This is a genomic window from Amycolatopsis sp. NPDC004368, from assembly GCF_053602515.1.
The window spans coordinates 1-115,343 of the sequence record NZ_JBSGDT010000019.1; the positions used below are offsets into that span (position 1 = coordinate 1).

Sequence of the window (115,343 nt, forward strand, 5' to 3'; positions counted from 1 at the left end):
AGCACAGTAATGTGTTGTTGAGTTGACTGGTACTAATAGGCCGAGGACTTGTCCACAAAGATGTTACGCATCCACTCTACGGTTCTGAAACACCACACTGGTGTCTGTGACAGACGCGGTGTGTGTTGTTTCGTAGTGTTTCGGTGGTTATAGCGCCAGGGAAACGCCCGGTCCCATTCCGAACCCGGAAGCTAAGCCTGGTAGCGCCGATGGTACTGCAACCGAAGGGTTGTGGGAGAGTAGGACGCCGCCGAACTTACTCAGAGTAGGCCCCGGTCGAGAATCTTCACGGTTCTCCCGGGGCCTACTTCTATGTGTCGTGCTGTGCGGTGCCCGTGACGGAGCGCCGATGCGCGCGCGGGGCGCTCCGAACGGCCCCGTAGGATGGTCAGTCGGCCCCCTTACCGGGTGGCCCGTGAGAACACAAGAATTTTCTATGGCAGGAGGCCAGGTGTCCGAGTTCGGTCGACGTGACTCAGAGGATGATGGGTCCGGCCGGTCGGCTCGCCGCGACCAGGGCTCCCGCGGCAACCGGTCGGACGCGCCCCGGGGAGACCGGCGTGGCGCGCGGCAGGACCGTGGCGGGCGCGACGGCAGCTACCAGGGACGCCCCCGGCGCGACGACCGCGGCGCGCGCGGCGCGCGCGGCGGCGGGTACCAGGGCCGGCCCTCGGGTGGCGACGGTGGCCGTGATCAGCGCGGCGGCGGGTTCGCCGGCAGCCGCGGCGGCTCGGACGACCGCGGATCGCGGGGTGGCTACGAGAACCGTTCGGGCCGGCCGCAGGGCAAGTCGACCTCCGGGCGCCGCTGGGAGGACCGCGACTCGAGCGGTTCGCGCGGCACCGGTGGCTCGAGCTTCCGCAACGACAACCGCTCCGGTGGCGGCTTCCGCGATTCGCGCGGTGCCGGCGGCTCGCGCGGCGGCTTCCGCGACGACCGGGGCTCCGGCGGGTTCCGCCCCCAGCGCGATTCGGACGACCGCGATTTCCGCGGCGACCGCGACAACCGTGGCGGCGGCTTCCGGAATGACCGTGACGACCGCGGCTCCGGCGGTTTCCGCAAGGACGGCGGCACGGGTGGCTACCGCGGCGGCAGCGGTTCGGGCCGCTCGCGTGACGATCGCGGTTCGGGTTACCGCGGTGGTTCGGCGGGTTCGCGGGACGACCGCGGATCCGGTTACCGCGGTGGTTCGGCTGGTTCGCGTGATGACCGTGGTTCGGGTTACCGCGGTGGTTCGGACGGTTCGCGGGGCGGCAGCGGCTCGAGCTATCGCGGCGGCAGCGGTTCGGGCGGCTCGCGTGATGATCGTGGCTCCGGTTACCGCGGTGGTTCCGGTGGTTCGCGGGATGACCGCGGCGGCTCCGGTTTCCGCAGCGGTGGCAACTCGGGCGGGTTCCGTGGCGACCGCAGTGGCGGCGGGCCCGGTGGGTACCGCAGCGAGCGTGGGGGCAGCGGTTCGGGCGGTTACCGCAACGACCGTGACCGCAACGACCGTGACCGCAACGACCGTGACGACCGCGGGGGTTATCGCGGTGACCGGGACAACCGGGGCGGCAGCTCCGGCGGCTCCGGCGGCTACCGGGGCGACCGCGACGACCGTGGTTCGCGCCCCGGTGGTTTCCGGGACGACCGGCGGCCGGGTGGCTTCCAGAAGGACCGTGAGGACCGCGGCTTCCGCAGCGGCGGCTCGCGCGACGACCGCGGCGGCAGCGGCTCGGGTGGGTTCCGCAAGGACCGCGACGACCGCGGCGGGTTCCGCAACGATCGCGGTACGGGCGGCGGTTACCGGGGTGATCGTCGCGATGACCGGGGCGGCGCTCGCGGGTCCTTCGACCGGGCCGACAACAGGGGCGGGTTCCGTGACCGTCGGGACTCCGGCGACTCCCGTGGCCGCCGCGACTTCGATCGCGCCGGCACGCGTGGTGCCGATGCTCGCGACGCGGCCTCCGACGACTTCGACATCACCGACGACGGCTTCGTCACCGGCGATTCCGCCGACCGCGATGAGTTCAGCCCGGCCGGGGACGACGGTCGCCGCTCGGACCTGATCGCCGCCGACTCGGCCGCGGCCGGCGATGACTCCGTTGGCGACAACGGGACCGGCGGTGCCGGCTCCGGCAGCGAGCGGTCCGCTCGTGACGACCGCGGTGCGGCCGCCGGCGACCAGGGCGACCGCGACAGGAACTCAGGTGGCGGCGACCACGACGACCGCGGCGAGGGGACCTCTCACAGCGAGGGTTCGGGTGCCGACAGCGAGCAGGGCGACGGCGGGACCGGCGGCCGGTCGATCGACAACGACCGCGTCGACGGTGGCGAGCGCGGCGACGACGACCGCGCGGAGAGCCAGACTCGTGGCGGGGCCGAGCGCGGCGACGGTGGCGCGCGGTCGGAGGGCGACCGCGACAACCGCAAGCGCGACAACGACGGCCCCGACCACAGCGACAGCGATGGCGCCATCCGTGGCGACCGTGACAACCGCGATCTCGTGAACAACGACCGCGATGATCGTGACCACGGTGATGGCCTTGACCACGGCGACAGCGATGGCGCCGGCCGTGGTGACGGCGACCACGGCGGTCGTGAGGAGCACGCCCGCGACGGCCGTGACCACCGCGACAGCCATGGCAACGGTGACCACGGCGATGGCCGTGGCCGTGACGCTCGCGATGACGACGGCCGTGACCGCGAGAGCCGTGACCGCGACAGCCGCGACGATCGGGACCGCCGTGATCGTGGCGATCGCGACCGTGGTGACCGCGGGAACGAGCGTGGTGGCGACCGTCCGCGCCGGGATTCCCGTGACAGCCCGGACAACGGCCGCGACAACCGGCGCGACGACCGACCCCGCCGCGACAGCCGCGACGACCGTGACTCCCGCGGCAGCCGTGACTCGCGGCCGAGGCGGGACGACCGGCCGGCCCGCGGACCGCGCGGCGGAGCGGCGGAGGAGCTGAGCGACGCCGCCCTCGCCCGGGAGCTGCTGGAAGCGCCGGAGCTGCCCGAGGGCATCGAGTTCTCCGATCTCGACGATGAGGTGCGCCGTGAGCTGCGGACGTTGCCGAAGGGGCTCGCGGAGACGGTCGGGAAGCACCTGGTGGCGGCCGGCGGGCTGATCGACGTCGATCCGGAAGCGGCGCTGGAGCACGCGAAGTACGCCAAGCTGAAGGCGTCACGCGTGCCGATCGTGCGCGAGGCGCTGGGGCTGGCGGCCTACCACACGGGCAACTGGCAGGAGGCGCTGTCGGAGCTGCGGGCCGTGCGGCGCATGACCCGCAGCGACGAGCACGTGGCCATCATCGCCGACGCCGAGCGGGCGCTGGGCCGGCCCGAGCGGGCGCTGGACCTCGCCAAGGAGACCGACACCGCCAAGCTCACGAAGGCGACGCAGGTCGAGCTGGCGATCGTCGCGGCCGGGGCGCGCCGCGACCTCGGGCAGGTGGACGCGTCGGTCGTGTCGCTGCAGGGGCCGGATCTGGTGCCGAGCAAGCGTGACCCCTGGAGTGCGCGCCTGTTCTACGCCTACGCCGACAACCTCGTGGCCGCCGGCCGCAAGGACGAGGCGCTGCGCTGGTTCCTCAACGCGGCGGAAGCCGACCGGGAAGACGAGACCGACGCGGGCGAGCGCGCCGCGGAGCTGTCGGATGAGTGACGCGCTCCTGGCGGCCTACGACGCGGTGCTGTTCGACCTCGACGGCACCGTGTACCACGGCTCGCAGGTGATCGAGGGCGCACCGGAAGCGGTCGCGGCCGTGCGGGAGCACGGGGCGGCCGTCCGGTACGTCACGAACAACGCGTCGAAGGCGCCGGTCGACGTCGTCACGCACCTGCGGGACCTCGGGCTCGACGCGGTGGTCGAAGAGGTGCACACGAGCGCCCAGGCGGCCGCCGCGGTGCTCGGCGAGCGGCTGCCCGCCGGGGCGCGCGTGGTGGTCGTGGGCACGGACTCGCTGGCCGCCGAGGTCGAGGCGGCCGGCCTGACGACCACGCGCAAGGTCGCCGACGACGTCGCGGCCGTCGTGCAGGGGCACTCGCCGGAGACGGGGTGGGCCGACCTCTCCGAGGCGGCGCTGGCGATCCGCGCGGGCGCGTTGTGGGTCGCGTGCAACGTCGACGCCACCCTGCCGTCGGAACGCGGCCTGCTGGTCGGCAACGGGTCGATGGTCGCGGCGCTGCGCACGGCCACCGACACCGAGCCGGTCGTCGCGGGCAAACCGCAGCCTCTCCTGTTCGAAACGGCCGCGCGGTCGGCCGAGTCGAACCGGCCCCTGGTCGTGGGCGACCGGCTCGACACCGACATCGCCGGTGCGGTCGCCGCGGGCATGGACGTGCTCGCGGTGCTCTCCGGCGTCGCGACGCCCGCGGGCCTCGTCAACGCGATCCCCGCCGAACGGCCGACGCACCTGGCCGCCGACCTGTCCGCCCTGACGCAGCGCGGCGAGGACCTCAGGATCGGTCCTCGGCCGGGCTGGACCGTCGAAACCGGCGAAACCGGCGAGACCCTGACGGTCCACACCGATGGCGACGGGCAGGGCACCGAACTCGACCTGCTCCGCGCGCTGTGCCACGCGGCGTGGGAGAGCGGTGTGACCGAAGTCCGCGCGGAGGACGACGCGGCCGCGGCGGCGCTGACCGGGCTGGGCCTGGCCTGACTGGTAGTTTGAGCTCGTGCATCCGAACGTCCCGCGGCCCGTTCCGGGCCCTCCGCCGGTCCCCGGACCCGGCCCGCAGCAGACCGATCCCCGCGCGGGGATCGACGAAGCCGTGGCGGGCCTCGACGACCTGAACTCGGTGCCGCTCGCCGAGCACGTCGACCGGTTCGAGGCCGTGCACACCGAGCTGACCGTGGCCCTGTCCAGCATCGACCGGGTCTGACCGGCGTGCCCAAACGGGCCCGCCTCGACGCGGAGCTGGTTCGCCGCGGCCTGGCCCGCTCCCGGGAACAGGCCTCGGCCCTCATCGCCGGCGGCAAGGTCTCCGTGCGGGGCATGGTCGCCACCAAACCGGCCACCGGAGTCGAGTCCGACGCGCCGATCGTGGTGAAGGACGAGGACGACCCCGGCTGGGCCTCGCGCGGCGCGCACAAACTGCTCGGCGCCCTCGAGAAGTTCGGCCCCGAAGGGCTGACCGTCGAGGGCCGCCGCTGCCTCGACGCCGGCGCGTCCACCGGCGGGTTCACCGACGTGCTGCTGCGGGGCGGCGCCGCCACCGTGATCGCCGCCGACGTGGGCCGCGGCCTGCTCGACTGGCGACTGCGCACCGACGAACGCGTGGTCGTGCTCGACCGCACCAACGTGCGCAACCTGACTCCCGAGGCGCTCGGCGGCCAGGTCGACCTCGTCGTCGGTGACCTGTCCTTCATCTCGCTCAAGCTCGTGCTGCCCGCGCTCGCCGAGTGCGCGCGCGCAGGCGCCGACCTCGTGCCCATGGTCAAACCGCAGTTCGAGGTCGGCAAGGACCGCCTCGGCAGCGGTGGTGTGGTGCGTGATCCCGAACTGCGTGCGGAGTCTGTGGTGAGCGTGATCGCCGAAGCCGCGAAGCTGGGGCTCGCGCTGCGCGGGGTCGTCGCCAGCCCACTGCCCGGGCCGTCGGGCAACGTCGAGTACTTCGTGTGGCTGCGCAAGGAAAACAGCGGCGACGCCGCCGCCGTCGATGGCACTGTGGACGGTGTCGAGCGGCTCGTGCGGGCCGCTGTCCAGGAAGGACCCCAGTGACCAGCGAACGCGAAGTGCTCCTCGTGGCGCACCCGGACCGGGACCGCACCCGGGAGGCCGCCCGCGAGGTGTCCGCGCGGTTCACGAAGGCCGGGATCCGGCTGCGCGTGACCGACGAAGACGTGCGGCAGCTCATCGATCCCGACGGCTGCATGGACATGCCGTGCACCGTCGTCGCGCCGCAGGACGACCCCGCGCGCGGGGCCGAGCTCGTGTTCGTGCTCGGCGGCGACGGCACGCTCCTGCGCGCGGCCGAGCTCGCGCGTCCCGCCGGAGTGCCCGTGCTGGGGGTGAACCTCGGCCGCGTCGGGTTCCTGGCCGAGGCCGACTCCGACGCACTCGCCGACGCCGTGCAGCGCGTGGTCGACCGTGAGTACCAGGTCGAGGACCGCATGACGATCGACGTCACCGTGACCCATGGCGGCACCGAGCTGTACCGCACGTGGGCGCTGAACGAGGCCAGCGTCGAGAAGTTCTCACGCGAACGCGTGCTCGACGCGCTGATCGAGGTCGACGGCCGCCCGGTGTCGTCCTTCGGCTGCGACGGCGTGCTGTGCGCGACGCCGACGGGCTCCACCGCGTACGCGTTCTCCGCCGGCGGCCCGATCATGTGGCCGGACGTGGAGGCGCTGCTGGTGGTGCCGAGCAACGCCCACGCGCTGTTCGCGCGTCCGCTGGTCGTCTCGCCCGACTCCGTGATCACCGTCGGCATCGACCCCTCGGGGCCGAGCGCGGTCCTGACCTGCGACGGGCTGCGCAGCTTCGACATGCCGCCGGGTTCGCTCGTGCGGGTGGTCTGCGGCCGCCGGCCGGTGCGGCTCGTGCGGCTGTGGGACGGCGTGTTCACCGACCGGCTCGTGCACAAGTTCGGCCTCCCGGTGCGCAGCTGGCGTGAGCGCCGCACCGGCGGTCGCTCCGTCTGAACGGGCATCGTGACCCGCGACACGCCCGGGCGTGGTGCGTTCGCACAAGCGTTCGACCAGCGAAAAGGACAGTTAGCACCGGTCGAGCGCACGGACGGTCGGTGGGGGCGGCTACCGTAGGCGGCGTGCTGGCAGAGATGCGCATCCAGGGCCTCGGAGTCATCGAGGACGCCCTGCTGGAACTGCACCCGGGTTTCACCGTCGTGACCGGTGAGACGGGCGCCGGGAAAACCATGGTCGTGACCGGGCTGCACCTGCTCTCCGGTGGGCGAGCCGAGGCGTCCAAGGTCCGGAACGGAATGCTCAAGGCCTTCGTGGAAGGGCGGTTCACCCTCGACAAGGCCGACACCGCGAGCCGCATCGTCACCGACGCGGGCGCGGACATCGACGAGGACGGCAGCGTGATCGCGTTGCGCACGGTGGCCGTCGACGGGCGTTCGAGAGCCCACCTGGGTGGCCGGTCCGTGCCGGTCGGCGTGCTGGCGGACCTGTCCGAGCAGGTGATCGCGGTGCACGGGCAGAACGACCAGCTGCGGCTGCTGCGCCCCAGCGAGCAGCGCGCGGTGATCGATCGGTTCGCGGGCTCCGAGGTCGGCGAGCCGCTCGCCGCCTACCGCGAGGTGCGCGAGGAGTGGCTGGCGGTCATCACCGAGCTCACCGAGCGCTCCACCCGCTCCCGCGAGATGGCGCAGCAGGCCGACCTGCTCAAGCACGGCCTCACCGAGATCGACGGCGTCGCGCCCGAGCCGGGCGAGGACGTGGAGCTCACCGAGCAGATCAAGCGGCTCATGGCCGTGGACGAGCTGCGGGCCTCGGCGACCGAGGCGCACGTCGCGGTGTCCGGTTCACCCGACGGCGACCCGGAGGCACCGGGCGCGCTCGGCCTGGTCGGCGAGGCGCTGCGCCGCCTGGCCTCGGCCGAGGACTCCGCGCTGCGCGATCTGGTGCCGCGCCTGGAAGAAGCGTCGATGCTGCTCACCGACGTGGGCGCGGAGCTGGGCGGGTACGTCGAGAACCTCGACGCCGACCCGGCGCTGCTCGAGCAGGCGCTGGCGCGCCAGGCCGACCTCAAGCGCCTCACCCGCAAGTACGCGGCCGACGTCGACGGCGTGCTGGCCTGGGCCGACGACGCCCGCCGCCGGCTCGAGTCCATGGACACCTCCGAAGAGGCGCTCGCCGAGCTGGCGCGCCGGCGCGACGAGCTCGCCGTGACGCTGGGGGACCACGCCACGGCGGTGTCGGCCGCGCGCGGCAAGGCCGCGGCCGAACTGGCGTCGGCGATCACCAAGGAGCTTTCCGGGCTCGCGATGGGCCAGGCGGAGCTGGAGATCACCGTCGAGCAGAAGCCCGCCGAGCACGGCGACCGCCAGGCCCTGGCCATCGACGGGCACGCCGTGCACGCCGGCGCCGACGGCATCGACGAGGTCGAGCTGTTGCTGCGCGCCCACAACGGCGCACCGCCCCTGCCGGTGCACAAGGCCGCGTCCGGCGGTGAGCTCTCGCGTGTGATGCTGGCCATCGAGGTGGTCCTGGCCCACGCCGACACCGTGCAGACGCTGGTGTTCGACGAGGTCGACGCCGGCGTCGGCGGGCGCGCGGCGGTCGAGATCGGCCGCCGGCTCTCCCGGCTCGCGCGCACGCACCAGGTGCTCGTGGTGACCCACCTCCCGCAGGTCGCGGCCTTCGCCGACCAGCACCTGGTGGTGGACAAGGGCACCAGCGGCGGCGTCACGCGAAGCGGCGTGAAGCTGCTGAAGCAGCCCGACCGGGTGAAGGAGCTGGCGCGCATGCTCGCCGGCATGGACGGCACGGAGACCGGCCGCGCCCACGCCGAGGAGCTGCTCGCCGTGGCGGAGAAGGACAAGGCGGCCGCGGAGCCCAAACGCAAGCGTGCCAAGAAGGGCTGAGCACTTCACATGATCTGGGCCGCGGTGGCCGACGTCGAGGCGGAGCTCGCCCGAGCGCGACGCGACGGCGATCTCGACCGGTTCCTCGGGCTGCTCGGCGGCGAAGAGCTGTTCGTGCCGATGCTGCGCCGGGACGCGGAGAAGCTCGCGGGTGAACGCGGCTGGTCGTCGGCGAAAGCGTGCTGCCGCGAGCGTTCGCTGCGGTTGTTCACGCGTGGCGCGCTGCCCGACCCGGGTGCCGACGTGGTGTTCCTCAGCGGCGATCTCGACTGGGCGCTGCACGGCGTCGACGCCGACGAGCAGGTGGTGTTCAACCCCGGCACGCTCGGCGAATGGCAGGTGCCCGGTTCGGTGGTGCTGCCGTGGCTCGCCGCGAACCCGCACCGCGTCACGGCCGTCGAGCAGCAGGTCGAGCGGCTCAACACCGCGCGCTACGGGCACTTCGACGGCCCGCTCGCCCACGCGCTGGCGTGCGGCGCGCACCAGGCCGTGCTCACCGCCGAACCCTGGAACGTGCTCGACGCGCGCTACCACGACTACGTCGCCGAGGTCCGCGGCCTGCGCGACTGGTGGGGAGTGTCCGACGCGGCCGGCTGGCGCGCGGCGGCGAGCGATCTCGTCGGGCCCGATTACCCGCTCACGCCCGGCAATCTCGTGCTCGTGCTGCGCGCCCGGTACGGCTCGGGCGGCGACCCGTGGTCCTGGGCCGAGCTCGTGGTGCGCTGGTGCGCGGACCACGGCGCGCAGGACCAGGCGCCCGCGCTCGTCGACGTGCTGCGCCGGGTGGTGCGGTACGAACAGCGCTTCCGCGCCGACGGGCTGCTGCCGCCCTCGGGTGTCGTCGGCACGACCATCGGCTGGGACATCGCCCGCGCGGTGGCGATGGCGCGCTGGGGTCTGGCGGTCGGCCACTGCGACGCGCTGACGGCCGAACTGATGGTGCTCGAGGCCGGCGCGGCGGCGCGTCGCTACCACCAGTCATGGGCCGAGCTGTCGGCGAGCTACGTGATGGGCCGCGTCCTCGCCCTGGACGAGGAGGGGTTCGGCGAGGAGTACACCTCGGCCCTGCGAGTCCATCACCTGCTGCTTCAAGATCCCGCGAGTCCTTGGCTGAACCTCCCGTTCGGTGCGGCGGAGCCCACCATCCAACCCTGAACGGACGCTCACGGCGACACGGCTCACCACAATGAGTCACGTCCGCTTCGGCGCGTCGGCGCTCGTCCCTCCCACAAATTTGTCACCATCAGCCACATGAAGCTCACCGGTCTGCTCGCGCGAAACCACGAAGCCCTCCCCGGCATCACCGGCGTCGCGCGGGTCGACCGCCGCACGCGGGAGCTGTTGCGCCGCGTCAGCGCGGGCGACGTGGCGGTGCTCGACCAGCTCGACCTCGACCGCGCGACGGCCGACGCGCTGGTGGAGGCCGAGGTCGCCGCCGTGGTCAACGCGTCGCCCTCGATCTCCGGCCGGTTCCCGAACCTGGGCCCGGAGATCCTGCTGGCCGCGGGCATCCCGCTCGTCGACTCGGTCGGCGGCGAGCTGCTGCGCACGGTCAAGGACGGCACGAAGCTGCGCGTGCACGAGGGCGGCGTCTACATCGGGGAACGGCAGATCGCCTCGGGCGACGAGCAGACGCCCGAAAGTGTCGCCGACCAGATGATCGAGGCCAAGGCCGGGATGTCGACGCAGCTGGAGGCGTTCTCGGCCAACACCATCGAGTTCCTCCGCCGCGAGCGCACGCTGATCCTCGACGGGGTCGGCGTACCCGAACTGCGGCTGCCGATGCGCGACCGCCACGTGCTGGTGGTCGCCGGCGGCAACGGCCACGCCGAGGACCTCAAGAAGCTCAAGAAGTACATCGGGGAGCACCGGCCGGTGCTCGTCGGCGTCGACGCGGGTGCCGACACGCTGCGCGCGCAGGGCCACACGCCCGACGTGATCGTGGGGGACCCGACCGGCATCGGCACCGCGACCCTGCGCAGCGGCGGCGAGGTCGTGGTGCCCGCGCAGCCCGACGGCCACGCGCCCGGCGTCCAGCGCATCCAGGACCTGGGCATCGGCGCGGTCACGTTCCCCGCGTCGGGCAACTCCGAGGACCTCGCGCTGCTGCTGGCCGACGCCCACGGCGCGAGCCTCGTCGTCACCGTCGGGTTCCAGGCCACGCTGCGGGAGTTCCTCGACCACGGCCGGTCGGGCTCGAACCCGTCCACGTTCCTCACCCGGCTCAAGCTGGGCACGAAACTGGTCGACGGCAAGGCCGTCGCGACGCTGCACCGCAGCCGGGTGTCCCTGGGCGCCGTCGCGCTGCTCGTCCTCGCCGCCGTCGTCGTGGTGGTCGCCGCGCTGCTGGTCTCCGACGTCGGCTCCGTCTACCTGGACTGGATCCAGCACACCTGGACCACGTTCACGACCTGGGTGAAGGGGCTCTTCACGTGATTTCCCTGCGGTACCACATCGTTTCCATCACCGCGTGTTTCCTCGCGCTGGCCGTCGGCGTGGTCCTGGGCTCCACCGCGCTCAACGGCTCGCTGCTTTCCGGGCTGTCGGACCAGAAGAAGGACCTCGGCACGCAGGTCTCCGACCTCGAGGCACAGCGCAACGAGCTCAATGCGCGCCTGGCCGATGCCGACGCGTTCGCCGGCTCGATGGGCCCGAAGGTCGTGGCCGGCTCGCTCGACAAGCGCACGGTGGTGCTCGTGACCACCGAGGACGCCCGCCCGGCCGATCGCGACGCGCTCAAGCAGCTCGTGCAGCAGTCCGGGGCCTCGGTGACCGGAGAGCTGCAGCTGACCGACGCGTTCACCGACCCGGAAAAGGCCGACCAGCTGCGCGACGTGGTCACGCGTCTGCAGCCGGCGGGCTCGCAGTTCCCCACTGCGGGTGACTCCGGCACGCTCGCCGGTGCACTGCTCGGTTCGGTTCTGCTGCTCGACAAGGCCACGGCGAAGCCGCAGTCCACTGGGGACGAACTGGCCGCGGCGCTCGGCGGCCTCACCGACGGCGGTTTCGTGAAGCCCAGCCAGGGCGTGCAGCCCGCGCAGCTGGCGATCGTGCTCACCGGCGCGCAGCAGACCGGCGAGGGCGCGGGCGACCGCGCGGCCACGATCGCGCGGTTCGCGACGCAGCTCGACCGCGCCGGCGCGGGCACGGTGCTCGCCGGCGACCCGGGTTCGGCCGACGGGTCCGGTCCGATCGGCGTGGTGCGCGCCGACACCTCCGCCACCTCGATCCTGTCCACTGTGGACAACGTCGACTCCGCCGCCGGCCGCGTGGCCACACTGCTGGCCCTGCGCGAGCAGCTCGACGGCGGCTCCGGCCGCTACGGCATCGGCGGCAACGCCCAGGCGCCTGCACCGGGTGTCGGGGCGTCCACCGGGAACTGAAGCACCCCGCACGCCGGCGGCGGCCGGGGAATCTCCTGGAGGGTGAGAGATTCCTGGCCGCCGCCGGTTCGTGCTCAGCAAGCGCCGTTGTCGGCCCAGACGTTCTGGCTGCCGCCCGGGGTGTCGCCCTGCGTCCACCACTTCGCGGTCCACTTGTGCCCGCCGTAGGACACGCTCGCACCGCCGCTGTAGGCCTGCGTGGCGTTCCACGCGGCCGGGCAGCTGCCCACCGGCGGTGCGCTCGTGCCGCCTGGTGAGCAGACCCCGTTGTCGGTCCACACGTTCTGGCTGCCACCCGGGGTGTCGCCCTGCGTCCACCACTTGGCCGTCCACTCGTGACCGTTGTACGAAACCTCGGACCCACCGGTGTACGCCTCGGTCGGGTTCCACGCCGCCGCCGAACAGGAACCGCCGCCCGGAGTGGTCGGGGTCGTGGTCGGCGACGTCGGGGTGGTCGGCGTCGTGGAGGTGGTCGGGGTCGTGGAGGTGGTCGGCGGCGTGGTGCCGCAGCCGGCCGTGGCCGCGGCCAGGCCGTTGACGACGTCGTGGAACAGCGTCGCGTTCGGGTCGAGGTCGTACAGCGAGAACATCATCGCGCCGGCCAGGTTGTTGCAGTGGATGTAGTCGGTGCGTGCCTTGATCGACTGGGCCGAGGAGCCGCCGTAGAAGTTCGTGCCGTCGTAGAACCACGCCGACTGCGTGACCGGGTCGTAGAAGGTGTCCGCCGGGTTGTCGACGATCCCGCCCAGTTCCTTGTACATCGCGATGCCGGGCACGTTGCCGCTCAAGGTTTTTCCGGCCGAAGGCCCGGTCGCCGACTGGTAGAGCCCGTGGTTCGCACCGGCGGGCACGCCCGTCCAGCCCCGGTAGTAGAACGGGATGCCGAGCGTGAGCTTGTTCGACGGGAAGCCGCCGGGGATGCCGTAGGCCGCCGAGCCCTGCGTATAGGCCTTCAGCACCGAGTCGATGGTGTACTTCTCGGTGCCAGGCGCGATCGTGCCCGACGGGTCGTTCGTCGAACCGTAGAGCGGGTCCTGGAAGTTCGTCGGCCCGGTCGCGTCCCACGCGCCGTGCATGTCGTACGTCATCGCGTCGGCGAAGTCCAGGTACTGGCCGATCTTGTCGGTCTGCAGCTTCGCGATCTTGTCCTGCCCGCCCGGCAGCGCGGCCGACAGCGAGTAGTGCTTGCCGCCCAGTGCGTCGAGCTCCGTGCGGAACTCCTTGAGCAGCGCGGTGAAGTTGGCCGTGTCGTCGGCGCTCACGTGGTTGCCGAGGTGACCGGTGGCCGACCCGGGGTACTCCCAGTCGATGTCGAAACCGTCGAAGATCCCGGCCGCCGTGCCGGGGCCGCCGTAGCCACCCTGCGAGGGCAGGTTGCCCTTGATGAACATGTCGATGCAGGAGCTCACGAGCTTCTTGCGCGACGCGTCGGTGGCGGCCGCGTCGGAGAAGTACTTCGAGTACGTCCAGCCGCCGAGCGAGAGCACCACCTTGAGGTTCGGGTGGCGCGCCTTGAGCTCCTGCAGCTGGTGGAAGTTGCCGACGATCGGCATGCCGAACGTGTCGGCCGTGCCGTCGACGCTGATGTCGGAGCCGAAGGACTTCTGGTAGTCGGCGAAGGCGTCGCCCGCTCCGTCGCCCGCGTTGGGGTTGTTCTCGCCCGCGGGGTCGGGGTCGCTCGCCTTCGTGGCCTCGAAGCAGGTCAAGTTCGTGGGGTCGATGTTCTCGAAGTCGTAGAGCAGGTAGTCGAGGTTGCCGGCGAGTGCATCGACGTTCTTGGGGTAGTAGGCGTTCTGGTAGATGCTCCACTGGTCGTAGTACGCGATGCGCAGACCGCCCGACGACGCGGCCTGCGAGGTCGCGGCCGGGGTCGCGCCCGCGCCTTCGGCGGGTGGGCCGGCCAGGGTCGTGAGCCCGCCGACGACCACGGCCGCGGCGGCGGCCGAGAGCCAGGCGGCTCTTCTGGATACCTTGTGCTGCATGGGTTCTCCCTCGCGCAGGCGAACGGTCCTCCGCGCCCGGGGAGCGCGGAGGACCGTCGCGACGTGTGGATCACTGCCTGAGCGGTACCGGCCCGTTGAAGAGAATGTGAACCAGCGCACAGGGAGAGTCAATACTTTGGACTAGACCAATTCTGGACGGTGGGCGCTATGGGGTGTTTCGTCCGGAAATGCCCGCCGAAGGTCGGCCGGTCAACCGCGGTTCAGAAGCCGATGGCTTCGCGCAGCAGCAGGACGGTGCAGCGGCCGGGGAAGGGTTCCGCGTTGAGGACGAGCAGCCGGTTGACCGCGCTGGGCCAGCCGTAGGCCGCCTGCGCCCGGGCGCTTTCGAGCGGGAGGCAGTGGTCTTCGACGCGGCGCAGCGCGGCGTCGAGATCGGGCACGATCTTCTGCGCGCCGACGACCCAGATCGCGTGGGCGGCGCCGCCCGCGTACCCGGGCAGCTGGCTGCCGCTGCCGGAAGCGATCACGAGCGAGCCGGTCTCGGTGACCGCGTGGACGCTGCCGAAGATGAAGTCGGGGCTCGCGCGCAGCCGCCGGATGTCGTCGGCGTCGGCGACCCGGTCCATCGCGAGGGTGAGCGGCCGGATCGCCTCGTAGCGGCCGCTGGTGTTGAGGTCGTCGTCGATGCCGGACGGGCGCAGCGTTTCACTGGCCGCGGTGAGCACGCCGGAGCCTTCGGGAATCAGCTCGCTGACGCGGGTGCGCGCCTGGGCCACGTCGTCGAGGATTTCGGTGGTGAACCCGTGGGCCGTCAGGGCGGCGCGGGTGCGGTCCAAAGTGGGCGCGGAAGCGGGAGCGGTGAAGGTCGGGGCGGTCATGGGGTCTCCCGGGGTCGTCGGTGGATTACGGCACCTTCGACAAAACAGGGCCGGGAAGTGTGCGGCGCTCACACTTCCCGCCGCTGGTTTGTCGGAGTGGGCAGGACAGCCGAGACGTCAGGAGCAGCCATGACCACGCCCCCCGAGCCCGCCCCGGACCTGAGGAAGCGGTCGAGTCACCCGGCGCGTGGCTCGCCACGGTCGCGAGCCGGATCTGCCTCAACCTGCTGGGCTCGGCGCGGGTCCGGCGGGAGACGTACGTGGGGGAGTGGATCCCCGAACCGTTGCCCGGCGAGCACACCGACCCCGCCGACCGCGTCACTCTCGACGAGTCGGTGGGCATGGCCTTCCTCGTGGTGCTCGAGTCGATGACCCCGGCCGAACGCGTCGCCTTCATCCTGCACGACGTGTTCCGCTACTCCTTCCCCGAAGTCGCCGGGATCGTCGGCCGCAGCCCGGCGGCCTGCCGGCAGCTGGCGTCGTCGGCGCGCCGCCGGATCCGCGCCGCTCCGGCGAGCCCGGCGGCCGGGCAGGCCGGGATCGTGCGGGCCTTCAAGCAGGCGTGGGAAGCCCAGGACCTCACCGCGCTGATCGGCCTGCTCCACCCCGGCGCCACGGCGATCGCCGACAGCGGCGGTCTCGCGCTCAGCTTCCTGAAACCCATTGCGGGCGGCGAGCGGATCGCGCGCGCCTGGGTCGGGCTCGCCCGCCGGGCGCTGGGTACCACCGAGCTGCTGGAGCGCACGGTCAACGGCCAGCCCGGTCTCGTGGCCCGGCGCGGCGGGGTGATCGAGACGGTGTACGCGTTCGAGGTGGCCGGCGATCTTCTCCGCCCGCTCGCGCCCACCGCGTCCCGTGGCGTTCTGGCGCCGGCGGGTGCCGTGGGTCCTGGTTGCCGTACGTGGCCTGGTCGGTGCTGTACTGGGGGTGGTCGCTGCTCACCGGGCAGCAGCCCGTCGGCTCGGCCGCCGCCGCGCTGCGGGCGCTCGGGATCGAGATCGCCGACGGCACGGCGTGGTACCACCTGTACTTCCTGCTCGTGACGCTGCAGGTGTACCTGCTGTTCCCGGTGCTGCTGAAGCTCGCGCGCACGATCGAGCGCCGGCCGTGGCTCGTGCTGGGAGTTTCCGGCGCGGTGCAGATCGCGGTCACGTGGTTCCTGAGCTACCCGCCCGAAGGCCTCGAGTACTCGACGGTGAGCCGGTTCTTCACCACGCTGCTGCCGTACCAGTTCTACTCGCTGCTGGGCGCCGTCGCGGCCGTGCACTTCGAGACGGTGCGGGCGTGGGTGGGGCGCCACGGCCGGCTCGTGGTGGCCGGCCTGGTGGTGTCGCTCGCCGTGGCCGAGACGGGGTACTTCGTGAGTGTCCACAACGGACTGTGGCCCGAGCTGGCCGGCGACGCGTTCCGGCCCTACCTCGTGCCCTGGTGCGTCGCGGCCATCGCCGGCCTGTTCCTGGCCGGCACGCGCTGGGCCGAGGCGGGCCGTCCCGGCCGCCGGGTGGTGTCGTGGGCGGTGGACCGGTCGTTCGCGATCTTCCTGACGCACCCGCTGGCCCTGGCGCTGCTGAGTCCCCTGATCGCGTTCGTCGGCGACGCCGCCGGGGCACCGTGGACGACGATCGTCGTGTACCCGGCGACCGTGGCGCTGACCCTGGTGCTGGTCGAGGTGCTGCGGCGGCTGCCGTGGAGCCGCGCGCTCACGGGGCGGCCGCCGATCGCCCGGGCGCTTGCCACTCCCGCTGCTCAGCCGGCGAGCCAGGTGTTTTAGAGCTAGGCGCCCGAGCCGAGCATGGCTGTCCAGGTGTCGACGAACCCGGGGAAGGTTTTGCCGACCGTGGCGGGATTTTCCACGAGGACGCCGGGCACGCGCAGGCCCAGGACGGCGGCGGCCATCACCAGCCGGTGGTCGTCGTAAGTGTGGAAGACGCCGCCGTGCAGGGGGGCCGGGGTGATGCGCAGGCCGTCTTCCGTTTCGGACACGGCGGCGCCCAGAGCGGACAGTTCCGTGGCCAGCGCGGTGATCCGGTCGGTCTCGTGGCCGCGCAGGTGCGCGACGCCGCTGATCACCGACGGGCCCTCGGCGAAGCACAGCAGCGCGGCGATCACCGGGGTCAGCTCGCCGACCTCGTGCAGGTCGAGCTCGACCCCCGGGAGGTGCGAGCCGCCGGTGACGGTGAGGCCCTCGTCGTCGAGGCGGACGGACGCGCCGAGGGCGGGCAGGAAGGTGCGCAGCCAGTCGCCGGGCTGGGTCGTGGTGGCCGGCCAACCCGCCACGCGCACGGTGCCGCCCGCGGCCACGGCGGCGGCCACGAACGGCGCGGCCGTGGACAGGTCCGGCTCGACCACGTACTCGGGGCAGGAAAGCTTCGCCGGCGCGACGTGGAACTCGGCGCCCTCGCGGTCCACGGTGGCGCCGAAGCGGTGGAGCATGTCGAGTGTCATCGCGATGTGCGGTTCGCTCGGCGGGGCGTCGCCGACGAGCCGGACGGTCACGCCGCGGTCGAAGGCGGGCCCGGCCAGCAGCAGCGCGGAGAGGAACTGGCTCGACGCGGACGAGTCGAGGTCCACCGCGCCGCCGCGCACGCCGCCGTCGCCGTGGACGGTGAAGGGCGGGGCGCCGCGACCAGGTCCGGCACCGTCGTCGATGCGCACGCCGAGGCGGCGCAGCGCGGCCAGCAACGGGCCGATCGGGCGGCGGCGGATGGCGTCGTCGCCGTCGAAGAGCACCGGGGAGTCACCGAGCGCGGCGAGCGCGGGCGTGAAGCGGGCGACCGTGCCGGCGTTGCCGAGCGCGATCTCCACGGGCGCGCCGTGGCCGCCCGTGGTGCCGAGCGGGTACACGAGGAAACCGTCGGCCGTCTCCTCCGACCGCGCGCCCAGCGAGGCCAGCGCGCCGAGCATGAGCCGCGTGTCGCGCGAGTCGAGCGGCACGCGCACCCGCGTGGGCGCGCCCGCGAGGGCGGCCAGCACGTAGGCGCGGTTCGTGATCGACTTCGAGCCGGGCACGCGCACCCGCGCGTCGAGTGCCGCCGCCGCGACCGGCGCGGCCCAGTGGTTCTCGTGCGGTTCCGTCACGCACCGAAGCCTAGCGTGGCGGTCCCCGTCATCCCCGCCGCGCCGGAGGAGGGCGTCAGCGAGCGGATCGGCGAACGTGCGATATGCTGGCGGCCCGTGGGACATCAGTCGCGGGCTACCAAGTTTGTCTTTGTCACCGGAGGCGTCGCCTCCTCTCTGGGTAAGGGATTGACGGCCTCGAGCCTCGGTCAGCTCCTTACCGCGCGCGGGCTTCGCGTCACGATGCAGAAGCTCGACCCGTATCTCAACGTCGACCCCGGGACGATGAACCCGTTCCAGCACGGTGAGGTGTTCGTCACCGACGACGGTGCGGAGACGGACCTCGACATCGGGCACTACGAGCGGTTCCTCGACCGGGACCTCGACGGCAAGGCCAACGTCACGACCGGCCAGGTCTACTCGGAGGTCATCGCCAAGGAGCGCCGCGGCGAGTACCTCGGCGACACGGTGCAGGTCATCCCGCACATCACGGACGAGATCAAGTCGCGCATCACCGCCGCGGCCGGTCCGGACGAGCACGGGAACACCCCGGACGTGGTGATCACCGAGGTCGGCGGCACGGTCGGTGACATCGAGTCGCTGCCGTTCCTCGAAGCGTGCCGCCAGGTGCGCCACGACGTCGGGCGCGACCACTGCTTCTTCCTGCACGTGTCGCTCGTGCCCTACCTCGCGCCGTCGGGTGAGCTCAAGACCAAGCCGACCCAGCACTCCGTGGCCGCGCTGCGCAACATCGGCATCCAGCCCGACGCGCTGGTCTGCCGGGCCGACCGGGAGATCCCCGAGGACCTCAAGCGCAAGATCGGCCTGATGTGCGACGTCGACTCCGAGGCGGTCATCGCCTGCCCCGACGCGCGCTCGATCTACGACATCCCGAAGGTGCTGCACGGCGAGGCGCTCGACGCCTACGTGGTGCGCCGCCTGGGCCTGCCGTTCCGCGACGTCGACTGGACGGTGTGGGGCGACCTGCTCAACCGGGTGCACAACCCGAGCGAGACGGTGCGGATCGCCGTGGTGGGCAAGTACATCGACCTGCCCGACGCGTACCTGTCGGTGACCGAGGCGCTGCGCGCGGGCGGGTTCGCCCACCGCGCCAAGGTCGAGATCGTGTGGGTGGCCTCCGACGACGCGCAGACCGCGTCCGGTGCCGCCTCCGTGCTGTCCGATGTGGACGGCGTGCTGATCCCCGGCGGGTTCGGCATCCGCGGCATCGAGGGCAAGGTGGGCGCGATCGAGTACGCCCGCACGCGCGGCGTGCCGCTGCTGGGCCTGTGCCTGGGCCTGCAGTGCATGGTCATCGAGGGCGCGCGCCACCTGGCGGGCATCGCCGACGCCAACTCGGCCGAGTTCGACGAGGGCACGAAGCACGCGGTGATCTCGACGATGGCCGACCAGCGCGACGTCGTCGCGGGCGAACGCGACATGGGCGGCACGATGCGCCTCGGCGCGTACCCGGCGAAGCTCAAGCCGGGCTCGCAGGTCGCGAAGGCGTACGGCACCACCGAGGTGTCCGAGCGCCACCGCCACCGCTACGAGGTCAACAACACCTACCGCAAGCAGCTCTCGGACGCGGGGCTCGTGTTCTCCGGCACCTCGCCCGACGACCGCCTGGTCGAGTTCGTGGAGCTGCCGGCCGACGTGCACCCGTTCTTCGTCGGCACGCAGGCGCACCCCGAGCTCAAGAGCCGCCCGACGCGGCCGCACCCGCTCTTCAGCGCGTTCGTGAAGGCCGTGGTGGACCGCAAGGTCGCCGAGCGGCTGCCGGTGGAGCTCGCCGAGGCCCCCGTGGCGGCCCGGTGACCGAGCCCGGCAAGCACGAGTTCACGGTCGCCGACTCCCGGGTCGTCCACATCGGACACGTCGTCGGCCTCCGCGTCGACGACGTGGTGATGCCCGGCGGCGACACCGCGAAGCGCGAGGTGGTGGAGCACCTCGGTGCCGTGGCGATCCTCACGCTCGACGCCGACGACACCGTGACGATGGTCCACCAGTACCGGCACCCGCTCGGGCGCCGGCTGTGGGAGCTGCCGGCCGGCCTGATCGACAAGCCGGGGGAGGACCCCGTCGACGCGGCGAAGCGCGAGCTCGTCGAGGAGGTCGGGCTGGCCGCGGGCGAGTGGTCCACGCTCGTGGACGTGGCCGCCTCGCCCGGTTTCACCGACGAGGTCGTGCGCGTGTTCCTCGCGCGCGAGGTGTCCGAAGTGGACCGAGAGGTGCTCGGCGAGGAGGAGGCCGACCTCGTCGTGAAGAAGTTCCCGCTCGCCGAGGCCGTCGCGATGGCGCTCTCGGGTGAGCTGGTCAACGGCGCCACCGTGTCCGGCGTGCTCGCCGCGCACGCGGTGGTCACCGGCGCCGCGATGGCCCGTCCGGCCGACGCGCCGTGGCAGGACCGGCCGACGCGGTTCGCCCAGCGGCGCGCCGAAGGCTGAGGCCGTCGTCCGCGCCCGCCGCGCGTCGGCGGGCACGGACGACGAACCGGCCTAGAGTGTGACCCCGTGACGGGCACGGGCAGGACGGCGGTGGGGGACGTGATCGCCGCGTACCTGGACCACCTCGTGGTCGAGCGCGGCACCGCCCGCAACACGCTCGACAGCTACGCCCGCGACCTGCGCCGCTACGCCGCGCACCTCGCCGCCGGCTGCGTCACGCGGTTCGCGGACGTCACCCCGGCCCACGTCACGTCGTTCGGCGCCGCTCTGCGCGAGGGCGACGAAGAGCACCGGCCGCTGGCCGCGTCGTCGGCCGCGCGGGCACTGGTGGCCGTGCGCGGGCTGCACAAGTTCGCCCACGCCGACGGCATCACCGAGCGCGACCCGGCGCGTGAGGTCCGGCCGCCCGCGCCGGCGAAACGGCTGCCCAAGGCCCTGCCCGTGGCCGACGTCCTCAAGCTGCTCGACACCCCACCGCCCGACGGCGAGCGCGCGCTGCGCGACCGGGCGCTGCTGGAGCTGCTGTACTCGACCGGCGCCCGCATCTCCGAAGCGGTGGGGCTCGACGTGGACGACGTCGACGACGCCGACCGCACCGTGCTGCTCGACGGCAAGGGCGGCAAGCAGCGGCTCGTGCCGATCGGCCGGCCCGCGGTGGAGGCGCTGCACGCCTACCTCGTGCGGGCCCGCCCGGTGCTCGCGGCCCACGGGCGCGGCACGTCCGCGATGTTCCTCAACGTCCGCGGCAGCCGGCTGTCCCGGCAGAGCGCGTGGCAGGTCCTCAAGGACACCGCCGAACGCGCGGGCATCACGGCCGACGTCTCGCCGCACACGTTGCGCCACTCGTTCGCCACGCACCTGCTCGAAGGCGGCGCCGACGTCCGCGTGGTGCAGGAGCTGCTGGGCCACGCCTCGGTGACGACGACCCAGGTCTACACACTCGTCACGGTCAACACCCTGCGCGAGGTCTACGCCACCGCGCACCCGCGCGCACTGGGCTGAAGGGCCGCAGGGCATCAGCCACCAGTGGTGACTTCGCGGGCGCGGCCCGGCGCGGCGCTTTGCCGGGGCTCTGATTTCCCGCATAGGCTGCCCGGGTCGCCGAAACAAGGAGCTTTCCCGCCATGTCGACACCGAACCAGCCGGAGCGCCCGGCCGCGTCCGCCGGGTCGGCCGCGGCGAGCCTCTCCCAGGCGCGAATCGCCACCCCCGCGAACCACGACGGCGACGAGCCGTCCGAAGGCGCGCGGCTGAGCCGCGCCGAGAGAGCCCGGCTGCGCGCGAAGGAGCGCGAGGAGAGCGGAATCGGTCCCACGGGCCGGCCGCTGCGCGAGATCCCCGAGCCCGCACCGCTCGACCACCACGGCCCGGCCAAGGTGCTCGCGATGTGCAACCAGAAGGGCGGCGTCGGCAAGACCACGTCGACCATCAACCTGGGCGCCGCGCTCGCCGAGTGCGGGCGCCGCGTGCTGCTCGTGGACTTCGACCCGCAGGGCGCCCTGTCGGTGGGTCTGGGCATCCAGCCGCACGAGCTGGACCAGACGGTCTACAACGTCATCATGGAGCGCTCGGTCGGCATCGAGGACGTGCTGCGCAAAACCCGGGTCGACGGCGTTGACCTGCTGCCGAGCAACATCGACCTGTCCGCGGCGGAGGTCCAGCTCGTCGCAGAGGTAGGGCGTGAGCACACGTTGTTACGGGTCCTTCGTCCGGTGATGAACGACTACGACTATGTTCTTGTCGACTGCCAGCCCTCGCTCGGCCTGTTGACGGTGAACGCATTGACCGCCGCGGACGGTGTGATCATCCCCCTGGAGTGCGAGTTCTTCAGTCTGCGAGGCGTCGCGCTCCTGATCGACACGATCGAGAAGGTGCAGGAACGCCTCAACCCCAAACTGGACATCACGGGGATTCTCGCCACGATGTACGACCCGAGAACCCTGCACTCGAAGGAGGTCATGGCTCGCGTGGTGGAGGCATTCGGTGACACCGTGTTCGACACGGTGATCAACCGCACCGTGCGGTTCCCCGAGACGACGGTCGCGGGTGAGCCGATCACGACCTGGGCTCCCAAGTCCGCCGGCGCCGCTGCCTATCGCGCGCTGGCCCGCGAGGTGATCGCTCGGTGAGCAGGCGCGCTTCCCTGCCCGGAGCGTCGGAACTCTTCCGCCTCACCTCCAGTCCCGCTCTCGACCGCCCGTCCGCACCCGCGCCGGCGGAGCCGCTCCCGAAGAAGCGCTCGGAGGTCGACCAGCTCAGCCGTGCCGCCGCGCCCAGTGGTTCCGGTCGCACGAAGCACGACGCGAAGATCACCGTGTACGTGTCGGGCGACGAGCTGCTCGCCATGGAGCAGACCCGGCTGAACCTGCGGGCCAAGCACAACCTCGTGGTCGACCGCGGCCGCCTGGTGCGCGAGGCCGTGGCGGTGCTGATCGCGGACTTCGACGCGAACGGCGACGAGTCGGTGCTCGTGCAGCGGCTGCGGGCGAGGGAAGAAGAAGGCGAAACCGAGGGCTGATGGACGAACCGGCATCGGCCGAGCAGCCGGAGCCGGACAGCGCGGCTCCGGACACCGTGACCCCGGACGACGGGGTTTCGGGCGGCGTTTCGGACGCCGCGGCTTCGGAGGGGGCGACCTCGGAAGCCGCGGCCCCGGAACCCCCCGCCGAGGAGCCCGGGACGCCGGTCCAGCACGAAACGGTGCACGGTGGCACGATCCCCGCGGGCTACGCCGAAGAGCTGAGCACCTCGAAGTTCAAGGTGCGGCTGAAGAACTTCGAAGGCCCGTTCGACCTGCTGCTGCAGCTGATCTCGCAGCACCAGCTCGACGTCACCGAGGTCGCGCTGCACACGGTCACCGACGACTTCATCGCCTACACCCGCGCGCTGGGGTCCGACTGGAACCTCGACGAGACCACGGAGTTCCTGGTCATCGCCGCGACCCTGCTCGACCTCAAGGCCGCGCGGCTGCTGCCCGCGGCCGAGGTCGAGAACGAGGACGACCTGGCGCTGCTGGAAGCCCGCGACCTGCTTTTCGCGCGCGTGCTGCAGTACCGCGCGTACAAGCAGGTGGCGGCGTTGTTCGGCGAGCTGGAGCAGAGCGCGCTGCGCCGCTACCCGCGCTCGGTGGCGCTCGAGGAACGGTACGTCGGGCTGCTGCCCGAAGTGATGCTCGGCGTGACGCCGCAGAAGTTCGCGGAGATCGCCGTGGCGGTCTTCAAGCCGAAGCCGCCGCCGACGGTGTCGCTCGCGCACCTGCACATGGGGCGTGTGTCCGTGCGCGAGCACGCGGCGCTGCTGCGGGTGAAGCTCGCGGAGGCGGGGCAGGCCACGTTCAAGGAGCTCGTGGACGACTGCGAGCACACCGTGGAGATCGTCGCGCGGTTCCTCGCGCTGCTGGAGCTGTACCGCGAGTCGTCGGTGCAGTTCGAGCAGCTCGAGGCACTGGCCGAGCTCCACGTGCGCTGGACCGGCGGCAGTGTCGCGGAGGCCTCGGTCGCCGCCGAACACGACCGCGCGGCCGCCGAGGATGAGGAGTACGGGTGAGCACCGAAGACGACCACACCGGCACCCCCGGGGTGGAGGCCATCGACCTCGACCGCGAGGTCAACGCGCCGGCGGCCGGCGACGTCGAGGGGCCGGCCGCCGGCGCGACCGACGAGGTACCGGGCGCCGAAGAACTGCCGGAGACCGGCGAGACGGTGGCCGTCGGAGACGCGGCGCCGGACGAACCGGCCGGTGACGACGAGCCGGAGGCCGAGACCGTCGAAGCGCCGCACGCCGAGACGCCAGAGATCGAGACGCCCGAAACCGAGACGCCCGAAACCGAGACGCCCGAAACCGAGAGGCCCGAAACCGAGACGCCCGAAACCGAGCCGGCCGAGGCTGCCGAACCCGAGGCGCCGGAAATCGCCGAGCCCGAAGGCGAACAGGCCGACAGCGACCGCGGCGAGGACGCCGACGCCGAGCGGCCCGACGCGGACGAAGGCGTCGAGCCGCTCAACGACCTGCCCGACGTGACGTCGGACGAGGCGCTCGAAGCCTCGCTCGAGGCGCTGCTGCTCGTGATCGACTCACCGGCGAGCGAGGAGACGCTGGCGGAGACCGTGGACCAGCCGGTGGCGCGCGTCACCGTCGCGCTGCGCACGATGGCGCAGCGGCTGACCGAGCGGGCCAGCGGGATCGACCTGCGGCGCGTCGGCGAGGGGTGGCGGTTCTACACTAGGGACACGTACGCCCCGTTCGTGGAGAAGCTCCTGCTCGACGGCCAGCGGTCGAAGCTGACCCGGGCCGCGCTGGAGAGCCTCGCCGTGATCGCGTACCGGCAGCCGGTGACCAGGGCCAGGGTCGCCGCGGTGCGCGGGGTCAACGTCGACGGCGTGATCCGCACCCTGCTGGCCCGCGGGCTCATCGAGGAGATGGGCACCGACCCGGAGACGACGGGCACGCTGTACGTGACGACCGAGCTGTTCCTGGAGCGACTGGGGCTGTCGTCGCTGAACGACCTGCCCCCGATCGCTCCGCTGCTACCCGAAGTGGACACCATCGATGACATCTGACCAGCACCCCGACGGCGTCCGGCTGCAGAAGGTCCTTTCCCAGGCCGGCATCGCGTCGCGCCGCGCGGCCGAGGACCTGATCGTGGAGGGCCGGGTGGAGGTGGACGGCCGGATCGTGACCGAGCTGGGCCGCCGCGTCGACCCGGTCGAGGCCGTGATCCACGTCGACGGCACGCGCGTGAACCTGCGCGACGACCTCGTGTACCTGGCTTTCAACAAGCCCAAGGGTGTGCACTCGACGATGTCGGACGACCGCGGCCGCCCGTGCGTCGGCGACTACCTGCGCGGGCGCTGGGAGGAGACCCCCGGTGTCGTGCACGTGGGCCGGCTCGACGAGAACACCGAGGGCCTGCTGCTGCTCACCAACGACGGCGACCTCGGCCACCGGCTGATGCACCCGTCGTACCGCGTGCTCAAGACCTACTTCGCCGAGGTCGAGGGGCTCGTGCCGCGGGGGCTCGGCAAGGAGCTGCGTGCCGGGTGGGAGCTGCCGGACGGCATCGTGAAGGTCGACCAGTTCCGCGTGAAGGACATGCACTCGGGCCGCAGCATGGTCGAGCTCGTGATCCACGAGGGCAAGAAGCACATCGTGCGCCGCCTGATGGCCTCGACCGGGCACCCCGTGCGCAAGCTCGTGCGCACGGCGGTCGGCGACGTGCAGCTCGGCAACCAGCGCTCGGGCACCATCCGGCGCCTCAACCGCGGTGAGGTCGGCTCGCTCTACCGCAACGTGGAGCTGTAGCCGGCGATCATCCGTTCGGGGGTTTCCCGCTCGGGTCCCCACTTTCCGCCCTGGTGCCGCGCGCCCCGCTCCTCCTAGCTTGATCGACACCCCGATTCGGCTGGAGGACTGGAATGCGTGTGCTCAGAGGGCTCTGCGCGGCCGCGGTTGTCGCCGCGGTGCTCGTGGTGCCAGTGCAGCAGGCCGCCGCGAGACCCGTGGCGGCGAGCGAGCCCGTGTACGACTTCGCCGGCGCGATCCGTGAAACGGTGTGGGTGGACGTAGGGCGCGACGGTGACGGCGACGGCAAGTCCGACCGCGTCGCCGCGGACATCGTGCGCCCGGCCGAGCCGACGGCGCAGGGCCGGAAGATCCCCGTGATCATGGACGCCAGCCCGTACTACTCCTCGCTCGGGCGCGGCAACGAGAGCGAGTTCAAGACCTACGACCAGCAGGGCCGCCCCGTCGGGTTCCCGCTGTTCTACGACAACTACTTCGTGCCGCGCGGCTACGCGGTAGTGCTCGTGGACCTGGCCGGCACCAACCGGTCCACCGGTTGCGTGGACGTCGGCGGGGCGTCCGACGTGCAGTCGGCCAAGAAGGTCGTGGACTGGCTGAACGGGCGCGCCACGGGTTACACCGCGAAATCGGGCGGCAGCGAGGTCTCGGCAGGCTGGAGCGACGGCGGCGTCGGCATGATCGGCAAGTCCTACGACGGCACGATCGCCAACGGCGTGGCCGCCACCGGGGTCGCCGGGCTGAAGACGATCGTGCCCATTTCGGCGATCAGCTCCTGGTACGACTACTACCGCTCCGACGGCGCGTCGTTCGGCTTCGACCCCGACGGGCTCGCCGAGACCGTCGAGACGCGCAACGGCGGCCAGGACTGCTCGGCGCAGAACGCGAAGCTCGCCAAGGGTGCCACAGCCAACGGCGACTACGGCCCGTTCTGGGCCGACCGCGACTACGCGGCGCTCGCGAAGAACGTGCACGCCAGTGTGTTCGTCTCGCACGGGGTGAACGACCTCAACGTGAAGACCATCAACTTCGGCCAGTGGTGGGATGGGCTCGCGAAAGCCGGTGTGCAGCGCAAGATCTGGCTCGCGCAGACCGGCCACGTCGATCCGTTCGACTACCGCCGCACCGAGTGGGTGGACACGCTGCACCAGTGGTTCGACCACTACCTGATGGGGATCGACAACGGCATCGAGAAGCAGCCGATGGCCACCGTCGAGCGCCAGCCGGACCAGTGGGTCGAGCAGTCCTCGTACCCGGCGGCGGGCACGGAGACGACCACCCTGCGTCCGCACGCCGGCTCGGTCGCCGGGGTCGGCACGCTGAGCCCGGCCGCGGCCCCGGGCACTGCTTCGTTCACCGACACCCTCGACGGCAGCGAGAACGGCTGGGCGGCGAACCCGTCGGCCACCGCGGCCGACCGCGTGCTCTACGGCACCGGCACGCTCTCGGCGCCGCTGCAGGTATCGGGCACCTCGACGGTCACGGTGACGGCCACGCCGAGCACGTCGTCGGCCCGGCTCTCGGCGATGCTCGTGGACTACGGTCCCGCCACGATCCGCAACTACTCCGCCGGCGGCGAGGGCATCAAGACCGGCACCACCGAAACGTGCTGGGGCGCCGGCGCTCCCGGTGACGACGCTTGTTACAAGGTGACCAGCGCCGACACCACGAACGTCGGGTTCACCGTGATCAGCCGCGGCTGGGCGGACCTGGCGAACCACCGGTCGCTGAGCAAGGAATCACCGCTGACGCCCGGCAAGGCCTACACGATGACCTTCCGCCTCGCGACGACCGACCACGTCGTCCCCGCGGGCCACACGTTGGCGCTGATCCTCGGTGGAACCGACGCCGACTTCATCACGGGACCGGCGAAGGCGCAGAAGCTGACGATCGATCTGGCGAAAACGTCGTTGCAGGTGCCGCTGGTGGGCGCGGTGCCGAGTGGTTCCGGGGCGGGGCTGCCGCGCACCGCGTTGGCGGGGGTGGTGAACCGGCCGCAGCTCGACCTGCGCTGACGCACCGACCGAAGGGCCCCGCCACCGACCGCGTCAGGTGGTGGCGGGTTCCGTCGCCTGTCGCGGTTTGCGTTGCAGTGCCTTGGCGACCGGTTCCACGATCCGCGCCGCCGTGGGACCGAGGACGGCCATCAGCAGCACGTACGCCGTCGCCAGCGCGGCCAGTTCGCCGTCGACCGCGCCCGCGGTGACGGCGAGGCCCGCGATGACGATCGAGAACTCCCCGCGGGCCACCAGGGCCGCACCGGCGCGGGCGCGGCCCAGTTTGCCGATGCCCTGGCGGCGCGCGGCCCACCAGCCGGTGCCCACCTTCGTCAGCGTGGTGACCACGGCGAGCACCACGGCCCAGCCCAGCACCGGCGGGATCGACGCCGGGTCGGTGTTGAGGCCGAAGACCACGAAGAACACGGCCGCGAACAGGTCGCGCAGGGGTTCGAGCAGGCGGGTCGCGTTGTGGGCGGTGGAGCCGGAGACCGCGATGCCGAGCAGGAACGCGCCGACGGCGGCCGAGACCTGCAGCGACGACGCGACGCCCGCCACGAGCAGGGCGGCGCCGAGGATCTTGAGCAGGAAGACCTCCCGGTCCTCGCTGTCGACGAGCGCGGAGACGTACCGGCCGAACTTCAGCGCGATCACCAGCACCACGGTGATCACCATCAGCGAGATGCCGACGGCCTCGAGGCCGCCGAGGAAGCTGACCCCGCCGAGGATCGCCGTGAGGATCGGCAGGTACAGCGCCATCACGAGGTCCTCGAACACCAGGATCGACAGCACCACCGGCGTTTCGCGGTTGCCGAGCCGCCCGAGGTCGCCGAGGACCTTCGCGACGATGCCGGACGAGGAGATGTAGGTGACGCCCGCCATCACGATCGCGCCGATCGGACCCCAGCCCAGCAGCAGCGCGACGGCCGCGCCGGGCAGGGCGTTGAGCACGATGTCGACCAGGCCCGCGGTCCACGAGCGGCGCAGGCCGGTGAACAGCTCGGCCGCCGAGTACTCGAGGCCCAGCAGCAGGAGCAGCAGCACCACGCCGATCTCGCTGGCGAGGTGGGTGAAGTCGCCGATGTCGGTGAGGGGAATGAGCCCGCCGGAGCCGAAGCACAGGCCCCCGAGCAGGTAGAGCGGGATGGGGGAGAGCCCGATCCGGCCGGCGAGCCTGCCCAGCACGCCCAGCACGAAGAAGACCCCGCCGAGTTCGATCAGGGACAGCGCGGTGTGGTCCATCAGCCGTGCTTGAGGATCTTGGCGGCGGCGTCCAGGCCTTCGGACGTCCCGACCGCGACGAGCAGGTCTCCGGCGGTGAAGGTGAAGTCCGGCGTCGGCGACGGGTGCACCTGGCCCGCCCGCGCCACCGCGACCACCGACACGCTCGTACGGGTGCGCATCGCCGTGTCGCCGAGGGTACGGCCGTCGAACGGGCCGTCCTCGGTGATCGGCAGCTGCCGGGTGTGGATGCCCGGCAGCTCGCGGTGTTCCTCGGTGAGCTGGGCGACGAGCTGCGGCGCGCCGAGCAGGTTTGCCAGCGCGCCGGCCTCGTCCGCGGTCAGCGGCAGCGAGGCGAGGCACGCGTCGAGGTCGTCGGCTTTGGAGACGATGAGCTCGATCTTGCCGTCCCGCTGGGTCACGACGCCGATGCGCCGTCCCGCACGCGTGGCGAAGTCCTTGCGGACACCGATTCCGGGCAGGGGAGTCACTTCGACGTTCACACCAGCCACGGTAACCCATTGTCCGATTCGCGAGGCTCGGGTGAAGCCGGACCCGGCGGAGTGGTCACGACCACGGCGTGGCCCGCCGACCGCGGTGGCCCCGTGAAATTCCCTCCCCGCAGCAGGTCTGGAGCACCGCGGTCGTGCTCGCCTAGGGTTCCCCGTGGTGGGAGGTGGCCACGATGGCCGAGTTCGCACGGGACCGGGTGACCGCGAACGGGATCACGTTCGAGTACCTCGAGGCCGGTGAGGGCCCGCTCGCGCTGTGCATGCACGGGTTCCCGGACACGCCGTTCACCTACCGGCACCTGCTGCCCGCACTCGCCGCGGCCGGGTTCCACGCGGTCGCCCCGTTCGCCCGCGGGTTCGCCCCGACGGACCTGCCGCCGCTGCGCCACTTCGTGCACTCGAGCGTGATGGTCGCCGACCAGATCGCGCTGACGCGGGCCCTCGGCGGTGGTCCGGACGCGCTGCTGGTGGCGCACGACTGGGGCGCGGTCGGGGCGTGGGGCGCGCTCGGCCGGGCTCCCGGGCTGTGGGGACGCGCGGTGATCCTCAACATCCCGCCGTTCGAGATCTTCGGCGAGAACCTCGGCACCTACGCGCAGATCAAGCGCAGCTTCTACTTCTGGTACTTCCAGCTGCAGCGGGTGATCGAGGACCGGATCCGCCAGGACGACTTCGCCTTCATCCGCGACATCTGGGGCGACTGGTCTCCCGGCTACGCAGCCGACGAGGACCTCGCCCACCTGCGTGCCGCCCTTGCCGACCCGGATCACCTGCACGCCGCACTGGGTTACTACTGGGGCCAGTTCGACCCGACGCGCTTCGGCACGCCCGAGTGGGGCGCCGAGCAGGCCGCGGCGTGGGGTGGGAGCGCGCCCCAGCCGCTGCTCTACCTGCACGGCACCGACGACGGCTGTCACGGCATGACCGCGGCCCAGGTCGAGCGGGTGAAGGAGTTCGGCGGGCCGGGCTCCGAATCGGAGCTCATCGAGGGCGTCGGACACTTCATGCTCGTCGAGCGGCCGAAGGAGCTCAACGATCGCATCGTCGGCTGGCTGAACCGCACCGGCTGACGGGTCAGGCCAGCTCGAGCAGCAGCGTCGCGACGATCATCACGGCCGCCGTCGCGCCGTGAACGCTGAAGGCGATCGCCCGGCTTCCCTTGTGGCGCAGCACGATCAGCATGTCGCAGACCGGGATGAAGGCTTCGGCGAGCAGGATCCAGCCGAGGACGCCGGCGCCGCCCGCGAGCATCGCCGCGCCCACCACCAGGCCGGACGCGATGTCCCGAACGCCCTTGATGTGGAAGAACGCCGTGGTGCCGGTGGGAATGGTGGGGAGGCCGAAGCCGGCGGCGGTCTTCTCGGGGGCGAGCAGGTAGCTCAGCCCCACGTAGACGATGCCGATCGCGACAAGTCCGGCGATGACGTAGGCGGTGACGATCACGGGGTCCTCCAGGAAATCTAGCGTCGCTAGGAATGCTGTCAACGCTAACTTAGCGCCGCTAGTTTGTCTAGCAGTGCTAGAGTCACCGCTCATGAACCAGCGACTGCGCAAGGAGCGCGACCGGACGGAGCGGGAACGGCGGATCGTCACCGCCGCTCGGGAACTCGCCGAGGCCGAGGGCTGGGAGGCGGTCACCACGCGCCGGCTCGCGGCGCTGATCGAGTACAGCCAGCCGGTGCTCTACAGCCACTTCGCGGGCAAGGACGCGATCATGGCGGCCGCCGCGCTCGAGGGTTTCGCGGAGTTCGCCGAGCACTTGGGCGGGGTGCGCGAGGGCGGGGTGCGCGCGGTGGCCGAGGCCTACCTCGCATTCGCCGACGAGAAGCCGGCCCTCTACGACGCGATGTTCACCCTCGCCTCCGACCTGCCGTTCGCCGCGGACGAGACCCCCGAGGTGATGCAGGCCGCCTTCGCGACGCTGCTGGCGGTGATCGAACCGGTGGCGGGGGACCAGGCGCCCGGCACGCTGACCGAGGTGTTCTGGGGCGCGCTGCACGGTCTCGTCACCCTCGACCGCGGCCACCGGCTGAGCGCGGGCCACCGCGCCGACCGGCTGGCGGTGCTCGTCGCGCGCTTCGGCGGCTGAGCACCCCGCCGGGCGCAGCGGAGCCGCCTCACCGGCCGTGACGGGCGGCGGGCAGAATGAACGCCGATCACGCACAGCAGACGAACGCGAGGAGAGTTTCGGTGACGGGAGCCCTACGTGGCGTGGTCGCGCTGGACGGCCCGTCGGGAACCGGCAAGACCACGGTCGCGCGCAAGCTCGCCGACCGGCTCGGCGCGGGCTACCTCGACACCGGCGCGATGTACCGCCTCGTGACGCTGGCCGTGCTGCGTGCGGGCACCGACCCGGCCGACACCGACGCGGTCGGACACCTCGCCCACGACGTGCGCTTCAGCATCGGCACCAGCCCCGAGCGGCCCGAGGTGCGCCTCGGCGACGAGGACGTGGCCGCCGACATCCGCGGGCCCGAGGTCACGCGGGCCGTGTCCGCGGTGTCCGCGGTGCCGCAGGTGCGGGAGCTGCTCGTGGCCCGGCAGCGCCGGATCATCGCCGACGTGCTCGCCGACACCGGCGGCATCGTCGTGGAGGGCCGCGACATCGGCACGGTCGTGGCGCCCGAGTCGCCGCTCAAGGTCTACCTCACCGCGTCGGCCGACGTCCGCGCCGCGCGCCGAAGCGGCCAGGACAGCGCCGCCGGACGCGAGACGAGTGTCGAGGCCGCCCGCGAGTCCGTCGAACGCCGGGACCACCTCGACTCCACGCGCACGGCTTCGCCCCTGCGCGCGGCGGAGGACGCGGTGCCGGTCGACACGTCGGAATTGTCCATCGACCAGGTGATCGTCGCGCTGGCCGAGCTCGCCTGCCGCCGCGGCCTGCTCGACGACTGCCCCGCCGGAGCCGAGGCCGAGGCACGCGCATGACCGGTGGCGCTCTCCCCGAGGGTGCGAACGGCCTCCTGCACGACGCCGGGCGGGTGTTCGCCCGGTACCATCTGCGATCGGCCTTCCGGATCCGCGTGCACGGGCGCGACCGGATGCCCGACGTCGGTCCGGTCGTGGTGATCGCCAACCACAGCTCCATGATCGAGCCGCAGCTGATCTTCGGAATGCTGCCGCGGCGTTCGGCGTTCCTCGTCAAGGCCGAGATGTTCAAGGGCGCGGCGGGGCGGTTCCTGCGGGCGATCGGCCAGATCCCGGTCAAACGGGGCGAGATCGACCGCACGCCCCTGGTGACCGCGGTCGGTGTGCTGAAGGCCGGCGGGGTCGTCGGCATCTTCCCCGAGGGCACCCGGGGCGCCGGTGACGTCGGCGCGGCGGAGAAGGGTGCGGCCTGGCTGGTGCGTGCATCCGGGGCGACCGTGCTGCCGGTCGCGACGCGGGGCACGTTGAAGCCCGCGGACGGGAAGCGGCGCTGGCGCCCGCGGGTGGACATCCTCGTGGGGGATCCGTTCACGCCGAAGGTGGGCCCGGGCCGGACCGGCCTGGAAGAGGGCACCGAGGAGCTGCGCCTGCAGCTCGCGGGGCTCGTGAAGACTTTGGACGATTGGCGTGCCGAGAACCGAATCGGCTCGCCGTAGGTGAAGTGGGAACACGATGACAGGGTTTGACGGCGGCACCGACACCGGGTTCGAGGGTGCCGGGGAAATCGACGGCACCTGGTCCGACGAGACCGAGTTCGCCGCGCTCGACGCGCAGATCGACGCGGAGAGCGCCGCCGAGGAGGCGAACCTCTCGCAGCCGGTGCTGGCCGTGGTGGGGCGGCCCAACGTGGGCAAGTCCACGCTGGTCAACCGCATCCTCGGCCGCCGCGAGGCCGTGGTGCAGGACGTGCCGGGCGTGACGCGCGACCGCGTGGCCTACGACGCCTTCTGGGGCGGCCGGCGGTTCACGCTCGTCGACACCGGCGGCTGGGAGCCCGACGCGACCGGCCTGCAGGCCTCCGTGGCCGCGCAGGCGGAGATCGCGATGCAGACGGCCGACGCCGTGCTGCTCGTGCTCGACGCGACCGTGGGCGCCACGACCACCGACGAGGCCGTGGCCCGCGTGCTGCGGCGCTCGAAGAAGCCGGTGCTGCTGGCCGCGAACAAGGTGGACGACGACCGGCTGCTGGCCGACACCGCGGCGCTGTGGCGCCTCGGCCTGGGTGAGCCGCACCCGGTCAGCGCCCTGCACGGCCGCAGCTCGGGTGACCTGCTCGACGCGATCATCGAGGCCCTGCCCACCGCGCCGCGCGAGCTCGGTTCCGTGAGCGCGGGCCCTCGGCGCGTCGCGCTCGTCGGCAAGCCCAACGTCGGCAAGTCGAGCCTGCTCAACAAGCTCTCGGGCGAGCAGCGTTCGGTCGTGGACTCGGTCGCGGGCACCACCGTGGACCCGGTCGACTCGCTGGTCGAGCTCGACGGCGACACCTGGCGGTTCGTGGACACGGCCGGCCTGCGCAAGCGCGTGAACTCCGCCAACGGCGCCGAGTACTACGCCTCGCTGCGCACCAAGACGGCGATCGACGCGGCCGAGGTCGCGATCGTGATGCTCGACGCCGCCGAACCGCTGTCCGAACAGGACCTGCGCGTGCTCACGATGGTGGTCGAGGCGGGCCGCTCGCTCGTGCTGGCCTTCAACAAGTGGGACCTCGTGGACGAGGACCGCCGCCACGCGATGGTGCGCGAGCTCGACCGTGGTCTGGTCCGCGTGCCGTGGGCGGAGAAGGTGAACATCTCCGCGCTCACCGGCCGCTCCGTGCGCAAACTCGCGCCGGCGCTGCGGACGGCGCTGAAGTCGTGGGACCAGCGGGTGCCCACCGGCCAGCTCAACGGGTGGCTCTCGGACCTCATCGCGGCCACGCCGCCGCCGGTGCGCAGCGGCAAGCAGCCGAAGGTCCTCTTCGCGACGCAGGCCGGAATCCGGCCGCCGACGCTCGTCCTTTTCACGACCGGGTTCCTCGAAGCCGGTTACCGGCGGTTCATCGAACGCAAGTTCCGCGAGCGGTTCGGTTTCGAGGGCAGCCCCGTCCGGGTGAACGTGCGGGTGCGTGAAAAGAAGGCGAAGCCCAAGGTCGGCGGCAAGGCCGCGAAGACCCGCTGACCAGGTCCTTTGTGGTCCGAACGCGCCGGGGGAGAATTCTTCCCCGGCGCGTTTTCGCGCTCTGGCGGGGTTTGTGCGCCCGGTGACGTCCGACACTCGCCCGTGACCCTTGCGCTACCTGCACTTCACCTTGGCGTAGGGTGGACGGCTGCACCGGGCGCCTCATTCGGAGAGCCAGCCCGAATGACGCTCGCGAAAGGTGAGTGATGGGCTTGCGCGCCCACGGTACGACCTCGCACGTCCTTTTTCTGAAACCCGCGGTCACGCGGGGTGACGGGGTGGCCCGGTGACTCTCACCGCCGACCACGCCCACACCACCGACGTCGCCCTCGCGCTACCGGCCGTCCCGGCCGTTCCCGAAGCTCCGGTCGACGACCCGGCCGCCGCGCTCGCCTGCGTCGCCGAGGTGACCCACGCGCCGTCCGCCACGCCGGTCGCCGACCGCGCCCTGTTCTGGTCCGGTCTCGGCGCCAGCGAGCGCACCCTCCTGCAGATCGTCACCGAGACCGCCGAGCGCCACCCCAACGCCGCCGCCCTCGACGACGGCACCACGACCCTGACCTACCGCCGGCTGCTGGAGGAGATCGAGACCTACGCCCGCCGCCTGCGCGGCCACGGCGTCGGCCTCGGCGACCGCGTCGGCATCCGGATCTCGTCCGGCACGGCCGAGCTCTACGTCGCCATCCTCGCCACCCTGTCCGTCGGCGCCGCCTACGTGCCGGTCGACGCGGACGACCCCGAGGAGCGCGCCGAGCTGGTGTTCGGCGAGGCCGGCGTCGCGGCGGTCGCGACCGACGACACCATCACCGTCACCGGGACGCCCGGCCACCGTGAAGGCGGCCCCGGCCCGGCCGACGACGCGTGGATCATCTTCACCTCCGGGTCCACCGGCAAACCCAAGGGCGTCGCCGTGACCCACGCCTCGGCCGCGGCCTTCGTGGACGCCGAGGCGCGGCTGTTCCTCACCGAGGAGCCGATCGGCCCCGGCGACCGCGTGCTCGCGGGCCTGAGCGTCGCGTTCGACGCCTCGTGCGAGGAGATGTGGCTCGCGTGGCGCCACGGCGCCTGCCTGGTGCCCGCGCCGCGCGCGCTGGTCCGCACCGGCGTCGACCTCGGCCCGTGGCTGGTCGCGCAGCGCATCACCGTCGTGTCCACCGTGCCGACGCTGGCCGCGCTGTGGCCCGCCGACGCGCTCGAGGACGTGCGCCTGCTCATCTTCGGCGGCGAGGCGTGTCCGCCGGAGCTGGCCGAGCGCGTGGCCGTGGAAGGCCGCGAGGTCTGGAACACCTACGGCCCCACCGAGGCCACCGTCGTCGCCTGCGCCGCGCAGATGACCGGTGAGGGTCCGGTGCGCATCGGCCTGCCGCTGGCGGGCTGGCAGCTGGCCGTGGTCGACGAGGCCGGCGAGCCGGTTGCCATGGGTGACACCGGGGAGCTCGTGATCGGCGGCGTCGGTCTCGCGCGCTACCTCGACGCCGAGAAGGACGCGCAGAAGTTCGCGCCGCTGCCGTCGCTGGGCTGGCAGCGCGCCTACCGCAGCGGGGACATGGTCCGCGCCGAGCACGAGGGCCTGCTGTTCCTCGGCCGGCTCGACGAGCAGGTGAAGCTCGGCGGGCGCCGCATCGAGCTGGGCGAGGTCGACGCCGCGCTGCAGTCGCTGCCCGGTGTGCAGGGCGCGGCCGCCGCGGTCCGCCGCACCAAGGCGGGCAACCAGGTTCTGGTCGGGTACGTGGTGCCGAGTGCCGGCGCCACCTTCGACTCCGATGACGCGGCGACCCGGCTGCGTGACCAGCTGCCGGCCGCGCTGGTGCCGCTGCTCGCGGTGATCGACGATCTGCCCACGCGCACCTCGGGCAAGGTCGACCGCGCCGCGCTGCCGTGGCCGCTGTCCACTGTGGACGCCAATGGCTCCGGTCTGTCCGCCACCGAGGCGTGGCTCGCCGAGGGCTGGTCGGAGATCCTCGGCGTGTCCGTCACGGACCCGAAGGCCGACTTCTTCACCCACGGCGGCGGCAGCCTCACGGCCGCGCAGCTCATCGCGCGCATCCGCACCCGCCACCCCGAGGTGTCGGTCAGCGACATCTACCAGCACCCGAAGCTCGGTTCGCTGGCCGCGATGCTCGACAAGCTCAGCGGCCAGGAGACCGAACGCCGCGACATCGCGCCGACGCCGCGCCGCGCGGGCGTGATCCAGACGCTGCTGATGCTGCCGCTCATGGGTCTCGTCGGCCTGCGCTGGGCGACGCTCGCCGCCGCGGCCTCGAACGTGCTGTCGCTGCTGGGGTTCGCCTGGGCGCCCACGCTGAACTGGGCGTGGCTGGTGGTCGCGTGGCTGGTGCTGTTCAGCCCGGCCGGCCGCATCGCGATCGCCGCGGGTGGTGCGCGCGTGCTGCTCTCGGGTGTGCTGCCCGGCAGCTATCCGCGCGGTGGCAGCGTGCACCTGCGCCTGTGGACCGCGGAGAAGCTCGCGGAGTTCAGCGGCGCGGACAGCGTCGCCGGTGCGTCCTGGATGACGACGTACGCGAAGGCGCTCGGCGCGCGCGTGGCCAACGACGTGGACCTGCACTCGCCGCCGCCGGTCACCGGGTTCCTGAAGCTGGGCCGCGGCGCCGCCGTGGAGCCCGAGGTGGACCTCACGGGCCACTGGGTCGACGGCGACCTCGTGCACATCGGCAAGATCCGGATCGGCCCGGAAGCCCGCATCGGTTCGCGCAGCACGCTCTTCCCGGGCGCGCGCATCGGCAAGGGCGCGGAGATCGCCGCGGGTTCCACCGTGCGCGGCGCCGTGCCGGCCGGGCAGCGCTGGGCGGGTTCACCCGCGGTGCGCTCGGGCAAGGACGCCAAGGACGCGCTGAAGTGGCCGGCCGCCCGCCCGCCGCGGTCGCGGTTCTGGGCGAGTGTGTACGGCCTGACCTCGGTCGTGCTCGGCTTCCTGCCGGGCATCGCGGCGCTGCCGGGCGTGGCCGTGCTCGGCTACGCGCTCCGGGACGCGCGGACCCTCGGCGCCGCCGTGCCGCAGGCACTGATCTTCACCCCGGTTGCCACCGTCGCCTACTTCCTCGCCTACGCGCTGCTCGTGCTCGCCGGGGTGCGGGCGCTGGGCGTCGGCATGGTCGAGGGGTACCACCCGGTCCACGGCCGCGTGTCCTGGCAGGTGTGGGCGACCGAGCGGCTCATGGGCATGGCCCGCGAAGGCCTGTTCCCCTTGTACGCCAGTCTGTTCACGCCCGTGTGGCTGCGGCTGCTGGGGGCGAAGGTGGGCCGCAACGTCGAGGCGTCGACCGTGCTCGCGCTGCCGAAGATGACCAAGGTCGACAGCGGCGCGTTCCTCGCCGACGACACCATGGTCGCGACCTACGAGCTCGGCCACGGCTGGCTGCACGTCGCGCCCGCGCGTATCGGCAAGCAGGCGTTCCTCGGCAACTCCGGCATGACCGCACCGGGCCGCTCGGTGCCGAAGCGGGGCCTCGTGGGCGTGCTGTCCTCGACGCCGCTGAAGGCGAAGAAGGGCTCGTCCTACCTGGGCATGCCGCCGCTGCCGGTCCGCCGGGCGGTCGGTGATGCCGACACGAGCCGCACCTACACCCCGGCGCTGCACCTCAAGGCGGCGCGGGCGTTCGTGGAGCTGCTGCGCATCGTGCCGGTGATGTGCGGGGTCGCCCTCACCGTGGGCGTCGCGTTCTCGCTGCTGGCGATCGCGTCCCTGTACGGCTTCGGCATCGCCGCGCTGCTGGCCGGGCCGGTGTTGCTCGCGGCGGGGGTCGTCGCCGCGCTCACCGCCACCGCGGCGAAGTGGCTGCTGGTCGGGAAGTTCCGCGCGATCGAGCACCCGTTGTGGAGCTCCTTCGTGTGGCGCAACGAGCTGGCCGACACCTTCGTCGAGGCGCTCGCGGTGCCGTGGCTCATCGGTTCGGTCGGCGGCACCCCGCTGCTCACCGCGTGGCTGCGCACCATGGGCGTGAAGATCGGGCGCGGCGTGTGGCTGGAGACGTACTGGCTGCCGGAGTCGGACCTCGTCCGCCTGGGCGACGGCGCGACCATCAACCGCGGCTGTGTCGTGCAGACGCACCTGTTCCACGACCGGATCATGAGCATGTCGAAGGTGGAGCTCGACGCGGGCGCCACGCTCGGCCCGCACGGCATCGTGCTGCCGGGCGCGAGCATCGGCGCGCGCACCACCGTGGGCCCGGGTTCGCTCGTCACGCGCGGCGACGCCGTGCCGGCGGACACGCGCTGGCTCGGCAACCCGATCTCGACCTGGCGTCGGTGAGACCGGAGGCGTTGCGGCGCGCCAGGATCCGCGCGATCCTGCTGGAAGAAGACCACTCCACGGAAAGCGGGGTTCTGCTCGCGTGACCTCGAAGGCTGCCACGCCGGCACCCGGCGCGGAAACCTCCGCAGATTCGTACCTCCCCGGTCACGGCAATGGCGGGTACCGCGTCCGCCACTACGACCTGGATCTCGACTACCGCGTCGGGCCCAACCGGCTCAGCGGCACCGCGGTGCTCACCTGCGTCGCCACGCAGGCGTTGTCCAGGCTCACGCTCGACCTCGGTGGGTTCCGCATCTCGCGGGTGCTCGTCGACGGCCGCCCGGTGAAGTTCCTGCGGCGCGGGCTCAAGCTGCAGGTGAAACCGGTCCGGTCGATGGCGGCCGGCACCGAGTTCCGCGTGGAGGTCCGTTACGTCGGCAACCCGCGGCCGGTGCCGAGCCGCTGGGGCGACATCGGGTGGGACGAGCTCACCGACGGCGCCCTCGTGGCGAGCCAGCCGATCGGCGCGCCGTCGTGGTTCCCGTGCAACGACCACCCGGCCGACAAGGCGAGCTACCGCGTCACGGTGACCACCTCGTCGACGTACCTGGTGGCGGTGACGGGGAACCTCGTGTCGCGTCGGCAGTCGGCGAGCACGGCGACGTGGGTGTTCGAGCGGCCGGAGCCGACGGCCACCTACCTGATGAGCGTGCAGATCGGGCGTTACGACGACGTCGAGCTCGTGGCCGGGCCCGACGCGGGCTGGTTCTCCCACCCCGAGGCGCGGGCGTTCCGGATGCGGCTGGGCTTCGGCCGCGGCTCGGGCGTCGAGTCCGTGGTGGCGACGGTGCCGCAGCGGGCCGCCGTGCCGCCGCGGCTGCGCAAGCCGTTCGCACGCGACTTCGGCCGCCAGGGCCGGATGATGGACGTGCTGCAGCGGCTGTTCGGGCCGTACCCGTTCGGCGAGTACGTGGTCGTGGTGGCCGACGACGAGCTGGACGACCCGATCGAGGCGCAGGGGATGTCGATCTTCGGCGCCAACCACGTCGACGGCCGGCGCACCCACGAGCGTCTCGTGGTGCACGAGCTCGCCCACCAGTGGTTCGGCAACAGCCTCACCGTGGCCGACTGGCGCCACATCTGGCTCAACGAGGGCTTCGCGACGTACGCGGAGTGGCTGTGGTCCGAGGAGTCCGGCGGTCAGTCCGCGGACTCGCTCGCGCGAATGTGGCACGCGCGCATGCGAGCCCGGCCGGCCGACCTGCGCATCAGTGACCCGGGCGTGGCACGGATGTTCGACGAGCGCGTGTACAAGCGCGGCGCGCTCACGCTGCACGCCCTGCGCGGCGAGATCGGCGACCCGGCGTTCTTCGCGCTCGTCAAGGCGTGGCCCGCCGAGCACCGCCACGCCACGGTGAGCACCGAGGAGTTCCTCGCGTCCGCCGAGGTCTACGCGGGACGTCCGCTGCGGGCGTTTTTCACCACCTGGCTCGAAACACCCGCGCTGCCTCCGCTGTGACGGCGGCCCGACGAAAGGGGGGCGGCCATGACCTGGCCGCGGCAACCCGGTCCGCCGCGCCGTCGCGGCGCCGGGGCCGGTGCGTGGGTGGTGTTCGGTGCCGTGGCGGTGGTCGTGGTGGTCTTCGGGGTGACGGCGTTCGTCGCGCCGGGGTTCCTGCGGCCCACGCGGACGGTCGCCGGCGTGGGGCGGGTCGTGTCGGTGCCGGCTACCTCGGTGCCGACCACGTCGGCGGGCCCGCCCGTCTCGATCCCGACCGCACGCACGCCGGAGCCGCACCGCCCGCAGCCGCTGGCCGACCCGTCGAGCTGCAGCTACCCAGCCGACCCGAACGGCCCCGCCGCCAAACCCGCGACCCCGCCCGCCGACGGCCCGGAACCCGCGAGCGGCACCGTCGGCGTCGACCTCGTCACCACAGCCGGGGACATCGGGCTGACGCTGGACCGGGCACTGGCTCCGTGCACGGTGGCGAGTTTCCTGGCGCTCGCCGAGGGAGGCTTCTACACCGGCACCAGCTGCCACCGCCTCGGCACCACCGACCTGCAGATGCTCCAGTGCGGCGACCCGGCGGGCGACGGCACGGGCGGCCCGGGGTACACCGTGCCGGACGAGTTCTTCCCGGAGCTCACCTACGGCCGCGGCCTGGTGGCCCTCGCCAACACCGGCCAGCCCACCTCCGGCGGCAGCCAGTTCTTCATGATGTTCGGCGACACCCCGATCCCACCCACCTTCACCGTTTTCGCCACCGTCTCGGACCCCGGCCTGACCACCCTGGACAAGATCGCCCGCGGCGGCGCGGACACCACCTCGGCCGGCAACTACGGCGACGGCACGGGGCGGCCGCGCATCCCGGTCACGTTCACCGCGGTGACGGTGCGGGGCTGAGCACCGCGGTTCAGCGGTCCTCGAAGGATTCCGGCCGGGAAGCGCGAATGCCGCGGTAGGTGAACGGTGCGACCAGGCCACGCACCAGAGCGCCGTAGACCCGCAAGGACAGGCGGACGTGACGACCGGCAGGGCTGAACACATCGATCCCGTCGTGCAGGGGACCGAGGACAGCCCTCGCGCGTGCGCCGGGATCCGCAAGGTGCGGCCGGGTTTTCCCCTCAGCGACGCCACGATGTTGTGCGCGACCAGTTCGGCTCCTTTGCTGCGAGCCGAGGCGCGCAGGGGATCGCTGGCGGCCACATCGCCTACCGCCCAGATCCGGGGGTCGTCCGGTGTTCGCAGATCCGGGCCGACCCGCACGAATCCGTCGGCGTCGAGCAGATCGGCGGGCATCCACTCGGTGTTCGGGCGGGCCTGGCCGACGGCCCAGAGCACAAGCTCCGCGTCGGCGGACGGCTGGCCGGTGGTGAACCTGACGGGGCCGGTGCCCGGTGCCGGATCGGCCGGTACCTCGGCCCGGTGGTGGGGGTGCAGTCTCACGCCGAGCTGCTCGAGCCGCGCCCGCACCGTCGCCCAGACGTCCGGGTGATGGCTGGTGAGGGCCCGGTCCCTGGGGAAGTACAGGTCCACGCGCTTGTGGGGAAACGCCTCGGCGAGCTGCGCGGCGCAGCCGGCCGCCGACGCGCCCCCGCCGACGACCGCGATGGAACCGGCGGCTGCGAACCGGGAGTGCATGGTGCGCAGTCCCTCGTCGATCTCGGTCCGGCTCTGCAGGTCGGGCGTACGCCAGAATCCGTTGCGTACCCCGTGGCGAGCACCAGCACGTCGTAGGGTTCGCGGATCGTGGCGCCCTCGGCCGAAAGGACCGTGACCGACCGGGCCGTCGGGTCGAGACCGGTCAGCGAGCCGTGCACCAGGCGCACCCGGTCGAGTGCGCGGTAGCGGCCGAACGGGATGTTGTTCTGCGCCGACCACTGGTCGGGCCGGGCCAGCCGCCAACCGAGGTCCTGGCCACTGAGCAGGCCCGGCTTGCTGGAGACAGCCACCACGTCGACGAGCCGGCGGTACCGGCTGAGGGTGACGGCGGTGAGCAGGCCGGTGTCTCCCATTCCCGCCACGACGACGCGGACTCGTTGCAGCGGCCGGGAAGCTGACATGGCCCGAGGATATCGACTGGGATGAGCCCGCTCGGGGAACCGCGGAAGGACGGTTCCCCGAGCGGAGCCGGAGGGTTTGCCGTACGGCTCAGTCGCGCGACAGCACGGTTTTCAGTGCTGCCAGCAGCTTCGCGGTGGCCTCGGCCTCCGGGGCGCCGGACGAGTGGCGCCAGGCCACGTAGCCGTCCGGGCGCACGAGCAGGGCGCCGGCCTCGTCGATCTCGCTCGTGCGGGTCCAGTCGCCGTAGGAGTCCCGGGCGGAGTCGGCGCCGATGGTCACCACGGGCAGGTCCAGGCCGAGCTCGGCGGCCGCCTTGTCGGCGGCCACGCGCCACGCCGAGCCGGACAGGCCGGTGACGACGGTCCAGCGGCCGTGGCCCACGAGGTCCAAAGTGGACACCCGGCGGCCGTGGGCGCCGACGAGCCACACGTGGGGGATCTTCGCGCCCGGAGTGGTGGTGGGCTGGTGGAACAGCTCCGGGTCGCGGCCCGGCACCGGGGCCGGGCCGTCGGCGATCACGGCGGTGGAGGCGTAGCGCTGGTCGAGCTCCACGCCGTGGGCGTTGAACTCGTAGTGCTTGAGCTCGATCGCCTTCTCGAGCTGTCGACGGCGGCGGGCGCCGTCCTCGGTGGGGGCCTCGCAGGCGGCCAGGCCGGCGGCGATGGCGTCGGAGTCGGTGTCGCCGGTGATGCCCAGGGTCTCGAAGATCGGGCCGAACTGGTCGCGCGAGAGGTTCGCGCGGTCCACGATCTGCTTGCCCACTGGCGCGCGTTCGGCCGAGTAGCTCTCCAGCAGTTGCTCACCCGCCTCGCCGCGCACGACCATCGCGAGCTTCCACGCGAGGTTGAACGAGTCCTGGATGGACGTGTTGGACCCGAGCCCGTTGGACGGCGGGTGCCGGTGCACGGCGTCACCCGCGCAGAACACGCGGCCGCTGGAGTACTGGGTGGCGTAGGAGTGGTTGACCGTCCACAGCGACGTCGAGGTGATCTCGACCTCCAGCTCGGGGTCGCCGATGAGGTCGCGCACGATCCGCGTGGCCTCCTCCGCGTCGACCTCCGGCGGCGCCTGCGCGATGTCGTAACCCCACACCAGCAGCCACTTGTTCCACGGCCGCACCATGCGGACCAGGCCCATGCCGATGCCGCCCAGGTGCGCGCCCGGCCGCATCACCCAGTACAGCACGCTCGGGCGGTGCGCCACGTACTTGCTCAGGTCGGCCGTGAACGTGATGTTCATCGACCCGGCCTTGCCCGTCTCGCCCGCGATCGGCAGGCCAGCCTGCTCCGCGACGCGGCTGCGCGCGCCGTCGGCGCCGACCAGATAACGGGCCCGCAAGGTGAACTCGTCGCCGCGCACCCGGTCGAGGAAGCGGGCGGTGACCCCGTCGGCGTCCTGGGTGAAGTCCAGGAACTCGGTGTCCAGCCGCAGCTTCGCGCCGCGCTCGGCGGCGTTGGTCGCGAGGATCGGCTCCAGGTAGGTCTGGGGCAGGTCGATCATGTGGCACGGGCTGGCGGCACCGTACTCGGTGGCCGAGCGGTCGCCCGTGCCCCAGCTCGCGATGCGGCCGATCTCGGCGCCCGCCAGCGAGGTGCACAGCACGGTGTCGCCCATCAGCTCCGGCGGCGTGCCCTGCGCCAGCGCCTGCTCCTCGATGCCGAGGTCGCGCAGGACCTCCATCGCGCGCTGGTTGGTGATGTGGGCGCGCGGGGTGTTCGCCGTCCAGCCGTACTTGGTGGCCAGCACCGTGCGTACGCCGTAGGTGGCCAGCAGCAGCGCGGCGGTGCCCCCGGCCGGCCCGCTGCCGACCACGATGACGTCGGTGTCGTACTCGTTCATGGTGGGAGTCCTCGTCAGTGGGCGGGGGAGATGCGGAACGTGAAGTCGAGGCGGCGCCAGCCCCCGGCGGGCTCACGGCCGTCGGGCGCGGCACCGGACTGCTCGGCGAAGTCGACGATCAGGCCGTCCTTGACGCCGAACACCGTGTCGGAGTCGAGGTAGTCGCCGCCGTTGACGAACAGCTGCGTCACCAGCGTGCGGAAGCCCGGTTTGGCGATCATGAAGTGCACGTGCGGCGCGCGGAACGGGTGTCGTCCCACCGAGTCGAGCATCTGCCCGACCGGGCCGTCGGCCGGGATCGGGTAGGCCGAGGGCACGATCGTCCAGAACTTCAGCTTGCCCTCGGCGTCGGTGCGGAAGCGGGCGCGCAGCACCGGACCGTCCACATCGGGCAGCTGCACGTCGTAGAAACCGTCCTCATTGGACTGCCAGACGTCCACGACCGCGTCGGCCACCGGGGCCCCGTCGATGTCGGTCACGCTGATGTCCGACCACAGTGGAGTGCCGGGTAGCCCCTCGCCGAGGTCGGCGCCCTGCGCGGTCTCCGGCGGGCCCTGCACGTAGAACGGGCCGAGCACGGCCGACGGGGTGGTGTCGGGCGTGCGGGAGTTGGTGAGCACGTCGACGACGCTGGACACGCCCAGGGTGTCCGAGAGCAGGATGAACTCCTGGCGCTTGTCGTCGGTGATCTGGCCGGTGCGGGTGAGGAAGCCGATCGCGTACTCCCACTCCTCCTGCGTGAGGTCGGTGCGCACGACGTAGCCGTGCAGCGTGCGGACCAATTCCTGCAGGAGCTCGCGCAGCCGCGGGTCGGTGGTGGTGGCGAAGCTGTCGACGACCTCGGCCGTCAGGCCCCGCAGGTCGGGTTTGGTGCCCTCGGCCGCGGCGGGGCGGGCGCCGGCCCAGGCGTCGCGCAGGAGGCCCTCGATCCCTTCGCGGGTGACTTCGCGCGGGTTGGGGTAGGGCTTGGCGGACGCGATCTCGGCGGCTTTCGGCACGTCGGCTTCGGTGAAGCCGAGTTCGGCCAGCGAGTGCGGTACGGGCAGGCTCGCGATGAGGTCGTACACGCCGGTGGCCGCGTCCGGTGCGCCGAGTGCGTCGGCGATGCGGCGCATGGCGTCGGGGGCGCCGGAGGTGTTGTAGGCCATGGCGTAGGGCAGGACGACGGTGTGGGTTTCGGAGTGCGGGAGGGCGAAGCTGCCGCCGAGGGTGTGGCAGAGCTTGTGGTGCAGGGCCATGCCGACGGAGCCGAGGCAGGTCCCGGCGAGCCAGGCGGCGCGCAGCGCTTCGGCGCGGGCGTCCACATCGGACGGATCGGTCGCGATGCGGGGCAGGGCTGAGGCGAGCAGCCGGATGGCTTCGAGCGCGAACTGGTCGACGATCGGGTTGGCGTCGGGGGAGTAGAGCGCTTCGACTGCGTGGGCCATCGCGTTGATGCCGCTGGTGAGGGAGACCTGCACCGGCAGGCCGACGGTGAGGTCCACGTCGTAGACGACGACCTCGGGCAGGATCTTGGGTGAGGTCTGAGTGGTTTTGCGGCCGTCGGCGGTCTCGCCGAGGACGGGGGTCAGCTCCGAGCCGGCGTAGGTCGTGGGAACGATGATCTGCGGCAGGTCTGTGCGCAGCGCGATGGCCTTCGCGAGCCCGGTCGTCGAGCCGCCCCCGATGGCGAGGACGCAGTCGACGTCGTTTTCGGTCGCGGTCTTGAGCGCGCGCTCGGTCACGTCCACGGGCGTGTGCATCGCGGCCTCGTCGAAGCGCGCGGCGAGCAGCGGGCCGAGGGCGCCGGCGACGCGGTCGACGGGCTCGGCCAGCGGCGGGCTGCCCAGCAGCAGGACGCGGGTGGCGCCGAGCCGGCGCACCTCGTCGGGCAGCGAGGCGAGGGTGCCACTGCCGAAGACGACCCGGGCCGGGTTGGCGGTGTAGCTGAACATCGTTGGTCCTTCCACGCGGGTGCCTCGAGTATCCGGACGGCGGCGCGGAGTTTCCTGCACGAACCTGCCGCGTCGACAGCACGAAACGCGCGCGGGGCGTCGCTAGCCCTCGCGGCGCAGGGCGGCCGGGGTGGTGCCCAGCTGGCTGCGCAGCACACGGGTCAGGTGCTCCTGGTGCGAGAACCCGCAGGTCGCGGCGATGTCGGCGATCGGGTCGCCGGAGGTGCGCAGCAGCAGCCCGGCCTGTTCCACGCGCAGCTTCAGCAGGTAGCGGTGCGGGGGCAGGCCGGTGCGCGCCTTGAAGCGGCGGGCGAAGCGGCTCACGCTCAGCCCGGTCACCGCCGCGAGGTCGGGCAGCCCGAGCGGTTCGCCGAGCCGTTCCGTCATCAGCTCACGCACCCGCTCGAACTGCCGATCCGACAGCGCGGCCGCCGGCGGCGCGGGCTCCGCGCCGGCCCGGTCGGCCCGATGACGGCGGGCGAGGTGCGTGGCCACGAGCGCGCACAGCTGGTCGGCGTACGTGCGGGCGCTCGGTTCCCAGTCGCGGACCACACCGTCGAGCGACAGCAGCAGCTGCTCCAGCAGCGGATCGACCGTGCCGAGCCCCTCCGCGAGCCGGATGGGTGTGTCGGTGCCCGCGGCCTCCTGCACGGCCGTATCGGCGACGTACACGTGCAGCGTGTCGAGCTCCCCGCCCAGCTCCACGGACAGGTCCGCGTGCGAGGGCTGCAGGAACAGCCCGCCGGCCGGTACTCGGCGGCTCTGCTCCGCCGCCGTGCCGAAGCGCCGCCGGACCGTCACGGGCCCGGCGAGGTGCAGGATGAGCTGGTGCGTCGGCGCGGCGGCGAACAGGCCGCGATGGGGGCGTTCGTGCTGGCGCGACAGGTAGAGGTGTTCCCAGCCGAGGCCCGCGCTGGTGCGCTCGGGCCGGATCCAGGGCAGCGCGAGGATGCCGTTGGTGTCGGCGGTCGACAGCTCACCCACCCGCGTCCTCCTCGTCGCGCCGTCTCGGTACACCCCGAGTGTAGGCGTGCGGACCGGGTTCCCGGTGCCCTTGCCGCCTCACCGGGAAGGTCGGCGAGGCGGCAAGGGCACCGGCGGGTGGCTCAGAGAGGGTTGAACTGTCCCAGCGGCGCCGTGCAGAACGGGCCGCCCACGAACTCCGCGGCCGCGCCCGTGGGGGCGGGCTGGTCGGCGAGCTGGTCGGCGTACGTCTCGGCGTTGTCGAGGGACTTGTAGCCCAGCGCTTCGGCCTCGGCGAGCGAGTACACGCGCCGCGTGTTGTCCGAGACGCCCCAGAGCAGGCGGTAGCCGGGGGAGGGGGCGGCGAGGCAGGCCTCGAAGAGGCGGGCGCCGTCGTCGGGGGAGAGCCAGGTGGTGAGGCCGCGGGGGCCCAGGGGCAGGGGGGTCTCGAAGCACGAGCCGATGCGGATCACGAGCACGTCCATGCCGAAGCGGGACGCGTACAGGCTGCCCAGCGACTCGATGGCCGCCTTGCTCACGCCGTAGTAGGTGTCGGGGCGCGGGCTCGAGTCCGCCGGCAGCCCGGCGGCCGGGGCGTCGGCGTTGCGGCGGAAGCCCACCGCGTGGTTGCTCGACGCGAGGATCACGCGCTTGATCCCGGCCTCCCGCGCGGCTTCGAGCACGGTGTGGGTGCCGCTGATGTTCACCTCGAGCGTGGCTTCCCACGAGTTCTCGCGGCTGTGGCCGCCGAGGTGGATCAGGGCGTCGGCGCCGGCGCAGGCGGCGGCCATCACCTCGGGGTCGGTGACCGAGCCGGTCACGAGCTCGACGGCCTCGCCGGCCTCGGCCGGTGGCTGCTCGGCCAGGTCGAGCAGCCGCAGCACCCGGCCGGGCCGGCGCAGCCGCGGGCGCATCAGGGTGCCGACGATGCCTGCCGATCCGGTGATCAGCACGCGCTGGTCTGCCATGGGGTTCCTCTCGAGACTTCGGGGCGGTGGCGGCGGTCAGCGGATGCCGGCGCGGCGCAACTGCTGCCCGAGCTCGGCGGTCGTCTCGGCCAGGAGCTCGCCGACGCGCTGCACGTCGGCGTCGGTCACCTGGCCGACCGGCATCGAGCAGCTCATCGCGTCGGTGCCGGGGATGCGGTAGGGGATCACGGCGGCGACGCAGCGGACCCCGAGCGTGCCTTCCTCGATCTCGGAGGCGTAGCCGACCTCGCGCGTGCGGGCGAGATCGGCGTGCAGCTGCTCGCGTGTGGTGATGGTGTGCGGGGTGAGCGGCGGGAGCTTCGCCGGCATCAGGGCCTCGATCTCGTCGTGCGTCAGCTCGGCGAGCAGCGCCTTGCCCAGCGCCGTGGCGTGGGTGGGCAGCGTGCGGCCGACGCGCGAGACGAGGTGCGTCGAATGCTGCGACTCGCGGGTCTCGAGGTACACGACCTCGGTGCCGTTGCGGCGCGCGAAGTGCGCGGTGAACCCGGTCTTCTCGCGGATGCGCTCCAGCGCCTCGGTGGCGAACGGCACGATCGCGTCGCGGTCGAGGTAGGCGGTGCCGCAGATCAGGGCGCGCACGCCGAGGCGGTAGCGCGCGGTGTTCGCGTCGGCTTCGAGCCAGCCGGCTTCGAGCAGCGTGCGCAGCAGGCCGTGGAGGCTCGAGCGCGGGAAGCCGGTGCGGGCGTGCAGGTCCGAGAGCGACAGCCACACGTCGTTGGCCGCGAACGTCTCGATGAGGTCGATGGCGCGCCGGGCGGACTTCACGCCCGCGCTCTCGACGGGCGTCGCGATGCGTTCTGCGGTGGCCGGCTTCTGCGCCATCTGTGTCCTCCGACCGGGCCGTTGACTTGTGACTCCGGCCATATTAGCGTCCCGAACAGCATTCTTATGGATGAACATAGTCAGCATAACAGACTCCATTCAAGAATGTGAACACCGGTACGTGCCGAGCGCCGAGGCAGCACCGGTGGGATCGTCGAACCCGTGACCGGGCACGCCACCCGGACGCCCCGACGAGGACGGAAAGAGCGAAAACTGATGGCACAGCCCAAGATCGAGCTGGACGGCCTGCTGGCGTTCCCGCTGACTCCGTTCACCGACGACCTCGAGGTGAACCTCGACGGCTTCGCGGAAAACGTGGAGAGCCACGTGGCCGCCGGGGCGGGGGCGTTGTTCGTCGCGTGCGGCACGGGTGAATTCTCGTCGCTCGCACCGGACGAGGTCGCGGCGCTGCTGGCGCGGGCGCGGGAGGTCGTGGCCGGGCGCGTGCCGGTGTGGATCGGGGCCGGTGGCGGTGCGGCCGCCGCGCGCGCGGGTGTGGCCGCGGCTCAGGCCGGGGGTGCCGACGGGGTACTGCTGCTGCCTCCGTACCTGGTCACGGGTCCGCAGCCCGGACTGGTCGACTTCGTGCGGTTCGCGGTGGGCGACACGTCGGTGCCGGTGATCGTGTACCACCGCGGCACCGGGGTGTTCACCGCGCCGTCGGCCGCGCAGCTGCTCGACATTCCGTCGGTGGTCGGGCTGAAGGACGGGTTCGGCGACGTCGAGACGATGACGCGGATCGTGACCACGATCCGGTCGCTGGACACCGAACGGTCGCGGGAGTTCTTGTTCTTCAACGGGTTGCCGACGGCGGAGATGTCGGCGAAGGCGTACGCGGCCATTGGCGTCGCGCGCTATTCATCGGCGGTGCACTGCTTCGCGCCGGAGATCGCGCACCGCTTCCACCGGGCGCTGGCGGAGAACGACGTCGAGGTGATGGACACGTTGCTGGCCGGGTTCTACCTGCCGCTGGTGGCGTTGCGCGACGAGACGCCCGGGTTCGCGGTGTCGCTGGTCAAGGCTGCCGCGCGGTTGCGCGGAGACAAGGTGGGCACCGTCCGTCCGCCGCTGGTCGAGCCCACGCCGGCGCAGATCGACCGGCTCGGCGGGATCGTGGAGCACGGCTTCGAGGTGCTCAAGGGGATCGAGGGCCGATGAAGATCCGGGACGTGGTGCTCACGCCTGTCGCGTTCGCGGATCCGCCGCTGCTGAACGTGATGGGGGTGCACGAGCCGTTCGCGTTGCGCAGCGTGGTGCAGGTGATCTGTGACGACGGTGTCGTGGGGCTCGGGGAATCGTATGGGGACGCGGCGTTCCTGGGTGAGGTGCGCAAGGTCCTGCCGGAGCTGGCCGGGCACGATGTGTTCGACCTGCCGGGCCTCAAGCGCCTCATCACCCGCTCGCTGGCCGGCACGGTGCTGACCGATGAGCACGGGTTGATCGGCGGGTTCTCCATCCGCAAGACCATCGCGTCGGTGTATTCGCTGTTCGAGGTGGCGTGTCTGGACGCGCAGGGGCAGTACCTGGGTCGTCCGGTGGTGGATCTGCTGGGTGGGAAGGCCCGCGACGCCGTGGACTTCTCGGCGTATCTGTTCTACAAGTACGGCGCCCACGTCGGCGCCGAGGCGGACAGCTGGGGCGACGTCACCACGCCCGAAGCGCTGGTCGGCGCCGCCAAGCGGATGGTCGAGCAGTACGGGTTCCAGTCGATCAAGCTCAAGGGCGGAGTGTTCACCCCCGCGGAGGAGATCGACGGTATCCGGGCGCTGGCCGAGGCGTTCCCCGGTCATCCGTTGCGGATCGACCCGAACGCGGCGTGGACGGTCGACACCAGTATCCGGGTCGCCCACGAGCTGGACGGGGTGCTGGAGTACCTGGAGGACCCGACGCCGGGGATCGAGGGCATGGCCCGGGTGGCGGCGGAGGCGAGCATGCCGTTGGCCACCAACATGTGCGTGGTGAACTTCGGGGACATCGAGCCGGCGTTCCGGGCCCGCGCGGTCGGGGTACTGCTGTCGGATCACCACTTCTGGGGTGGGATGCGCGACACGCAGGCGTTGTCGGTGCTGTGCGAGAGCTTCGGGGTCGGGTTGTCGATGCACTCCAACAGCCACCTCGGGATCTCGCTGGCGGCGATGGTGCACGTGGCGGCGGCGACCCCGCACCTGACCTATGCCTGTGACACGCACTGGCCGTGGAAGACCGCGGACGTGATCGTGCCCGGGACACTGGAGTTCGTCGACGGTGCCGTCGCGGTGCCGGACCAGCCCGGTTTGGGCATCGAGCTGGATCCCGACGCGCTGGCCCGTGCCCACGAGGACTACGTCCGATGTGGACTGACGAAACGCGACGACGTGACCTACATGCGCCACTACGTCGCGGACTTCCAACCCAACACGGCCCGGTGGTGACGCGGTGAAGGTGACCGGATACGCCTACCCGTGGGACGTCCTCGGCGATCCCGGCTTCGTGCCGCGCGCGCAGGACCTGCCCGTGGACGAGGTCGCGGTGGCGCTGACCTACCACAGCACCCGCGCCGCCACCCCGCACCTGCCCGAGCGCACGTCGGTGATCGCGCGCACCGCGGCGAGCTACCGGCCCGTGCGCGACGCGGTCTGGCAGGGCAGGGAACTGCGTCCGTCCACTCCGGACTGGGTCGCGCAGCCCGACAGCGGTGGCGACGCCGTACGCCTGCTCAACACGGCCGGCATCCCCGCCGCCGCGTGGCTCGTGCTCACGCACAACTCGCAGCTGGGCACCGAGTTCCCGCAGTACACCGTGCACAACTGCTTCGGCGAGTCCTACCCGTGGGCGCTGTGCCCGGCTCAGCCCGCCGTGCGCGAGTACGCGGCGACGCTGACCGCCGAGGCCGTCGCGGGGCTGGAGCTGTCGTCGGTGATCCTCGAGGCCTGCGGCCCGCTCGGCGCGGTGCACCAGCACCAGCACGAGAAGACCGACGGCGTGTGGGCTCCGGCGGTGGCGCGGCTGCTGTCGATCTGCTGCTGCGACGCGTGCGCCGAAGGCCGGCCGGGCCTGGACCCGGCGCAGGTGCGCGAGACGCTGCGCGCCGAGGTCCGCCGGCTGCTCGACACCGGCGACCTCACCGTGACCGCGGACCGGCTGCCGGCCGGGCTCAAAGCCGCGGTGCTCACCGGCCGGCAGCAGGCGACCGACGCGCTGCGTGCCGCCGTGCTCACCGAGCTCGAACCGGGCACGCGGATCGTGCTGCACGGCGCCCTGGACCCGTGGGTCACCGGCGCGCTGCCGGGCCTCACCCCGACCGCGGCCGACGACGCCGCCGTGGTCGTGCTGCAGAACTGGGCGCCGGGCCAGGGCAGCGTCGACGCCGTGGCGGCGGCTCGGGAGGCCCTGCCCGAAGACGTGGCGGTGGGCAGCTACATCACCGCCGTCGCCGCGAGTCCCGTGCCGGACATCGAGGCGTACGTGACCTCGCTCGGCAAGGCCGGTGCCACCGAGCTGCACCTCTACCATCTGGGTTTGGCGGGTCCCGGCCGGTGGCCGGACCTGCGCGCCGCCACGGCGGCGGCGCACTCCGTGCCGTGAGGCGCGGACCGTCGGTCCCTGAACCCGATCCACCCGAGGAGACACGTCCCACCATGAGCCGAGAAACCTCCGCCCCGGAGCTCGAGCGCACCCTCGCCGCCGCGGCCGCGGCCGCCCGTCCGTTCGCGGCGAGCACGCCCGCAGAACGCGCCGGCTGGCTCGAAGCCGTCGCCGACGCCCTCGACGCCGAAGCCGAGGAGCTCGTCACCCTCGCCCACACCGAGACCCATCTGCCCGCGGCGCCGCGGCTGAAGGGCGAGCTCGCCCGCACCACCTTCCAGCTGCGCCTCTTCGGCCAGGTCCTGCGCGACGGCGCGTTCCTGGGCGCCACCGTCGACCACGCCGACGCCGAGTGGCCGATGGGCCCGCGCCCCGACATCCGCCGCGTGCTCGTACCGATCGGCCCGACGCTGGTGTTCGCGGCCAGCAACTTCCCGTTCGCGTTCAGCGTCGCGGGTGGCGACACGGCGTCTGCGCTGGCGGCCGGCTGCCCGGTGATCCTCAAGGCGCACCCGGGCCACGAGGAGTTGTCCACGCGCACGGGCGAGATCGTCGTCGCCGCGCTGGCCGCCGCGGGTGCGCCGGCCGGGACGTTCGCGGTGGTCCACGGGTTCGAGCAGGGGGTGACCGCGCTCAAGGACCCGCGGATCCAGGCCGCTTCCTTCACCGGCTCGGTGCCGGGCGGGCGCGCGCTGTTCGACATCGCCGTCTCGCGCCCCACGCCGATCCCGTTCTACGGCGAGCTCGGCAGCGTGAACCCGGTGGTCGTCACGCCGGGTGCGGTCGCCAAGCGCGGCGAGGCCGTGGCGAAGGCGTACGCGGGGTCCTTCAGCCTCGGGGCCGGCCAGTTCTGCACGAAGCCGGGCCTGCTGTTCCTGCCGGAGGGCCACGGTCTCGATGCCGCGCTGAGCGAGGCCGTCGGCGCGGTGACCGCCCAGCCGATGCTCAACGAGCGCATCGCGCAGGGCTTCGCGCACAAGCTTTCCGAGCTGCGGCAGGCGCCCGGCGTGACCACGGTCGTCGACGGCACGCACCAGGGCGAGTCGTTCACCCCGAGCCTGATGTCCACCACGGCCAAGGAGTTCCTGGCCGGTGGTGAAGCGGTGCGCGAGGAGCACTTCGGGCCCGCGTCGCTGATCGTCACCTACAGCGACACCGACGAACTCGTCGGCGTGCTCGACACGCTGGAGCCCGGCCTGACCGCGACGGTGCAGGGCGAGGAGGACGAGGCCGACTACGTCCGCCCGCTGCTGCCTTCGCTCACGCGCCTCGCGGGGCGACTGCTGTGGAACGACTGGCCCACTGGCGTCACGGTGAGCTGGGCGCAGCAGCACGGCGGCCCCTACCCGGCCACCACCGCCCCGACCACCACCTCGGTCGGCACCGCCGCCATCGAGCGGTTCCTGCGTCCGGTCGCGTGGCAGGGTTTCCCCGACGCGCTGCTGCCCGAGCCGCTGCAGGAGGAGAACCCGTGGCAGCTGCCGCGGCGCACGGACGGAGCGCGCTGAACAATTCGCGCTGAGCAATTCCGTTTTCGCATTGAACAACAACTGAATTCTCCTTTTCTGGTCCCCGAAAATCCCGCAAGCCAAGGACGTCTTGATCCTGGGAGGCATTGTCATGCCCGTAAACCGGAGAACTGCCCTGCGCGGAGGCACCCTCGCGGCCGCCTCGGTGGCCCTGACCGCCGCCGCGCACCCCGCTCTTGCGTCGGACAGCGTCGCTGCGGGTTCGGTGTCCGCCGCGTCTGCTGTGGACGAAGCGGCCACCGACCCGTTGAAAGCGATCGTGGCGGGTTACCGGGAACTGCAGACCGGGATCAACCGGCCCTCGCCGGAACGCACGGCCGCGCTGAAGAACCTCGGTCGCGTGGCGAAGGCGTACCACGACACGATGACCGTGACCGGCGGTCCACTGTGGACCGACCTGCCGCTCGGGCCGGGCAGCGACTACACCACATCGATGTACGCGCGGCTGCGGGCCATCGCCGTGGACTGGGGAACGCCGGGCGGCACGCTCGCCGGCGACCCGCAGGTGCTCGACCGCATCAAGAAGGCGCTGGAGCTGATCTACGCCGGCCAGTACAACCCGCAGGTCGGCGAGATCGGCAACTGGTACACCTACGAAATCGGCGTGCCGTACTACCTGCTGCACACGCTCGTGACGGTCGCCGATGAGCTGACCCCCGACGAGCTCGCGCGTTACGTCAGCCCGATCAAGCGGTTCGTGGGCAACCCCAACGTGCGGGCCAACAGCCCGGGCACGGTCGAGACCGGTGCCAACCGCGCCGACAAGGCCTTGATCTCCATCGTCTCCGGCGCGCTCATCGGCGACACCGCGTGGATCAGGACCGGCATCGACGCGCTCACCGACGTCGCCGGGGGCGGCGCCGCGAGCCTGGTCGCTAAGGTGGACAAGGCCGGCAGCGACGGGTTCCACGTCGACGGTTCGTTCATCCAGCACGAGACCATCCCGTACCCCGGGCACTACGGCATCGTGCTGCTGACCGCGCTCTCCGGCGCGATCCACGTGACCGAGGGCACCGAGTACGCCCTGCCCGAGGACCTCAAGCAGAAGATCTACGCGCTCGTGCCCGACACGTTCGCCCCGTTCGTCTACGCGGGGGCGCTGATGGAGCCGGTGCGCGGGCGGATGCTTTCGCGCCAGGGAGAGACCGGCCACGACATCGGCCACCAGCTCACCGTCGCCACGCTCGTGCTGGCGCGCGCGGCCACCGGCGCGGCCAAGGCCGAGCTGTCGGGCCTCGCGGCGAAGTGGATCGCCGAGGGCACGTACGCGCCGTTCCTGGAGATCCCCGACCCCGAGCGGTTCGCGCCGGGACCGGACCTCGTGGCGACGCCGGGCATCGAGTTCGCGCAGGAACTGCTGGCGACCCGCGTGCGGCCCACGCCGATCACCGCCACGCACCGGATCTTCGGCCAGCAGGACCGGATGGTGCACGTGACCGAGGGCTGGTCGAGCTCGCTCGCGGTGGGGTCCACGCGGATCTCGCGCTACGAGTCGATCAACGGCATGAACCTGCACGGCTGGTACGTCGGCGACGGCGTGCTGTACCTGTTCCTGCCGAACGCGAAGGGGCACTACTCCGACGCGTACTGGCCGACCGTCGACCCGCTGCTGCTGCCGGGTGCGACCACCAAAGCCGGCCCGACGGGGGCGCTGCAGTCCACGCCGATGTCGACGAAGGACCACGTCGGCGGCGTCCGGTGGGACGCGCGCCACGGTGCGTACGCGATGGATTTCGTGTCGCTGGACGGCACGCTGACGGCGAAGAAGTCGTGGTTCTTCACGCCGGCGGGGATCGTCTGCCTCGGCGCGGGCATCACCGACACGTCGGGGCAGCAGGTGCGCACCACGGTCGAGAACCGCAACCTGGGCGAGAACGGCCGCGGTGCGCTGCTGGCGGACGCGCGGCTCGTCTCGTCGGCGCTCGGCCGCGCGACGGCGCTGCATGACCCGCGCTGGCTGCACCTCGACAGTGCTTCCGGGAACGTCGCGGGCTACGTGCTGCTCGACAAAGCCTCGGTGACGGCGTTGCGCGAGGACCGCACCGGCGCGTGGCGCGACATCGACACGGGCGCGAACACCAAGGGCACGACCGATCCGTACACGCGGCGTTATCAGAAGCTCGTGATCGAGCACGGAGTGAAGCCGACGGATGCGAAGTACGCGTACGCGGTGCTGCCCGCGGCCTCGGTGGTCGGCACGGTGGCCTCGGTGCTCGCGTGGCGCGTGCGGGCGAACACAGCCGCCGTTCAGGCGATTCGGCTGTGGGACAACACACTCCTCGCGAACTTCTACGAGGCCCATACTGTTGATGAGGTGACTGTCTCAGGTCCGGCGTCGGTGGCCCTGGGACGCAGCGGCTCCGGCTGGCAGCTCGCGGTCTCGGATCCCACACAGCTCCAGGACAGCGTGCGGGTGACGGTGCGGCGCCGGACGGTGGAGGTGCCGCTGAAGGGCACCTTCGGTGCAACGCAGGTCGTGAAGCTGCCGCGCTGAGGCGTCGACTTCCCTGCCGGGCCGGTGATTCCCCGCCCGGCCCGGCAGGGCCCCACGTTCGAGGCTCTGCCTGTCGGCGCCGCGACGGTACGATCGCGGGTGTCCGCTCGAACCGGGGAGAGTGATCACGATCGCCACGCACGTCGACGTTCTCGTGGTGGGTGCGGGGTTGTCCGGGATCGGGGCGGCGTGCCGGCTCCGCGAGAAGTCGCCCGGCAAGACGTTCGCGGTCCTGGAGGCCCGTGACTCGATCGGCGGTACCTGGGACCTGTTCCGCTACCCGGGCGTGCGGTCGGACTCGGACATGTTCACGCTGGGTTATCCGTTCCGGCCGTGGAAGAACCCCAAGGCGATCGCCGACGGCCCGTCGATCCTCGGCTACATCCGGGCCACGGCCGAGGCCTACGACATCGAGCGGCACATCCGGTTCGGGCACCGCGTGGTCTCGGCGGCGTGGTCGTCGGCCGAGGCCCGCTGGACGGTGGAGGCTTCACACGAGGGCGCGGTGGTCACCTACACGTGCTCGTTCCTGTACCTGTGCAGTGGTTACTACAACTACGAGAGCGGCCACGTCGTCGACTTCCCGGGCCGCGAGGCCTTCGCCGGCACGATCGTGCACCCGCAGCACTGGCCCGATTCGCTGGACTACGCGGGCAAGAACGTCGTCGTGATCGGCAGCGGCGCCACGGCCGTGACGCTGGTGCCGGCGATGGCCGCCGAAGCGGCTTCCGTGACCATGCTGCAGCGCTCGCCGACCTACGTCGTCGCCCGGCCCGGCGCCGACGCGCTGGCCGACCGCCTGCGGGCCGCCCTGCCGGAGAACCTGGCGCACCGGCTGGTCCGCGGCAAGAACGTGGTGATGGGCACGCTGTTCTTCCAGCTCATGCGCCACCTGCCCGAGCGCGCGGCGGCGGTGCTGCGCGCGGGCGTCGAGAAACAGCTGCCGCCTTCGATCCCGGTCGACCCGCACTTCGTGCCCGACTACAACCCGTGGGACCAGCGCCTGTGCCTGGTCCCCGACGCCGACCTGTTCCGCGCCCTGCGCAGCGGCAAGGCCGACGTCGTCACCGACCACATCACCCGCTTCACCCCGGGCGGCATCGTCCTGGCGTCCGGGCGCGAGCTGCCCGCCGACGTGATCGTCACGGCCACCGGCCTGCGCCTGGTCGCGTTCGGGCAGGTTGCGCTCACGGTCGACGGCCGTGCCATCACTCCGGGCGAGCAGCTCGTGTACAAGGGCATGATGTTCGGCGGCATCCCGAACCTCGCGTGGTGCGTCGGCTACACCAACAACTCGTGGACGCTGCGCGCCGACCTCGCGTCGCAGTACGTGTGCCGCCTGATCACGCACATGGACCGCCACGGCTACGTCGCCTGCACCCCCGACCCCGGCCGCGCGCCGACCACGGGCCTGCGCCCGGTCGTCGACCTGATGTCGGGTTACATCAAGCGCGCCGCGGCGACCCTGCCGAAGCAGGGTGGTCGGCGCCCGTGGGTGATGCGGCAGAACTACCTGCTCGATTTCGCGGACATGCGCTTGACCCGGCTTGAGGACGGCGTGATGAAGTTCGTGCGGGCCGAGGAGCGGATTCCGGTGCCGGCCTGAGGACTTGCGCTCGTGCGGGTGCGAAAAAGGGGCGCCACCCACCTGAGTGGATGGCGCCCCATTTTCGAGTGGTTCAGCCCTGGCGGGCCTTGTTCCGCGGGTTGTCACGGTTGATCACGAGGACCTTGCCGTGCCTGCGGATGACCTGGGCCCCCTGCTGGCGAGCCAGCGACCTGACCGACGCGCGAACCTTCATGGTTACCCGTCCTCTCTCCGAAGTCTCGTTCTGCTCTGTGTAACCAGATGACCGGTCGGTTTAATCCCCCGTGGTGGTGGCCGCGCCCACCCAGCGAGTGAGGTCTTCGCGACGCAGGGCGGCGGCCATGAGCTCCGGGAAGAGGTCCGGGGTGCAGGCGAAGGCCGGCACGCCGAGCTCGGCCAGCGCGGCGGCGTTCTCGTGGTCGTAGAAGGGGGCGCCGGAGTCGGAGAGGGCCAACAGGGTGACCACCTGCACGCCGGAGCCCACCAGCTCGCCGACGCGGCGCAGCAGCTCCTCGCGCACGCCGCCTTCGTAGAGGTCACTGATGAGGACCAGCAGTGTCTGCTCGGGGCGTTCGACGAGGCCCTGGCAGTACGTCAGCGCGCGGTTGATGTCGGTACCGCCGCCGAGCTGGGTGCCGAAGAGCAGCTCGACCGGATCGTCGAGGTGCTCACTGAGGTCGACCACCGCCGTGTCGAACGCGACGAACTTCGTGCTCAACGCCCGCATCGACGCCAGCACGGCGCCGAAGAGCCCCGAGTACACCACCGACTCCGCCATCGACCCCGACTGGTCCACGGCCAGGATCACTTCGCGCTGCACACTGAGCTGGCGCCGCCCGAAGCCGACGAGCTTCTCGGGCACGATGGTCTTCAGCTCGGGGGAGTAGTGGCGCAGGTTCGACCGCACGGTGCGCGCCCAGTCGATGTCCGCGGCCCGCGGGCGCTGGGTGCGGGCCGCCCGGTCGAGCGCGCCGCGGATCGCCGCGCGCGTGGGTTCGGCCAGCCGCGCCTCCAACTCGGCGACGACCTTGCGCACCACCGAGCGCGCCGTCTCCTTCGTTTCTTCGGGCAGCACACCGTTGAGCGACAGCAACGTGCCGACGAGATGCACGTCGGGCTCGACCGCACTCAGCAGCTCGGGTTCCATCAACATGCGCGTGAGCCCGAGCCGATCGACCGCGTCGCGCTGCATCACCTGCACCACCGAAGCCGGGAAATACCGCCGAATGTCCCCGAGCCACCGCGCGACCCGCGGCGCCGACGAGCCCAGCCCCGCGCCACGCCGATCCCCGGACCGGGCGGGCGCCTCGCTGCGGTCGTAGAGCGCCGCCAGCACGGCGTCGACGCCCGCATCCTCCGGCGAGAGGGAACGACCGGTGCCGTCCTCGCTCCCACCGAGCACGAGCCGCCAGCGACGGAGGCGGTCGGGGTCGGGGGTGGATGGGGTGGTCATGCAGCCGCTCCAGGGTGGGAGGTGGGCACGGTTTTCGGCGTGGGGTGGTGCGGGGCGGAGGCGTGGTCGAGGCGGCGACGTGACCGGTCGGGTTCGGGGTGGGTCGTGTGACCGTGCCGAGCCCGGCTGGGGAGGCCGGAATCGCCGTGGGCGAGAGGCGTCATGAGGCCGCTCCGAGCAGGGTGGCGAGGACGGGCAGCGCGGCGAGGGCTCGGGGCTCGTCGAGGTCGTCGGCGGGGGCGGTGGGTGCCGGGGTGGCGCCGGTGAGGGCGGCGGCGCGTTCGCCGATGGCGCGTTTTTCCGGGCCGGCGAAGGCGCCGAAGGTGCGGCGCAGCAGGGGGAGCACCTCGGTGAACAGCTCGGCCGGGATGGTGGCGAGCCAGCGGTCGACGATGCGCAGCATGCGTTCGTCGTGGACCAGGAGGAGGGCGCCGCCGGCGAGGAAGCCCTCCACGTAGGCGGCGCCGGCGGAGGGGGCGACGCCAGGGGTGAGGGCGCGGCCGAGGCGGAGTTCGACTTCGGTGCCGTCGAAGAGGTCGGCGTCGTGGAGGAGCCGGACGAGGCGGCCGGCCAGCAGGGGTGGCAGGGCTTCGCGGGCGGAGAGTTTGCGCAGTGCCGTGAGCCAGCGGTCGCGCGCGGCGTCGCCGAGGAGGGTGGTGGCTTCGTGGACGTTGTCGACCAGGTCGCAGAACTTCTTCGCCGCCTCGTCGTCGATGCCGTGGACGGCGGGCGGCAGGCCCGCGCACACGCGGGTGAGCAGGCGGTCGGCCACCTCGTCGAGCTGCGCGGTGTCGGTACCGCGCACGTCGCCGTACCGCGTGGCGCGGGCCAGGGGTGGTAGCGACGTCATCAGGTCGGCGACGTCGGTGTCGGCCGCGGCGCGTGCGTCGAGTGCGGTGAGCACTTCCGGCAGCGCGTCGCCGAGGCCGCTGAGCAGGCAGCCCTCGACGGCGGCGGTGATGTCGGCGAGCGGCGGCTTGCCGGACATGGTCTCGCGCACGCGGGCGGCCGCCGCGGAGGCGACCGTGGTGCCGTACACCGCGGCCGCGACGAGGTCGACCTCGAAGCCCGGCTCCCAGCACAGCGTCCACGTCTCGCGGAACGTGCCTTTGCTCCGCGTCGCCGAGATTTCCGGGGTGCCCCAGGGGATGTCGAGCAGCCGTAGCCGGTGCAGCAACCGCGAGCGGTCGAGCCCGCCGGGCGTGCGCAGGTCGAGGTCGAGCTCCCGCGCGGCCGGCTCGCGCTTGAGCCGCAGCCGGCGCGCGGTCGCGACGAGGTCGGCCGCCAGCGGGGCCTGCGGCACGGACTCGGGGACCTCGCCGAGGCGTTCCCCGACCACGAGCTTGCGCGTGACGAGGTCGGCCTGCACGTCGTCGCCCGAGCACAGCACCGCGCGCGTGGCGGCGTCGACCTCGGCGAGCCCGGCCGAGGACCGGCCACGCAGCGCGGCCAGCGTTTCGGCCAGGCGCACCGCTTCGATCACGTGCGCGGTGGAGACCGGCAGGTCCTTTTCGCGCAGCACGCCGGCGACGTCGGTGAGCCAGCGGGCGGTCACGTCGTCGGCCGTGGTGAACAGGTGGTGGTACCAGCCGGGGGAACGCACGCCCGCGCCGTACCCGCTCGCGGACGCGAGCCGGCTGTGGGTCCAGGGCACCCACGTGCACACGACTTTGCGCTTCGGAAGTCCTTTGAGGACAGTCTGGTCCCGGCTCGCCGGCGGCAGCGGGTCGGCCAGCGCCGGCACGTGCCACGCGCCGCAGACCACGGCGATGCGCTCGAAACCTTCCTTGCGGGTCTTGCGAAGCACGCTTCGCATGTACGCCTCGCGACGCTGCTCGTGGGCGTCGTCCGGGCGTTCGTCCTCGCGTAGCGCGGTCATCGCCTCCTCGATCACCTCGAACGGCGACTCCGCGCCGCGCCGCGACTCCACGACGTCGTCCCACCAGCGCTCGGGATCGTCGTAGCCGCCTGCGGCCGCCAGCTCGGCGAGCGGGTCGGCGCGCGGCACGCGATCGTCGTCGAGCGCGAACTGGTGCGCGGCCGGCAGGTCGCAGAACCGCGCGGGCACCCCGGCCGCCGCGGCGTAGCGCAGCGCCTGCCACTCGGGGCTGAACACCGCGAACGGCCAGAAAGCCGCGCGCGACACGTCCTCAGCCGCGTATGCGAGCAACGCCACGGGCGGGCGCATGTCCTCGTCGGCCGCCAGGTCCACGAGCTGGTCGGCCTCGGGCGGGCCCTCGATGAGCACCACGTCGGGCTCGAGCTCGGCGAGCCGCGTGGCCACCGCCCGCGCTGAACCCGGCCCGTGGTGCCGGATCCCGAGCAGGTGGGTCGTCATCCGCTGATCTCCTGCCCCGCGCGGTAGAAGTCGGCCCAGCCGTCGCGTTCGCGAACCACGGTCTCGAGGTACTCGATCCAGATCGCGCGGTCGGCGACCGGGTCCTTCACCACGGCGCCGTGGATGCCGGCCGCGACGTCCTGCGCGCGCAGCACCCCGTCGCCGAAGTGCGCGGCGAGCGCGAGGCCACCGGTGAGCACGCTGATCGCCTCGGCCGTCGAGAGCGTGCCCGACGGGGTTTTCACCGCCGTGCGCCCGTCTTCGGTGCGGCCGGCACGCAGCTCGCGGAACACCGTGACCACGCGGCGGATCTCGGTGAGCTCGGCCGCCTCAGCCGGCAACGCGAGCGAGGCCCCGAGCTGCGCCACGCGACGGCTGACGATCTCCACCTCCGCGTCGGCCGTGTCCGGCAACGGCAGCACCACGGTGTTGAACCGGCGGCGCAAGGCGCTGGAGAGCTCGTTGACGCCCTTGTCGCGGTTGTTCGCCGTGGCCACGAGCGTGAAGCCGGGACGCGCCTGCACCTCCGTGCCGAGCTCGGGCACCGGCAGGGTTTTCTCGGACAGGACGGTGATCAGCGAGTCCTGCACGTCGGCCGGGATGCGGGTGAGCTCTTCGAGCCGGGCGACCTTGCCGTCGCGCATCGCACGCAGGATCGGGCTCTCCACGAGCGCCTGCTCGCTCGGGCCCTCGGCGATGAGGCGCGCGTAGTTCCAGCCGTAGCGGATCTGTTCTTCGGCGGTGCCCGCCGTGCCCTGCACGAGCAGCGTCGAGTCGCCGCTGATGGCGGCGGCGAGGTGCTCGGACACCCACGTCTTCGCCGTGCCCGGCACGCCGAGCAGCAGCAGCGCGCGGTCGGTGGCGAGCGTGGCGACGGCGACCTCGATCAGCCGGCGCGGGCCGACGTACTTCGGCGAGATCTCCGTGCCGTCGGGCAGCGTGCCGCCGAGCAGGTAGGTGACCACGGCCCACGGCGACAGCAGCCACGACGGCGGCCTGGCGCGGTCGTCGGCCGCGGCGAGCGCGGCCAGTTCACCGGCGTACTCCTGTTCGGCGTGGGGCCGGAGGACTGCGGACGTCATGAGAGCTCCTCGTGCATGTCGCGGCGGAAAGTCAGGGTTTCGGCCACAGCGCGCCGCCACGGGGCGGCCTCGCCGGGCTGGGGGATCACGGACAGGCGGTGGCGCAGGCACGCCGGCGGCACCGCTTTGGCGATGAGGGCGGCGGCGTGGGCCACCAGCCGGTGGTCCTGTTGCGCGGCCACCCAGTCGAGCAGCACGCGGCCCAGCTCCTCGGGCCACGGCTGCGGCAGGTCGAGGATGAGGCGGGTCAGCGCTTCGACCTTCAGGCCGCGCGCGAGCTTCGCCACGGTGGCGGCTTGTTTCCCCGGGGCCAGCACCCCGACGAGCGCCGCGGTGGCCCGGCTGCCAGGTTCGGCTTCGACGAGCGCCTGCGCCCACGCCTCGTCGCGCTGGCGGATCGCCGCCGCGGCCCAGCTTTCCCGCACGGCGGCGAGCGGACAGCCCTCCACGAGCATGCCCACGAGATCACCCGGCGAACCGAACTCCGCCCAGAACGCCAGGGGAGTGGCGGCGATGATCGCCCGTAGCCGCGCCGTGTCCTGCCCGGGCCCGTGGGGCACGCGGACGGCGTCGCGCACCAGCGTGTCGTCCGGCCCGGGCAGGGTGACCTCGAGGACGTCCGCCCGCAACGCCCGGCTGCGCACGGCGACGCACTCCCGCAGTCGCGCCGCCATGCGCTTGCCGAGGCCGGTGTCGTGCAGCCCGCCGAGGAGTCGCACGGCCGTGTCGCGCACCGCCGCCGCCCGGTCGGACAGGGCCGCGTCGAGGAACGGTTCGTCGTCCCGCGTGAGGTGCCGGCCCAGCGTCGCGAGGAACGCCGCGCGCAGGTCGGCCGGTTCGGTGCGCCACGTGGCCGCGAGTGCCGTGCGCGCCGCCGCCGGATCCTTCGCGAGCGCCCGCTCGAACCACGCCTGCCGCCGCGCCGGCGTGCCGAACTGCCAGGCGTCGTCGGTGTCGTCCTCGACGTCGGCCACGAGGAACGCCCAGTCCGGGTTGCGCTCGCCGAGCCACGCCCCGATCGTGCCCGCCACCTCCGCCAGCGGCGCCCGCAACGACACCCGGGCCTTCGCCGCGTCCGCCAGCGCCGGCACCAGCTCCGGTCCCACCCGCAGCCCCCGCGCGGCGGCCGTCTGCAGCCACTCCTCCAGCAGCTCCGGCCGGTTCGCGTGCAGCAGGCGCGCGAGGCGTTCCCTGGCCGGCGGCGAGACGAACGGGCGCTCTTCCGCCCGCGCCGGCTCCTCCCGCCGCGCGCCCGCCACCGGCACCCGGCCGGCGCGGCGGTAGTTGGTGAGCAGCGCCGCGGTGGCGAGGACGGCGTCGGCCTGGTCTTCGGTCCTGCCCACGAGTTCGCGGACTTCCGCGGGCAGCCCACTCGGGTCGGGCTTCCGGCGCCGGGTGCCGAGCAACGCGGTGCCGACGAGGTCTTCCCAGGGCTTCATCCGCCGGTCACCTCCGCCGAGCTCCGGCCGTGAGACAGCAGCGCACACCGGGTGCGGGGTCGGGCGAAGCCGGATCGCGCGGTCGGGTGCGCCTCGGTGAGCGGCGTCGCGAACATCGCGCGGTCCGGCCGCGATCCGTTGATCTGCGCGCTCGGCCGAAGCCACCAGGGCGACGTTGCCGAGAGCACGCATTCGGCCCCGCGCCACCGACGAGTGAGGTGAATTTCCCGTCGTGCCAACGTTTCCTTCCGAGGGTTCACAGCCGCACCAGACCGTTCCGGTGCCAGCAGGTCAGGGGGCGCAGACCGGCGGGGGTGAGTTCGGCGGCCAGGGTCACCGGGTGTTCCGCGGCGAGGGCGAGCAGGGGCCACGGATCCACGGACGGGAGCAGGGGCAGCGCGGCACCGTCCACATCGGACAGGGCCCAGCCGTCCGGGAGCCGGGCCGGGGTCAGGTCGGACAGGAGCACGGGCCAGCGGTCGAGCCACGGGTCGGTGGCCAGGGCGGCGGCGTGGGCGGCCAGGGCGGCGGTGACCGTGTCGCCGCGGGGGATCGGGGTGGGCACGGCCTCGGTGCGGTCGGCGACGAGCGCGCGCAGCGGCAGGGCGCCCGGGTGAAAGGCGAGCTCGCCCGGGACGACGTAGCCCGGGGGCAGGGAGCTGTCCAAGGGGCGGCCCGGCGGGGCGAACGACAGGACCAGCGCCACGCGCCCCGAATGCCGGCCGCGCAGCCAGGTGCGGCGGGTGCGGAGGTTGTCCTGCTCGTCGTCGGCCGCGCCGGTGACGAGCCACTGGTCCGCGACGCGTTCGCCCGACTCCAGGACCTGCGCGGAGCCGGCGGAGAACCCCAGCCGGGTGCGCACGGTCTCGGCCAGCGCGCCCGGCAGCTCGTCGAGGCGCAGGGCCGCGCCCGCGAGGACGTACAACAGCGACAGCTCCGCCAGCAGCTCACCCGGCCAGTCGCGGCCGCGCCCGACGAGCCCGGCCGCGCGGCGCAGGCCGCCCGCGAGACCCGGCGCCTGGGCGTCGATCATCCGCGCGGCGACCGTGCGCAGTTCTTCCGCACCACTCCGTTCGAAACCCGCCAACCCCGCGCCGACGCGGTCGGTGAGCCAGCCGCGCAGCTCGGCCGCGCCGGCGGTGACGCGCGCGAGCCGTTCCTGAGCACGCTTCGCGGCGGCTTCGAGGTCCTTCGGGGCGTCGGGTTCCCGAGGTGCCCGGGCCGCACGCGCCTCCCGCTCCGCGAGCCACGTCGCGACGTCCGGCGCTTCCGCAGCCGTGGGCACCTGTCCCGCCGACCACAGCAGCAACAACCCCAACGCGTGCTTGCACGGAAACTTGCGCGACGGGCACGTGCACCGGAACGCGGGCCCGGCCTGCTCCACCACCGTGCGGTACGGCTTCGCGCCGCTGCCTTGGCACGAACCCCACACCGCGCGCGCCGAAGCCCCGGTGCCCGACCACTTGGCCGGCGCCGCGAGCCCGCGCCCCGCCTTGGCCGACGCCGGGTCCGGCGCGAGCGCGACGACCTGCTCGGGACTCCAGCGCCCTGCCGACCCTGCCGACCCTGCCGACCCCGCCGACCCTGCCGACCCTGCCGACCCTGCTGCCTCTTCGGCCACGTTTCCCTTGCCACTCCGTGTTTCCGACCCCGTGAGGGGCTGACCGGAGAAGCATCTCATCCGCCACCGACAGTTTTCGACGCCTGCCCGGCGGTGGCGGAAGCGAGCGAAAAAAACGCCGGGCCGCACCCAAGGGGCGGCCCGGCGTCTCACGCCACGAGCGGGGTCAGGACTTGATCGCCCCGCGCCAGCGCACCGTCGGGCGCAGGCGGTCGGAGTTCACGCGGTGCTTGTTCGAGCCGACGATGTCGAACATCGACTCGATCAGCGTGTCCGACAGCAGGTGCGGCTGCAGGCCGAGCTCGACGAGCCCGGTGTGGATCACGTTGTAGTAGTGCTCCGGCTGCTCGACCCGCGGGTTCTCCAGGTTCTCGATCTGCACCGGGCCCGGGAAGCAGTTCGCGACGATGTCGGCGATCTGCGCCACCGAGTAGCTCTCGGTCATCTGGTTGAACACGCGGAACTCACCGCGCTCGGCCGGGTTCTCCACGGCCAGGCGGATGCACTCCACGGTGTCGCGCACGTCGATCAGGCCGCGGGTCTGGCCGCCCTTGCCGTACACCGTCAGCGGCTGGCCCAGCACCGCCTGGATCACGAAGCGGTTCAGCACGGTGCCGAACACCGCGTCGTAGTCGAACCGGGTCGCCAGGCGCGGGTCGAGCGCGGTCTGCGCGGTCTGCTGGCCGTACACGACACCCTGGTTGAGGTCGGTCGCGCGCAGATCCCAGATGCGGCAGGCGAACTCGATGTTGTGGGAGTCGTGCACCTTCGACAGGTGGTAGAAGGAGCCCGGCTTCTTCGGGTAGAGCATGCGGTCCTTGCGACCGTTGTGCTCGACCTCGAGCCAGCCCTCCTCGATGTCGATGTTGGGCGTGCCGTACTCGCCCATCGTGCCGAGCTTCACCAGGTGGATGTCCGGGTTGATCTCGGCGATCGCGTAGAGCAGGTTCAGGTTGCCGACGACGTTGTTCTGCTGCGTGTAGACGGCGTGCTCGCGGTCGATCATCGAGTACGGCGCGGACCGCTGCTCGGCGAAGTGGACGATCGAGTCGGGCGCGAAGTCGCGCACGGCCGAGTAGGTGAACTCGGCGTCGCACAGGTCGCCTTCGAACAGGGCGATCTTCTTGCCCGAAACCTCCTCCCACGCCGCAATGCGGGTGGGCAGGTCTTCGATCGGGACGAGACTGTCGGCTTCGAGCTCCACGTCGTACTTGCGCCGGGCGTAGTTGTCCAGAACAGCCACTTCGTGACCTTTGTCCGACAAGTGCAATGCCGTGGGCCAGCCGAGATAGCCGTCGCCGCCGAGAACCAGCACTCGCATTGAGAAGCCTTTCCGTATCGTTTACGCGACAAGCACGCTGATTCCTCTTTGTACATGACGCCTTGAACACGTCCGAACCTATCGAGCAGGTGCTGATGATCACCTGGCAGACAGCTGTGAATCTTCTGTGCGTCGGGGGGCCGCACGGCACGCCGATCGGCCCGGGGGGAAACTGGGGGACATGACGACGGTAACCAACCCGGTGACACCTCGCACCACAGAGGAGCCACCCCGGCCCCGGCGTCGCCTCCTCGGCAGGTTCTTCCGCGCGGCCACCAGTTCGGTCGCCGCCACCTTGCTCAGCCAGGCGGCGTTGCTCACGGTGCTCGCACTCGGCGGCGCACCGTGGCTGGCCAGCGCGTTCGCGTTCGCCGCAGGGGCGGTGCTGAACTTCTTCCTCACCCGCCGCTGGGTCTGGGGCCGGCGCGGCCGGCCGGAGGTGGGGCGCGAGCTGCTGCCCTACGTCGTCGTCATCTCGCTGGGCGGGCTCGCCTCCGTCGGGCTCACCACGCTCACCGGTCACCTGCTCGCGCCGCTCAACCTGCCGCACGCCTGGTGGGTCGTTTTCATCGACGGTGCGTATGTACTCAGTTACGCTCTGGTTTTCGTGGTGAAGTTCACGATGCTCGACCGCTTCGTGTTCGCCCGCGGCGCAGCACGTACCCCCGCCACCACGTCCCCGTCATGACCCGCGCGTAGTTCGCGCCGTAGACGACGCTGCCGCCCTTCTTGCTCTTGCCCGCCTTGCGCAGCCGCATGCTCATCGGCCGTTCGAGCACCCGGGCGCCGCGCGCGGTGACTCCCAGCAGCAGCTCCGACGACTGGTACTGCGGCTCGTTGAGCGGGACGGCACAGGCGAGTTCCGCGCGCATGGAGCGGAACCCGAACGATGTGTCGGTGATCTTCCGCCACGTCAACACCGAAGCCAGCCACGCGAACACGCGCACGCCGAGCCAGCGCATGCGGCTGTCGGCCTCTTCGTGGCCCAGCCGCCGCGATCCCGTGACGAAGTCGGCGGTGCCGTCGAGCAGTGGTGCCACCAGCTCGGCCATCTCGCTGTTGTCGTACTGGCCGTCTCCGTCGGTCGTCACCACGTAGCGCGCGCCGCGTTCGGCCGCGAGGTGGTAACCCAGGCGCAAAGCCGCGCCCTGGCCCCGGTTCGTGGGCGCGACGCACACGTACGCGCCGTGTTCCTCGGCGATGGCGGCGGTGTCGTCGCTGCCGCCGTCGACGACCACGAGCACGTCGACCGGCAGGCCGAGGCACTCGTCGGGCATCTTCTCGAGCACCTGGCCGATCCCGCCGGCCTCGTTGTACGCGGCGATCACCACGGTCAGCTCCGAGAGCTTCGCACCCGGGTGCCGGTCGTCGAAGTCCTCGACGGCGCCGGTGTCCACGGCGTCCGGGTACGCGGCGAGGCGGCGCCGGCTCGCCGCTGTGAGCGTGGTGAAGCCCAGCGCGCCCGCGACGGGCAGCAGCAGGAGCGCGGGCAGCTGGTAGCGCCAGGAGAACTCGAACACCGCCGACGCGAACAGCAGGAAAAGGCCCGTCCCGGCTGCGAAAAGCGCGCCGCTGCGGGCCTTGTCCCGCGGTTTCCTGCGGCGCAGCAAGGTGAGCAGGCCCAGCAGCGCGAAGAACCCGAGCACCGCGCCGGGGACGAACCCGCCGCGCAGCTGGTAGTCGCGCAGGAACGTGGCGATCGGCTCGTTCACGCTCGGGTTCACGCCGTCGTACTGCTGCGTGTAGAACTCGGTGATCGGCGGATCGGACCAGTACGGGTAGGTCTGCTGGAACTGCCAGCGGTCCACCGGCACGTCGTTGATCGCCGTCGCTCGCGTGAACCGGAAGCTCTTGGAGAAGTCGCCGAGGATGGCTTTCGCGACGTCCCACCACTGCGCCTTGAGCACCTGGATCGAGAAGTCGTGCGCCAGCGCCATCTTGTCGGCGCCGGGTGGCAGCGGGCCGGGCCAGGCGGGGTCGAGGTCGGCGTGCGTGTAGTTGTCGACGAGCCGCGTCGAGACGTCCTCGGTCGGGCAGAACACCCGCAGCGTGGGGTCGAGGTTCAGCTTCGGGCAGTCCGCGACGGCGGCCGTGCGCCCGTAGAGCATGCTGCCCGACGGTCCGCTCAGGCCCCATTTCCCGGTCTGCGCCTTCACTTCCGCCGCGTACGGCACGAGCACCACGAGGATCGCGAGCAGTCCGACGCCGGCGTCGCGCCAGCCACGCCACGACCGCCAGGCGCTGCCCGCGCTCAGCACGTACAGCAGGAACGGTGCCGCGAGCACCACGCCGATCAACCGCACCACCACGGCGAACCCGATGACCAGCCCGGCCGCCGCGATCCGCCGCCAGTTCGGCTTCCCCTTCGCGAGCAGCAGCCACAGCAGGCCCAGCAGCAGCGCCTCGAAGACGACCTCGGACATGATGTTCTGCTCGATCTGCAGCTGGTAGGCGTCCAGCAGCAGCGGCGCCGTCGCCAGCGCGGCGAGCCAGCGGCGCGCGCCCAGGCGCAGCGCGAGCCGGTAGACCCCCACCGCGATCGCCAGGCCGCCCAGGTGCTGCAGCGCGGCGACGAACGACAGGCCGCCGATCGCGAGCAACGGCCGCAGCACCAGGTCGTAGCCGATCGGGTTGATCTGATCGGCCCGCAGCGCGTGCAGGTTGTCGAGGTAGCGGAAGGTGTCGATGTAGATGATCGCCGGCCGGTACGCGACCCAGGTCAGCACCCGCAGCGTCGTGCCGAGCAGGAGCAGGACGAGCAGGAAGGCGTGGCGGCGGAGGAACAGGCTCACGGGGTCGCTTTCAGATCCAGTTCCGAGAAGTACTTCCAGGCGGTCGCGAGGCCGTCGGCGAGCGAGATCGCCGGGGTGAAGCCGATCGTCTCCGCGCTGGCGGACACGTCGACGACAACGGCGGGCATCTCGCCCTTCGGCGCGGCGACGTGCTCCACGGGCAGCGGTGCGCCGGTCACGTCGCGCACGGTCTGCACCATTTCCAGCACCGACACCGAATGCCCGGCGCCGACGATCGCCCGGCCGCTGTAACCGCTTTCGAGCGCGAGCGCGATGGCCCGAACCACGTCGTCCACGTGCACGAGGTCGCGCCGCTGCTCGCCGGTGCCGTACACGCGCACGCCCTCGCCGGCCATCGCGGCGCGCATCATGCGCGGCACGAAGCTGTCCTTGTGCGACATGCCGGGGCCGTAGACGTTGGTGAACCGCAGGGCGACCGTCGTCATGCCGAACGCGCCGGAGTAGCCCGACAGCAGCATCTCGCACGCGGCTTTCGTGGCGCCGTAGGGCGTGAGCGGCCGCGTGGGCAGGTCCACGGTGATGGTCGACGTGCCGACGTCGCCGATCACGGCATTGGTCGAGGCCAGCACGAAGGTCTGCACCCCGCGCTGCCGGGCGAGCTCGAGCAGCCCGTGGGTGACCGCGACGTTCTCCTGGTAGGTGTCGTCGGGCAGCTCCACCGACTTCAGCACGGACGTGAGCGCCGCGAGGTGCACGATCGCACCCGTGCCGTCGGTGACGGCGGCCTCGCGCGTCTCGGCGTCGCGCAGGTCGCCGGTGACCACGCGCACGCCCTCGTCTTCGGTGACGTACGGGACGCGGTCCACAACGGTGACGGGGTAGCCGCGCCCCCGCAGCTCGCGCACGGCCGCGCGGCCGATGAAGCCGCTGCCTCCGGTGACGACGACGGGTGTCCTTTCAGGACCGTTCTCCAGCACCATGGCGCACAACCTACCTCCGCGACCTGTGAGCCAGATCAGCGGACGAGCGTGGCCGGGGCGATCGGTCCCGGATGTCCGGTAGGTCCGCCGCCCGCGGCGCCCGCGTGTGCCCACCCCCAGTGGCCACACACGGGCGCCCGTCTCGTTTTCGCGACAACCCTTGCGCGGGAGTGTAGCGTTGTCTGGACGGTTGGTGTCAAGTTTTCGTGACAGCTATGCTTCTCGTCGTCACGAGCGGAGGACAGTTGGGGGACGGATGAGCGGGACGCCCGACAGCGGGGACTCGGCGGGCTCCGCGCCCGGCCCGGACTCGGGCGAGGAGACGAGCTTCGCCGACCGGCTGGCGCACCTGATCTCGACGGTTCACCCCCCGGACCGCAAGCCGTACTCCTATCGCGAGATCGCCCAGGGGGTCGCGGAGCTCACCGGCGTGAGCATGTCGGCCACCCACGTGCAGCAACTCGCCGTCGGTGCTCGCCGCGACCCGAAGCGGTCCCACATCCAGGCGCTCGCGCGCTTCTTCGGCGTGCCCGTGACCTACTTCTTCGACGACGACGTGGCCGAGCGCGTCGACGGCCAGATCGCCGACGTCGTCGCCTGGCGCGACACCGGGGCCCGCGACCTCGCGCAGCGCGCGATGCTGCTCTCGGAGCGCGACCGCGACACCGTGTCGGCCCTGGTCGACCAGCTGAACAGCTACGACGCCGGGCGCGAGCGCTCCCGCCGCGGGCGCAAACCCGAGTAGCTATGCTGATCTTCGCCGGGGCGCCGCGGTGCACCCGGCTGGTCCAGCCGCCGAGCGCACCGGGAGGGGTCATCGACCCGAGCCTGAGAGCGCGCGCCCGCACGCGAGTGCGCGAGCTGCTGAGCGACGTGCCGCCGCCCCGCCCGTGGTCGATGAACGCGTGGGTCGACCGGCTCGAACGTCGGCGCGGCCGCGACATCGACCTGGTGGCCGTGGCGTACGAGCTGGGCCGGCCCTCGGGTGCCTGGCAGCGGCGCCCGGACTACGACCTGATCGCCTACGTCGAGGGCACTTCGCCGCTGCACCAGGACCACATCATCGCCCACGAGCTCGCGCACCTGCTGTGCGAGCACCGCGGCTCCTGCGTGATGTCCGACGCCGATGCGGCGGCGCTGGCCCCCGACCTGAGCGCCCACACGCTGTCGCACCTGCTCACTCGCGTGACGACCGACGTGGACGAGTACGAGGCCGAGCTCATCGCCGTGCTGCTGATGAGCGAGGCGACCGCGGAGGACGACCCGGTGCGGCCCGGCGCGTCCGGGCGCTCGGCCGATCGCGCGCGGCGGCTCGCGACGTTGCTGGGGTAGGAGCCGGATGATCGACGCGTTGTTCTTCGGGGTCGGGCTGATCGCCGTGGCCGTGGGGGTCTGGCGGGCCGTGCGGTCCCGGCGCACCGGTGCGGGGGCGGGCCTGGCGACGAGCTTGATCGCGCTCGGCCTAGCGCTGGTCCTGCTGGCCGACAGCGCGCAGACGGTGGAGAGCCGGATCTACCCGAGCCTCGGGCGGTTGCTCTCGAACCTCGCGACGATGGTGGCCGCCTACGGCATCGAGGCCACCGTCGCGGAGATCGGCGGCGTGGCGCACCGGCGCAAGCGCACCCGGCTCGCCGTGCTCGGGGTCGCGCTGGTCGTGCTCGTGGTGTCGTTCTTCTCGACCCGCGGCCTGCCGGTCGGCGTCGGGCTGTTCGACGAGCTGTACCGCACGAACCCGACGCTGGTCGCCTACATCGTGGTCTACACGCTCTACCTCGGGTCCGCGGTGGTGGACATCGCGATCGTGTCGGCGGGCGCGGTGCGTGCGGGCGCCGGTGCGTTGCGTGCGGGGCTCGGGCTGGTGCTCGTGGCGTGCTTGTTCGCGCTGGCCTATCTCGCGGGCAAGATCGTGGACCTCGTCGCCGACGTGACGGCCGAGCACCCGGTCGCGGTGGTCTGCCGGGGCGCGTTCTCCACCCTCGACTGCGCGCTGGCCGTGGGTTTCCCGGCGATCTCGGTGCTGCTCATCGTCGTCGGCCTGACCGTGCCGGCGATTCCGGCGGCCGGGCGCGCGCTGCGCGACGCTCGGACGCGCAGCGAACTGCGGCCGTTGCGCGAGCACCTCGCCGAGCGCTTCCCCGACGTCGTGCGGCTCGGCCGTGCGGGCGCGACCGGACGCGAGCGGCTGCTGACGGTGCTGAGCGAGATCAACGACGGCCTGCTGCTGGCCGGCATCCCACCGTCGGCGTCGCCCGACGCGGCGGCTTCGCAACTGCACGAAGGCGGGGGCTCCGCCGTGGTGGCCGCGGCCGACGTCGAGGGCGAGACGGCCTTCGCCGCCGACGTCGCGCGGCTGCGGGCTATCGCGCGGGCGTTGCGAGGGCGGCGGTCAGCCGGAGCTGCCAGCCCTGTTCGGTGAGCACCACCAGGTGCAGCGCCTCGGCGCGCGCGGTCAGCGGCAGGAGCCCCTCGACGCGCCGGGTCACCTCGGTGTTCTGCTCGTCCGTGCCGCCCATCGCGATCGTGAGGTGGGCCGGCGGGTGCGGGCCGAACCGGCCACCGTACGGCCGGACTTCCGGCCAGCGGTCACACGCGGCGTCGGCGAGGGGCTGCAGCGCCGGAGCCGCCGCGGCGACGAACCCGGACGCGACCACCAGGTCCGCCAGTGACACGTCGACCACTTCGTGGGCGGCGGCCAGCGCGCGCACGCCGATGTCGACCTCGTCGGTGAGCTCGGCGGCGGGCAGGAACGGGTAGAGCGCCGTGACGTGGGGCGCCACGCCGGCCCGCACGAGCGCGGGGCCGACCGCGGCGGCGGCTTCGAGCAGTCCGGCCGCGGCGGGCAGTTCGACGACGAGGGCACTGGTTCCGGGAGCGGGCACGAGGTGATCTTCCCGCACCCACGCGGTATCGGTGAATTGAGGCTCACCTCAGTTCACCATTGTCGTCCAACCCGCGCCGCCCGAATGGGAACCCTAATTCTTCCCCAAGTTTTCCGCCGTTTTGTGCGCCGGGTCCTACACTCGGTGGATGAAGATCGTCCTGTGGACCGCATTGTGCGGATTGTGTGCCCTCACCGGCCACGTGCTCCTGGGCGTCGTGGCGGGTTTCCTGATCCTGGCCTGTGTTCCCGCGCGTCGTGAAGCCGGTCGGGGAGCTTCGGAAAGAGAATTGATCACCGCTCGCGGCTGATCGTCGCCGGGTTTTCGAGCGATCGTCATTCACGGTAATAACCCTCGACGGGCAATCGGGCTTCGTCGAACAATGCGGGGCCCTGCAGTTCGAAAGCCGTGCCGGTCGCGTGGGGTTTGAGTGTGTTCAGCTGCTCCGTCGAGAGGGCGAAGACCACCCGGCCGAGCCCCGACCGTTCGATGGCGCCCGTGCACATCCCGCACGGCTGGCAGCTCGTGTACATCGTCGTGCGCGCGGCGGTCGCGGGGTCGAGCTCCGACGCGGCCCACCGCGCGAGCTTCAGCTCGGGGTGCGCGGTGATGTCCCGGTCGGTGATCGACGTGTTCCACTCCTCGACGAGCACCTTGCCCTCGGCGGTGGCCAGCAGGGAGCCGAACGGCGGGTTTCCGCTCGCCCGCGCCGTGGCGGCGAGCTCGATCGCGCGGCGGAGCAGGGCCTCGGTCATCGTGATCCCTTCCGGTGGAGTGCTGACAGTGGACGTGCTGGGTCCAGGCGTCCGCAACGGCCGCGAGCGCGCTCCACACGGTCGTCGTCCGCCGCGTCTGCTCAGGATCGCCCGAGAACGGGCGAGCACCACGTCTTCGGCGCACCACGCCGAGCGGATCGTCGCCAAGTGCTCGTCGGTCAGGGCGCCGCGCCGTTCGAACGGCACGCCGAGCGCCTCGAACTGGGCCGAATGGGGGATGTTCACGCCGAGCCGCACGTCGTCAACGCTAACGGCCCGCGCAAAACCCGGCTGAAAAACTTCCCGTCGGTGTGCCGAACGATTTGTCGAAGCCCGTCCCGGCCGTCCGACGCGTCAGCAAGGGGCGCACCACGCGTCCCCGGGACGAGGGAGACGACATGGGCACCGAGATCGACGTGCGGTGGGAAGGCGTGCTGGCGGGAACGCCGGAGCAGGTGTGGGACGCGTTCACGGCGCACACCGGGGGCTGGCTGTGGGAGATCGCGTACGAGCCGAGCGCCGGCGGGGCCGAGCGGGGCCTGACGCCGGGCGGCGGGACCGTGGTGGAGTGGCAGCCGCCGCGGCGGTTCGTGACGCGCGCGGAGCAGGCCGACGGGTGGTTCAACCAGCTCGACTACGACCTCGAGCCCCGCGGCGAGGGCACGCTGCTGCGCTACCGGCACCGCTCGGTGTTCGGCGAGGACCACGACGTGCAGCTCGACTCGTGCTTGCACCACACGCGGTTCTACTACCACTCGCTCACCGAGTACGTCCGCCACTTCGCGGGCCGCGACGCGCGGTACGTGTCGGCCGGTGCGCCGGACTCGTCGGCCGACGGCGGGTTCGCGGCCGTCTGCGATGCGCTCGGGGTGGGCAACGCGACGATCGGTGACTCCGTGGTGGCCGCCGGGCCGGTGCGGATCGACGGGGTGGTGGACTATCGCACGGACCGGTTCCTCGGCATCCGGACGGCCGGCGCCCTGTACCGCGTCTACGGCCGCGACGCGTGGGGCTGGCCGGTGGCCGTCGCGGCGCACGTGTTCGACGGCGGTGCCGGTGACACCGAGGCCGCGTGGACTTCGTGGCTCGCGGGTGTTTTCCCGGTCCGGACAACCGGATAGCCCGGGTCGCCGAGTGTTCACCCGCGCGTCGTTGATGGCGGTGTTCGGCCTCCCCTAGCGTCGGTCCGTCTTCGACCTATGCGGAGGAACGCATGTCCCCTGGGGATCTCAGCCGGCGTAACTTGTTGCGGGTGAGCGGTGTCGTGGCGGCCGGGGCGGCGATGGGCATGCTGCCCGGCGTCGCCTTCGCCGCGCCCGCGCCGGGCACGTCGCAGCAGACCAAGACGGTCACGGGCACGTTCAAGCCCGACGTGCCGGACTGGTACTACCTGCCCGTCGACGTGCCCCGCGGGGTCAAGCAGATCGACGTGGTCTACTCCTACGACCGCCCGGCCGTGCCCGCCGGTGTGCGCGGGAACGCCTGCGACATCGGCATGTTCGGCCCGGAGGGCCACGACCTCGGCAACGCGCGCGGCTTCCGCGGCTGGTCCGGCGGGTTCCGCGACCGCTTCTCGATCAGCGCGTCGGAAGCCACCCCCGGTTACGTCGCGGGCCCGATCAAGCAGGGCCGCTGGCACGTGATCCTCGGCCCGTACACCGTGGCGCCGCAGGGCATGAACTACCGCGTGGACATCACGCTGACGTTCGGGCCGGACGCCAAGCCGTTCAAGCCGAACCCGGCGCCGGAGACCGCGCCGGCCCGCCAGCGCGGCAAGGCGTGGTACCGCGGCGACTGCCACCTGCACACCGTGCACTCCGACGGCAGGCGCACGCCGGAGCAGCTCGTGGCCGACGCGCGCGCGGCCGGGCTCGACTTCATCGTCTCCACCGACCACAACACCAAGAGCTCGCAGCTCGTCTGGGGCGACTACGCCACCGACGACCTGCTGATCCTCAACGGCGAAGAGGTCACCACCCGCTCGGGCCACTGGCCCGCGATCGGCCTGCCCGCCGGCACCTGGATCGACTGGCGCTACCGCGCGTCCGATGCCTCGGACTTCCGGCACTTCACCGACCAGGTCCACCGCGCGGGCGGTTTGGTCACGGCGGCGCACCCGTTCGCGAACTGCTTCGGCTGCACGTACGAGTTCGCCTACGAGATCGCCGACCTCGTCGAGGTGTGGAACGGCCCGTGGACGGCCGACGACGAGGCCAGCGTCACCCACTGGGACGGTCTGCTGCGCGGCGGCCGCTTCATCCCCGCGATCGGCGACTCGGACGCGCACAACCCGGACCAGGTCGTGGCGCTGCCGCACACCGTCGTGCAGGCGAACAGCCTCAAGCGCGCCGACCTGCTGGCCGGCCTGAAGGCGGGCCGGTCCTGGCTCGCCGAGTCGAAGGAGGTCAACCTCGAGTTCGCCGTGTCCGGCGGCGGGCACAGCGCGGGCATCGGCGAGCGCCTCAGGGCCGGCACCGGCACGCCGGTAACCGTGACGGCGACGGTCAGCGGCGCGCCGGGCACCACGGTCACGTTCCTCGACCAGCTCGGTCCCGAGCACGTCGAGACCGTGCCCGCGAGCGGCACGGCCACGGTGACCTGGACCACCTACCCGCGCTACAGCCGGTGGGTGCGCGTGGAGGTGCGGCGTCCCTCGGGCGGCCCGAACACCACCACGCCGAACACGATGGTCGCGATGTCCAACCCGATCTTCCTGGGTTCGTGATCCCGGCCCGTCCTCCTTCACCCACACGCGGGCCCTACTCCTCGTCCGGGCAGAATCGTCCGAACAGGTCCCGGCGAGGGTGGGGGAGGACGGGTGCGCGGGTGCGGCGTGAAGGCGGCGATCGCCGCTGTCGTCGTGGTGCTCGTGGCTGTGGTCGTGGTGGTGGTCGTGCTCTCGCGCAGCGACGTCGTCGCCACCCCCGGCTGCACGGTCAGCACGCCGAAGACGGCCGGCCAGGACGAGGCCACGCAGTACACGCTGCAGCCGGAGCAGATGAGCAACGCGGCCACGATCGCCGCCGTCGCGTCCAAAGAGGGGATGCCGCCCCACGCCGTCACGGTGGCCCTCGCGACGGCGTTGCAGGAGTCCAAGCTGCGCAACCTCAGTGGCGGTGACCGCGACTCCGTCGGCCTGTTCCAGCAGCGGCCGAGCCAGGGCTGGGGCACCCCTTCGCAGCTGCAGGACCCCGTCTACGCCTCCACGGCGTTCTACGCGAAGCTCGCGAAGCTGCCGGGCTGGGAGTCCATGCCGATCACCGAAGCCGCGCAGGCCGTGCAACGCTCCGCCGCCCCCGACGCGTACGCCCAGTGGGAACCGGTGGCCCGCGCCGCGGCGAACGCGCTGACCGGCCAGCTGCCGGCCGCGCTGACCTGCCGCAACATCACCGTCGGCCCGGCCCGCTCGGATCTCGTGGCGACCGCCGACACCGAACTCGGCACCGCCCGTCTCAGCGGCGCCCACCCGCCCGCCCAGGGCTGGGCCATCAGCACCTGGCTGGTCGCCCGCGCCGCCACGGTGGGCGTCGACCGCGTCACTTTCGCCGGCCAGGTCTGGACGGCGGAGTCGGGGGTGTGGACGGCGGATCCGTCGGTGGGGCAGAACCTGACGTTGCACCAGGTGCCGAAGACCCCGCCGAGTTCAGAGTGATCGTCTACTGTGGACTACCGGTGGCGGTGACAACCTGGTCTGGCAGGCTTTGGTGCTGCTCCTCGCGTTTCCCGACCGCACCTCGGGGTGGCGTGAGGAGGCGGCCGGCGAGGGGCGGGAGGCCGCGGGGAGACGCTGTTCTCGCTGCTGGACGAATTCTTCGACCGGCGCGATGCTCACGCCGGGACCACAGCGATCTTCGATACCTACCTGACCTGGTCGAAGGCCCAATCCTGATATCGCGCATAAGCGTCTTGGGGCTCGGTCTAAACCACTCGGGTCAGGTTCGTGTGGCCAGCGACGGTTCCACCACGCTCTCGGGGACGTGGTCCCGGCGCCGGCGAGCTGCGATCGCGAAGCCGGCCAGCGCCGTGGCGAGGCTGGTGCCGACGATCAGCAGCCACCCGCGCCGGAAGGCCGCGAGGTCCAGGGCGCCGGCGTAGAGCGCGACGAGGATGGCGGTGCCGAGGACCGTGTCGATCTGGCGGCTGGTGTTGATCATCGACGACCCCGCGCCCCAGCGGGGAGCGGGCAGGACCGTGGCGACGATGCCGGACACGCTCGGCATGGTGAGCCCCACGCCGGCGCCGGTGAGCAGCTGGCCGGGCAGCATCGCGGTCAGGTAGGCCGGCTCGGATCCCATGCGCAGCAGCCACACCGTCACGCCGAGCGCCATGGCCAGGCCGCCGGCCGCGATGACCGGGCCGGGCCCGGCGCGGTGCGCGAGGCGGCCGGCGAGCTGGGACACCGGCACGACCACGAGCGGGCCGGGCGCCAGCGACAGGCCCGCCACGAGGGTCGACTCGTGCCACTGGCCTGTCAGGAACAGCACGTTGCCGAACAACATCGCGCCGAAGCCCGCCGAGAACACGGCGACCGCGAGGCACGCCAGCCAGAGCGTCGGCACGCGCAGCGCGGGCAGGTCGAGCACCGGCACGGCGTGGCGCGCCGAGCGCCACGGGACCCACGCCAGCGCCACCGCGGCGATGGCGAACGCGGTCAGCGCGGTCGGCGAACCCCAGCCGTGGTCGGGTGCCTCGACCAGCGCGTACGCGAGCGCCCCGACGCCGACGAGCAGGCCGAGCGTGCCGAGGAGGTCGGGGACGCCGATGGTGCCGTCGCGCGTCTCGCGCAGCACACGGGGGCCGAACACGAGCGTGAGCACGCCGATCGGCAGGTTCACCAGGAACACCCAGCGCCACGAAGCTTCCACCAGCAGCCCGCCGACGGGCGGGCCGAGTGCCGCGGCCACCGCGCCGATCGACGCCCACACCCCGACCGCCATCGACCGCCGGTGCGGCGGGAACGCGGTGAGCAGCAGCGCCAGCGAGGTCGGCATCACGAGTGCGGCGCCCACCGCCTGCAGGGCGCGGAACACCACGAGCAGTTCGATCGACGTCGCCGCCGCGCACGCTGCCGAGGCCAGGGTGAACACCGCGACGCCCAGCAGGAACAGCCGGCGGCGGCCGTAGCGGTCGGCCAGCCGGCCCGCCGGGGCCAGGAAGGCGGCGAAGAGGACGGTGTAGCCGTTGAGGACCCACGACGTCGTCGCGAGGTCGGCGCCGGCGAAGGCCGTGCGGATGGTGGGGAAGGCGACCGTGACGATGAACAGGTCGAGGCTCGCGAGGAACGACGCGGCCGAGACCACGAGCAGGACCGCACCGGGGCGGACCTGGGCTGGAGACATGACAAGGCTCCCGTCGGGCTCGGTTGGCAAACGCAACCTAGCTGGCGGGAGTCCGTCCTCACAAGAGACTGTGCTGGTCGTTACCCACTCGCCCCGGCGGTGACGGAGTCGTAGAGCTGCCGGATGTCGTCGCCGAAGTAGGCGCTGTAGGACTCGTCCGGGGTGTCGCCGCCCTGCTCGTAGCCGCCGATCACGCCGACCACCGTGCCGAGGCCGGTCGCCGGGTCGGCCGCCATGACCCACGGGCCGCCGCTGGTGCCGTCGGGGAAGCCGGGGCACGCCACGCGCTGCTGGCGGGTGCCGGACCGGGTCGTGGTGTTCGCGCAGACGACCGGCGCGTCGGCCGTGTCCGGGTAGCCGGTGAGCGTGATGGCGTTCGTGAAGCCCTGGTCGACGCCGAGCCGGTCCGCGCCGGTCAGGCTTTCCAGCGACGCGGCGGTGCCGGGCTGGGCGACGGTCAGGAACGCGAAGTCGAGGTCCTGCTCGGCCGAGGCCGTCCAGCCCGCCGGCACGGCCGCCGCGGTCACCGTCCAGCTGCCGTAGGGGGCGACGCCGTCGTGGTACCCGGGCTCGAACGTGAGGCCCTGGGTGCCGCCGCCGAGGCAGTGCGCGGCGGTGAGGACGAGGTCGCCGGCCGGGCTGTGGACCACGCTCGCGGAGCAGAAGTGCTTGCCGCCGGCGAACAACGCGCCGACGGCCGGCGCCGCCGCGCCCGAGCCGGAGTCCGGCCTGGCACTCGAAACCGCGCCCGAACCGGGGACCGCGGGCGACGAAGCGCCCGGGGCCACGGCGGCGGTGGCCACGGCCTCGCCGAGCACGCCGCCGGCGGCCGCGACCGAGGCCGCGCCGCTCGCCAGCCCGAGGACCGCGGCGGCGGACACCGCCAGCGCCGCCCGGGAAACGTTGATCACCACCCCTTCAGGTCAGCACGCTTCCCGGCGCGAAGCACGCTGGGCGCCCGGATGCACAGGAACCTCACAGTGGTCCCACGGTGTTCTGGCTTCCCGCCGCCGACTCTCCTCGCTCACACGCAAGCGAGCACCCCCGGGCCAACGCGACGGCCCCTCACCAAGGCAGGGACGGATCACCCAGGCCCCTCCCCGCACCCCGATCCGAAGCCTCACTGCCGTCGGCACACTCCAGCTTCGGGGTGCACGCCCAACGCAACCCGCCCCGCGAGGACAACACCACCCCAAACCCGCTCCGCGAGGACCCCACCGTCCCGTCAGGTCACCCGAGATCGTCGAGGAACTCCGTGAGCAGAGCCAGGTACGCCTCCGGGGTCTCGGCCTGCGGGGTGTGACCGGCGCCGGGCAGCACCTGGACCTCGCCGCGCCACAGGCGGGGTGAGGTGATCGTGCGCAGGTACTCGAGGTTGACCAATTGCTCCTGCGCACCGTGCAGGATCGCCACGGGCACGCGGGAACCGGCGACGATCGAGCGTTCGTCGGGGTTGTCGGCGGACTGCAAGCTGCGCCCCAGCCCTGCGCGTGCCTCCGGGTCAGTGGCGAGGATGTGGGCCACCGCCTCGTCGACGGGCCGCGGTGAACCGGGTGCGAGCTGGCTGCGCGCGTACGCGAGGGCGGCCTCCCTGCTCACCTCGCCGGTGAACCCGGTGGCCACGGCCGGGTTCGGCAGGAACGCCGTGCCCAGGTCGGCCGCCGACGAGACCGGCGGCGTGCCGTGCACGACGATCCCGCGCACGCCGGGCAGCCGCGCCGACGCGGAGAGTGCGATGTGCCCGCCGAGGCTCCAGCCGACGAGCACGGCGTCGCCCGCGTCCGCGGCTTCGGCGAAGTCCGCGACCACGTGGGCGTAGCCGGGAATCGAGTAGGCGGAAGGATCCGGTGCCGACTCGCCGTGGCCCGGCAGGTCGAGCGCGAGCACGCGGAACCGGCGGCCGAACGGGCTGTCGAGCACTCCGGCCCACGCCGCCGAAGACGAGGAGTTGCCGTGCACGAACACCACGGCGGGGCCGGAACCGGAGCTGGTGCGGTAGGCGATCCGCCGGCCACCGGCGTCGAGGGTCTGCATGCCCGCACGCTATGCCGGGCGGCGCCGGCGCGGTAGAGGCCGCACGGCGGATCCCCGGCGCTGTGATGGCGGGAATCGTCGCCGGAGCCCCGCAGGGATGCATTCGACCCCGATCCCGACCGCGACTTCCCGGTGCTCGCCGAGCAGGTGCGCTCGCGCGAGCTGAACCTGGAAACCCTGGTGACACAGCGGATTTCGCTCGACGAGGTGCCCGCGGCGGTCCCGAAGGACCACCGCGGGCGGGCGCGGCTCAGTCCGCGACGTCCAGCGCCGCGCGGATGATGCTGTCGGTGTCGATGCCGTGGTGGCGGTAGACGCTCTCGAGGTCACCCGACTGCCCGAAGCGCGTCACCCCCAGGTGCGCGGCCCGCACGCGGTGCACGCCGGCCAGGAAGGCGAGTGTGTGCGGGTGCCCGTCGAGCACCGTGACCAGCGGCGCCGAGCGTTCGGCCGGCAGCGCGGAGTCGAGGATCCACGTGTCGGCGGTGTCCTGGCCCGAGCGGGCCTGCAGCGCGCGGAACAGCAGGCCCGCGCTCGTCACGCACACCACGTCGGCGTGCTTGCCCAGTGCGTCGAGCCGGTCGGCGGCGGCCAGCGCCTCGGTGACCATGGCGCCCATCGCCACGATCGTCACGTCCGGGCGCGCGACCGCGGCCGTGCGGATCGGGTAGGCACCCGCCACGACCTGGCGGCGCCGGCGCTCACGCGCGGCCGGGTCGGCGGGCACCGCGGCCAGGTTCTGCTCCACGGGCCGCGTCGAGAGGCGCAGGTAGGCCGACGTGCCGTCGGGCCGGCCGAGCCGCGCGAGCGAGGCCAGCAGCGTCCACTCGACGTCGATCGCGAACGCGGGCTCGTAGGTGACGCAGCCGGGCTGCTCCAGGCCCACCGACGGCGTGGTCACCGACTGGTGCGCACCGCCCTCGGGCGCGAGCGTGACGCCCGAGGGCGTGCCGACCAGGATCGACTGCCCGCCGCCGTAGATACCGAAGGACCACGGTTCGAGCGCCCGCTCCACGAAGGGGTCGTAGAGCACGCCGATCGGCAGCAGCGGCCGGCCCCAGCGCGACCACGTGGTGCCGAGCTCGCCCAGCGCGCTCACGAGGTTCACCTCGGCGATGCCCAGCTCCAGGTGCTGGCCGGTGGGCCGTTCGCGCCAGTGCAGGATCGTCTCGGGGTCGTCGGCGAACCAGTCCACGCGTTCCTGGGGCGACCACACACCGACCTTGTTCACCCAGCCACCGAGGTTGGTGCTCGACGACACGTCGGGGCACAGCGTCACGATCAGCTTCGCGGCTTCGGGTGCGTCACGCGTGAGGTCGAGCAGCGCGCGCCCGAGCGCCGCCTGCGTGGTGGTGCGGCCCGACGGCGTGCGCCCGATGTCCGTCGGGATCGTCGGAACCTGTTGCGGCACAACGGGTTCGCGGCGCAGACGCATGGCCGTCTCGGCGCACAGGCGGGCCGCGGCCGAGTCGTCGGCGAACTTGCGCCACGGGTCGTCGAGCGAAGTGCCGACGCGCTCGGCCAGCTGCCCCAGCTGCTCGGCCGTCAGCAGCGACGAGTGGTTCTGCGGGTGGCCCTCGCTCGCGAGGCCGAAGCCCTTCACGGTGTAGGCGAAGATCACGGTGGGCCGGCGGTCGTCGATCGCGTCGAACGAGTCGAGCAGCGCGGGCAGGTCGTGTCCGCCGAGGTTGCGGATCGCGGCGTGCAGCGTGGCGTCGTCGAGCGTGTCCAGCAGCGGCGTCAGCTCGGGCGAGGCGAGGCGCTCGCGCAGCTGCGCGGGGGTGCAGCGCAGGAGGCGCTGGTACTCCGGGTTGGGCATGTCGTCGATGCGCCGGCGCAGCGCTTCGCCGCCCGGGCGCTCGAAGAGGTCTTGCAGCAGGCGGCCGTACTTCACGGTGAGCACCTGCCAGCCGGCGGCGTCGAACATGCCCTGCAGCCGGGTGGCGCCGATGTTGGGCACCACGCGGTCGAGCGACTGGCGGTTGAGGTCGACGATCCACACGACCTCGCCGAGCTCCTGCACGTTGGGGTCGAGGATCGATTCCCAGACCGCGCCCTCGTCGAGCTCCGCGTCGCCGACGAGCGAGTACTGGCGCCCGGTGCCCGCGCCGCCGGTGGTGGACTCGACGTAGCGGCGGGCCAGCGCGCCCCAGATCGGCGCAGTGGCGCCGATGCCGACCGAGCCCGTGGAGTAGTCGACCTGGTCCGGGTCCTTCGACCGCGAGGGGTAGCTCTGCAAGCCGCCGAACTCGCGCAGCGACGTCAGGTACTTCTCGTCGAGGCCGTCGAGCAGGTAGTTGATCGCGTGCAGCACGGGGGAGGCGTGCGGCTTCACGGACACGCGGTCCTCGGCGCGCAGCCGCGCGAACCACAGCGCGGTCATGATCGACACCATCGACGCGCTCGAGGCCTGGTGGCCGCCGACCTTGAGCCCGGTCGGGTTGGGGCGCACGCGGTTGGCGTGGTCGATGATCGCGGTCGAAAGCCAGAGCACGCGGTCCTGCACCTCGCGCAGGACTTCCGTGTCCGCGACAGTGGCTGGGGTGCGCTCGGCGGCGGGAGTGCTCACGACGGACCTCTTCTGCGGATGTTTCATTGGGCGTTACGTGGACTCCAGTCCAACAGAGCTGGGTATGCTGCACAACCGATGCTCTGTTCAATGAGCAGAACGCCCAGAATCGCGCCCTCGGGCGCCGAGAGGACTGCGCACCATGCCCAGTGGCCAGCGGCTCGACGGCACCGACGCCCGCATCCTGCTCGCGCTCAACCGCAACCCACGCGCCACGGCCGTGGCGCTGGCCGACGAGCTCGGGCTCTCGCGCAACACCGTGCAGAGCCGCCTCGCCCGCCTCGAGCAGGGCGAATCGCTGCGCTCGGTCGAGCACCGCATCGACCCGGCCGCGCTCGGCTACCCGCTCACGGCGTTCGTGACCGTGCAGGTCACCCAGCGGCTGCTCGACGAGGTCGGCCGCGCGCTGGCCGCCGTGCCGGAGGTGCTGCAGGTGCGCGGGCTGACCGGGCAGTCCGATCTGCTGGTGCACGTGGTGGCCCGGGAGGCCGACGACCTCTACCGCATCGCCGGGCAGATGCTCGAGATCCCGGGGGTGGAGCGCACGCACAACGCGCTGGTGATGCGGGAGATGGTGCCGTACCGGATCACGCCGTTGCTGGAGCGGGCCGTCGCCGGGAAGTGATCCACTCCGGCACACTGGGTCCATGGACGATCTTGTCGCGCGGGCACGGGAGCTGCGGCCGCTGCTGGCGGCCGAGGCCGGGCCGGGGGAGACCGAGCGGCGGATCACCGACAAAGCCGTGCGCGCGCTCGGCGACGCCGACCTGTTGCGGCTCGGCACGCCGCGGCGCTTCGGTGGTCACGGAGCAAGCCTGCGGACGCTGGTGGACGTCGGCGCGGAGGTCGGCGAGGCCGACGGCGCGACCTCGTGGGTCCTCACGCTCGTGAACGCGTGCGCCTGGGTGGTGGGCCTCTTCCCCGAGCAGGCGCAGGACGAGGTGTTCGGGGCGGACCCGCACGCGAGGATCGCGGGTGCGCTCGCGCCGACCGCCCGGGCCGAACGCGTGCCCGGCGGGTACCGCGTCGGTGGGCGCTGGCCCTACGCGTCGGGGATCGCGCACGCGGGCTGGGCGCTGCTCGGGATCCCCGTCGGCGAGGCCGGCGAGCCCGCGATGGCGCTGGTTCCGGAGAGTGACTACGCGATCGAGCGCACGTGGGCCGTGGCGGGCATGCGGGGCACGGGCAGCGACACGGTGGTGGCCGAGGGGCTCTTCGTGCCCGACCACCGGATCGTGCGGACGGCCGCGGTTCTGGAACGTGTTCCAGTCTTCGCGCCGTACCTGACGGTGGTGCTGGCCGCGCCGCAGCTCGGGCTCGGCCGGGCCGCGCTGCGCCTCGTGGGCGAGGCCGCGGCGGGCAAAGGGGTCACCGGAACCGGCTACGCGCGCCAGGCCGACTCGGCGGTGTTCCAGCTGCGGTTCGCCGAGGCGGCGTTGAAAATCGACACCGCGCACCTGCACACCGCGCGGGCCGCGGACGACGTGGACGCGGCGTGGGCGAGGGGTGAAAAGCCGGGTGAACGGGCCCGGGCACGCGTGCACGGCGACATCGGCCTGGCCGTGCAGAGTGTGGTCGACGCGATCGGGATCCTCGTCGCCGCGCACGGCACGGGCGGGTTCGCCGACGAGCACCCGCTGCAGCGCATCTGGCGCGACGCGAACTTCGCGCTGACGCACGCGATGGCACAGCCCGCGGTGAACTACGAGATCTACGGCAAGGCGCTGCTCGGGGTCCCGAACATCTCCGCGATGCTCTAGAACCGGTGCTGTTGTAAGGGTTACGCGGCCGCGTCGTCGCCCGTGCGGTCGCGCTTGCGCATCAGGATCGTCCGGTGGATCCAGACGAACAGCGGGACCATGACGAGGCCCCACAGGAACATGCCGGTGCTGCCGGCCAGCAGCCCGACGACGATCATCAGCACCACGGTGACGTCCGCGAGGATCAGCGTGGTGAGCCACGCACGCGAACGCACCGGCGGTGCGCCGGCGCTCAGGGCCGCGGCGAAATCCGGGTCGCTCGCGGCCAGCTCTTCTTCGATCTTCCGCAGCGCGCTGCGGTCACGATGGGGAAGCATGACCCCCTCCTCAGGACGGATCGGGCCGGGGTGATCGCCCTACCAGTTGAGTACCCAGGCCCACCCCACGTCAAGCGCAGCTTTTCCAGGAATAATCGCCAAACCGCGCCGGTGGTGGGGTGCTGTGTGGCCCGGAGGCCACGCCCTCACTCTAGTGCACTTCCGGCGGCCAGGCGGGATTCGTGACAAACTGAAACACGTTCTCATCCTCGCCAAGGTCATCGCCACATTCGATCATCGCTCCGGTGGAAGAGTGACGCCCGGCACCGGGTTCGCGTGGAACACCGACGAGCCGGATCGCCCGCTCCGCCGGCGGCCGGCTCACCACACCGTCCGAAGTGGACGTCGAGGAGAACGTGGCCGAGGGGCGCACCGCCGAACGCTCATCGGACGCTGACAAGTTCCTGACCGGTTCGTCCCGCGGTTCTGCCAGCCTGTCGCGGTGTCGAAAAGAGCGCTGACAAGAGTGTGGGCGACCGCGGTCGCCGCCGGTTCGGTCCTCGTCCTCGCCGCCGCAACGGCGGTCGCCACGCCGGGCCCCGGCTCCGCCGGGATCGGCGACCCGCTGTTCCCCCAGGACGGCAACGGCGGCTACCGCGTGAGCCACTACGACGTGGGACTGGACTACGACCCGGCGAAACCCGATTTCCTCACCGGGGACACGACGGCCGACGCCGCCGCCACCCAGGACCTGAGCCGCTTCGACCTCGATCTCGAGGGCTTCACCGTGCAGAGCGTCACCGTCGGCGGCGCGCCCGCGGAGTTCACCCGCACCGGCGAGCACGAGCTCGTGATCACACCCGCGAAACCCTTGCGGCGCGGGCAGTCCTTCCGCGTGCGGGTGCGGTACCAGGGCACGCCGGGCTTCTTCTGGATGACAGCCGACGCGGCCGGTGCGGTGCACGCGTTCGGCGAACCGCACTCGGCGTCGAGCTGGTACCCGGTGAACGACCACCCGTCGGACAAGGCGACGTTCCACCTGGCCGTGACGCTGCCCGATGTCGCGGGCTGGGAGGTGATCGGCAACGGCGTGCCGGCGTCGCCGGTGGTGCGCGACGGCCGCAAGAGGTTCTCGTGGACGGAGAACCGGCCCGTCGCGTCCTACCTCACCGGGGTGGTGATCGACCGGATGACCGTCCACACGGGCCGGCTCGCCGACGGCACCCCGGTGATCGACGCGTACACCGCCGGAGCCGAAGGCGCGAAACCGTTCGAGGACCGCTTGCCCGAGGTGCTCGGGTTCCTGTCCGCGCGGTTCGGGAAGTACCCGTTCTCCTCGGCCGGCGGCATCTTCTACCCCGGCGACAGCGGCGGTGGGTTCGAACTGCAGGACCGCCCGGTGTACCCGGGCGGCATCCCGGCAGAGCGGTTCACCGACCTCGTGCACGAGCAGGCGCACCAGTGGTTCGGCGACAGCGTGACGGTCGCGCGCTGGTCCGACATCTGCCTCAAGGAATGCTTCGCCACCTACGCGGAATGGCTGTGGCGCGAAGCGAAGGAAGGCCACGACCTCGACGCCGACTACCGCGCCGCGCTCGTCGACGCGGCGAAGGACCCCGGCTTCTGGCAGACCCCGCTCGCCGAGCCGGGTGACGCGTTCTACGGCGGCTGCTACACCGTCGGCCCGCTCATGCTGCACGCGCTGCGCCGCACCGTCGGCGACCTCGTGTTCTTCCGGACCCTGCGCGATTTCCTCGCCCAGCACCGCGACGCGAACGCGTCGTGGGCGGACTTCGAACGCCTCGCGGCGCACGAGTACGGCCACGACCTCACCGGCTTCTTCACCGCGTGGGCCCACAGCACCGTGATCCCGCCCGAGCCCTACCTCCACCCCGGAACCCTGAAGAACCGATCATGAGCTGGTACAAAGCGCTCGCCCTCGTCACGAGCGCCGCGGCGGCGCTCGGCCTGGCGCAGCCGTCCACGATCGGCGCCGACGGCGTCGGCGACCCGTACTTCCCGCAGGACGGCAACGGCGGCTACGACGTCTCGCGCTACGACGTGAAGGTGTCCTACGACCCCGCGAACCCCGGTTCCTTCACCGGCGACACCACGGTGCACGCGGCCGCGCGCCAGGATCTCGACCGGTTCGACCTCGACCTGGAGGGCTTCACGGTCTCGGCGGTGACCGTGAACGGCGAGCCGGTCAAGACCGTCGCGCGCTCGGGTGCCCACGAGCTCGTGATCACGCCGCGCACGCGGGTGCGCCGCGGGAGCGCCTTCACCGTCCGGGTCGCGTACGTGGGGCAGCCGGTGGGCGCGAGCTGGCACCGGCTCGTGGGCGGCGGCATCGACGTGAGCGGCGAGCCGCATTCGGCCACGGCGTGGTTCCCGCTGAACGACCACCCGTCGGACAAGGCGGCACTGCACCTGGAGGCGACCGTGCCGACCGGCTGGACCGTGGTGGGCAACGGGCTGCCCGGCCCGACGACGACCCACGCCGGGCACACGACCTTCCGGTGGCACGAGGACCACCCGATCGTCTCCTACGCCACGACGATGGCGATCGACAAGTTCACCGCGCACCGCTCGAAGCTCGCCGACGGCACGCCCGTGATCACCGCGTACGGGCAGAACACGAGTTTCATCCCCGACTCCGAGGCGCTGCTGCCGAAGATCATGGGTTTCCTGACCAAGACGTTCGGCCCGTACCCGTTCGACTCGACCGGCGCGATCGTCGTGGATCCGGAGGCGGCCGAGGGCAGCCTCGCGCTGGAGACGCAGACCCGCCCGACCTACGACGGCGCGTTTTTCGACGCCTCGGCCGTGCACGAGCTGGCGCACCAGTGGTTCGGCGACGCGGTGTCCTTTTCGGACTGGCGCGACGGCTGCCTGGCCGAGTGCTTCGCCCAGTACACGGGGCAGCTGTGGGACGAGGCCGAGAACGGGGCCGAACTCGACGAGAGCTACCGCTCGATCGTCGAGCAGAACGCGGGCGACGCGGCCTACTGGCAGGTCCCGATCTACGACCCGGGCAAGGACCGGCCGCTGGACGTCGCGCTGTACGACCGCGGCTCGCTCATGCTCCACGCGCTGCGCCGCACGGTGGGTGACGACAAGTTCTTCGGTCTGCTGAAGCACTGGATCTCCGCGCACAGGTACGGCAACGCGTCCTGGCCCGATTTCGAGCACTTCACGTCGGCGCAGGCAGGGCAGGACCTGTCGGGCTTCTTCACGGCGTGGGCACACAGCTCCGTGATCCCGCCGGCCCAATACCTGTACCCGGGCACGCTTGCCCACTGAGCCTCGACAACTTCACTCGAAGGAGTGATCTACGCCACCAGCCGTCATGCAGTTCACCGGATGTCCTCTTGAGGGGTGTGGCGGTGACCGGCCGGCACGCCCCCCGACTGGCCGGTCACCGCTGTTCGCTTCCGGCATTCGGGTGCCGACCGGCGGGGCGATTGGCGCGGTCGGGCGCGGGCCGCAAGACTGGGCCGGTGCAGAGCCCGACCGCCTCCGGATCACCGAGCCCCGACGTTTCGCCCGAGCTGGCCGAGCTGGCCGCCGCCCACGGCGTGGCGACCCACTACGAGAACTCCGACCGCGTGGAAGTGCAGGTCGAAGCCGAGGTCGTGGTGAAAGTCCTCGCGCAGTTCGAGGTGGACGCATCGAGCGACGACGCCATCCGCGAAGCCCTGGCGCGGGTGCGGGCCGCGCAAGCCTCGACCGACCTGCCGCCCACCGTCGTCGTCCGCGTGGGCGAGACCAGGGAGCTGCGGCGCGCGGTCACCGTCGAGCTGGAGGACGGGACGACCCGCGACGTGGGCACCACGCTGCCGGCCGACCTCCCGCTCGGGTGGCACCGGGTGGTCGACGGCGAGCGCGTGGTCACGCTCATCGTGGTTCCGGCGAAGCTGCCCGAGGTGCCGGCCGCGTGGGGCTGGATGCTGCAGCTCTACGCGCTGCACTCGGCCGGGTCGTGGGGGATGGGCGACTTCGGCGACCTGCGCACCACGGCCACGCGCTCGGCCGCCGAGCTCGGCGCAGGCGTGCTGCTGGTGAACCCGGTGCAGGCGTTCGCGCCCGCGCACCCGGTGGAGCGCTCGCCGTACTCGCCGTCGAGCCGCCGGTTCGCGAACCCCGTGTACCTGCGCGTGACCGACACCGAGGCGTTCGCGCTGGCCGACGAACCCACCCGCGCGAAGGTGCTGGCCCTGGCGCCGGACGCGGTGCCGGACCTGATCGACTACGACGCCGTGTGGGACGCCAAGCGCACCGCGCTCGAGCTGCTGCGCCCGCACCACCCGCGGCCCGTCGAGCTCGACGACGACCTGCGCGACTTCGCGACGTTCGGCGCGCTGGCCGAGGTGCACGGCGCCGACTGGCGCCAGTGGCCCGAGGCGCTGCGCGACCCGGCGAGTCCCGAGGTGGCCGCGGCCCGCGACGAGCTGGCCGGCCGCGTCGAGTTCCACGGCTGGCTGCAGCGGCTGTGCCACGAGCAGCTCGACGAGGTCCGCCTCGCCGCGCGTGAGGCCGGCATGACGGTGGGTGTCGTGCACGACCTGCCCGTGGGCGTGCACCCCGGCGGCGCCGACACGTGGGCACTGCGCGACGTCTTCGCCGCCCGCGTGCGGGTGGGTGCGCCGCCGGACGCGTTCAACCAGCAGGGTCAGGACTGGAACCTCCCGCCGTGGCGGCCCGACCGCCTCGCCGAAGCCGGGTACGCGCCGTTGCGCGACGTGGTGCGCGGCGTGCTGCAGCACGCCGACGGCATCCGCGTGGACCACATCGCGGGGCTGTGGCGCCTGTGGTGGATCCCGCCGGGCGAGCCCGCCGGCCGCGGCACCTACGTGCACTACGACGCCGAGGCGATGCTCGGCGTGCTCGCGCTCGAAGCACACCGGGCGGGCGCCGTGGTGGTCGGCGAGGACCTCGGCACGGTCGAGGAGACCGTCACCGAGACGATGCACGAGCGCGGGGTGCTCAGCTCCGCCGTGCTGTGGTTCCAGCGCGACTGGGACGCACCGGGCAAACCGTTCGCGCGGCCCGCGGACTGGGATCCGCACGCGATGGCGAGCATCTCGACCCACGACCTGCCCACCGTCTCGGGCTGGCTCGAGGCCGAGCACGTGCGCGTGCGCGCCGAATTGGGCCTGCTCGACCGGCCGGTGGAGCAGGAGTACGCCGAGGCCGCGGCCGAACGCACGGCGCTGCTCGACCTCGTTGCGCGCGAAGGCATCCCCGCCGACGACCCGGTGGTGGCCCTGCACACGCTGCTGGCCTCGGCGGCGTCACGTCTGGTGCTCACCTCACCCGCCGACGTGGTCGGCGAACGGCGCCAGCCGAACCTGCCGGGCACGGTCGACCAGTACCCTAACTGGCGGATCCCGCTCCCCGTCAGCGTCGACGGGTTCTTCGCCGACGCGAGGGTGCGCGCGGCGGTCGCCCCGCTCAAGGCCGCCCGTCCGCTCTCGCGCTAGATCACGCGAAACCCGTGGTTCGAGACTCGCTCACGCGGGTAACTCAGTCCTCCGCAAGAACCGACGTCCCCAAGGAGAGACCCGTGCGCCCCTGGCCCGGATCGCCCTACCCCCTCGGTGCCACCTACGACGGTGTCGGCACGAACTTCGCGCTGTTCTCCGAAGTCGCCGACTACGTGGAGCTGTGCCTGTTCGACGAGAACGGCAAGGAGACGCGTTCGCGGCTGGAGGAGGTCGACGGGTTCGTCCACCACGGCTACCTGCTCGGCGTCGGTCCGGGCCAGCGCTACGGCTACCGCGTGCACGGTCCGTACGACCCGGACCGCGGCCTGCGCTGCAACCCCAACAAGCTGCTGATCGACCCGTACGCCAAGGCGTTCTCCCGCGGCGTCGACTGGTCGGAGTCGCTGTTCGGGTACAAGTTCGACAGCCCCGAGGAGCGCAACGACCAGGACTCGGCCGGCCACGTGCCGTACTCGCTCGTGGTGAGCCCGTTCTTCGACTGGGCCAACGACCGCGCGCCGCGCACGCCGTACCACGAGACCGTGATCTACGAGGCGCACGTGCGCGGCATGACGATGTCGCACCCGTTCGTGCCCGAGCGGCTGCGCGGCACGTACGCCGGGTTCGCGCACCCCGCGGTGATCGAGCACCTGCAGAAGCTCGGGATCACGGCGGTCGAACTGATGCCGGTGCACCAGTTCGTGACCGACCACGGCCTCGACGAGAAGGGCCTGCGCAACTACTGGGGGTACAACACCCTCGGCTACTTCGCGCCGCACGACAGCTACGCGGCGATGCCGGGCCAGGGCGGCGCCGTGCAGGAGTTCAAGGGCATGGTCCGCGCCCTGCACGAGGCGAACATCGAGGTGATCCTCGACGTGGTCTACAACCACACCGCCGAGGGCAACCACCTCGGCCCGACGCTGTCCATGCGCGGCATCGACAACGAGGCCTATTACCGGCTGGTCGAGGACGAGCCGAAGTACTACATGGACTACACGGGCACGGGCAACTCGCTCAACGTGCGCAACCCGCACACCCTGCAGCTGATCATGGACTCGCTGCGCTATTGGGTCACCGAGATGCACGTGGACGGCTTCCGCTTCGACCTCGCGTCCGCGCTGGCGCGCGAGTTCTACGACGTCGACCGCCTGTCCACGTTCTTCGAGCTCGTGCAGCAGGACCCGATCGTGAGCCAGGTGAAACTGATCGCCGAACCGTGGGACGTCGGCCCCGGCGGGTACCAGGTGGGCAACTTCCCGCCACTGTGGACGGAGTGGAACGGCCAGTACCGCGACACCGTGCGCGACTTCTGGCGCGGTGAACCGTCGACGCTGGGGGAGTTCGCGTCCCGCATCACCGGCTCGTCGGACCTCTACCAGGACGACGGCCGCCGGCCGTTCGCGTCGATCAACTTCGTCACCGCGCACGACGGCTTCACGCTCAACGATCTGGTGTCGTACAACGAGAAGCACAACGAAGCCAACGGCGAGGACAACCGCGACGGCGCCGACGACAACCGGTCGTGGAACTGCGGCGTGGAGGGCCCGACCGACGACGAAGAGGTGCTCGCGCTGCGCGAACGCCAGCGCCGCAACCTGCTCGCCACCGTGCTGCTCTCGCAGGGCGTGCCGATGCTGCTGCACGGCGACGAGCTGGCCCGCACCCAGCAGGGGAACAACAACGCCTACTGCCAGGACACCGAGCTGTCCTGGATGGACTGGGAGCTCGCCAAGGAGAACTCCGACCTCGTCGAGTTCACCGCGGCGCTCACCGCGTTCCGCAAAGCGCACCCGGTGTTCCGGCGCCGCCGCTTCTTCCAGGGCAAGCCCGTGCGCAAGGGCGAGGAGCTCGGCGACATCGCCTGGTTCACCCCGGCCGGCGAGGAGATGACCGAGCAGAACTGGGACGACGGCTTCGGCAAGTCCGTGGTCATCTTCCTCAACGGCGAGGGCATCCAGGATCTCGACCCCCGCGGGATGACCGTGCAGGACGAGTCGTTCCTGCTCGCGTTCAACGCGCACTACGAGGACCTCGCGATGACGTTGCCCGCCAACGGGTACGGCACCGAGTGGACCGTGGTCGTCGACACGGCCACCGGTCAGGTCGGCCGGTCCGACGTGGAGCCGATCCCGGGCGGGGGCAAGCACACGCTCGCCGCGCGGTCGCTCGTGGTGCTGCAGCGCACCGGCCGGGAGGAGCAGGAGTGAGCGCGCCGTCCTCGACGTACCGGGTGCAGCTGCGCCCGCAGTTCACCTTCACCGACGCCGCCGCGGTCGTCGACTACCTGCGCGCGCTCGGCGTCGGCGCGCTGTACGCGTCGCCGGTGCTCGACGCGACCACCGGCTCCGCGCACGGCTACGACGTGGTCGACCCGACCTGCGCCCGGCCCGAGCTGGGCGGCGAGGAATCCCGGAAGGTGCTGGCCGAGCGGCTGAAGTCGGCGGGACTGACGCTCGTGGTCGACATCGTGCCGAACCACATGTCGGTGGAGATCCCGAAGCTCAACCGCTGGTGGTGGGATGTGCTGCGCCACGGGCAGGCGTCCGTGCACGCCGGGTTCTTCGACATCGACTGGGAACGCGGCAAGGTGCTGCTGCCGGTGCTCGGCGAGGACGCGGCGGTGGGCGAGCTGAAGGTCGAGGGCTCGGGTGACGACGCGGAGCTGGTCTACTACGACCACCGGTTCCCGATCGCGCCCGGCACCGGCGACGGCTCGCCGCAAGAGGTGCACGCGCGCCAGAACTACGAGCTCGTCGGCTGGCGCCGCGGCAACGCCGAGCTGAACTACCGGCGGTTCTTCGACATCACGAACCTCGCGGCCGTCACGGTCGAGAAGGCCGAGGTCTTCGCCGAGACCCACGGCGAGGTGCTGCGCTGGGTGGCCGCCGGCGACGTCACCGGGCTGCGCGTGGACCACCCGGACGGCCTGGCCGACCCCGGCGGTTACCTGCGCCGGCTGCGCGCGGGCGCCCCGGAGGCGTGGCTGGTCGTGGAGAAGATCCTGCACCCGGGCGAGGCGCTGCCGCAGAGCTGGCCGGTCGAGGGCACCACCGGCTACGACGCGCTGAACGAGATCACCGGCGTGTTCGTCGACCCGGCGGCGGAGCCCGTCTTCACGCGGCTGGCGGACGAGCTCGGCGTGCGCACCGACTACCTCGCCGTCGAGGAAGAGGCACGCCGCCTGGTCACCGACCGCATCCTCGTGGCCGAGGTGCACCGGATCGCCACGCTGGTCGAGGGCATCGAGGCCGGCGCCGCGCGCGCCGCGGTGGCCGAGGTGATGATCGCCTTCGGCGTCTACCGCTCGTACCTGCCGGAGGGCGCCGCCGAGTGGGCGGGGGCGATCGAGCGCGCGCGGTCCCGCCGGCCCGACCTCGGTGCCGCGCTTGACGCGCTGGACACGCAGGTCCGCGCGAACCCGGACGGTGAGCTGGCCACGCGGATCCAGCAGACGTCCGGCATGGTCGTGGCCAAGGGCACCGAGGACACCACGTTCTACCGCTTCACCCGATTCGCCGCGCTCAACGAGGTCGGCGGCGATCCTTCGCGGTTCGGGCGCAGCGTGGCCGAGTTCCACGAAGCGGCCACGGGCCGCGCCGCCGGGCGCCCGGCGAGCATGACCACGTTGACCACCCACGACACCAAGCGCTCCGAGGACACGCGGGCCCGGCAGGTGGCGCTGGCGGAGCTGGCCGACGAGTTCGCCGACGCCGTGCGCCGCTGGACCGAGCGGTGCGGCATCGACGAACCCGCGCTTGACCTGCTGGCCTGGCAGACGCTCGTGGGCGCGTGGCCGATCGCGCCCGAGCGCCTGCGCGACTACCTGGACAAGGCCGCCAAGGAGTCGAAGCTGCGCACCACCTGGACCGACCACGACGAGGCGTTCGAGCAGGCCGTCGCCGCGTGGCCGGAGCGGGTGCTCGCCGACGCCGGGTTGGTGGCCGAGATCGAGGAGTTCGTGGCCCGGCTGCGTGGCCCGGGCTGGGTCGTCTCGCTGGGGCAGAAGCTGGTGCAGCTGGCCGGGCCGGGGGTGCCCGACGTCTACCAGGGCACCGAGCTGTGGGACTTCTCGCTCGTGGACCCGGACAACCGGCGCGAGGTCGACTACGCCGTGCGCCGGGAGATCCTCGACCGCGTGCTGGCGGGCGAACAGCCGGAGGTCGACGAGACCGGTGCGGCCAAGCTGCTCCTCGTGCACCGCGCGCTGACACTTCGGCGCGAGCGTCCGGAGTTGTTCACCGGTTACCGCCCGCTGACGGCCGAGGGCACGGCCGCCGAGCACCTGCTGGCGTTCCAGCGCGGGGAAGACCTCGCCGTGGCCGTCACGCGGCTGCCGGTCCGGCTCGAGAAGGCGGGCGGCTGGCGCGACACCGTGCTGCCGCTGACCGACGGCGTCTGGACCGACGTGCTCACCGGCCGCGCGGTCGGCGACGCGCCCGCCGCCGCCGCGCTGTTCGACAAGTACCCGGTGGCTCTTCTGGTGCGAGGGGATTGCTGAATGTTCACCGTGTGGGCGCCCGCCGCGGATCGCGTGCGGGTGCGGGTCGACGGCACCGACCACGCCATGACCGCGAGTCCCGGTGGCTGGTGGCGGGCCGAGGTCACCGGCACCGACTACGCGTTCCTGCTCGGTGACGACGACAAGCCGCTGCCCGACCCGCGCTCGCTGCGTCAGCCCGCCGGCGTCCACGAGGCCTCGCGGGTCTACGACCACTCGGCGTTCGCCTGGACCGACGCCGCGTGGACCGGGCGCCAGCTTCCGGGCGGCGTCGTCTACGAGCTGCACCTGGGCACGTTCACCGACGGCGGCACGTTCGACTCGGCGATCGAGCGGCTCGGCCACCTCGTGGACCTCGGCATCACCCACGTGGAGCTGCTGCCGGTGAACTCGTTCGACGGCACGGCGGGCTGGGGCTACGACGGCGTGCTGTGGGGCGCCGTGCACGAGCCCTACGGTGGCCCCGACGGGCTCAAGCGCTTCGTGGACGCGTGTCACGCCCGCGGCCTCGCGGTGGTGCTCGACGTCGTCTACAACCACCTCGGCCCGTCGGGCGCCTACCTCGACCGGTTCGGCCCGTACTTCGCCGGCCACACCGACTGGGGCGCGGGCCTCAACCTCGACGGACCCGGTTCCGACGAGGTCCGCCGGTACGTGCTCGACAACGCCCTGGGCTGGTTGCGCGACTTCCACGTGGACGCGCTGCGGCTCGACGCCGTGCACGCGCTGGTGGACAAGCGCGCCACGCACCTGCTGGAGGAGCTGGCCACCGAGGTCGGCGAGCTGTCGGCGGCGGTGCGCCGCCCGCTCACGCTGATCGCCGAGTCGGACCAGAACGACCCCCGGCTCGTGACCCCGCGTGAAGGCGGCGGCTTCGGCGTGCACGCGCAGTGGTCCGACGACCTGCACCACTGCCTCCACGTGCGCATCACCGGCGAGACCTCCGGCTACTACACCGACTTCGCCGCGCCCGGCGCGCTCGCGAAGACGCTGCGCGAGGTGTTCTTCCACGCCGGCACGTGGTCCTCGTTCCGCGAACGCACCCACGGCCGGCCGGTGGACACCCGCAAGGTGCCGGGCCACCGCTTCCTCGCTTACCTGCAGAACCACGACCAGATCGGCAACCGCGCCACCGGCGACCGGCTCTCGGCCACGGTCGCGCCCGGGAAGATCGCGGCCGCCGCGGCGGTCGTGTTCTGCTCGCCGTACACCCCGATGGTGTTCATGGGCGAGGAGTGGGCGGCGAGCACGCCGTGGCAGTTCTTCGCGTCGTTCCCGGACCCGGAGCTGGCCGAGGCCGTGCGCACGGGGAGGCGGCGCGAGTTCGGCCGCCACGGCTGGGGCGAGACCGAGGTGCCGGACCCGATGGACCCGGCGACCGTGAAATGCTCGCGGCTCGACTGGACCGAGCCGGAGCGGCCGGGGCACCAGGAGATGCTGCGGACCTACCGCACGCTGATCCGGCTGCGCCGCGAACGGCCCGAGCTCGCCGACCCGAACCTCGACGGGTTCGAGGTGCGTGCGGCGCCGGACGACTCGTGGCTCGTGCTCCACCGCGGCGCCCTGCGGCTCGTGTGCAACTTCGGTGAAACGGCGGCCACCGTCCCACTGGCTGGAACGCCCGTGGAGGTTCTCGCGTCCTGGGACACGCCCGAGTTCGACCATGCCGGTGAAAATGGCGGGTCGTCCGTGCGGCTGCCGCCCGCGTCGTTCGTGCTGGTTGTCACCTCCTGAAGACGCCGACCAGGGGAAATCCGGCACTTTCACGAGAAAGTTCAGCCAGGTAGCCGGACCCGGGAAGCGGCCGGATTTGGGAGGATCTCCCCATGGCAACACGACCCGCTTCCGACACCCAGGTCCTGGCCGGCCGCCCCTTTCCGCTCGGCGCTCACCCGGAAGCCGGAGGGGTGCGGTTCGCCGTCACCTCCGCCGTCGCCGACGCCGTGGAGGTCTGCCTCATCGGCGACGACGGCACCGAGCGCCGGATCGAGCTCACCGAGCGGACGTTCGGCGTGTGGCACGGGCTCGTCCCGGGCGTCACGCCGGGCCAGCGCTACGGCTATCGAGTGCACGGCCCGTACGACCCCGGCCGCGGCCTGCGCTGCAACCCGGCGAAGCTCCTCGTGGACCCGTACGCGCACCGGATCAGCGGCCGGCTGACCGACCTCGCGGCGGCGCAGGGGTTCACGGGTGACCCGGACCGCGGTCCGGCGTCCACTGTGGACTCCCTCGGCAGCGTGCCGCTCTCGGTCGTCACCTCGCCCGGCGGACCGGACACGGGCACCAAGCCCGAGGTGCCGTTCGAGGAGTCGGTGATCTACGAGCTGCACGTGAAGGGCTTCACCGAGCTGCACCCGTTCATCCCGGAAGCCTTGCGCGGCACCTACCTTGGCCTGGCGCACCCGGTGGCGATCGAGCACCTCACGCGCCTCGGCGTGACCACGGTGGAGCTGCTGCCCGTGCACGCGTTCGCCGACGAGCCGTCGCTGGTGCGCGCGGGCCGCCACAACTACTGGGGCTACTCGCCGCTGGGTTACTTCGCGCCGCACCCCGGTTACGCAAGTGAGCCCGGCCGCGAGGTCGAGGAGTTCCGCACGATGGTGGCGGCACTGCACGCGGCCAACATCGAGGTGATCGTCGACGTCGTCTTCAACCACACCTGCGAGGGCGGTCCCGACGGACCCACGCTGTTCCTGCGCGGGCTCGACGCACCGGCGTACTACCTGCACACCAAACGCGGGCACATGGCCGACATCACCGGTTGCGGCAACACACTCGACGCGGGTTCGCCGACGGTCGTCCGGCTCGTCACCGATTCCCTGCGGTACTGGACGCAGGAGCTCGGCGTCGACGGCTTCCGCTTCGACCTCGCCAGCACGCTGGGTCGTCCGCGCGGCGGCGTGTTCGACCGCGACTCCACCATGCTCACGGCCATCACCACCGACCCGGTGCTCTCGCGCTGCAAGCTCATCGCCGAGCCGTGGGACGCGACGGGGGAGGGCTACCGCGTCGGCGACTTCGGCGCGCAGTGGGCCGAGTGGAACGGCCGCTACCGCGACACCGTGCGCGACTTCTGGCGCGGGGTCACGGGCGTGCGCGACCTCGCCTACCGGCTGTCGGGCTCGTCGGACCTCTACGACCACAACCTGCGCCGGCCGTGGCAGTCGATCAACTTCGTGACCGCCCACGACGGGTTCACGTTGCGGGACCTGGTGTCCTACAACGAAAAGCACAACGAGGCCAACGGGGAGGAGAACCGCGACGGCACCACCGACAACCGCTCCTGGAACCACGGTGTGGAAGGCGAGACCGACGACCAGGCGATCGTCGCCCTGCGCACCCGCCAGGCGCGCAACCTCTTCGCCACGCTGCTGCTGTCCACCGGCACGCCCATGTTCGTCGCGGGTGACGAGATGTGGCGCAGCCAGGGCGGCAACAACAACGCCTACTGCCTCGACGACGAGACGTCCTGGCTCGACTGGACGCCCTCGGCGGCTTCGGAGCCGATGCTCGCGTTCGCCCGGCGCGTGGTGCGCATCCGGGCGAGCAGCCCCGCGCTGCGCCAGCCGGAGTTCTTCGAGGGCCGCACCACGCCGACCGGCAAACCCGACCTGGTCTGGTTCCGGCCCGACGGCGAGGAGTTCGACGAGATCGACTGGTTCGACGAGAGCCGCCGCACGCTGTGCATGTGGATCGACGGCTCCAACTCCCAGGCCCGCAACCGCGAGGGTGAGCTCGTGACCGACCACTCGTGGCTGCTGATCCTGCACGCGGGCGAGGACGACACCGAGGTGGTGCTGCCCGGAACCGAGTACGGCGCCACCTACAAACCCACCCTGGACACCGGCACGGCCGACGGCAGCCCGGCCTACCTGGGCGTTCTGGACCCGAAGACCCGCATCGTCGTGGCCGCCCGGTCACTGCAGCTGCTGCGCGCGCCACGGGACTTCTTGGCGGGTCCCCAACAACCGGTCTAGCGCAGGGGCCGGCGCTTTCCCGGGGTGCATCGATCCAGAGATTTCGCAGAAATCGGTCAAGAGACCACTCTCACCACGGGACACCGGAATTCTGCTCGTAATCCGGTTCGTTGGATGCTGAAATCCAGCGTGGCTATCCCCGAGGAGAAGTGCATGAGCGACGACGGCACTGGATCCGAGTCCGGTCTGCGCATCGGACTGGTCGCGGAGTCGACGAAAACCGAGACCCGCGTCGCGCTGACGCCGGACACCGTGCGCAAGGCCATCGGCCTGGGCTACACCGTGCGCGTGGAGTCCGGAGCCGGCGCGCGCTCCGGGTTCGACGACGAGGCGTACGAGTCGGCGGGCGCCGAGGTGTCGGCCGATCCGGTGTGGGACGCGGACGTGGTGGTCACCGTCAACGCACCCGGCCCGGACGAGATCGAGAGACTGCGCCCCGGCACCACGCTCGTGTCGATGCTGGCACCCGCGCTGGAACCCGACCGGCTGGTCGCGCTGGCCGAACGGGGAGTCACGGCGCTCGCGATGGACGCGGTTCCGCGCATCTCGCGAGCGCAGTCGCTCGACGTGCTCAGCTCGATGGCGAACATCGCGGGCTACCGGGCCGTGATCGAGGCCGCGCACGTGTTCGGGCGGTTCTTCACCGGCCAGGTCACCGCGGCCGGGAAGGTGCCGCCGGCGAAGGTGCTGGTCGCGGGTGCCGGCGTGGCGGGGCTCGCCGCGATCGCCGCGGCCAACAGCCTGGGCGCGGTGGTGCGGGCGACCGACCCGCGGCCCGAGGTGGCCGACCAGGTGCGCTCGCTCGGCGGGGAGTACCTGGCCGTCGAGGTCGAGCAGGAGGTCAGCACCGACGGCTACGCGAAGGCGACGTCGGAGGCCTACGACAAGCGCGCGGCGGAGATCTACTCCGAACAGGCCGTCGACGTGGACATCGTCATCACGACCGCGCTGATCCCCGGGCGTCCGGCGCCGAAACTGCTCTCGGCCGAGCAGGTGGCATCGATGAAGCCGGGCAGTGTGGTCGTGGACATGGCCGCGGCGCAGGGCGGCAACGTGGCCGGCACGGTGGCCGGCGAGGTCGTGACCACGGAAAACGGCGTGACGATCATCGGCTACACGGACCTGCCGGGCCGGTTGCCCGCGCAGGCTTCGCAGCTGTATGGCACCAACGTGGTGAACCTGCTGAAGCTCCTGACGCCGGAGAAGGACGGCCGGCTGACGCTGGACTTCGAGGACGTGGTGCAGCGCGGGCTGACCGTGGTCCGCGACGGCGAGGTCCTGTGGCCGCCGCCCAAGGTCTCGGTGAGCGCCGCGCCGCCGCCTGCCCCCGTGCCGACGGCCGAACCGGCCAAGCCGGAGCCGGCCAGGTCGCCGTGGGCCCGAGCGGTCGTCGCGGTGGTCGGCGCTGTGGTGCTGTTCCTGGCGTCGGCGTTCGCGCCGCCCGAGCTGGCGGGGCACCTGACGGTGTTCGTGCTCGCAATCGTGATCGGCTTCTACGTGATCGGCAACGTGCACCACGCGCTGCACACGCCGCTGATGTCGGTTACCAACGCCATCTCGGGAATCATCGTCGTCGGCGCGATCCTGCAGATCGCCGGCGGCGGGATCGCCACCACCGTCCTGGCCGCGGCCGCCGTGCTGCTGGCCTTCATCAACATCGTCGGTGGCTTCCTGGTCACGCGCCGGATGCTGTCGATGTTCTCGAGGAGCTGACCCGTGCACGCGGAGACCTGGAAGACCGCGGCGTACCTCATCGCCGCCCTGCTGTTCGTGGCCAGCCTCGCGGGACTGGCCAAGCACGAGACCTCGCGCCGCGGCGTGTGGTTCGGCATCGCCGGCATGGCGATCGCGCTCGTCGCGACCGCGGCCACGGCCCTGGGGATCGCGAGCGGCCTCGGCATCACACTGCTGCTCATCGCGCTCCTGATCGGGGCCGCGATCGGCGTGTGGCGGGCGCGCGTGGTCGAGATGACCGGCATGCCCGAGCTGATCGCCCTGATGCACAGCTTCGTCGGCCTGGCCGCGGTGCTGGTCGGCTGGAACGGGTATCTCGAGGTGGAAGGCGACAGCGCGCAGACCGAGCTGGTGGGCTCGCTGCTGGGCATCCACCACGCCGAGGTCGTGATCGGGGTGTTCATCGGCGCGGTGACCTTCACCGGGTCGATCATCGCCTTCCTCAAGCTCTCGGCGCGGATCGCCTCGGCGCCGCTGCAGCTGCCCGGCAAGAACGTGCTCAACCTCGGCGCGCTGGTCGCGTTCGCGGTGCTCACGGTGTTCTTCGTGATCACCCCGGTGACCTGGCTGCTCGCGATCGTCACCGTGCTGGCGCTGCTGCTGGGCGTGCACCTCGTCGCCTCGATCGGCGGCGGGGACATGCCGGTGGTCGTGTCGATGCTCAACTCGTACTCGGGCTGGGCCGCGGCGGCGTCGGGCTTCCTGCTGGGCAACGACCTGCTGATCATCACCGGCGCGCTGGTGGGCTCGTCCGGTGCGTACCTGTCCTACGTGATGTGCAAGGCGATGAACCGCTCGTTCATCTCCGTCATCGCGGGCGGCTTCGGCGCGCCGGCGACGAGCGGCCCCGCGGAGGTCACGGGAGAGCACCGCGAGATCGACGCCGCCGGGGTGGCCGAGCTGCTCTCGAACGCGAGCTCGGTGGTCATCACGCCGGGGTACGGCATGGCGGTCGCGCAGGCGCAGGCCCCGGTGGCCGAGCTGACGCGGCGGCTGCGCGAGCAGGGCGTGACCGTGCGGTTCGGCGTGCACCCGGTCGCCGGGCGGCTGCCCGGCCACATGAACGTGCTGCTGGCCGAGGCGAAGGTGCCCTACGACATCGTGCTGGAGATGGACGAGATCAACGACGACCTCGCCGACACCGACGTCGTGCTCGTGATCGGCGCCAACGACACGGTGAACCCGGCGGCCGCGGAGGACCCGGGCAGCCCGATCGCCGGCATGCCGGTGCTGCGGGTCTGGGAGGCCGGCGACGTCGTGGTGTTCAAGCGGTCGATGGCGCCGGGCTACGCCGGCGTGCAGAACCCGTTGTTCTTCCGCGAGAACAGCCAGATGCTCTTCGGCGACGCCAAGGAACGCGTGCAGGACATCCTCGCCGCGCTCCCGGCCCGCGTGGGGTGACCCCGGGCAGTCCCTCGCGCCACCCGCGCCGCCGGCTCCCCGGAACTGGCGGCGCGGTCGTGTCCGGGGCCCATTGTGGACAGTCGCGCGCCCGTGTCCGAGGGTGAACGGCTCTCGACGTCCGTGTTACGGGGAAACCGCGAAAACCATGCTCGGGAGATTGGTCCCGCGTTCGAGTTGCGAACACGCCGGACGTGTGAGATCGGGGAAAACTTCCCCCGGCCGGATCCGTTTCGCCCGACCGGGTGGCGGGTACAACGGTAAAAGGCCCCGCTGTCAAGGGCTTTGAGGGAATCAGGCACACTGACCGTGCTCGCGTTCGCGGGGGATCAGCGCAGTCAAAAGAGGGGCGTTGCCATGACCGGCCGGCTCGGGATCGACGACGTCAGCCCCACGGTCAGCTGTGGCCGGTACCCGGCCAAAGCCGTTGTGGGGGAACACTTTCCGGTGTCCGCGACGGTGTGGCGCGAAGGCCACGACGCCGTGGCGGCCACCGTCGCATGGCGCGGTCCCTCCGATCGCGTGTCGCGGCAGACGCGGATGGCCGAGCGCGGCACGGGTCTGGACCGCTTCGGCGCGGTGATCGTGCCCGACACCGAAGGTCTGTGGACCTACCGCGTCGACGCGTGGAGCGACCCGTGGGCCACGTGGGAACACGCGGTGGAGGTCAAGATCGCGGCGGGGCAAGGACCCGAGGACCTCGACAACGACTTGGAGAACGGCGCGCGCCTGCTCGAACGCGTGTCCCGCCGGCCCGAGCGCCGGGCCGAGCGCGCGCTGCTCGCCGGTGCGGCAGGCGATCTCCGCGACACCGGCCGCGATCTCGCCGAGCGCGTGGGCGCGGCGCTTTCGCCCGAGGTGCGCCGGCTCATGCACGAATTCCCCGTGCGCGAACTGATCACCAAGGGCAAACCGCTCAAGCTGTGGGTCGACCGCAAGCGTGCGGCCTTCGGCTCCTGGTACGAGTTCTTCCCGCGCTCCACCGGCGGTGTGGACGAGCACGGCAACCCGGTGCACGGCACGTTCACCACTGCGGCGCAGTCACTCGATCGGGTGGCGAACATGGGCTTCGACGTGATCTACCTGCCGCCGATCCACCCGATCGGGCGAGTGAACCGCAAGGGACCCAACAACACCCTCGTCGCCACCCCCGAGGACTGCGGCTCGCCGTGGGCGATCGGCGCCGACGAAGGCGGGCACGACGCGATCCACCCTGAGCTCGGCACGCTCCAGGACTTCGACGCGTTCGTGGCGCGCGCGGGGGAGCTGGGGCTGGAGGTGGCCCTCGACCTCGCGTTGCAGGCCGCGCCCGACCACCCGTGGGTGCTCAAGTACCCGGAGTTCTTCACCACGCGGCCCGACGGCACGATCGCCTACGCCGAGAACCCGCCCAAGAAGTACCAGGACATCTACCCGATCAACTTCGACAACGACCCACGCGGCATCTACGACGAGGTCCTGCGCGTCGTGCTCCACTGGGCTTCGCACGGGGTGCGCATCTTCCGGGTCGACAACCCGCACACCAAGCCGCCGGACTTCTGGGCGTGGCTCATCCAGTCGGTGAAGGACGCGCACCCCGACGTGCTGTTCCTGGCCGAGGCGTTCACGCGCCCGGCGCGGCTGTGGGGCCTGGCGAAGCTCGGCTTCACGCAGAGCTACACCTACTTCACCTGGCGCACGACCAAGGAGGAGCTGACCGAGTTCGGCACCGACCTGGTCGAGCACTGGAACGAGGGCCGGCCGAACCTGTTCGTGAACACCCCGGACATCCTCCACGAGTCGCTGCAGCACGGCGGCCCGGGCACGTTCGCGCTGCGCGCGGCACTCGCCGCCACGATGTCGCCGACGTGGGGGGTCTACTCCGGGTTCGAGCTCTTCGAGCACCAGGCCGTGCGCGAGGGCAGCGAGGAGTACCTCGACTCGGAGAAGTACCAGCTGCGGCCCCGCGACTTCGAGCGCGCGCTGGCCGAGGGGCGCTCGCTGGAACCGTGGCTCACCAAGCTCAACACGATCCGCAAGACGCACCCGGCGTTGCAGGGCATGCGTTCCCTGCGGTTCCACCACGTCGACAACGGCGCGCTGCTCGCCTACTCCAAACAGGACCCGGCGACCGGCGACACCGTGATCACCGTGGTGAACCTCGATCCGCACGGTGCCCAGGAGGGCACCCTGTGGCTCGACCTCGAGTCGCTCGGCTTCGACTGGCACGAGCGGCTCATCGCCCACGACGAGGTCACCGGAGAGACCTGGGACTGGGGCCAGGCCAACTTCGTCCGGCTCGAACCGTGGCGTGCGGTCGCGCACGTGGTCGCGGTCCGCCGCCGGCTCGCGGGATAACCGGGCCCGTTCAACGTATTTTTCCAGCCACCCTGCACGTACGGCACGCGGCAGGGACGATCGAACGTACCGCCGCAACGCGGGACGAGGTGGAGTTTGATGGACGACGAGAGCCGGCCCGACGCAGCTCTGGGCCTGGACGGTGTTCCGCACACGGGCGAGGCGATGACCGCCGAGGGCCTGCTGGTGGAACCGCAGGCCGACGAGTTCGCGCACGCCGAGGAGGCGCCGCGCGACCCGCACTGGTTCAAGGGCGCCGTGTTCTACGAGGTGCTCGTGCGCGCCTTCACCGACTCCAACGGGGACGGCACGGGCGACCTGCGCGGCCTCGCGAGCCGGCTGGACTACCTGGAGTGGCTCGGCGTCGACTGCCTGTGGCTGCCGCCGTTCTACGCGTCGCCGCTGCGCGACGGCGGTTACGACATCAGCGACTTCCGCTCGGTGCTGCCGGAGTTCGGCACCGTCGAGGACTTCGTGTTCCTGCTGGGCGAAGCGCACAAGCGCGGCATCCGGGTCATCACCGACCTGGTGCTCAACCACACCTCCGACGCGCACCCGTGGTTCCAGCAGTCGCGGTCGGACCCCGACGGCCCCTACGGCGACTACTACGTGTGGAGCGACGACGACTCGCGCTACGCCGACGCGCGCATCATCTTCGTGGACACCGAGACGTCGAACTGGACCTACGACCCGGTGCGCGGCCAGTTCTACTGGCACCGCTTCTTCAGCCACCAGCCGGACCTCAACTATGAGAACCCGGCCGTGCAGGAAGCGATGATCGACGTGCTGCGGTTCTGGCTCGACCTCGGCATCGACGGGTTCCGGCTCGACGCCGTGCCGTACCTGTTCGAGCAGGAGGGCACCAACTGCGAGAACCTGCCGCGCACCCACGAGTTCCTCAAGCACTGCCGCAAGGTCGTCGACGACGAGTTCCCCGGTCGGATCCTGCTGGCCGAGGCGAACCAGTGGCCCTCCGACGTCGTCGAGTACTTCGGCGACCCGGACGTCGGCGGCGACGAGTGCCACATGGCGTTCCACTTCCCGTTGATGCCGCGCATCTTCATGGCCGTGCGGCGCGAGTCGCGCTTCCCGATCTCGGAGATCCTGCTGCAGACGCCGCAGATCCCGAGCGGCACGCAGTGGGGCATCTTCCTGCGCAACCACGACGAGCTCACGCTCGAGATGGTCACGGACGAAGAACGCGACTACATGTACTCCGAGTACGCCAAGGACCCGCGGATGAAGGCCAACATCGGCATTCGCCGGCGCCTGGCGCCGCTGCTGGACAACGACCGCAACCAGCAGGAGTTGTTCACGGCGATGCTGTTGTCGCTGCCCGGCTCGCCCGTTCTGTACTACGGTGACGAGATCGGTATGGGAGACAACATCTGGCTCGGCGACCGCGACGCGGTCCGAACGCCGATGCAGTGGACACCGGACCGCAACGCCGGCTTCTCCTCGTGCGACCCCGGCCGCATCTACCTGCCGGTGATCATGGACCCGGTCTACGGCTACGAGGCCCTCAACGTGGAGGCCCAGTCCAACAACGCGTCGTCACTGCTGAACTGGACGCGGCGGATGATCGAGGTGCGCAAGCAGCACCACGCGTTCGCCGAGGGCGACTTCACCGACCTCGGCGGGTCCAACCCGAGCGTGCTCGCCTACAAGCGCGAGTGGCGCCGACCCGACGGCTGCATGGACGTGGTGCTGTGCGTGAACAACCTGTCGCGGTTCCCGCAGCCGGTGGAGCTCGACCTGTCCGGCCACCGCGGCTGCGTGCCCGTCGAGCTCACCGGCGGGGTGCGGTTCCCTGAGGTCGGTGAACTGCCGTACCTGCTCACGCTGCCCGGTCACGGGTTCTACTGGTTCCAGCTCGTCGAGCGGGAAGCCGAAGGCGAAATGAGGTGAATGCCTTGAGCGACCACGGGCATCTGGTCGAGCAGCTCGTCGCCGAGCTGCCGTCCTGGCTTCCGGCGCAGCGGTGGTTCGCGGGCAAGGACCGGCCGATCACGGCCGTGCGCGCGCTCGCGACCACCGAGCTGGTCGAAGGCGACCCGCAGCTGCTGCACGTGGTCGTCGAGGTGGTGCAGGGCGAGCGGGCCGAGCCCTACCAGCTGCTGGTCGGGCGCCGCTCGCACCCGCCGGAGATCGCGTCGACGGCCTGGCTCGGCGCCGACGGCGGCCTCAACTTCTACGAGGCGAGCGGCGACGCGGACCTGACCGCGGTGCTGCTCGACCACATCGTGACCGGTGACCGCGTCGGCCCGCTCGTGTTCGAGCACGAGCCCGGCGCGCGCCTCACGGGCGGGCTGCGCGCGCGGCCCATCACGTCCGAGCAGAGCAACACGTCGCTGGTCTACGGCGGGCAGTACATCCTCAAGCTGTTCCGCAAGCTGAGCCCGGGCACGAACAAGGACCTGCTGCTGCACCGCGCCCTGCAGCAGGCGGGCTGCGAGCACATCGCCGAGGTGGTCGGCTCGATCACCGGCGAGCTGGCCGGGGAGCCGGCGACGATCGGGATGCTGCAGGTGTTCCTGTCCGACGCCGTCGACGGCTGGGCGATGGCCTCCACGAGCGTGCGCGACCTGATGGCCGAGCCCGAGCTGCGCCCCGACGAGGTCGGCGGCGACTTCGCCGGGGAAGCGACGCGCCTCGGCGCGGCGGTCGCGCACGTGCACACGGACCTCGCGGCCGCACTGGGCGCGCACCCGGTGGACGCGTCCGAGCTCGACCGCACGGTGGCGGGCATGATCGACCGGCTCGACCGCGTGGCGCGCGACGTCCCGCAGCTGGCCGTACACGTACCCGCGCTGCACAAGGTGTTCGCCGCGCTGCTCGAGCTGCCGCCGGGTCGCCCGGAGATCTCGATGCAGTACATCCACGGCGACCTGCACCTGGGCCAGGTGCTGCGCACGGTCGGCGGCTGGCTGCTGCTCGACTTCGAGGGCGAGCCGGCCGCGCCGCTGGAGGAGCGGCACGCACTGCGCTCGCCGCTGCGGGACGTGGCGGGCATGCTGCGCTCGTTCGACTACGCCGCCCGGCAGCTGTTGGTGGGGCAACCGGAAGACCCGGCCACGACGGAGCGCGCGCTGGAATGGGCGCGCCGCAACCGCACGGCCTTCTGCGACGGGTACGCCGGGGCCGCCGGCCCGATCGGCGACCCGCGCGAGCACGGAGAGCTGCTTCGTGCGTTCGAACTCGACAAAGCGGTGTACGAAGTCTCCTACGAGCACGCGAACCGGCCCGACTGGCTCTCCGTGCCCATGGCGGCGATCGCCCGCATCGCCCACGGAGGTGAGTGAAGACGTGAACGCGGCTTCTCGGGATCTGCCCGAAGCGGCTCCGTCCCCGCAGGACATCGACCGGTTGCTGGCCGGCTCGCACCACGACCCGCACTCGGTGCTGGGCGTGCACGCCCAGGGCACGGTGGGCGTCGGCGCCACGAGCCCCGGCCGGGTCGTCGCGCGGGCGCTGGTGCCCGGGGCGAAAGCCGTGTCGGTGCTGGCGGGCGACCGCCGGTTCCCGCTGGAGCGCGTGGCCGACGCGTTGTTCGCGGCCCCGTTGCCCGAGCACCCCGGTGACTACCGGCTCGAGGTCGGCTACGACGGGCACACCGTGGTCACCGACGACCCGTACCGCTGGCTGCCCACCGTCGGCGAGCTCGACCTGCACCTCATCGGCGAGGGCCGGCACGAACGGCTGTGGGACGTGCTCGGTGCGCACGTGCGCACGTACGACACTCCACACGGGACAGTCGGGGGCGTGTCGTTCGCGGTGTGGGCGCCGACCGCGCGCGGCGTGCGGGTGATCGGTGACTTCAACGGCTGGGAGGGGCGCGGGCACGCGATGCGCTCGCTCGGCTCGTCGGGCGTGTGGGAGCTGTTCGTGCCCGACGTGCCGGTCGGCTCGTGCTACAAGTTCCGGATTCTCGGCGCCGACGGGCACTGGCACGAGAAGGCCGACCCGATGGCGTTCGCCACCGAGGTGCCGCCCGCGACCGCGTCGAAGGTCACGAAGTCGGCCTACACCTGGTCCGACGACGACTGGGTCGCCACCCGCGAGGCCACCAACTGGGCGGACGCGCCGATGAGCGTGTACGAGGTGCACCTCGCCTCCTGGCGGCCCGGCCTCGACTACCGCGAGCTGGCCGACCAGCTCGCCGACTACGTCACCGACACCGGCTTCACCCACGTCGAGTTCCTGCCCGTGGCCGAGCATCCGTTCGGCGGTTCGTGGGGCTACCAGGTCACGTCGTACTACGCGCCCACCTCGCGCTTCGGTTCGCCGGACGACTTCCGCTACCTCGTGGACCACCTGCACCAGCGGGGGATCGGCGTGCTCGTGGACTGGGTGCCCGCGCACTTCCCGCGTGACGCCTGGGCGCTCGCGCGCTTCGACGGCAGCCCGCTCTACGAGCACGAGGACCCGCGTCGCGGCGAGCAGCCCGACTGGGGCACGCTCGTGTTCAACTTCGGCCGCAACGAGGTGCGCAACTTCCTCGTGGCCAACGCGCTGTACTGGCTCGAAGAGTTCCACCTCGACGGCCTGCGCGTGGACGCCGTCGCGTCGATGCTCTACCTCGACTACTCGCGCAAGGACGGCGAGTGGCTGCCCAACGAGTACGGCGGCCGCGAGAACCTCGACGCCGTGCGGTTCCTGCAGGAGCTCAACGCCACCGTCTACCGCCGACACCCGGGGGCGGTGATGGTGGCCGAGGAGTCCACGGCGTGGCCGGGTGTCACGCGGCCGACGCACCTGGGCGGGCTCGGGTTCGGCTTCAAGTGGAACATGGGCTGGATGCACGACACGCTGCGCTACCTCGGCCACGAGCCGATCCACCGCGCGTACCACCACAACGAGATGACGTTCTCGCTCGTGTACGCGTGGAGCGAGAACTTCGTGCTGCCGCTTTCGCACGACGAAGTGGTGCACGGCAAGGGATCCCTGTGGCAGCGCATGCCGGGCGACGACTGGAACAAGGCGGCGGGGCTGCGTTCGCTGCTGGCGTTCATGTGGGCCCACCCGGGCAAGCAGCTGCTGTTCATGGGCGGCGAGTTCGGGCAGCCGCAGGAGTGGTCGGAGTCGCGCTCGCTCGACTGGCACCTGCTGGAGCAGCCGCTGCACCGCGGGGTGCAGGACCTATTGCGCCGCTTGAACACGATCTACCGGTCCACCGCCGCGTTGTTCAGCGGTGACGTGCGCCCGGAAGGCTTCCGGTGGATCGACGCCAACGACTCGGCCGGCAACGTGCTCAGCTTCCTGCGCATCGGCCCCGACGGCTCGCGCTTGGCGTGTGTCGCGAACTTCGCCGGCGTGCCGCACCACGACTACCGCGTGGGCCTGCCCGCGGCCGGGCGCTGGACCGAGCTGCTGAACACCGACGCCGAGGCCTACGGCGGATCCGGCGTCGGCAACCTCGGTGCGGTGGAGGCCGTGGAGGAGCCGTGGCACGGGTTGCCGGCCTCGGCCGTGTTGCAGCTGCCGCCCAACGGCGTCTTGTGGCTGCTGGAGGAGGCCGTTTCACCGGGCGTGTGAAGCGGTCGGAAAATTCCTCACGTTGGCTCTTGTCGGTGAACATCGCCGCGGGTTAGCTTTGTTGTGATCCACAACGAAACCCGGGGTGGCGCCGCCAGGCCGCCCCTCGAGTGACGAGGGATGACGACGATGAAGTCTCTGAAGACGTCTGCCCGGTGGCGGTTGCCTGCGATTCTGGCGATGGTGGCCGGCCTGACCTGCGCGGTCGCGCCGGCTGGAAGCGCGGCGCCCGCGGCCGCCTTCGCCGACGACTTCGACGGGCCAGCGGGCAACCCGGCCGACGGCTCGAAGTGGAACTACGAGACCGGCGACAACGTGAACAACCACGAGCGCGAGTGGTACACCTCGGGCGCGGCCAACGCGGCGCTCGACGGCCAGGGGCACCTGGTGATCACGGCGAAGAAGGAGAGCTCGGGCAACAACTGCTGGTACGGCCCGTGCGAGTACACCTCGGCGCGGCTCAACACCTCCGGCAAGTTCTCCACGAGCTCGGGCCACGTCGAGGTCCGGATGAAGCTCCCGCGCGGCCAGGGCATGTGGCCCGCGTTCTGGATGCTCGGCGGCGGCAACTGGCCGGCCGACGGCGAGATCGACGTGATGGAGAACATCGGCAAGGAGCCGAACACCGTGCACGGCACGATCCACGGCCCGGGCTACTCGGGAGCCAACGGCATCGGCGCGGCCTACAACGGCCCGAACTTCTCCGACGACTTCCACACCTACGCGGTGGACTGGTCCACGGACAAGATCGTGTGGTCGGTCGACGGCAACGCCTACGAGACCCGCACGCCGGCCGACCTGGGCGGCAACAAGTGGGTGTACGACCACCCGTTTTTCCTGATCCTGAACCTCGCTGTGGGCGGGGACTGGCCGGGTGACCCCGACGGGGGCAGGCAGTTCCCGCAGCAGCTCGTGGTCGACTACGTGCACGTGAGCTGATAGTCCACTTCGGATACTGCTCTTCGGTTCTCCGTGACCACCGGACGCCGCCGCGAAACCGGGCCGCGGCGGCGGGCGGAGATCGGGCGGCGCGGATCTCCGCGGCTTCGCCCGGCTCGACTTGCGGCGAGCCGGGCGAAGCTCCGGAAAATGCCGCGTCTTCTCACGTGTCGGGCTTGTCCATTGTGGACCGCGCGGCCGCCCTGGGTCTGGAGTGGCCCCTGGACGCCGGTTGCATGTCACGGTGCAGGACGTTCCACTGTGGAGGTAGAGCCAGCCGAACCTTCACCAGCCGCGGTCCTTGGCGTTATACCGTTCTGGAAGGCAGGTGGTGGCGTTGAGGTCGGTCATCAGCCGTTGCACGCGTCGCTGTGTGCGCGGCGGGCGGGGGTCGTGCGGCGTGGATCTCCGTGGAGTTACTCGGTTCACAGTGGACTTATGGGTTACAACCAGCCGCGCTCCTTCGCGTTCATGCCGGCCTGGAAGCGGGTCGTGGCGTTGAGCTCGGTCATCAGCCGCCGGACGCGCCGCTGGGTGGTACGGGGGCTCCAGCCCAGGGCGCGGCCGATGCCGGCGTCGGTCTGGCCGGCGGCGAGCAGCGTCAGCAGGGTGGCCGTGTCGGGGTCGCGCTCCGGGGCCGGCGCGGTGAGTGCCTCGGTGATCGGCACCGCGCGGTCCCATTCCGCTTCGAACAACGTGACCAGCGCGTCGAGCAGCGCCGAGGCGTGGATGATGTACGCCGCGTCGACGACGTGCGGTGAGGAGCTGATCGGGATCACCGCGACTTCCTCGTCGGCCATCACCATCTTGATCGGCAGCCGAGGGCGCACGCGGGAGCGCTCGCCGTGGGTGCCGCTCACGAGGATGTCGTTGTGCAGCCGGCCGGGGACGGCGATGGCTTCGCGGTCGTAGATCACGCGATAGGTGATGCCGGCCTTGAGCCGCTGTCGTTCCGGGTCCAGGTTCTGCCCGGGGGAGCTGACGTAGGGCGGGCGGTCGAAGCCGCGGATCTGCGTGCGGGCCTCGTCCTGCAGCCGCCGCACGCGCGCGTCGAGGTTCTCCGCGCCGGTGACGACCTCGACGAGCTCGGCGGGGTGCGTGAAGCGGCTGGCCTCGCGGTGCACGGTCATCAGATCCTCGATCGCCGCGCGGGCGCTGCGCAGTTCGGCCGCGCGTTCGGCCGCGAGCGCTCCCAGTGCGATGTCGGGCGCCGCGGCGAGGTAGCGCGCCGGCCGGCCCGGGACCCGGCTCGCCATGCCGCTCGCCGTGAGCCGCGACAGGGCCCGGGTCACCTGCTGGGCGGAAAGTCCGCATTGTTCCGCCAGGTCCACGGCTCGGGTGCGTGGATGGCCGAGCAAAGCCGTGTACACGCTCGCGTCGGCGGCCGGGACGCCGAGCGCGTCGAGGTCCCGCGAGTGCTGACGTGTTCCCGCCACCTGGCGACTATTGGTCACGGTGGCTATCTTGCGCCACCCGTCGCGCGGCTGGGAAATTGATCCGATCACCGGCCGACCGCCGGTGTTTCCGCGACTCCGGCTCATCCCCCGATCCCTGTGCCCTCTCCGTTCCCCGACCCGAAAGGGAGCCAGGTGCCCCGCGCCCGAACGATCCCCTTCCGCCGTGTCCTGACCGCCGTGAGCGCCGCCGTGACCCTCACCGGTCTCGCCGTCGCCCCGGCCACCGCCGCGGCCCAGGCCGAAGCGCCCCCGCCGTCCAGACACGTCGCGATGCCCGACGGCGGCGACCTCACCGTCGACCCCGACGGCACCGCGACCCGCACCGACGCCCACGGCAAGACGCTGGCGAAGACCGTGCTCGCGCTGCCGCAGGGCACCTCGGCCCTCGGCAGCCTCGCACCCGGCGACGATGCCGTGCGGGCCGCCTTCGCCCAGAGCACCTCGTCCGCGCAGCCGGGCGACGTGCTCGTTCAGCTCGCCGGTTCGACCGCGGTCACCGGCGCCCCGCTCGCGGCAGGCCGCCGGGCGGCCAAGACCTCGGACACCGGCGTGAACGCGGCGCTGGCCGCCGTCGGCGCGACGTCGGTCGAGCCGGTGTTCCCCACCGACGTGCCCGCGCTCGCCGGGACCGTGCTCGTGCACCTGGGCGACAGCAGGCACACCGACGCCGCCGCGCAGAAGCTGGCCGCCACCCCCGGAGTGGTGAGCGCGCAGCCCAACCGCCGCGTCTCGGCTATGTCGACCGGTCCCGTGCCGGTTCCGCAACCCGCGGTGAAAGCGGCGAAGCTGCCGCAGGCACACCGGGAACCGCCGGCCGGCCTGCCGGCGAACTACGGCGTGACGTCGTCGGCCCAGAGCTACCTCAACGCGGGTGGCACCAACGCGCTCGCCGCGTACAGCCTCCTGCGGGGGAAGTCGGGCCAGCTGCCGGGCACCGGAGAGATCATCACCAACGTCTCGCTCGGCGACCTCACCGACCAGAGCATGGCCGACGCAGGTGACAACTACGTGCGCAACTACGGCCCGACGACCGTGGTGCAGGGCGGCCAGCGCTACCTCGACGTGCCGTCGATGCCCCTGATTCCCACCTACACCGCGGATTCCTCGGGCCGGCTCGACCCGCTCGGCGCGGTCGAGAACCAGGACCCGGCGCTCGGCGAGGTGCTGCTCGACTTCGGTGTGATGGCCCCGCTGCCGCACGACGCGCAGCGCGCGGGCGCCCAGGGCGACGGCTTCACCGATCTGCTGGGGATCGCGCCGGGTGCGCAGTACCGGCTCGTGGTGCCGCAGCAGCCGACGCTCGACCAGATCTCCGTCGCGCTGCTCGCCGCCGCGCGCCAGACGCCGCGGCCGGACGTGATCACCGCGAGCCTGGGCGTCGGCACCGACAGCGCGGGCTTCCCCGGCCGCTACCTCGAAGACGACCCGGTGGCCCAAGCCGTGATCACCACGATCGTGAAGCAGTACCACATCGTCGTCACCATCTCGTCCAACG

General features: G+C 71.9%; 86 protein-coding genes, 1 rRNA gene and 3 pseudogenes (1 of these 90 running past the window's edge). 61 read left to right on the forward strand and 29 right to left on the reverse strand.

The features are described from left to right. The first annotated feature begins 139 nt into the window (after window positions 1-139). The 10 genes from rrf to ACWEOE_RS24760 all read left to right on the forward strand — a co-directional run bounded on the left by rrf (window position 140) and on the right by ACWEOE_RS24760 (window position 11,924). Window positions 140-256: ribosomal RNA gene (gene rrf / locus ACWEOE_RS24715) — 5S ribosomal RNA — on the forward strand. Between the two features lie 195 nt (window positions 257-451). Then, window positions 452-3,649: a hypothetical protein gene (locus ACWEOE_RS24720; RefSeq protein ID WP_452012854.1), complete on the forward strand. Its 3,198-nt coding sequence runs from the start codon at window positions 452-454 to the stop codon at window positions 3,647-3,649. Further along, window positions 3,642-4,649: an HAD-IIA family hydrolase gene (locus ACWEOE_RS24725; protein ID WP_452012856.1), complete on the forward strand. Its 1,008-nt coding sequence runs from the start codon at window positions 3,642-3,644 to the stop codon at window positions 4,647-4,649. The genes ACWEOE_RS24720 and ACWEOE_RS24725 overlap by 8 nt, the downstream gene beginning before the upstream one ends. A 16-nt stretch (window positions 4,650-4,665) precedes the next feature. After that, complete coding sequence (locus ACWEOE_RS24730; protein WP_452012858.1) at window positions 4,666-4,872, forward strand: hypothetical protein; 207 nt, start codon at window positions 4,666-4,668, stop codon at window positions 4,870-4,872. Between the two features lie 5 nt (window positions 4,873-4,877). Beyond that, complete coding sequence (locus ACWEOE_RS24735; RefSeq protein ID WP_452012860.1) at window positions 4,878-5,711, forward strand: TlyA family RNA methyltransferase; 834 nt, start codon at window positions 4,878-4,880, stop codon at window positions 5,709-5,711. Then, complete coding sequence (locus ACWEOE_RS24740) at window positions 5,708-6,634, forward strand: NAD kinase (RefSeq protein ID WP_452012862.1); 927 nt, start codon at window positions 5,708-5,710, stop codon at window positions 6,632-6,634. The genes ACWEOE_RS24735 and ACWEOE_RS24740 overlap by 4 nt, the downstream gene beginning before the upstream one ends. Window positions 6,635-6,759: 125 nt before the next feature. Next, the gene (gene recN, locus ACWEOE_RS24745; protein WP_452012864.1) at window positions 6,760-8,541 is read left to right on the forward strand and encodes a DNA repair protein RecN; all 1,782 of its coding nucleotides are present in this window, start codon (window positions 6,760-6,762) and stop codon (window positions 8,539-8,541) included. A 9-nt stretch (window positions 8,542-8,550) separates the two neighbouring features. Then, complete coding sequence (locus ACWEOE_RS24750) at window positions 8,551-9,696, forward strand: DUF1266 domain-containing protein (RefSeq protein WP_452012866.1); 1,146 nt, start codon at window positions 8,551-8,553, stop codon at window positions 9,694-9,696. A gap of 96 nt (window positions 9,697-9,792) precedes the next feature. Next, the gene (gene steA, locus ACWEOE_RS24755) at window positions 9,793-10,977 is read left to right on the forward strand and encodes a putative cytokinetic ring protein SteA (protein WP_452012867.1); all 1,185 of its coding nucleotides are present in this window, start codon (window positions 9,793-9,795) and stop codon (window positions 10,975-10,977) included. Further along, the gene (locus tag ACWEOE_RS24760) at window positions 10,974-11,924 is read left to right on the forward strand and encodes a copper transporter (RefSeq protein WP_452012869.1); all 951 of its coding nucleotides are present in this window, start codon (window positions 10,974-10,976) and stop codon (window positions 11,922-11,924) included. Before steA ends, ACWEOE_RS24760 begins: the two co-directional genes overlap by 4 nt. Window positions 11,925-11,998: 74 nt before the next feature. On the opposite strand, the gene ACWEOE_RS24765 is transcribed toward ACWEOE_RS24760, so the two are convergent. After that, entirely contained in the window at window positions 11,999-13,906 is a 1,908-nt protein-coding gene (locus ACWEOE_RS24765; protein WP_452012870.1) for a glycosyl hydrolase family 18 protein, read from the reverse strand. A 221-nt stretch (window positions 13,907-14,127) separates the two neighbouring features. After that, complete coding sequence (locus tag ACWEOE_RS24770) at window positions 14,128-14,745, reverse strand: LUD domain-containing protein (protein WP_452012871.1); 618 nt, start codon at window positions 14,743-14,745, stop codon at window positions 14,128-14,130. Window positions 14,746-14,906: 161 nt separating this feature from the next. Between ACWEOE_RS24770 and ACWEOE_RS24775 the strand changes: the two are divergent. Further along, window positions 14,907-15,578, forward strand: a pseudogene (locus ACWEOE_RS24775) (sigma factor-like helix-turn-helix DNA-binding protein); the annotation flags it as partial. A gap of 68 nt (window positions 15,579-15,646) precedes the next feature. Then, window positions 15,647-16,516 (forward strand): acyltransferase, encoded by an 870-nt coding sequence (locus ACWEOE_RS24780; RefSeq protein ID WP_452012873.1) that lies wholly within the window; start codon window positions 15,647-15,649, stop codon window positions 16,514-16,516. 2 nt (window positions 16,517-16,518) lie between these two features. Here ACWEOE_RS24780 and aroA read toward each other — a convergent pair whose 3' ends face one another. After that, a complete protein-coding gene (gene aroA, locus ACWEOE_RS24785; RefSeq protein ID WP_452012875.1) occupies window positions 16,519-17,823 on the reverse strand; it encodes a 3-phosphoshikimate 1-carboxyvinyltransferase in 1,305 nt (434 codons plus the stop codon). 96 nt (window positions 17,824-17,919) lie between these two features. On the opposite strand from aroA, the gene ACWEOE_RS24790 reads away from it, so the two are divergent. The 9 genes from ACWEOE_RS24790 to ACWEOE_RS24830 all read left to right on the forward strand — a co-directional run bounded on the left by ACWEOE_RS24790 (window position 17,920) and on the right by ACWEOE_RS24830 (window position 27,562). Then, window positions 17,920-19,620 carry a CTP synthase gene (locus ACWEOE_RS24790; RefSeq protein WP_452012877.1) on the forward strand — a complete coding sequence of 567 codons (1,701 nt, stop codon included), beginning with the start codon at window positions 17,920-17,922 and terminating at the stop codon, window positions 19,618-19,620. Further along, window positions 19,617-20,249, forward strand: a complete 633-nt coding sequence (locus ACWEOE_RS24795) for an NUDIX domain-containing protein (protein WP_452012879.1) — start codon at window positions 19,617-19,619, stop codon at window positions 20,247-20,249. The genes ACWEOE_RS24790 and ACWEOE_RS24795 overlap by 4 nt, the downstream gene beginning before the upstream one ends. Window positions 20,250-20,348: 99 nt before the next feature. Beyond that, entirely contained in the window at window positions 20,349-21,251 is a 903-nt protein-coding gene (gene xerD, locus ACWEOE_RS24800; protein WP_452013078.1) for a site-specific tyrosine recombinase XerD, read from the forward strand. 122 nt (window positions 21,252-21,373) lie between these two features. After that, window positions 21,374-22,378 carry a ParA family protein gene (locus ACWEOE_RS24805; RefSeq protein WP_452012881.1) on the forward strand — a complete coding sequence of 335 codons (1,005 nt, stop codon included), beginning with the start codon at window positions 21,374-21,376 and terminating at the stop codon, window positions 22,376-22,378. Next, on the forward strand, window positions 22,375-22,767 hold the full coding sequence (locus ACWEOE_RS24810) for a cobyrinic acid a,c-diamide synthase (RefSeq protein WP_452012883.1): 393 nt from the start codon (window positions 22,375-22,377) through the stop codon (window positions 22,765-22,767). Before ACWEOE_RS24805 ends, ACWEOE_RS24810 begins: the two co-directional genes overlap by 4 nt. Next, window positions 22,767-23,795 (forward strand): segregation and condensation protein A, encoded by a 1,029-nt coding sequence (locus ACWEOE_RS24815; protein WP_452012884.1) that lies wholly within the window; start codon window positions 22,767-22,769, stop codon window positions 23,793-23,795. The genes ACWEOE_RS24810 and ACWEOE_RS24815 overlap by 1 nt, the downstream gene beginning before the upstream one ends. Next, a complete protein-coding gene (scpB, locus tag ACWEOE_RS24820) occupies window positions 23,792-24,808 on the forward strand; it encodes an SMC-Scp complex subunit ScpB (RefSeq protein WP_452012886.1) in 1,017 nt (338 codons plus the stop codon). The genes ACWEOE_RS24815 and scpB overlap by 4 nt, the downstream gene beginning before the upstream one ends. After that, a complete protein-coding gene (locus ACWEOE_RS24825; RefSeq protein ID WP_452012887.1) occupies window positions 24,798-25,550 on the forward strand; it encodes a pseudouridine synthase in 753 nt (250 codons plus the stop codon). The genes scpB and ACWEOE_RS24825 overlap by 11 nt, the downstream gene beginning before the upstream one ends. Before the next feature lie 113 nt (window positions 25,551-25,663). Then, window positions 25,664-27,562: a Xaa-Pro dipeptidyl-peptidase gene (locus ACWEOE_RS24830; RefSeq protein ID WP_452012889.1), complete on the forward strand. Its 1,899-nt coding sequence runs from the start codon at window positions 25,664-25,666 to the stop codon at window positions 27,560-27,562. A 33-nt stretch (window positions 27,563-27,595) separates the two neighbouring features. On the opposite strand, the gene ACWEOE_RS24835 is transcribed toward ACWEOE_RS24830, so the two are convergent. Next, the gene (locus ACWEOE_RS24835) at window positions 27,596-28,786 is read right to left on the reverse strand and encodes a cation:proton antiporter (RefSeq protein WP_452012891.1); all 1,191 of its coding nucleotides are present in this window, start codon (window positions 28,784-28,786) and stop codon (window positions 27,596-27,598) included. Then, window positions 28,786-29,268 (reverse strand): cation:proton antiporter regulatory subunit, encoded by a 483-nt coding sequence (locus tag ACWEOE_RS24840; protein ID WP_452012893.1) that lies wholly within the window; start codon window positions 29,266-29,268, stop codon window positions 28,786-28,788. Before ACWEOE_RS24840 ends, ACWEOE_RS24835 begins: the two co-directional genes overlap by 1 nt. Before the next feature lie 182 nt (window positions 29,269-29,450). Between ACWEOE_RS24840 and ACWEOE_RS24845 the strand changes: the two genes are divergently transcribed. Further along, window positions 29,451-30,347 (forward strand): alpha/beta fold hydrolase, encoded by an 897-nt coding sequence (locus ACWEOE_RS24845; RefSeq protein ID WP_452012894.1) that lies wholly within the window; start codon window positions 29,451-29,453, stop codon window positions 30,345-30,347. 4 nt (window positions 30,348-30,351) lie between these two features. Here the strand turns inward: ACWEOE_RS24845 and ACWEOE_RS24850 are convergent, their stop codons facing one another. Next, the gene (locus tag ACWEOE_RS24850; RefSeq protein WP_452012895.1) at window positions 30,352-30,720 is read right to left on the reverse strand and encodes a DUF4267 domain-containing protein; all 369 of its coding nucleotides are present in this window, start codon (window positions 30,718-30,720) and stop codon (window positions 30,352-30,354) included. Window positions 30,721-30,811: 91 nt separating this feature from the next. Between ACWEOE_RS24850 and ACWEOE_RS24855 the strand changes: the two genes are divergently transcribed. The 7 genes from ACWEOE_RS24855 (at window position 30,812) to ACWEOE_RS24885 (ending at window position 41,018) form a co-directional block, all read left to right on the forward strand. Then, window positions 30,812-31,366 (forward strand): TetR/AcrR family transcriptional regulator, encoded by a 555-nt coding sequence (locus tag ACWEOE_RS24855; protein ID WP_452012897.1) that lies wholly within the window; start codon window positions 30,812-30,814, stop codon window positions 31,364-31,366. Between the two features lie 122 nt (window positions 31,367-31,488). Beyond that, window positions 31,489-32,205 (forward strand): (d)CMP kinase, encoded by a 717-nt coding sequence (gene cmk, locus ACWEOE_RS24860; protein ID WP_452013081.1) that lies wholly within the window; start codon window positions 31,489-31,491, stop codon window positions 32,203-32,205. Next, a complete protein-coding gene (locus ACWEOE_RS24865) occupies window positions 32,202-32,861 on the forward strand; it encodes a lysophospholipid acyltransferase family protein (RefSeq protein WP_452012898.1) in 660 nt (219 codons plus the stop codon). Before cmk ends, ACWEOE_RS24865 begins: the two co-directional genes overlap by 4 nt. Before the next feature lie 16 nt (window positions 32,862-32,877). Then, window positions 32,878-34,362, forward strand: coding sequence for a ribosome biogenesis GTPase Der (der, locus tag ACWEOE_RS24870; RefSeq protein WP_452012899.1), 1,485 nt, complete (start codon window positions 32,878-32,880; stop codon window positions 34,360-34,362). Window positions 34,363-34,768: 406 nt separating this feature from the next. Further along, window positions 34,769-38,632 (forward strand): Pls/PosA family non-ribosomal peptide synthetase, encoded by a 3,864-nt coding sequence (locus ACWEOE_RS24875; RefSeq protein ID WP_452013083.1) that lies wholly within the window; start codon window positions 34,769-34,771, stop codon window positions 38,630-38,632. 82 nt (window positions 38,633-38,714) lie between these two features. After that, window positions 38,715-40,133, forward strand: a complete 1,419-nt coding sequence (locus ACWEOE_RS24880; protein ID WP_452012900.1) for a M1 family metallopeptidase — start codon at window positions 38,715-38,717, stop codon at window positions 40,131-40,133. A gap of 27 nt (window positions 40,134-40,160) precedes the next feature. Continuing rightward, window positions 40,161-41,018, forward strand: a complete 858-nt coding sequence (locus ACWEOE_RS24885; protein ID WP_452012901.1) for a peptidylprolyl isomerase — start codon at window positions 40,161-40,163, stop codon at window positions 41,016-41,018. A gap of 297 nt (window positions 41,019-41,315) precedes the next feature. Here the strand turns inward: ACWEOE_RS24885 and ACWEOE_RS24890 are convergent. The 6 genes and pseudogenes from ACWEOE_RS24890 to ACWEOE_RS24915 all read right to left on the reverse strand — a co-directional run. After that, a pseudogene (locus ACWEOE_RS24890) lies at window positions 41,316-41,756 on the reverse strand (FAD-dependent oxidoreductase); the annotation flags it as partial. A gap of 510 nt (window positions 41,757-42,266) precedes the next feature. After that, window positions 42,267-44,018: an FAD-dependent monooxygenase gene (locus tag ACWEOE_RS24895; RefSeq protein WP_452012902.1), complete on the reverse strand. Its 1,752-nt coding sequence runs from the start codon at window positions 44,016-44,018 to the stop codon at window positions 42,267-42,269. 14 nt (window positions 44,019-44,032) lie between these two features. Continuing rightward, window positions 44,033-45,952: a maleylacetate reductase and hydroxyquinol 1,2-dioxygenase domain-containing protein gene (locus ACWEOE_RS24900; RefSeq protein ID WP_452012904.1), complete on the reverse strand. Its 1,920-nt coding sequence runs from the start codon at window positions 45,950-45,952 to the stop codon at window positions 44,033-44,035. Between the two features lie 102 nt (window positions 45,953-46,054). Further along, complete coding sequence (locus ACWEOE_RS24905; RefSeq protein ID WP_452012906.1) at window positions 46,055-46,936, reverse strand: helix-turn-helix domain-containing protein; 882 nt, start codon at window positions 46,934-46,936, stop codon at window positions 46,055-46,057. 122 nt (window positions 46,937-47,058) lie between these two features. Then, window positions 47,059-47,883, reverse strand: coding sequence for an NAD-dependent epimerase/dehydratase family protein (locus tag ACWEOE_RS24910; RefSeq protein ID WP_452012907.1), 825 nt, complete (start codon window positions 47,881-47,883; stop codon window positions 47,059-47,061). A gap of 36 nt (window positions 47,884-47,919) precedes the next feature. Continuing rightward, window positions 47,920-48,726, reverse strand: coding sequence for an IclR family transcriptional regulator (locus tag ACWEOE_RS24915; protein ID WP_452012909.1), 807 nt, complete (start codon window positions 48,724-48,726; stop codon window positions 47,920-47,922). A 216-nt stretch (window positions 48,727-48,942) separates the two neighbouring features. Here ACWEOE_RS24915 and ACWEOE_RS24920 point away from each other — a divergent pair, with 216 nt between their 5' ends. The 6 genes from ACWEOE_RS24920 to ACWEOE_RS24945 all read left to right on the forward strand — a co-directional run bounded on the left by ACWEOE_RS24920 (window position 48,943) and on the right by ACWEOE_RS24945 (window position 57,919). Then, complete coding sequence (locus tag ACWEOE_RS24920) at window positions 48,943-49,884, forward strand: 5-dehydro-4-deoxyglucarate dehydratase (RefSeq protein WP_452012910.1); 942 nt, start codon at window positions 48,943-48,945, stop codon at window positions 49,882-49,884. Continuing rightward, window positions 49,881-51,137 carry a glucarate dehydratase family protein gene (locus ACWEOE_RS24925; protein WP_452012911.1) on the forward strand — a complete coding sequence of 419 codons (1,257 nt, stop codon included), beginning with the start codon at window positions 49,881-49,883 and terminating at the stop codon, window positions 51,135-51,137. Before ACWEOE_RS24920 ends, ACWEOE_RS24925 begins: the two co-directional genes overlap by 4 nt. Window positions 51,138-51,141: 4 nt before the next feature. Next, a complete protein-coding gene (locus tag ACWEOE_RS24930; RefSeq protein ID WP_452012913.1) occupies window positions 51,142-52,290 on the forward strand; it encodes a hypothetical protein in 1,149 nt (382 codons plus the stop codon). A gap of 53 nt (window positions 52,291-52,343) precedes the next feature. Continuing rightward, window positions 52,344-53,798: an aldehyde dehydrogenase (NADP(+)) gene (locus tag ACWEOE_RS24935; RefSeq protein ID WP_452012915.1), complete on the forward strand. Its 1,455-nt coding sequence runs from the start codon at window positions 52,344-52,346 to the stop codon at window positions 53,796-53,798. A gap of 112 nt (window positions 53,799-53,910) precedes the next feature. After that, window positions 53,911-56,313, forward strand: coding sequence for a polysaccharide lyase 8 family protein (locus ACWEOE_RS24940; RefSeq protein WP_452012916.1), 2,403 nt, complete (start codon window positions 53,911-53,913; stop codon window positions 56,311-56,313). A 130-nt stretch (window positions 56,314-56,443) separates the two neighbouring features. Further along, on the forward strand, window positions 56,444-57,919 hold the full coding sequence (locus ACWEOE_RS24945) for a flavin-containing monooxygenase (RefSeq protein ID WP_452013086.1): 1,476 nt from the start codon (window positions 56,444-56,446) through the stop codon (window positions 57,917-57,919). Window positions 57,920-57,992: 73 nt separating this feature from the next. Here the strand turns inward: ACWEOE_RS24945 and rpmJ are convergent, their stop codons facing one another. The 7 genes from rpmJ to ACWEOE_RS24980 form a co-directional block, all read right to left on the reverse strand. Next, complete coding sequence (gene rpmJ / locus ACWEOE_RS24950) at window positions 57,993-58,115, reverse strand: 50S ribosomal protein L36 (protein WP_326836634.1); 123 nt, start codon at window positions 58,113-58,115, stop codon at window positions 57,993-57,995. A 60-nt stretch (window positions 58,116-58,175) separates the two neighbouring features. Then, entirely contained in the window at window positions 58,176-59,354 is a 1,179-nt protein-coding gene (locus ACWEOE_RS24955) for a VWA domain-containing protein (RefSeq protein ID WP_452012917.1), read from the reverse strand. A gap of 160 nt (window positions 59,355-59,514) precedes the next feature. Then, the gene (locus ACWEOE_RS24960) at window positions 59,515-61,692 is read right to left on the reverse strand and encodes a DUF5682 family protein (protein ID WP_452012918.1); all 2,178 of its coding nucleotides are present in this window, start codon (window positions 61,690-61,692) and stop codon (window positions 59,515-59,517) included. After that, window positions 61,689-62,774 carry an ATP-binding protein gene (locus tag ACWEOE_RS24965; protein ID WP_452012919.1) on the reverse strand — a complete coding sequence of 362 codons (1,086 nt, stop codon included), beginning with the start codon at window positions 62,772-62,774 and terminating at the stop codon, window positions 61,689-61,691. Before ACWEOE_RS24965 ends, ACWEOE_RS24960 begins: the two co-directional genes overlap by 4 nt. Beyond that, the gene (locus ACWEOE_RS24970) at window positions 62,771-64,213 is read right to left on the reverse strand and encodes a DUF5691 domain-containing protein (RefSeq protein WP_452012920.1); all 1,443 of its coding nucleotides are present in this window, start codon (window positions 64,211-64,213) and stop codon (window positions 62,771-62,773) included. The genes ACWEOE_RS24965 and ACWEOE_RS24970 overlap by 4 nt, the downstream gene beginning before the upstream one ends. Window positions 64,214-64,469: 256 nt before the next feature. Further along, window positions 64,470-65,834: an SWIM zinc finger family protein gene (locus ACWEOE_RS24975; RefSeq protein WP_452012921.1), complete on the reverse strand. Its 1,365-nt coding sequence runs from the start codon at window positions 65,832-65,834 to the stop codon at window positions 64,470-64,472. Between the two features lie 166 nt (window positions 65,835-66,000). Further along, window positions 66,001-67,155 (reverse strand): NAD-dependent epimerase/dehydratase family protein, encoded by a 1,155-nt coding sequence (locus ACWEOE_RS24980; protein WP_452012922.1) that lies wholly within the window; start codon window positions 67,153-67,155, stop codon window positions 66,001-66,003. Between the two features lie 181 nt (window positions 67,156-67,336). Between ACWEOE_RS24980 and ACWEOE_RS24985 the strand changes: the two genes are divergently transcribed. Continuing rightward, window positions 67,337-67,843 carry a GtrA family protein gene (locus ACWEOE_RS24985; RefSeq protein ID WP_452012923.1) on the forward strand — a complete coding sequence of 169 codons (507 nt, stop codon included), beginning with the start codon at window positions 67,337-67,339 and terminating at the stop codon, window positions 67,841-67,843. Here the strand turns inward: ACWEOE_RS24985 and ACWEOE_RS24990 are convergent. Then, the gene (locus tag ACWEOE_RS24990) at window positions 67,773-69,947 is read right to left on the reverse strand and encodes a glycosyltransferase family 2 protein (RefSeq protein WP_452012925.1); all 2,175 of its coding nucleotides are present in this window, start codon (window positions 69,945-69,947) and stop codon (window positions 67,773-67,775) included. The two genes, ACWEOE_RS24985 and ACWEOE_RS24990, sit on opposite strands and share 71 nt — an antisense overlap. Further along, window positions 69,944-70,888: an NAD-dependent epimerase/dehydratase family protein gene (locus ACWEOE_RS24995; protein ID WP_452012926.1), complete on the reverse strand. Its 945-nt coding sequence runs from the start codon at window positions 70,886-70,888 to the stop codon at window positions 69,944-69,946. Before ACWEOE_RS24995 ends, ACWEOE_RS24990 begins: the two co-directional genes overlap by 4 nt. Window positions 70,889-71,144: 256 nt before the next feature. Between ACWEOE_RS24995 and ACWEOE_RS25000 the strand changes: the two genes are divergently transcribed. The 3 genes from ACWEOE_RS25000 to ACWEOE_RS25010 are packed head-to-tail and all read left to right on the forward strand — an operon-like array spanning window position 71,145 to window position 73,304. After that, window positions 71,145-71,633: an XRE family transcriptional regulator gene (locus ACWEOE_RS25000; protein WP_452012927.1), complete on the forward strand. Its 489-nt coding sequence runs from the start codon at window positions 71,145-71,147 to the stop codon at window positions 71,631-71,633. Window positions 71,634-71,635: 2 nt separating this feature from the next. Next, the gene (locus tag ACWEOE_RS25005; RefSeq protein ID WP_452012929.1) at window positions 71,636-72,220 is read left to right on the forward strand and encodes a hypothetical protein; all 585 of its coding nucleotides are present in this window, start codon (window positions 71,636-71,638) and stop codon (window positions 72,218-72,220) included. A 7-nt stretch (window positions 72,221-72,227) separates the two neighbouring features. Further along, on the forward strand, window positions 72,228-73,304 hold the full coding sequence (locus ACWEOE_RS25010; protein ID WP_452012931.1) for a hypothetical protein: 1,077 nt from the start codon (window positions 72,228-72,230) through the stop codon (window positions 73,302-73,304). On the opposite strand, the gene ACWEOE_RS25015 is transcribed toward ACWEOE_RS25010, so the two are convergent. Then, window positions 73,246-73,767, reverse strand: coding sequence for a 2'-5' RNA ligase family protein (locus ACWEOE_RS25015; protein WP_452012932.1), 522 nt, complete (start codon window positions 73,765-73,767; stop codon window positions 73,246-73,248). The two genes, ACWEOE_RS25010 and ACWEOE_RS25015, sit on opposite strands and share 59 nt — an antisense overlap. Before the next feature lie 148 nt (window positions 73,768-73,915). Here ACWEOE_RS25015 and ACWEOE_RS25020 point away from each other — a divergent pair, with 148 nt between their 5' ends. Continuing rightward, window positions 73,916-74,077: a hypothetical protein gene (locus ACWEOE_RS25020; RefSeq protein WP_452012933.1), complete on the forward strand. Its 162-nt coding sequence runs from the start codon at window positions 73,916-73,918 to the stop codon at window positions 74,075-74,077. Between the two features lie 25 nt (window positions 74,078-74,102). On the opposite strand, the gene ACWEOE_RS25025 is transcribed toward ACWEOE_RS25020, so the two are convergent. Next, window positions 74,103-74,522 (reverse strand): nucleoside deaminase, encoded by a 420-nt coding sequence (locus ACWEOE_RS25025; protein ID WP_452013088.1) that lies wholly within the window; start codon window positions 74,520-74,522, stop codon window positions 74,103-74,105. 398 nt (window positions 74,523-74,920) lie between these two features. On the opposite strand from ACWEOE_RS25025, the gene ACWEOE_RS25030 reads away from it, so the two are divergent. The 3 genes from ACWEOE_RS25030 to ACWEOE_RS25040 all read left to right on the forward strand — a co-directional run bounded on the left by ACWEOE_RS25030 (window position 74,921) and on the right by ACWEOE_RS25040 (window position 78,174). After that, window positions 74,921-75,643 (forward strand): SRPBCC family protein, encoded by a 723-nt coding sequence (locus ACWEOE_RS25030; protein WP_452012934.1) that lies wholly within the window; start codon window positions 74,921-74,923, stop codon window positions 75,641-75,643. Window positions 75,644-75,735: 92 nt separating this feature from the next. Then, window positions 75,736-77,247, forward strand: coding sequence for a CehA/McbA family metallohydrolase (locus ACWEOE_RS25035; protein ID WP_452012936.1), 1,512 nt, complete (start codon window positions 75,736-75,738; stop codon window positions 77,245-77,247). A gap of 108 nt (window positions 77,248-77,355) precedes the next feature. Beyond that, the gene (locus ACWEOE_RS25040) at window positions 77,356-78,174 is read left to right on the forward strand and encodes a hypothetical protein (RefSeq protein WP_452012937.1); all 819 of its coding nucleotides are present in this window, start codon (window positions 77,356-77,358) and stop codon (window positions 78,172-78,174) included. 280 nt (window positions 78,175-78,454) lie between these two features. Here ACWEOE_RS25040 and ACWEOE_RS25045 read toward each other — a convergent pair whose 3' ends face one another. From ACWEOE_RS25045 to ACWEOE_RS25060, 4 genes are all read right to left on the reverse strand, one after another. Then, entirely contained in the window at window positions 78,455-79,861 is a 1,407-nt protein-coding gene (locus ACWEOE_RS25045; RefSeq protein WP_452012939.1) for an MFS transporter, read from the reverse strand. 80 nt (window positions 79,862-79,941) lie between these two features. Beyond that, window positions 79,942-80,775 carry a trypsin-like serine peptidase gene (locus tag ACWEOE_RS25050; RefSeq protein ID WP_452012940.1) on the reverse strand — a complete coding sequence of 278 codons (834 nt, stop codon included), beginning with the start codon at window positions 80,773-80,775 and terminating at the stop codon, window positions 79,942-79,944. A 316-nt stretch (window positions 80,776-81,091) separates the two neighbouring features. Next, on the reverse strand, window positions 81,092-81,895 hold the full coding sequence (locus ACWEOE_RS25055; RefSeq protein ID WP_452012942.1) for an alpha/beta fold hydrolase: 804 nt from the start codon (window positions 81,893-81,895) through the stop codon (window positions 81,092-81,094). A 250-nt stretch (window positions 81,896-82,145) separates the two neighbouring features. Continuing rightward, window positions 82,146-84,464 (reverse strand): transketolase-like TK C-terminal-containing protein, encoded by a 2,319-nt coding sequence (locus ACWEOE_RS25060; RefSeq protein WP_452012944.1) that lies wholly within the window; start codon window positions 84,462-84,464, stop codon window positions 82,146-82,148. A 142-nt stretch (window positions 84,465-84,606) separates the two neighbouring features. Between ACWEOE_RS25060 and ACWEOE_RS25065 the strand changes: the two genes are divergently transcribed. Both ACWEOE_RS25065 and ACWEOE_RS25070 read left to right on the forward strand, forming a co-directional pair. Beyond that, window positions 84,607-85,089: an Lrp/AsnC family transcriptional regulator gene (locus ACWEOE_RS25065; RefSeq protein ID WP_326836608.1), complete on the forward strand. Its 483-nt coding sequence runs from the start codon at window positions 84,607-84,609 to the stop codon at window positions 85,087-85,089. Window positions 85,090-85,111: 22 nt separating this feature from the next. Continuing rightward, window positions 85,112-86,224, forward strand: a complete 1,113-nt coding sequence (locus tag ACWEOE_RS25070; RefSeq protein ID WP_452012946.1) for an acyl-CoA dehydrogenase family protein — start codon at window positions 85,112-85,114, stop codon at window positions 86,222-86,224. A gap of 20 nt (window positions 86,225-86,244) precedes the next feature. Here the strand turns inward: ACWEOE_RS25070 and ACWEOE_RS25075 are convergent, their stop codons facing one another. Continuing rightward, complete coding sequence (locus ACWEOE_RS25075) at window positions 86,245-86,541, reverse strand: DUF3040 domain-containing protein (protein WP_452012948.1); 297 nt, start codon at window positions 86,539-86,541, stop codon at window positions 86,245-86,247. 338 nt (window positions 86,542-86,879) lie between these two features. Here ACWEOE_RS25075 and ACWEOE_RS25080 point away from each other — a divergent pair, with 338 nt between their 5' ends. From ACWEOE_RS25080 to ACWEOE_RS25150, 15 genes and pseudogenes are all read left to right on the forward strand, one after another. Then, window positions 86,880-87,002 (forward strand): hypothetical protein, encoded by a 123-nt coding sequence (locus tag ACWEOE_RS25080; protein WP_452012950.1) that lies wholly within the window; start codon window positions 86,880-86,882, stop codon window positions 87,000-87,002. Between the two features lie 5 nt (window positions 87,003-87,007). After that, window positions 87,008-88,399, forward strand: a complete 1,392-nt coding sequence (locus tag ACWEOE_RS25085) for a M1 family metallopeptidase (protein WP_452012952.1) — start codon at window positions 87,008-87,010, stop codon at window positions 88,397-88,399. Next, window positions 88,396-89,784, forward strand: a complete 1,389-nt coding sequence (locus ACWEOE_RS25090) for a M1 family metallopeptidase (protein WP_452012954.1) — start codon at window positions 88,396-88,398, stop codon at window positions 89,782-89,784. The genes ACWEOE_RS25085 and ACWEOE_RS25090 overlap by 4 nt, the downstream gene beginning before the upstream one ends. Before the next feature lie 197 nt (window positions 89,785-89,981). Next, the gene (malQ, locus tag ACWEOE_RS25095; RefSeq protein ID WP_452012956.1) at window positions 89,982-91,964 is read left to right on the forward strand and encodes a 4-alpha-glucanotransferase; all 1,983 of its coding nucleotides are present in this window, start codon (window positions 89,982-89,984) and stop codon (window positions 91,962-91,964) included. A gap of 83 nt (window positions 91,965-92,047) precedes the next feature. Beyond that, on the forward strand, window positions 92,048-94,177 hold the full coding sequence (gene glgX, locus ACWEOE_RS25100) for a glycogen debranching protein GlgX (RefSeq protein ID WP_452012959.1): 2,130 nt from the start codon (window positions 92,048-92,050) through the stop codon (window positions 94,175-94,177). After that, a complete protein-coding gene (gene treY, locus ACWEOE_RS25105) occupies window positions 94,174-96,468 on the forward strand; it encodes a malto-oligosyltrehalose synthase (protein WP_452012961.1) in 2,295 nt (764 codons plus the stop codon). Before glgX (ACWEOE_RS25100) ends, treY begins: the two co-directional genes overlap by 4 nt. Continuing rightward, window positions 96,469-98,202, forward strand: coding sequence for a malto-oligosyltrehalose trehalohydrolase (treZ, locus tag ACWEOE_RS25110; RefSeq protein ID WP_452012963.1), 1,734 nt, complete (start codon window positions 96,469-96,471; stop codon window positions 98,200-98,202). A 92-nt stretch (window positions 98,203-98,294) separates the two neighbouring features. After that, window positions 98,295-100,445: a glycogen debranching protein GlgX gene (gene glgX, locus ACWEOE_RS25115; protein WP_452012965.1), complete on the forward strand. Its 2,151-nt coding sequence runs from the start codon at window positions 98,295-98,297 to the stop codon at window positions 100,443-100,445. Window positions 100,446-100,598: 153 nt separating this feature from the next. Further along, the gene (locus ACWEOE_RS25120; protein ID WP_452012968.1) at window positions 100,599-102,158 is read left to right on the forward strand and encodes a Re/Si-specific NAD(P)(+) transhydrogenase subunit alpha; all 1,560 of its coding nucleotides are present in this window, start codon (window positions 100,599-100,601) and stop codon (window positions 102,156-102,158) included. A gap of 3 nt (window positions 102,159-102,161) precedes the next feature. Beyond that, window positions 102,162-103,580 (forward strand): Re/Si-specific NAD(P)(+) transhydrogenase subunit beta, encoded by a 1,419-nt coding sequence (gene pntB / locus ACWEOE_RS25125; RefSeq protein WP_452012970.1) that lies wholly within the window; start codon window positions 102,162-102,164, stop codon window positions 103,578-103,580. A 357-nt stretch (window positions 103,581-103,937) separates the two neighbouring features. Then, window positions 103,938-105,917 carry an alpha-1,4-glucan--maltose-1-phosphate maltosyltransferase gene (locus ACWEOE_RS25130; RefSeq protein ID WP_452012973.1) on the forward strand — a complete coding sequence of 660 codons (1,980 nt, stop codon included), beginning with the start codon at window positions 103,938-103,940 and terminating at the stop codon, window positions 105,915-105,917. Between the two features lie 99 nt (window positions 105,918-106,016). Continuing rightward, entirely contained in the window at window positions 106,017-107,825 is a 1,809-nt protein-coding gene (treS, locus tag ACWEOE_RS25135; RefSeq protein ID WP_452012975.1) for a maltose alpha-D-glucosyltransferase, read from the forward strand. A 5-nt stretch (window positions 107,826-107,830) separates the two neighbouring features. Next, complete coding sequence (locus ACWEOE_RS25140; RefSeq protein ID WP_452012977.1) at window positions 107,831-109,219, forward strand: maltokinase N-terminal cap-like domain-containing protein; 1,389 nt, start codon at window positions 107,831-107,833, stop codon at window positions 109,217-109,219. A gap of 4 nt (window positions 109,220-109,223) precedes the next feature. Further along, window positions 109,224-111,452 (forward strand): 1,4-alpha-glucan branching protein GlgB, encoded by a 2,229-nt coding sequence (gene glgB, locus ACWEOE_RS25145; protein WP_452012980.1) that lies wholly within the window; start codon window positions 109,224-109,226, stop codon window positions 111,450-111,452. Window positions 111,453-111,590: 138 nt separating this feature from the next. Further along, window positions 111,591-112,388, forward strand: a pseudogene (locus ACWEOE_RS25150) (glycoside hydrolase family 16 protein); the annotation flags it as partial. Window positions 112,389-112,834: 446 nt separating this feature from the next. Here ACWEOE_RS25150 and ACWEOE_RS25155 read toward each other — a convergent pair. After that, window positions 112,835-113,827: a helix-turn-helix domain-containing protein gene (locus ACWEOE_RS25155; protein ID WP_452012983.1), complete on the reverse strand. Its 993-nt coding sequence runs from the start codon at window positions 113,825-113,827 to the stop codon at window positions 112,835-112,837. Window positions 113,828-113,980: 153 nt separating this feature from the next. Here ACWEOE_RS25155 and ACWEOE_RS25160 point away from each other — a divergent pair, with 153 nt between their 5' ends. After that, window positions 113,981-115,343, forward strand: partial view of a S8 family serine peptidase gene (locus ACWEOE_RS25160; RefSeq protein WP_452012985.1) — the 5' portion only. 2,789 nt of this gene lie beyond the right edge of the window; 1,363 of the gene's 4,152 nt are visible here — the first part of the coding sequence; it begins with the start codon at window positions 113,981-113,983; its stop codon lies off the right edge, out of view.

Excerpts from the sequence above, each read along its gene's own strand:
- ACWEOE_RS24725 (WP_452012856.1), top strand. The coding sequence starts at position 3,642 with ATGAGTGACGCGCTCCTGGCGGCCTACGACGCGGTGCTGTTCGACCTC.
- ACWEOE_RS24750 (WP_452012866.1), top strand. The coding sequence starts at position 8,551 with ATGATCTGGGCCGCGGTGGCCGACGTCGAGGCGGAGCTCGCCCGAGCG.
- steA (WP_452012867.1), top strand. The coding sequence starts at position 9,793 with ATGAAGCTCACCGGTCTGCTCGCGCGAAACCACGAAGCCCTCCCCGGC.
- ACWEOE_RS24765 (WP_452012870.1), bottom strand. The coding sequence starts at position 13,906 with ATGCAGCACAAGGTATCCAGAAGAGCCGCCTGGCTCTCGGCCGCCGCC.
- ACWEOE_RS24770 (WP_452012871.1), bottom strand. The coding sequence starts at position 14,745 with ATGACCGCCCCGACCTTCACCGCTCCCGCTTCCGCGCCCACTTTGGAC.
- ACWEOE_RS24805 (WP_452012881.1), top strand. The coding sequence starts at position 21,374 with ATGTCGACACCGAACCAGCCGGAGCGCCCGGCCGCGTCCGCCGGGTCG.
- ACWEOE_RS24815 (WP_452012884.1), top strand. The coding sequence starts at position 22,767 with ATGGACGAACCGGCATCGGCCGAGCAGCCGGAGCCGGACAGCGCGGCT.
- ACWEOE_RS24825 (WP_452012887.1), top strand. The coding sequence starts at position 24,798 with ATGACATCTGACCAGCACCCCGACGGCGTCCGGCTGCAGAAGGTCCTT.
- ACWEOE_RS24830 (WP_452012889.1), top strand. The coding sequence starts at position 25,664 with ATGCGTGTGCTCAGAGGGCTCTGCGCGGCCGCGGTTGTCGCCGCGGTG.
- ACWEOE_RS24835 (WP_452012891.1), bottom strand. The coding sequence starts at position 28,786 with ATGGACCACACCGCGCTGTCCCTGATCGAACTCGGCGGGGTCTTCTTC.
- ACWEOE_RS24845 (WP_452012894.1), top strand. The coding sequence starts at position 29,451 with ATGGCCGAGTTCGCACGGGACCGGGTGACCGCGAACGGGATCACGTTC.
- ACWEOE_RS24855 (WP_452012897.1), top strand. The coding sequence starts at position 30,812 with ATGAACCAGCGACTGCGCAAGGAGCGCGACCGGACGGAGCGGGAACGG.
- ACWEOE_RS24865 (WP_452012898.1), top strand. The coding sequence starts at position 32,202 with ATGACCGGTGGCGCTCTCCCCGAGGGTGCGAACGGCCTCCTGCACGAC.
- der (WP_452012899.1), top strand. The coding sequence starts at position 32,878 with ATGACAGGGTTTGACGGCGGCACCGACACCGGGTTCGAGGGTGCCGGG.
- ACWEOE_RS24885 (WP_452012901.1), top strand. The coding sequence starts at position 40,161 with ATGACCTGGCCGCGGCAACCCGGTCCGCCGCGCCGTCGCGGCGCCGGG.
- ACWEOE_RS24895 (WP_452012902.1), bottom strand. The coding sequence starts at position 44,018 with ATGAACGAGTACGACACCGACGTCATCGTGGTCGGCAGCGGGCCGGCC.
- ACWEOE_RS24900 (WP_452012904.1), bottom strand. The coding sequence starts at position 45,952 with ATGTTCAGCTACACCGCCAACCCGGCCCGGGTCGTCTTCGGCAGTGGC.
- ACWEOE_RS24910 (WP_452012907.1), bottom strand. The coding sequence starts at position 47,883 with ATGGCAGACCAGCGCGTGCTGATCACCGGATCGGCAGGCATCGTCGGC.
- ACWEOE_RS24915 (WP_452012909.1), bottom strand. The coding sequence starts at position 48,726 with ATGGCGCAGAAGCCGGCCACCGCAGAACGCATCGCGACGCCCGTCGAG.
- ACWEOE_RS24920 (WP_452012910.1), top strand. The coding sequence starts at position 48,943 with ATGGCACAGCCCAAGATCGAGCTGGACGGCCTGCTGGCGTTCCCGCTG.
- ACWEOE_RS24925 (WP_452012911.1), top strand. The coding sequence starts at position 49,881 with ATGAAGATCCGGGACGTGGTGCTCACGCCTGTCGCGTTCGCGGATCCG.
- ACWEOE_RS24935 (WP_452012915.1), top strand. The coding sequence starts at position 52,344 with ATGAGCCGAGAAACCTCCGCCCCGGAGCTCGAGCGCACCCTCGCCGCC.
- ACWEOE_RS24940 (WP_452012916.1), top strand. The coding sequence starts at position 53,911 with ATGCCCGTAAACCGGAGAACTGCCCTGCGCGGAGGCACCCTCGCGGCC.
- rpmJ (WP_326836634.1), bottom strand. The coding sequence starts at position 58,115 with ATGAAGGTTCGCGCGTCGGTCAGGTCGCTGGCTCGCCAGCAGGGGGCC.
- ACWEOE_RS24955 (WP_452012917.1), bottom strand. The coding sequence starts at position 59,354 with ATGACCACCCCATCCACCCCCGACCCCGACCGCCTCCGTCGCTGGCGG.
- ACWEOE_RS24960 (WP_452012918.1), bottom strand. The coding sequence starts at position 61,692 with ATGACGACCCACCTGCTCGGGATCCGGCACCACGGGCCGGGTTCAGCG.
- ACWEOE_RS24965 (WP_452012919.1), bottom strand. The coding sequence starts at position 62,774 with ATGACGTCCGCAGTCCTCCGGCCCCACGCCGAACAGGAGTACGCCGGT.
- ACWEOE_RS24970 (WP_452012920.1), bottom strand. The coding sequence starts at position 64,213 with ATGAAGCCCTGGGAAGACCTCGTCGGCACCGCGTTGCTCGGCACCCGG.
- ACWEOE_RS24980 (WP_452012922.1), bottom strand. The coding sequence starts at position 67,155 with ATGCGAGTGCTGGTTCTCGGCGGCGACGGCTATCTCGGCTGGCCCACG.
- ACWEOE_RS24985 (WP_452012923.1), top strand. The coding sequence starts at position 67,337 with ATGACGACGGTAACCAACCCGGTGACACCTCGCACCACAGAGGAGCCA.
- ACWEOE_RS24995 (WP_452012926.1), bottom strand. The coding sequence starts at position 70,888 with ATGGTGCTGGAGAACGGTCCTGAAAGGACACCCGTCGTCGTCACCGGA.
- ACWEOE_RS25000 (WP_452012927.1), top strand. The coding sequence starts at position 71,145 with ATGAGCGGGACGCCCGACAGCGGGGACTCGGCGGGCTCCGCGCCCGGC.
- ACWEOE_RS25005 (WP_452012929.1), top strand. The coding sequence starts at position 71,636 with ATGCTGATCTTCGCCGGGGCGCCGCGGTGCACCCGGCTGGTCCAGCCG.
- ACWEOE_RS25010 (WP_452012931.1), top strand. The coding sequence starts at position 72,228 with ATGATCGACGCGTTGTTCTTCGGGGTCGGGCTGATCGCCGTGGCCGTG.
- ACWEOE_RS25020 (WP_452012933.1), top strand. The coding sequence starts at position 73,916 with ATGAAGATCGTCCTGTGGACCGCATTGTGCGGATTGTGTGCCCTCACC.
- ACWEOE_RS25025 (WP_452013088.1), bottom strand. The coding sequence starts at position 74,522 with ATGACCGAGGCCCTGCTCCGCCGCGCGATCGAGCTCGCCGCCACGGCG.
- ACWEOE_RS25030 (WP_452012934.1), top strand. The coding sequence starts at position 74,921 with ATGGGCACCGAGATCGACGTGCGGTGGGAAGGCGTGCTGGCGGGAACG.
- ACWEOE_RS25035 (WP_452012936.1), top strand. The coding sequence starts at position 75,736 with ATGTCCCCTGGGGATCTCAGCCGGCGTAACTTGTTGCGGGTGAGCGGT.
- ACWEOE_RS25045 (WP_452012939.1), bottom strand. The coding sequence starts at position 79,861 with ATGTCTCCAGCCCAGGTCCGCCCCGGTGCGGTCCTGCTCGTGGTCTCG.
- ACWEOE_RS25055 (WP_452012942.1), bottom strand. The coding sequence starts at position 81,895 with ATGCAGACCCTCGACGCCGGTGGCCGGCGGATCGCCTACCGCACCAGC.
- ACWEOE_RS25065 (WP_326836608.1), top strand. The coding sequence starts at position 84,607 with ATGCCCAGTGGCCAGCGGCTCGACGGCACCGACGCCCGCATCCTGCTC.
- ACWEOE_RS25070 (WP_452012946.1), top strand. The coding sequence starts at position 85,112 with ATGGACGATCTTGTCGCGCGGGCACGGGAGCTGCGGCCGCTGCTGGCG.
- ACWEOE_RS25075 (WP_452012948.1), bottom strand. The coding sequence starts at position 86,541 with ATGCTTCCCCATCGTGACCGCAGCGCGCTGCGGAAGATCGAAGAAGAG.
- ACWEOE_RS25090 (WP_452012954.1), top strand. The coding sequence starts at position 88,396 with ATGAGCTGGTACAAAGCGCTCGCCCTCGTCACGAGCGCCGCGGCGGCG.
- treZ (WP_452012963.1), top strand. The coding sequence starts at position 96,469 with ATGTTCACCGTGTGGGCGCCCGCCGCGGATCGCGTGCGGGTGCGGGTC.
- glgX (WP_452012965.1), top strand. The coding sequence starts at position 98,295 with ATGGCAACACGACCCGCTTCCGACACCCAGGTCCTGGCCGGCCGCCCC.
- ACWEOE_RS25120 (WP_452012968.1), top strand. The coding sequence starts at position 100,599 with ATGAGCGACGACGGCACTGGATCCGAGTCCGGTCTGCGCATCGGACTG.
- ACWEOE_RS25130 (WP_452012973.1), top strand. The coding sequence starts at position 103,938 with ATGACCGGCCGGCTCGGGATCGACGACGTCAGCCCCACGGTCAGCTGT.
- treS (WP_452012975.1), top strand. The coding sequence starts at position 106,017 with ATGGACGACGAGAGCCGGCCCGACGCAGCTCTGGGCCTGGACGGTGTT.